The organism is Schleiferilactobacillus shenzhenensis LY-73, from assembly GCF_000469325.1.
GTDB classification, from domain to species: domain Bacteria; phylum Bacillota; class Bacilli; order Lactobacillales; family Lactobacillaceae; genus Schleiferilactobacillus; species Schleiferilactobacillus shenzhenensis.
The window spans coordinates 58531-140235 of the sequence record NZ_KI271585.1; the positions used below are offsets into that span (position 1 = coordinate 58531).

The window sequence follows — 81705 nt, forward strand, 5'->3', positions numbered from 1 at the left end:
ACCCGGGCCATCACCCAGACAGTAGCCTGCCGCCACATCGCCTTTTCACAAGCCTGCCCCCGCCAGACCCGCCATAACAATTTTCTCCACGCTTGTGAGCATATTTTACCCCGCGCCCAGAAACCGGCCCTATACTTATCACGAACAAAAAGTAAGTATGTATGAGAGGTTAGATTGGGGGTCATAATTATGGGAGCGATTCTCGCCACCATTCCGTTAGGGGTGACGACCCTGTCCCGTCTGCAGTTTGCCCTGACCGCCATCGTCCACTTTGCTTTCGTGGCGACGACGACTGGGATGCTGCTGACGACGATCATCTTCGAATTTATTTATGCTTACGGCCGCGGCAACAAGGACCAGTATGGCCGCTTGGCGCTGTTCTTCAGCCGCATCTTCATCTTCAGCTTCGCGACCGGGGTCGTCACCGGGCTGATCATGGAATTCCAATTTGGGTTGAACTGGTCGGCCTTCGCCCGCTTGATGGGCGATATCGTCGGCGTCCCGCTGGCCATCGAGAGTATGCTTGCTTTCTTCCTGGAATCCACCATCATCGGCGCCTGGCGCTTCACGTGGGGGATGCTGAATAAGAAAGCCCACGCTTGGCTGGGGCTGGCGATGCTGCTGTCCTCGCTGACCAGTGTCATCTGGATCATTGCCATCAATGCCTTCATGCAGAATCCTTACGGGTTCCACATGGAGGGGAAGCACGCCCGGTTGAATAGTTTCATTACCCTGCTGCAAAACCCGCAATACCTGCCGGAAGTGCTGCACGTACTGTTCGCTATCCTGATCGTCGGCGGCTTTCTGACTGCCGGCATCTCCGCTTGGCAGATCTTGCATCAGCGGGACGTGCAGGCGTTCAAGGTGGCTGTCCAAATCGGCTTGCTGATTGCGCTGCCGGCGGCGTTCATTCAACCGCTGCAAGGCGACAACCAGGCGGCGGCAACGGTCATGCTGCAGCCGATGAAGTTCACGGCGATCGAGGGCCGCTACGACAACGAAGGCAGCAAGACTACCGGGGCGCCGTGGGCCCTGGCCGCCACCATCGATGAAAAGAACCACAAGGTCAACGCCATCACGGTGCCGGCCATGGGCACTTACTTCGGGACGGGCAAGTTCACCGGCATGATGCCTGGGATGAACATGGTCGCCAAGATCTACCACGCAAAGTTCGATAAGACTGTGGCCAAGTCGTACGACGGGCAGATGGACTACTATCCGCCGGTCACTCTGCTGTTCTGGGCGATGCACTGGATGGTCTACGCCGGCTACTTCTTTACTATGTTCGCGCTGGCGGCGACGATTCTGCTGCACCGGCGGCATAAGCTGATTGAAGAGCACCGCAAGACGCTGCGCACACTGGGCTGGGTCCTCTGGCTGCCGTATATCACCATCACGGCTGGTTGGATCGTCGCCGAAGTGGGTCGTTATCCGTTCGTCGTTTATGGCTTGCTGACACAGTATGATGCCGTGTCGCCGAACTTGACGATGCCGGTTGTCGCCGTGTCGCTGGGCCTCTTCTTCATCGTCGATGCCTTCCTGATCACCACGATGATCACCCTCAGCCACCGCGCGCTGAAGCGGGGATTACCGGCGCTGAGCGGTTTGGAGCACGATGAAGACGACGATACGTCGTTTACAGGAGGTGTCAGTCATGCTTAGTCTGTCGCATTTGCAGGTTTTCTTCCTGGGGCTGATCGCCACCGAATTGATGCTGTTCTTCGTCCTTGATGGCGCGGACTTCGGGGCCGGGATGGCCACGTTCTTCGTCGGCGACAACGACCGGGAACGGAACCAGATCATGCGGGTGACCGGACCGGTTTGGGGCGGCAACGAGACCTGGGCGGTGACCGCCTTCGCCGTGATGTTCGCCACCTATCCGGGCTGGTACACCGCGTTCACCGGCTACTATCTGGCGGTCTTCTTGATTCTGCTGTTCCTGATGTTCCGGGGCACCGCCTTCGACTACCGGGCCCAGTGGCACACGCGCCACTATAACCGCTTCTGGGATTGGGCGCTGATGATCGGCAGCTTAGTCCCGCCGTTCCTGTTCGGCTTGATCTTCGCGTCGACAGTCAGCGGGGTGACCGTGCGCAGCAACGTGGTCTACGCCTCTTGGGGCGACGTGATGACCGTCTTCAATATTCTCGGCGGTCTGCTGGCCGTCGTCTTGAGCCTGAATATCGGGCTGGCCCGGATCATGAAGAAAGTACCCGCGCCGCTCACCGAGAAGCTGACCGGCAAGCTGCGCTGGACGCTCATCGTCCTCTACCCGCTGGCCGTCCTGTTCGTGATTCTGCTGCCGTTCAATACCCGCTTCTTCAGCACCCACCCGGCCCTGGTCACCACCCTGCTGGTGATCTTCGCCGCGACGGCGCTGACGGAGTATTGGACCCTGACTAAAGGTTACCGCCGGGCAAGTTTCTGGCTGGCCGTCGTCAGTATGGCGAGTTTCGTCTATACCATCTTTCTCGGCAACTTCCCGACCTTGGTCGTCGCCAAGCACGGACCGGATATCACCGCCTTGACGGCGACTAGCGGGCCGACGTCGTTGGTCTGGACCGCTTGGCTGGTCGGCTTCATGATCATCACCATGATTGCCTTCCAAGCCTTCGCTTACCACATGGCCAACAAGTACTACGACGCACCGATGTCGCCGATGATCTAGGAAGGTGAATGGCATGAAGAAAGTACTGATTGATATTGCCTGGGGTGTCGCTGTCGTCGTGTTCTGGCTCTACCAAGTCTTCTGGGGACTGCTCTGGACCCCGCTGATTGGCAAGGCTAACGGCGAGAAAGTGCTCTACCTCATTGACGCCATCGTACTGGCCATTGCCATCGTGGTGACCGTCAAGGGGTATGGCCGGCGTACTGTCAAGCAAGACAGCTGACACGGACCAAAAAGACGCCCGATCGGCAGTTTGTCCACGTGGATGAACAGACCGCCGACCGGGCGTCTTTTTTATTTGACTAGAAATTATTCGCTGATCTTGCGAATCTTACCCACCGCGATGGGCAGCGTCGTGTTGGCCGTGTGTCCGGCAATGGCCCCCTGGACCGTCGCTGGCAGCTTGAAGTCCTCCGGCACGCCGTGAACGTAGAGCACCCGCTTCTCCAGGTGCAGTTCACGGTCGTTGAAGGCTTTCTCAAAACTGTTGCGCAGCGTCCCCAGCGGAATGATCTTTTCGTAAGTAAAATTGCCTTGGGCATCGGCCACCGGATACGTATCTTCCGGGATCCGCATGTGCTCAGGACTGGCGTTGAACGGCACCATGGTGGTGCCGGAAACAGGCTCCGTCTCTGGCAGATCGACGTAACCGTCGTGGTTGGCGTCTTGCGCAATCGTCGCCGGCTGGGCGTCTTGACCGTCCGGGAACCCATGGAAGTGCATCCAGTGCTGACTATTGGCCGGGGTGCCGGTCATCGTGATCGTCACGACCAATTCGTCGCCCTGAATCTCGAAGCGGGCATGGCCTTTCGCAGCCGTGCCAATCTTGTCCGCATTCAACGGTGTGATATCTGCCTCATAAACTATCTTCTCTTCCGCCATTACATTTGGCCCCTTTCATTCGTGACAAAGTAACGCTTACCCTTAGAATAGACCAGCGGCTGGGGCGAATGCAACAAAAAGAATCACCGCTTATTGGAGCCAGGCGGCGGCATCGAAATGACTGAAGTCCACGGGGCCCGCAGCCCGGTTGGCAGGCCGCAGTGCCGACTGCCCGGTCAAGGGGAAGGTCTGCTTGGCGGCCACCGCCAGCGCCGCCGTAGCGGCCACGTCCACCCCCGCACCCACGCCGGCCCCAATGACCGGAACGATTTGGGAAAAGTGCAGCAGCCCGTGTTCCCCGGCGACAGAAAAGAGTTTGGCGCCCACTCGCTGGTTGATACGGGCCAGCGTCGCCGCCGACACCCGTTGACTCAAGCGGCCGGTCCAGGCAATACCGGCTTTCTTCAGGAAGTCTTCCGCCGCGTTGCCGGTCAGGGTGATCAAACTCATGGTCTTCACCCGGTCGTCCGCCAGGTCGTACCCCCGCAGGGCGGCGATCACCGTCACCATGCGCAGCTGGACGTACAGCGTATTCGCCACTTCGGCCGGGATGGTGACGGGCAGGGTCGCCAGGCCGCCGAGCCCGGTGATGAAGCTGACCGTTCCGACCCGCCGGCGGGCGTAGCGCAGGTAATCACGGATGGCCTGTTCGGCATCACCGCCCGCCTGGGCCAAATACGTCTCGGCCAAGGTGGCCGCTGACTGCCCCTTGCCGCCGCCTTTCACGGCCCGGTGATAACTCCAATTCAAGACCTGCTGTGCTGCGGTTTGCGTAAACGTCATCGCCGCGGACCCTCTTTCTCGTTTTCTTCCATTGTCGGAGAAAACCGGCGCCGCCGCCAGGGTCAGCGGACGGAGAGCGGGTCGGGCGGGAGACGGAATTAATGGGCCGCCGTCCGTCGGTAGCGGATATATTGCGGGACGTACAGGGCGACGGAGACCACTGCCGTGACCGCCGAGGCGATGAACAGCGCAGTCACCAGCACCGCCGGCAGCGCCGGGAAGAGCAGGACGAGCACGGCGGTCAGGTAGAATAGCGCCGTGGCCACCTTGCCCCACATCGCCGCTCCGGGGAGCTTCACCCCTTGGTGCAGGAGGATGGCCGCGCCGATCAGCATGACGGTCTCCTTGCCCAGCAGCACCCAGAATATCCAGCGGTACTGGGGCAGGTGGAGGAAGAACACGATGATCACGCTGATCTGGGTCAGCTTGTCGGCCAGCGGGTCCAGGACCTTGCCCAGCTGGGAGACCCAGTGGTTGCGCCGGGCCAGGTACCCGTCCAGCAGGTCGGTCAGGCTGATCACGGTGATCAAGACGCCCGCCGTGACGAACTGGCCCTGACTGGCGAAGTACAGGAACACCGGCAGCAGCACGAGCCGCAGGGCCGAGAGAATGTTTGGAATATGGCGCATCGCCGCGCCCCCTTTCTATCTTCTATTATGCCAGAACGACCCGCCAGCGTGTTACGATGAAGACAGAAAGGAAGCGTGACGTCATGACAAATGTATTGATTCTGGGTGCGCACGGCCAGATCGCCCAGCTGGCAGAAAAGCAGCTGCTGCAGGAGACAACGCACCACCTGACCCTGTTCCTGCGGCGGGCCAGCCGCTTGACCGTCACCGACCCCGCTCGGGAAACCGTGATCGAGGGCGATGCCACTGACCCGGCGGCGCTAGTCAAAGCGCTGGCCGGCATTGACGTGGTCTACGCCAACCTCGGCGGTAAGACAATCGAGAAGCAGGCGCAAGCAGTCGTCCAGGCGATGGACCAGACCGGGGTGCACCGGCTGATTTGGATCTCCACGCTGGGTATCTACGATGAAGTGCCTGGGGCGTTCGGCCGCTGGAACCACCAGATGCTGGACGGCGGTTACCTGGAGCCTTATACCGCTGCCGCTAAAGTCATCGAAGGGTCAGACTTAGCCTATACCATCATCCGGCCGGCCTGGCTGTCGAATAAGGACATCGTCAGTTACGAGACCACCGAAAAAGGCGAGCCGTTCAAAGGGACTGAAGTTTCCCGGAAGAGTATCGCGGACTTGGTCGTGCAATTGATCAACGATCCCGACCGCGCCGTGGGTCATTCCCTGGGCGTGGATCAGCCCCACACCGAGGGGGACAAACCGTCCTTCTATTGATTTTTCGTTTTCTCACCAACATCCCCCGCTTTCTGTGATACGATGAGGCTATTCACAGGAAACGAGGGATGTTTTGATGGCAACGAAACAATTGCGGCAGCGGGCGGATGTGCCCGAAGAACAGAAGTGGCGCTTAGCGGATATTTTCCCCGATACGGCGGCCTTCAATAAGGCTTGCGCGGATCTCATCGCCCAGGGCGAGGCCATTGCCCAGCACCGGAATGATTTGCTTGACGATGCCGGGGTCTTGTACGACACCTTGACCGCCTATTTTCAGGCGCGGACCTTGGCCGACCAAGTCTTCAATTACGGCGAACACCTCTATAACAGCGATATGACCGCTGCTGCCGGGCAAAAGGCCGTGGCCCAAGCGGACCAGACCGTCACCACGTTTGCGACAGCCACCGCCTTCGTGGAAGCGACCCTGCCCCAAGTGACCGACGCTCAATTGGCCGCTTTGACCCAGGCAGAGCCCCAGCTCAAACAGTACGCCTTCATTTTTGCCCAAGCCCAAAAACGCCAGCCCCACATTTTGGGTGCCGGTGAAGAAACCCTGTTATCCGCGCTCGGTCAGACCTTCACGGCCCCCGAGTCGATCTATAACAAGCTGAACGATGCGGACATCGCCTTCGGCACAATGAAAGATGCCCACGGCAACGAGATCCCTTTGAGTAAGGAAAAGCTCTACCAGCTGTACCAGTCCCCGGATCGGGCCGTGCGCAAAACGGCGGCGGAGAAGTTCTCCCAAGGCTACGCCCGCTCTCAATACACATTCGCCGAAGCACTGCAGCAGCATGTCCACACCCAAAACACCTTGGCCCATCTGCGTCATTACGATTCTGCCCGGGCGATGGACTTGAGTGCCCAGTTTATCCCGGAAGCGGTCTTCACTAACCTGGTGGACACCGTCCATGAATTTCTGCCCAGTGCCCATAAATACTATGCGCTGCGCAAACGCGTCTTGGGGCTAGACCCCTTGTACAGTTACGACTTGTCCGTCCCGCTGGTGGGCGAAGCGCCGCTGAAGCCCACCTTCGAGCAAGCGAAGGCATGGGCCTTGAAGGCCCTCGCCGTGTTGGGCGACGACTACTTGGCCCACTTGCAAGAAGAGTTCGGCAACCGCTGGATCGACCGGGCGGAGAATGCCGGCAAGCTCTCCGGCGGTTATGAGAGCGACGTCTTCGGTGTCCACCCTTACGTCCTGCTCAACTGGAGCAATACGTACCGGGCAGCCAGCACCTTGGCCCATGAATCCGGCCACGCAATGCAAAGTGTCTACGCTGACGCGAACCAGCCCTACTGGTATTCACAGTATTCCATGTTCATCGCGGAGATCGCGTCCACCTGCAATGAGTCGCTGCTGAACCACTATATGCGCGCCACCCACCAGGATGACGACCGGATCAAGGCGTATCTGCTCACCGAATCCGTTGAGGACCTGCTGAACACGATTTTCAACCAGACCAAGTACGCCGAATTCGAGCACTTCATGTACACCAGCGACGCTGCGGGGGAATCCTTGACGCCCGAGAAGCTCAACGACAAGACCGCCGCCCTCGATGCCGCCTACACCGGCGACGCCGTCACCCCCAACCCCTGGCCCAACGTCAGCTGGGCGCGCATCCCTCATTACTACATGAACTACTACCTTTACCAGTACGCGACCTCCAAGGCGGTCGCCAACACCTTGGCCCAGCGCATCCTGGCTGATCCGGCCGACCAAGTACCGCAGTACAAGGCCTTCCTGTCTGCCGGTGCCAGTGATTTCCCGCTGGCCATCGTGAAGAAAGCCGGCATCGATATGACCAAACCGGACTATATTCGGGAAACCTTGACCGTATTTGACCGTCAAGTCGATGAATTAGCCGATCTGCTGCAAAAATAATTGGAACGCCAAAGATGGCGGTGCGCCGGGGTTTCCTCGCTCACGCACCGCCATCTTCATCTTCCCACCGCAAACTGTTACCATTTCCGTCTTTTCCCCGTCACAAAATGTTCACAACTGCCCCGTAATATACAAGATGTCAACAGGAACACAACATCCTCCCCAGAAGTTACTTCCTGATAAATATTGACAACCAACTTTTTCTTCATGATTTTTCTTCTCCCCATTGTTCACCACCGCGGCCTCCCCCCGCCGGTGGTGATTTTTTATCTGGTGATGCAAGGGGCGCATCACCAGTGGGTCAGGGGCAGGGGGGTGTGGGCGTTGGTTGGCGGATTTGGGGTGACTTGCAGCTGCTGGGGCCTGGGGGGAAGATGTGAAACGGACAGATGGTGGTTGATTGAGGGATTGGGGCGGATGACATCGTCTGTTTTGGACAAGAGATAAGGGGCAAGTGCGGGCGGATCTTGCTGCTTGGGGGGTTGGTGAGTTGGCGGGGGCTTGGGTTGGTGGCAGGAAGCGTTAGTGCGTTGGTTTTCTGGCCATTACTAGGAAGCGGTCTTCTTTGGCGATGATTTGGCGGTGTGTGGTGATGAGGGATTGGAGGACGAAGAGTTGGTCTTGGGCTTTGGCGACGGTGAAGCCTGGGAATTCCCAGGGGATGATGCTGGCGTAGTAAACGACGGCGCCGACGTCGAAGAAGGTCATGGCGGGGTGGGCGGATTCGGCGCGGATGACGGTCAGGCCGGCGTGGTCGAAGGCGGCGACGGTGTTGAGCATCGTGTTGTCCGGGAATGCGGGCTGGTAATCGGGCACCAGGAAGCGGGACAGGGCAAAGTTGTTGGTCGCGCCGACTTGCTCGGTGATGAAGAGACCGCCCGGCTTGAGTTTGCTGAAGATGAGGTCCGCGTCAAAGGCCGCGTGGCTGTTCAAAATGATGTCTTGGGAAGCGTCAGGGACCGGTAAGGCGGCTTCGTGGTCCTGGGGTACGGCGTAGACTGTCACGCCCCGGGGCGCCAGCGTGCCCTGGAGCAGCTTAACGTTGGGTTCCCAGGCTTCGGTCACGGCCGTCAGGTGCGGATCATGGTGGAAGCTGCGCAGCAATTCGCCGCCGCCCGTCCCCATATCCAGCAATTGGTCGTTCCGGCGCAGGTGGTCGCGCACGATTTTCTTATAATGCCACGGCAGCGGATCGTTGGTCCAGCGGCCGGCGAGTTTGGAGAAATCCCACCCGGTGATGCCGGCCTTTTCTTCTTTCTGCCACTGAGCGAGCAATGCGTCTTTGTCCATGACAAACGCCCCTTTCTTACTGACTTCTATTGTACGTCACGAAGAGATTACGAAACGGGCAAATTCTGGGCATAGATTGGGCACAACTGCCCGGTAATATACAAGATGTCAACAGGAACCACCGCCCTCCCCGGTGTGCTGCTGACGCTGCCAACACCAACCAACTTTTTTTCTTCATGATGAACTACTCCTCAATACCAACCTCAGCTCCGCGCCTCCCTCCCCAGGCGCGGGGCTTTTCTTTGCCCTCACGAGGGGGCGCACCGCTGAAACGAAATTGCCCCTGGTCCGCGCGGCATGCCGGCCGGCCGCGTCACTTTTCTCACCCTCTGCGCTGGCCGATACCGATTCTTACCTGCACTGCGCTAGACAATCCTGGCGGGCTGTCCATGTCCATTTCTTCACGGCTCTGTTAAACTGAAGGGGTAATCATTCAAGGGGGAAAATACACAATGTCATACATTCTCAGTTGTGAATCCACCGCGGATCTGACCCAGGCCCACTTCGATGAGCGCCAGATCCACTATGTCCCGTTCCACTTCGCCATTAACGGGAAGCAATACCTCGACGACTTGGGGGCTTCAATCCCCTTCGACGAGTTCTATGCAGAAATGGCCAACGGCGCCAAGACCGAAACTTCCCAGGTCAACGTCGAGGAGTTCATTCAATACTTCACACCCTTCTTGGAGGCGGGCCATGACATTCTGCACGTCTCCCTCTCCAGCGGCTTGTCCGGCGTCTCCAACTCGGCCATGGTGGCCAAGGAGCAGCTGGACGCCAAGTACCCCGACCGGACCATTGAGATCGTCGACTCCCTGGCGGCCTCTTCCGGCTATGGCCTGCTCATGGACAAGCTGGCCGACCTGCGCGATGCCGGTCAATCCATCGACCAGGTGAAGGCCTGGGCGGAGCAGAACAAGCTGCGTATGCACCACTGGTTCATCTCGACCGATCTGAGCTACTACGTCCGGCTGGGCCGCCTGTCCAAGGTCTCAGGCTGGTTCGGCACTCAGTTCCACATCGTGCCTCTGCTGGACATGGACAACACCGGCCACCTGACCCCTCGGCGCAAGCTGCGGGGGAAGAAGATGGCCGAGAAGGCGCTGGTGGACGAGATGGCCGCCCACGCCGAGGACGGCAGCAACTATGCCGGGAAGTGCTACATTTCTCAATCCGCCTTCTACGACGACGCCAAGAGCGTGGCGGATATGATTGAAGAAAAGTTCCCGCACCTCAACGGTCCCGTGGAAATCAACCACATCGGGACGACCATTGGGTCCCACACGGGCCCGGGCACGATTGCCCTATTCTTCTGGGGGGACAAGCGGGAATAACACGCGACACAGAAAGGGGAAACGACTGCGATGACAAGAATCGGTCGGATACTGCTCATTGGGTTGAGTCTAGCGGGCCTGGTCGGCAGCTTGAGTGCCTGCCAGCCCGCTGCCGAGAAGAAACCCTCGGCGGCCCAGGTGAGCAAGCAGAAAGCCGCAGCGGCCAGCAGCCGGCGCACCAAGGCGGTGAAGGCCAAGATCGCGGCGGGGACGTATACCTTTGTCCAACAGCCAGCAAAGGAGTATACCGTGCCCACCCATTTTACGACCGCACTCGGGGAATTCACCACCGGTGAGGTCTATCTGTCGGGGAACGCTAAAAGCCAAGATGATGCCACCGCTTGGTCCGGGTTCAAAATTGACTATACGTACAAAAACACGACCAAACAGCCCCAGGACGCCGTGAAAGCCTTCGAGGCCGTGTTCCGCCCGGACAGCATGCGCATCTGGAACAATACACCCATTAAAGGCATCAAGGCGGTCACCGCCATTCCCGTTTATCGCGGCATGGACCCGCCCCGCACTGAGCAAGATACCCGGCGCTTGGCGAACCGGGGGAAGACCGTGGCGCCGGGGGCGAGCATCGACACGATGAGTGCTTTCGGGGTTTCTCAGAAAACTGCGGAAACCACCCGGAAGAAGGGTAAAGCGGTTAAAGGCCATCCGCCCTTGCAGTTTACGGCCACAATTCTGGCCGACCCCCAGACTCCGCACGTAACGCTGAAGCAATACCAAGGAAAAATTTCCTGGCGCTTCGATTAAAGCGCATGCCTTAACCCAAACAGGACCGCCGCGGCGGTCCTATTTGTGTAAAAAAAGGCGGCCTACCGCTGATTGCGGTAGGATAGAAGATATTCCGCAACCAGAAAGGACCACCCGCCATGAAAAATGTTGGTACCCAGCCGATCACCACGGACCGCTTAACCTTACGCCGCTTCACCGCCGCCGATGCACCAGCGGCTTACGCCCATTGGCAAAGCGACCCGGAAGTGACCAAATACCTCACCTGGCCGGCCTATACTGACCCGGCAGCCGCGGCGGCGCGGATGCAGTGGACCGCCAGCCAGTATACCGACCCGGCATTCTATCAATGGGCGATTCAGCTGAACGACGCCGAAGCGACCCTCGTGGGCAATATATCGGTCGTGGAAGCCAATGACGCCGCCCGCTGGCAGGCCATCGGTTATGTCCTCGGCCGCGCCTGGTGGGGCCGCGGCTACATGCCGGAGGCCCTGCGCGCGGTGATCGACTACCTCTTCACCAATACCGACGTGAACCGCATCGAAGCCACCCATGATGTCCAGAATCCCAATTCCGGCAAAGTGATGGCCAAGGCGGGGATGCACAAGGAAGGCATACTGCGCGCCCGGGGCAAGAACAACACCGGCATCGTTGACGAAGCCTTCTACGCCCTGCTGCGGGACGAATGGACAAAAAAAGCCGGTCGTTGAGCCCAGACCGGCTGTGAATCAATACACGTTATTTGGCAGCGACTGCGGCGGCCACATCGTCCGTGAACTTCTCCGGGGTCGTCGTGGGGGCATACCGATGGATCAGCTGACCATCCCGGCCAATGAGGAACTTGGTGTAGTTCCACTTGATGCGGCCATGACCGGAAGCGTCCTTCAGATAGGTGAATAACGGATCTTCACCGTCGCCGTTGACAGCCACCCGCTTGGTCATGGGGAAGGTCACGCCGTAGTGCATCTGGCAATATTCGCTGGCCTCCTCGTCCGTCGCCAGTTCCTGTTTGAACTGATTCGACGGCAGGCCGAGGACGGTGAAGCCCTGGTCGTGATACGTTTTGTAGAGCTTTTCTAAACCCTCCAGCTGCGGCGCCAAACCGCACTTGCTGGCGGTGTTCACAATGAGCAGCACCTGGCCCTGATAGCGCTTCAAGGGCAGGGTCTGCCCGTTCATTTCTGTCTCCTGGAAGTCATACACACTGGCCATTACCGATCACTCCTCTCGTTGGCTTCACTATACCACCGGCCCATTCGATTGTACACTATCGAATCGTGACAGCGGCCGCCGCTTGCGGTATGCTGGCGGTGTACCATGATTAGAGTAAGGAGAGATGTTGATGGCCCGTGTTGAACGCTTCATTAAGAAATTGAACGAGAAGCACATTGAGCAGTTCGTCATGCTCAACCCGAAGAATATTACTTACGTGACCGGCTTCACGGGGGATGAGTCCCTGCTGCTGGCGACGCCGAACAAGCTGACGCTGGTCACCGACGGCCGCTTCGTCGAACAGGCCAAGCGCGAGCTGCCGGACAACGTGACGATCTACCGCTGGCAGAAGGGCTTGCTGGCCGACACCATCAAGCTGATTAATGAGAGCGGTATTGACTCCGTCGTCTTCGAAGCCGACCAGCTCACCTACGCCAAGGGCCGCAAGTTCGTCGACGCCATTTCTCCCGACGTCATCCCCATGACCGGCGTCGTGGAAGAAATGCGCTGGACGAAGGACCCCGAGGAATTGGCCAACATTAAGAAAGCCGTCCAAGTCGTCGACGCCACCTTCCTGTACATCTTGGGTGAGATCCATCCTGGGATGACCGAAATGGAAGTCGCCGCCAAAATGGAATACTATATGAAAACACACGGCGGCGAGGGCACGTCCTTCGACACCATCGTCGCCTCCGGCATCCGCTCGACCTTTGCCCACGGTGAGGCCAGCCACAAGGTGATCGAGGCCGGCGACATTCTCACTATGGACTTCGGCGCCCTGGTCAACGGGTACGCGTCCGACATGACTCGCACGATTGCCATCGGCGACGTCGACCCCAAGCTGGAGAAGACCTATTACCAGGTCTTGGAAGCGGAGCAAGCCGGCATTGATGCCATCACTGCCGGCATGACCAGCCGCGAGCTGGATGGTATCATTCGCGGCGTCTTCAAGAAACATGGCGTGGAACAATACTTCATCCACGGCGCCGGCCACAACGTCGGCCTGGATATTCACGAAGGCCCGTACATTACGTCCCGGCCGGGCGAAGGCGACATCAAGTTCCAGCCGAACATGCTGGAGACGATTGAACCAGGGCTGTATTATCCCGGCCTGGGCGGTATCCGGATTGAGGATGATGTGGTTGTCACAGAAGGCAAGAGTGCGGTGCTGACGACAGCACCGCGACGGGACTTGATTAAGATTCCGGTATAAGATGATTGAACGAAGGCGCATCTGGGCAGAAATGTCTGGGTGTGCTTTTTTATATAATGTATCAATCCTATTGTGCCAGCTGGGGATGCCTCGGGCGGCGCGTTTTCATGGTGACTCTGACTGAATTATGTGACAACCCTATTGTGACAGACAGGCTAAAACTTGACACTTACCGCTGGCCGCCCGCACTAGACCGATAGAAAGCCATCCTGTATACTCGGTTGGGAATGTTTTTCACAAGAGGTGTACGATGACAGAAGACTACGAAGCCAACGGCCGCCATTATGAGCTGATCATGCAGGCGCACTACTATGATGACAAGACGGACGCCGTGACTGGCGAATTGGCGATTTTTCGGGTGACCGGTAATACCCACGTTTTTGCCATGCCCTTAGCGGCCTTCAAAAAGAAGATGGACCGCAAGCTGGACAATACGACTCTGTATTTAAGCCGGTTCAATGTTCGCCGTGACGTTTACGCCGTGCGTTTCGACAACAAAAAGACGGGAAAAAAGGGCTATACCCCCAAAACGGATTACACCACCCGCCAGCGTTTGCCTTTGACCCAACAAGTTATCCAGCAGCACCTAGATGGGACGATTGCGATCGGTCTCTACCCCCTGCTTGCTGATGATACGACCAATTTGTTAGCCCTGGATATCGACCAGCACAACTGGGCGGATATTGCCCAGTCCCTCCGACAAGTGTGTGCTCAATATCACGTGCCCTGCTTGGTGGAAAAATCCCAATCTGGCAACGGCTGCCACTTATGGATTTTCTTCACCAGTCCCATCAGCGCCCAGAAAGCCCGGCAGCTCGGCCGAAACTTACTCACAACGGCGATGACGACGACCCCGGAGATTTCATTCGCGGCATTCGACCGCATGTTTCCTAGTCAGGATTTGGCGATTAAACATGGCCCGGGCAATCTGATTGCTGCACCACTGCAAGGAAAGTTTCGCGAAGAGGGACGTACCGTCTTTCTGGATGATGACCTGCAGCCGTTGGCGGACCAATGGGCGGCGCTAAAGAATGTACATACCCTCACCGAAGCCGCCACCGATGCCGCCATCAGCCAATTGAGCTCTGCCAACGGCTATTTGACCTATCCAGAAACCGCTGATACCCAGTTACAAAAGAATGATCTGCTTTCTCTGCCGACTAACCTACAAATCACCGAAGACAGTGTCTTGCACATTGCAAAAGCCGGCCTGAACAACCGCCAAATTGGGGCCTTGCGCTGGCTGGCTACCTTCGATAATCCACAATTTTATAAAATGCAAAAAGCCCGGTTGTCTACATATCAGACACCGCGATATATCAGCTTGACCGAAGAAACAGCGACTGAATTGCGCTTACCCCGGGGACTCAAAGATTACCTGAACGGCATTTTGCCCCACATTCGCTGGAAAGAAAAGCTGGTCACTGGCCACCCATTACAAGTGACATTCAAAGGTACGCTGCGTCCTGATCAGGAAAAGGCCAAGCGCGCGATGCTGCAGAACGATACCGGCATTCTTTCTGCCCGGACAGGTTTTGGGAAGACGGTTGTGGCCGCCGCTATGATTGCGGAACGGAAGGTCAGCACGCTCGTATTAGTGAACAACAAGGGGTTAGCCGACCAGTGGCGGGCGCAACTAACGAAGTTCCTGCAAATTAGGACCAAGCCAATCATTGAAGAGAAAACAGCCACCGGTCGGCCGCGCAAAAAAGACGCGATTGGCCGATATTACGGAGCGGTCAAAAATCGAAGTGGAATCGTAGATATCGCCACACTTCAAACTTTAGCCCGAATGTCGCCGGCTAATCTGCGAAACTTTCTCTCTGCGTATGGCCAAATAATCATGGATGAAGTCCATCATATTCCCGCCTTCACGTACGAAGGGGTATTGAAAGAGGCCGCGGCGCGTTATCTTTGCGGATTGTCAGCCACCCCTTACCGAGAAGATGGCCTGGACCCAATCATCACGATGCGGGTCGGTGCTATTCGGTATCAGACGGGCACACTGGACCCGGCATATGTGCACACGGTGGCGCGGACCGTCTACCCACGGTTCACGTCATTCGGTGCACTCATGCCGGATGCTCAAGGTATGGGGCTGCCAGAAGCCTTGACTGCGATGGGTCAGGATGTGCAGCGTAACGAGCTCATCGTGGCCGACGTCCGCCGCTGTGCCGGGGAGGGTCGGCACATTCTGGTACTGACACAGCGGGTGAACCATGCGGAAGAGCTCAGCCGGCTGCTGCAAAAAGCAGTGACGATTCCGGTGCACACTCTTTACGGTCAGCAGGACAAGCAGAATCAGGCTGCGCAGCGAGAAGCTGTCACCGATACTCGGAAGCCGTATTGTCTAGTTGCCACAGGGTCCTATATTGGGGAGGGCTTTGATGTTTCTTCCATCGACACGCTCGTTCTAGCGCTGCCCGTTGCGGGCAAATCGATCCTGACGCAATATCTTGGTCGCATGCAGCGCAGTTTGGCGAAGAAGCCAGAATTGCGGGTCTACGACTATGTGGACGGCCTCTTGCCAGTTTACGCGCGCATGTATAAAAAGCGCCTGCGGACCTATCATGGACAAGGGTATATCATTGCCGAGGACGCCAGCACCAATCGCCTGCAATCCCGGTTCTTTGACGGTAACTACTGGACGGCTTTGAGTGAAGACATTGCCGCCAGCACTAAACAGGTCGTCTTAACGGGCAACCGTCTCCAGCCTGAAGATGTTCGGGCCTGCCTGACCAGTCTTCCTGCAGGTCGGGTACTCACGATTTTTGGTAATAAGCTGACCGACTTGAAGGCCTCCTTTACACCGGACGACCCCATTTTGTGGCAGGATGCCCATCGAGGCGTACCCACCGGCATCATTCTCGACCAAGAACTGCTCTGGTTCTTTGCTGATCAGGGTTTCGGGAAGAATACAGGTATTGCCTTCCGGGTGGCGAACCCGCAACTGACGACGGCCGTATTAAAATTGTTGGGCAATGGCAATATCTCACTCGATCTGTAAGAATGCGCTAGGCGGGCTGGTTACCAGGGAGTAAAATATCAGTAATTCGTTCCTGGGGAGATAACCGCCATGCATTGGAGCAACGACCCACCCTCCGCAATCAATTCACTGTCCGGTATAGCATTTGATTGAGGAGGATTTCTGCTAATGGATCATGATTTGGCACCAAAAACGCATTATATCAAGTGGCCGACACTGGCCTTGCTGACTTTCGTCACGGTCATCGGCTTCGAGGACCTGGTTTACCCTTTCCAGAACCAAGGCCTCTCCGTGGTCTTCTCGTGGATTTTTATGGTCGTCGCCTACGTTCTGCCCTACGAGTTGATCTCGGCTCAGATGGGGTCGACCTTCAGCGAGGCCGGCGGCGGCCTGGCCACCTGGTCCCGCCACGCTATCGGCGACGCCGCCGGGTACTGGACCGGCTGGATGTTCTGGGCGTCGCTTCTGCCCTATCTGGTCGACGTGGCCAACTCCGTAATCGTGTCGCTATCGTGGCTGGTGTTGGGCAACAACACCTTGGATAAGTACATGACCAATGAGATGTTCGGTTTTTTCACTTTCGCCGTTATCTTGATTTTTTTGTTGACGCAAAACCTCGTCCAGCATTCTTTGGAGTTCATGAGTATGATCGGCGGTGCGGCGATGTTTATCATGACCATTCTCTTCGTCCTGATGACCGGCGCCGGGGTGGCCGCTGGCGGTTTTCACATTGCCACCCAGCCGTTCACCTGGTCTGCCTTCATCCCCAATTTCGATACCCATTACTTTGCCACCACCGGTCTGCTGATCTTCGCCGTGTCTGGCGCCGAGCTGGGGGCGGCCTACATCACCAAGATGCGCGACCCGAAGCACGAGTTCCCCAAGTCCATGGTGATGCTGGCGGGGATGAGCGCCTTTCTCACCGTCTTCGGCTCCTTGGCCATGGGCGTCTTCTTCAACGCCCACCATCTGCCGGACGACCTGAAGATGAACGGGGCATTCTACGCCTTCGAACGGCTGAGCGCCGCGTGGGGCTGGGGGAAGGTGCTGCTGTACGTGTACTCGGCGGTCTCGCTGACTTACATGCTGGCCCAGCTGGCCGTGCTCATCGACGCCTCCAGCCGAGTACTGGCGGTGGACACGTCGGCCCGCTTCATGCCCCGCTGGCTCCTGCGGAAGAACAAGTTTGGCCGGCCGATCCACTCCTACGTCCTGACGGCGGGCATCTGCCTGTTCCTCCTGCTCCTATCTGGCACGCTGCCCAGCATCAATTCAATTTTCAACTGGCTCCTGAACCTCAACGGCATCGTTACACCGTACAAGAGCTGCTGGGTCTTCGCCGGCTTCATTGCGTTGCGGCGGCATGAAGAAAAGTTCAATTCACCGTTCGTTTTCATTAAACACCGCTGGCTGGCCATTCTCATCGGTGTGTGGGGCTTCAGCTTTGCCTTTGCCTGCGCCACGCTGGGCGTGCTGCCCCAGGAGGGTGCGGTGTTCTCCGGGATTTGGTTCCACCAGCTGCTGCTGAATATCGTGTCGGTGGGCGTGCTGTTTGGCCTGGGCGGACTGATGCCGCTGCTGGCAAGAGTGAGCAACCGGCGGGCGGCAGAGGATACGGCGGACTGAGGATGGTAGGCCGGTCCGTTAAGACGCAGGGGCGGTCCGCCGTTTTTTACATTGCCTGAGGCGGGCGCTGGCGCCAGCCCTTGACGCCGCCCCGGCTGGGTGCCTAAGCTGGACCCAAAGGATGTGTTGCTTTAATGGATGAAGACACAGCATTTTTGAGCAAGCTGGTCCAAACGGACTCGGCCAATGACTACGAAGCGGCAATTGCCAAGCTGATTCAAGAGAAGCTGGCGACCGCTGGTATTGAGAGCAAGCTGATCGATTACGCCCCAGGCCGCACGAACCTGGTCGCCGAAATCGGCAGCGGCGACGATATTCTCGTCTTCGAAGGGCACGAGGACACGGTCGCGCTGGGTAATCCGCAAGAATGGACTTATCCCGCTCTCGGCGCCGAGATTCATGACGGCGAGATGTACGGCCGCGGATCTGCCGATATGAAGAGTGGCCTGGCCGCCATGGTACTAGCCATGATGCGGTTGAAGAAGAGCGGCTTCACTGGCCATTTGCGCTTGATGGCCACTGTGGGTGAAGAATACGGCGCCATGGGGGCAGCCCAATTGCTGAAAGCAGGTTACGCTGACGATATCAGCGGCCTGGTCGTGGGCGAACCGACATCGCTGAAAGTACTGTTCGGCCATGCCGGTTCCTTGAATTATAAGATTATCAGCCACGGCAAGTCGGCCCATAGTTCGGAACCCCAGCGCGGTGTCAACGCCGTGGAGAAGCTGGTGGACTTCATCGTGGCGGAACGCCATGCCTTCGACGATGTTCCCGCGGATCCGGTCATCGGGCCCTTGGCGCACAGTGTCACCGTCCTTAAGGCGGGCGACCAGGTGAACACCATTCCCGACCTGGCGGTGGCTGCCGGCAACATTCGGCCGACGCCCAGTTTCAAGAATGACGCCGTGATTGAACGGTTGGAGAATCTCGTGAAGAAACTGAATGCCACTGGTTCTGGACAATTGGAATTCAGCCTGACGCACAGCTTTCTGCCTGTGATTTCGAAGAAAGACGGGCGCCTAGTAACGGCCGCCCAAGCGGCAATCCAGGAAACGTTGGGCCGGCCCGCCGAACTCACGATTATCCACGCCGCGACGGATGCCTCGGTGTACACAAAATCGAAGAATCCGTTCGAGACGATCATCTATGGCCCCGGCAGCATGAGTATCGCTCATCAGATTGATGAACACGTTAACGTCGCTGATTTTCAACACGCGGTGGGGACCTACGAAGCCATTGCAAAGACATATTTCGAGTAATTACCAATGGTAGCAAAAGCCTGTGTGCATTAACTAATGCCGGTATATCAACGATTATTGATAACAACACGTTTTTGAGTGAGCAATTTTGTAAAAAATGCTTGCCAATTTCCTGCCAGTCTGCTATTCTAAAGAAGGTTCAGAGACGTCTGAGCCAACCCTCCTTTTCTAGCCGATTGCGGAGGGATCCAATAGCAAAGGGATTGTCTTAGGACAATCACCTGTCAAGCTCTGACCCCCATCCTCGTGATGGGGGTCATCTTTTTCGTATCCAATTATATTGTGAATCCCTGGGCGTTGGCGTATGATGTGAGTATCAAGCACCATTCACTGAAAGTACATGAGGGGAGTTATGTAGCATGGGCTATATATTAGGACTCGATATCGGAATAGCATCGTGTGGCTACGCCATCTTAGAAACGGACGCTTTGGGGATTCCATTCAAGATTAAGATGCTGAATTCAGTGATTTTCACCCGGGCTGAGAATCCCAAAAATGGCGCATCCTTGGCTGAACCGCGCCGGCGTTATCGAGGCGCCCGGCGGCGCAAACGGCGGACGTCCTTCCGCAAGCACCGAACGCGCCAGCTATTCATCCGTGAGGGATTATTGACCCAGCAAGATATCACGGCCTATCTCAACCAAGAAATTAGCCATGATGACATCTGGCAGCTGCGCGTGGCTGCCCTCGACCAGCGGATCACCAGCCGCCAGCTTTTCCAGGTGCTCTACTACTTCGTCACTCACCGCGGGTTCAAGTCCAATCGCAAAGCCGAATTAACGGACAAGGACAATGGACCAGTGTTGAAATCCATTAGTGCGTTCGAGACGGAAATGACGGAGAACGGCTATCGGACCATCGGCGAATTGTATGCCCATGACCGCCGTTTCCAAGACCGGAAGCATAACAAGGGCTACACCGACGGGTTCATTGGGACAGTAAAGCGGGCCTGGCTGGTGGATGAAATCAAACGGATTCTTGCCGCTCAGCAGTCCTTGGGGAACGATAAAATCACTGACAAATTCGTTCACCAATACCTCGACATCTTTGAGAGCCAGCGTAACTACGATGTCGGCCCTGCCAACGGCCCCTACGCCGGTGACCTGATTGCCAAGATGGTCGGCCCTGACACCTTCGATCGTTCGCGCAAACGGTCCCCCCGCGCGACATACACGTTCCAATACTTCAACTTCCTGACCAAGTTGAACTCTCTTCGTGTGGCTGACAGTATTGGCGGTACCTATGCCCCTCTGACCGATGATCAACGCCAGACAGTTACTGAGCGGTTATGGGCCAAGGGGGTCAAATCGGCCGATTTAACCTTCAAGCAAATTCGGGCACTGCTTTCTCTCCCCGATGGCGCTCGTTTTAACTTGGTGACATACAGTGGGGATGCCAAGAAAGCACTCGAAATCGAAGGTAAGACCAAGTTTGTTTCAGTCAAACCGTTGCGTGATATTCAGAAAGCCTTAGACGACGAGCAACTGGCCAACGATCATGAACTGCTTGATGCCATTGCCCTGGTCCTAACGCTGTATAAGAGCGACGACAAGCGTCGGACAAAGTTCCACGAGCAGACCACTCTCCCGGATGACAAAATTGAACAGCTGTTACCGCTCAACTTTGCCAAGTTTGGGCACCTTTCTACCCATACAATGCAGGCGATCATTCCTTACCTGGAACAAGGGATGGTCTATAGTGATGCCGCCACGGCAGCCGGTTACGACTTCCGGGATAACCAAATCGATATGGAGTACATTCGCGAGAACGTTACGAATCCCGTCGTTCGCCGCGCTGTTAGCGTGGCCAACAAGCTGGTGAAGGCTGTGGTTCGCCGCTTCGGCAAGCCGGACAGTATCCACATTGAGCTCGCCCGTGACTTGAGTAAAAACTTCCAGGAACGCAAACAGGAAGAACAGTACCAGAAGAAGAACGCCGCCGCCAACGAGAAAATTGCGCAACAGTTGAAAGAGCTCGGCATTCCCGTCAATGGTATGAACATCACGAAGATGCGCCTCTTCAACGAGCAGAACGGGATCGATATTTACGATTTGACCCCTAATGCGTCAATGGCAGTAACCGACATCTTCTCCGACGACCTGTACGAAATTGACCACATCATTCCTTACAGCATCAGTTTTGACGACAGTTATAGCAACAAGGTCCTGGTCAGTGCCAAAGCCAACCGGGAGAAGCGCGATCGTATCCCGATGGAGTTCTTCGGTAATGATCCGAAGACTCGGGCCCAGTTTGTTAATCGGGTAAACACCAACATTCACAACGCTAAGAAGAAACGCAATCTACTCAAGGAGACCCTGACCGACGAAGACAAGAGCCAATGGAAGTCGCGGAATATCAACGATACCCGGTATTTGAACCGTATTCTGATGAACTACTTGTCTCAAAATGTTGAATTCACGGACGTTCTGAGCAAGGCCAAGCATGTCATCGCGTTGAACGGTGCGGTCACCGCGAAGATTCGGTCCCGCTGGGGTATCACAAAGGTCCGCGTAGCCGGCGACTTGCACCATGCGGTGGACGCCGTAGTCATTGCCTGCGTCACCGACGGCCTCATTCAAGCAGTCACCAGGTATGCCAAGTACCAAGAAAGAAAGGGCAACAAGCTCGCTTCTCTGGATGATCTTCAAGATGACAACCCAGACGGTTTAGATGCCAAACGGTTCCGCAAGCTGTTTAATGACTATCCCCTGCCCTGGCCAGAATTCCGCGAAGAATTACATGGGCGTGTTTCCGATGCGCCGGATAAGTTGATGGCTGGTCATCCGTGGGCACATTATACCCCTGAAGAAATTGCTGGGTTGCAGAAACCATTTGTGGTCCGCGTTCCGAATCATCGCATTGTAGGGCCGGCAACTCTAGATACGGTTTATGGTCAACCGGACCCTGACAGCAATATTATCACCCAACGTGTTCGAATCACTGACCTGAAACTCAAGAAGAGCAAAAATGGTGATGACACAATCGCTGCAGGTACCAACGCGTATGCTTTGGCGGAAGATGGTGGAAACAAAGTGGTCTACGAAACCATTCTACGGGCTTTACAGGCGGCTAATGGCGATGGGAAGAAAGCTTTCCCTGAGGGGCGAGTGATGGTGAAGATGCCGAATGAAACGATTCCGGTGGAGCGCGTCCGTGTTACCGGCAAGGCAACATCCACTGTACCGGTCGGCCCGAAGAGTGTAGCAGCAAACGGTTCGATGGTGCGTATTGATGTTTACAAGACGCCGAAGAAGTATGTGTTCGTTCCTGTTTACGTGAAGGACACAGTAAACGAGAACCTACCGAAAAAAGCTGCCACACAGAGAAAGTCACTGGCGGACTGGTACGAGATTCAACCACAAGATCAATTCGAGTTTTCATTATTTGCGAATGACCTCATTCACATTGTCAACAAGAAAGGGATAAAGACAACCGAAATCAACGCTGACGGCATGTCAACGAATGGGATTCGGGAAGAAATAGTTGGATACTTCACAGGAGCGGATATTGCTACAGCTTCGATTGCTTTCGACGGTCCTGATCGTTCTTTCTCCGCACGAAGCGTCGGATTCGCAACCCTAGACAAAGTTGAGAAAGTATCAACAAACTATTTCGGTGAATTGGCGGTAGTTCATGAGACACAGCCGTTGGGATTCACCAACAAAGGAGATTAAGGTATGGGTTATCGAAATATCTTTATTGAAAGCCCGGCTACCCTGTCAATTCATAGATCCCAGTTGCGAGTGAGAACGGACACCGACCACACCTTTCCATTGGATGACATTCAGAGCATCCTTCTCGACAATCTAGCAACAAGTATTACAGCAAACGTTCTATCTCAGTTGAGTAAGAACAACATTGCCGTGATTGTCTCTGATGTACAGCATCTCCCAACAACAACGCTGTTGCCCATTCAAGGGTATTATCACAAGCTGACTGCGCTACGCCAACAGTTAACCGTACCCAAGCGTTTTAAAGATCGTCTTTGGCAAAAAATCATCCGTCGAAAGATTCTTAACCAAAGCGCAGTGTTGAACATCTTGAACGTGACTGGTGGGATAAGTATGTCCCGTTTTGCATCTGCAGTGAAGGAGGGCGATTCAACCCATCAAGAGGGTTACGCCGCGGCGTTTTATTTCCAGTCTGCCTTTGGCGAGGTGTTTTCACGACGCACTGAAGATGTTCAAAATGCTGCACTGAATTATGGCTACGCCATAATCCGTAGCTGCGTGGCACGTGAAATCTGCGCATTTGGATTGGAACCGTCTTGGGGCATATTCCACCGTAACCAGATGAACCCGTTCAATCTTGCCGACGATTTCATGGAGACATTTCGACCGATTGTCGATTTGGTCGTATTACAGATGCACTTCGATGAATCCGACGCCCTGACCAGCCAAGCCAAGAAAGAATTACTGAATATTCAAAGTCTGGATGTACAAATAAATGAATCCATTCAAACGGTCCGCAACGCTATCCACATGACTGTCGAAAGCATATCTGCCGCATACGCAACAGGAAAAATGTCAGGAATCAGCCTCCCTCAGCTCATTCCATTGCATCCTCATGAGTTCGCCTAAGTTCATGCGAGTAATCGTAATGTTCGACTTGCCCGTTGTAGAAGCTGAAGACCGCAAGGCTGCAAATCGTTTCCGACATGATTTAATCTCTGAGGGGTTCGTAATGATGCAGTATTCAGTCTATTACCGCATCGTCAATGGGCTGGATATGGCAAAGAAATATGAAAATAGGATCGAAGGCTTCCTTCCTGAAAAGGGACAGGTGCGATTGCTTCTGCTCACAGAGAAGCAGTTTGCCAACATGAAGGTCCTAATTGGGGACATCAGCCCGCAAGAAAGGGATATTTCAGGAAACTCACTGACAAGTTTATAGCCAAGAAAAGACGGCTCAAATCGCATGGTTGAGCCGTCTTTACATTTATCTGTCCCATTTTAGCCGATTGCGGAAGGATCCAATAGCATCCGTCAAAATTTGGCAAGAAGTTTGAATGTCCCATTTTAGCCGATTGCGGAAGGATCCAATAGCTGCCATGGGCGCCTATTTTAATACGCTGACGTCCCATTTTAGCCGATTGCGGAAGGATCCAATAGCGACGGGCATTGCCAAACTGTACGCCGGAGAGTCCCATTTTAGCCGATTGCGGAAGGATCCAATAGCCGCCAGTACAATCAGGCCCGGACTCGCGAAGTCCCATTTTAGCCGATTGCGGAAGGATCCAATAGCTATCTATCGTGGCGCTATCCAGGCCATGAAGTCCCATTTTAGCCGATTGCGGAAGGATCCAATAGCCTGGGTCACCTGATTGTTCAGGAATGATCTGTCCCATTTTAGCCGATTGCGGAAGGATCCAATAGCTCGAGACATCAAAATAATCGGCTACTTTCTGTCCCATTTTAGCCGATTGCGGAAGGATCCAATAGCCGTCGCCGCCGGGTAGCGGCAACTGAAATAGTCCCATTTTAGCCGATTGCGGAAGGATCCAATAGCAAGTTATTCCACGTGTTAAGACAAGCAAATGTCCCATTTTAGCCGATTGCGGAAGGATCCAATAGCACAACTCGGGGGGTAAATTAAAATGAATAGGTCCCATTTTAGCCGATTGCGGAAGGATCCAATAGCTCCACTTGGTCTCAGAGACAGAGGCTTGCCGTCCCATTTTAGCCGATTGCGGAAGGATCCAATAGCTTGCAGGGCGGCCAAGGCGTGGCTGTGGTAGTCCCATTTTAGCCGATTGCGGAAGGATCCAATAGCGGTCAAGGAAGGGACGACAGGAAGCGAGAAGTCCCATTTTAGCCGATTGCGGAAGGATCCAATAGCGGGGGGGTACGATCATCAGCTATTTACTTGTCCCATTTTAGCCGATTGCGGAAGGATCCAATAGCACTGGCTGTTCTCGCATTGACGTAACCTGCGTCCCATTTTAGCCGATTGCGGAAGGATCCAATAGCCGGTTGGCCTTAACGTTGACCAAGTAGTCGGTCCCATTTTAGCCGATTGCGGAAGGATCCAATAGCTTCATGTCGGTCATTTCTTGACCCCCAATAGTCCCATTTTAGCCGATTGCGGAAGGATCCAATAGCCCAGCCACCGGAACTTCGCCATTTCTTTATGTCCCATTTTAGCCGATTGCGGAAGGATCCAATAGCAAGAGCCTTAGCGTAGTCGTGCGAAATGCCGTCCCATTTTAGCCGATTGCGGAAGGATCCAATAGCCAAGGTTGTGTGTGGTGATGGACTGCATTTGTCCCATTTTAGCCGATTGCGGAAGGATCCAATAGCTCCCCTCCTCATCTAGTGGATGAAGAAGCAGTCCCATTTTAGCCGATTGCGGAAGGATCCAATAGCTTGGCCGGTACGCCCACTTTTTTCGCCAAAGTCCCATTTTAGCCGATTGCGGAAGGATCCAATAGCACCCGCGCCGGTGCTGATGACAACGCCCGTGTCCCATTTTAGCCGATTGCGGAAGGATCCAATAGCGGCAGCCGTGCACCAGCAGACGTTAACGACGTCCCATTTTAGCCGATTGCGGAAGGATCCAATAGCCGCGTTGACGTGCTGGACTTGCAAGAGGACGTCCCATTTTAGCCGATTGCGGAAGGATCCAATAGCTACACCGAAGTTCGTCCCATTGTAACCGATGTCCCATTTTAGCCGATTGCGGAAGGATCCAATAGCAGCCCGCGAGTTCGGGAGGGTGCGCAAAGAGTCCCATTTTAGCCGATTGCGGAAGGATCCAATAGCCCACCTTATCCAAAGTAAACTCGACGCCAGGTCCCATTTTAGCCGATTGCGGAAGGATCCAATAGCGGGCACGGGAAAAACATTACCGACACTGATGTCCCATTTTAGCCGATTGCGGAAGGATCCAATAGCGAGCAAGGTGAACTGTACACCGCTGAGGAAGTCCCATTTTAGCCGATTGCGGAAGGATCCAATAGCAAAACACCTATACCACTGCTAAAATAAAACGTCCCATTTTAGCCGATTGCGGAAGGATCCAATAGCTTGGGCACGTCTTTCATGATGGCCGCAAAGGTCCCATTTTAGCCGATTGCGGAAGGATCCAATAGCCTGAAGCTTTGCCATGCCCGTGTTGATCTTGTCCCATTTTAGCCGATTGCGGAAGGATCCAATAGCCGGATCAGGTTTCTTTCCAGCGGGAAAGAAGTCCCATTTTAGCCGATTGCGGAAGGATCCAATAGCCGTGCAACTCTGAGTGAACCTTACCATCACGTCCCATTTTAGCCGATTGCGGAAGGATCCAATATCTGTATCAGCTCGTTAGAGCGTGTCTGGCGGGTCCCATTTTAGCCGATTGCGGAAGGATCCAATAGCGGCTGCTGTGGTCAGCTCATCGGCATGGCTGTCCCATTTTAGCCGATTGCGGAAGGATCCAATAGCATAGGGGGTATTGTGTTATGTGTGGAAGGGGTCCCATTTTAGCCGATTGCGGAAGGATCCAATAGCTCGCCTTGCTCTAGGTGAGCGCCCGTCAGCGTCCCATTTTAGCCGATTGCGGAAGGATCCAATAGCTTTCTGGATCAACAGCAGCAGCCGAATCTTGTCCCATTTTAGCCGATTGCGGAAGGATCCAATAGCCACGAAAGGCGGAAATTATCATGACTAAGGTCCCATTTTAGCCGATTGCGGAAGGATCCAATAGCTGGTTAGAAGAAAAGGGATATATAGTCCCCGTCCCATTTTAGCCGATTGCGGAAGGATCCAATAGCGGCGCCCGACCGTGTAAACACCTTTTTATGGTCCCATTTTAGCCGATTGCGGAAGGATCCAATAGCCTGAGCCCGCTGCGGAACTTCCGGAAAGACGTCCCATTTTAGCCGATTGCGGAAGGATCCAATAGCCGGCAAGATTGACTGGATGACCATTGATCAGTCCCATTTTAGCCGATTGCGGAAGGATCCAATAGCGACGTGGGGCCGGGGGTCCCCTTCGTACAGGTCCCATTTTAGCCGATTGCGGAAGGATCCAATAGCCAACCGGTCTTTGCTCCTGCCCTTGGCGTAGTCCCATTTTAGCCGATTGCGGAAGGATCCAATAGCCGTCCAAATAGCCCATGCCGGGCTTGATGAGTCCCATTTTAGCCGATTGCGGAAGGATCCAATAGCGGACGGTGATGCCAATGCGCACTAACCGCAGTCCCATTTTAGCCGATTGCGGAAGGATCCAATAGCTCAGGCCTAGATAATGATGTGAAGCCATATGTCCCATTTTAGCCGATTGCGGAAGGATCCAATAGCGCCCTGCTTGTGCATCAGCTCTTCTTCGCGGTCCCATTTTAGCCGATTGCGGAAGGATCCAATAGCATGGTGGTCGTTGTTGTGTCCCCCCGAGCAGTCCCATTTTAGCCGATTGCGGAAGGATCCAATAGCACGGCAAACTAAAATAGCAGTTGAAAGGTCGTCCTATTTTAGCCGATTGCGGAAGGATCCAATAGCTTCTGGAGGGATTCAATAGCAATTGCTAATATAATTGCATCATCCCTATAATTTAATTTTACCAAAACTGTCCATCAAATACATCCACATCCCCCGCCTCCACCTCAAACGGCACCATTACCGCCATCCCCGTCAACAAATCCTCCACCACCAAATAACAAATCTCCCCACTCTCAAAATCCCAATCATCAATCTTGGCAGTGACGTGCACCACCGTACTGGCCAAATTACTCAGAACGGTAATTTTGTCCGAAATCAAATTGTTATTTCCATCCACGAAATACACTTGGTGGTCAGCCCGCACAGCGCCGTGCGCCGCATCCACCAAGAAATCCAAATGCACCCGTGGACCATCAATTACCTGCTTGTTCCCCATCAGTTGCAATGGCACCACGTCTGCCTCCCGCAACCGATGACCCGCCACCCGAAATAACGGCGCTGCCTCACTGGTCACCAACTCCAGGGAATAATACAAGCAATCCGTCACGAAGTTCTCCGTGGGTAACGGTTTCGGATAAGGGCAGTAAATCAGTGCTGAATCGCGCGCCTGTTCAAACGAGTTAACAGCCACCTTCGTTTTAAATAATACCGCAGCAGCAGAAATGAACACCGAAAAGTCAGTCGTCTCTTGCCACCGGGCAACTTTTTCAGCAAACTCTCCCTCCGGGTCGTACCAAAATACGTTCCCTGCATTCGCCGTCAATGCCCGGACCAACAACGCTTCGACCTGATCCCACTCATTCAGTTTGACCATTTCTTTATCTCCCCATGGGTCTTTTCAACGACCCTATTGATACGTGTCAAAAAACGCCACCAACCGCGCAAACACCCGCTCACGCCCAGTCTCTCGCAGCACCTCATGCTTCATCCCCGGCACCTGCTCGCTGGTCACATTCCGGTATCCAATCTTTCGCAGCGTCGCCACCGTATCCGCCAGCCCTTTCTCCCCGCCGCTGAACTTGTCGTCGACACCGACCACGCTCAGAATGGCGAGGTTGGGGTTCTTGAACTGGAACCGATCAATCTGGTGCAGCTGATAATCGGCCTGCCAAAGGGTCTCTAAGCTGCGGACTGGGTATTCCGCCATCATCAGGGCATCCTCACTGGCGCGGCGGATATTCTCTTGATTGTAACTGAGCCACGAGTGATCGCTGGGGGTCAGACCGGAAATCTTCGACAGCAGCGGGGACTTGGCCGTCTCGTCGTGGAAGCGGAGAAAGGCTTTACCCAGAAAGAGACCAACCGGCACGATGGGGTTGTAATTGGCTGTCCCGGTCAGGGCCACCGAGACAATCTCATCATCGTGGGCCTGCAAATATAATCGGGCTAAAATCGACCCAAAGGAATGGCCAAACAAGCTCACGGGCAGGTCCGGGTAACGAGCCTTGGCAAAACGAGTCACCCGCACCTGATCAGCGATGATCTGAGGCAGGCTGCGCATGACGCCGCGGGGGTCGGCCGGGGAAATGGACCGGCCGTGGCCGCGGTTATCGGACAATACGGCGATGTAGCCGTGCTCGCTCAGGTAATCCGCAAATTCGTAATAGCGTTCCTTGTGCTCCAGGGCACCATGAATGATCTGGACGATTCCCCGGGCGTTCGGTGCCGGAAACACAGCGACTGCCAACTGGGTCTGGTTCTCCGTCGGCAACTGAAAATGAAGCGGCATGATCATCCCTCCAAATTCTTGACATCCAACTGGTTAATCCGCAATGACCCGGGCAAAGCCTGCCGCCAGTGCACTATTCGCTGTCGGCTTGAAGTGCAGCCGGCCGTCTGGCATCCCTTGATTCTGCATGGTGATGAGCACCACTGGCTGGCCGGTCGCATCCAAGGCAAAAAGATAGAGATGTTGGGCCGCATAACGGGCTGTGGCAGCGTCGGAATACATGGCAACAATCTTGTATTGCGCCGCTCCCGTCCCGTCTTTGGACCAGGCGACAGTGACCGGCTGGTCATTCACGGCGATTTTGTTCTTCTGAATAGCGTCAGCGTAAATGGGCATCCCATAGAATTTTAAGTCATTCGTTGGTCCATATTCCTGATATTGCTGGCCCATCGACTTCTCCCAGGTCATGACGAAATCATGCAGGGCCTGGGCTTTAGCTGCCGTCCACACAGCAGCCTCAGCCTTTTGACTTGATGACGACGCACTGCTAGACGATGATGTGGACGTCGTGTCTTCGCCGTCACTGCTCGCGGCAGCATCGCTATTCTCCGATGTACTGCTCGTCGCCGAGGCCCGTTCTGCTTTCTCATCCTTGCTCAAAGCATACTTGATCTTGTGGGCATCCGCATTCTCCGCCGGCTTCTGGCAGCCGGTCATCAACCCAGCAATCCCCATCATGATGATCAATAGCGTTGGCCACTTCCGCACGTGCGCTCGTCCCCTTCCCGACTTCTTCCTTCATTATATCAGGACGGCGGCGGTCCTCGCTTGCCGGCCGCCCAAGTGACAATCTTGTCACATCGCCGGTTTTCAGCCGACTTTTCTACCATGAGTACCGGCAAGTATGCTACCCTGTTACCAATTGATGACACCACGCGAAAGGGGTCTATACCAGTGAAACAACTCCAAATCGACCAGCTTGATAAGTCCTTCGACAAGCAGATCATCTTCCAGGACGCCAACTACACCTTCGACCAGGGCAAGGTGTACGGGCTGCTGGGGCGCAATGGTTCGGGGAAATCGACGCTGTTCAACATGATCGCCCGGAATATTCCCACTGACGGCGGGCAAATTCTCATTGATGCGGACGATGGCCGAGGGCCGCAGGCGGACTACGAGGACATCACCGTCAGCATGGTCTACACTCAACCGCACCTGCCCGTCTTCATGACCGGCGCGGAATTCGTTAAGTTCTTCATTGAGATCAACAGCCGCCGACTCACAGCGGTCCACACTTCTCAGAACGCCCAGGACTTCCTGGATATGGCTGGACTGAGCGAGGCCGACAGTAATAAGCTGCTGCGGGACTTCTCCGAAGGGATGCGCAACAAGCTGCAGATGGTGGTCTCGCTGATGCTGAAGCCGCCGGTGCTGCTGCTGGACGAGCCGTTGACCACAGTGGACGTTGTCGCCGCCCACGAGATGCAGCAGATGATCGTGGACATGAAGGCCGACTCGGTCGTCGTTTTCTCCACCCACATCATGCAGCTGGCCCAAGACATCTGTGATGCGGTGGTGCTGCTGCACAACCATCAGCTGGAGGAGCTGACGGGGCTGGACATTCATTCCCAGGCCTTCGAGGATGCGGTCATCGCCCGGCTGACCGACGAGGTGACCGCCGATGACCAACAATAGCAAGCGCACGCTGCCCCTGACCTGGTTCTTCTACCGGGTGAAGATTACCACCAGTACCAATGGGTTTCTCTACTTCTTACGGCATCTGCCCCTGGTGGGGGCGGCGATCCCGCCGACAGTCTACCATTTATTAGGCGTGAAGAAATTCCTGGCAGTCATCATGGCCATCTGGCGTCTGTTTTGGCGTGCGTTGCTGGGATTCGGCCTGTTCCTGCTGGGTTTCCTCGCCAGTGACAATTACTTCCTGCACATCGCCGGGATCAAGCCTGCCACCGTCGGCCTGACCACCAGTACGCTGCTGGCCGCGACCGCCTGGCTCACGGCCTTCGCGTTCATCCGCGGGTTCGTCTTGACGGATCTATCCGTGGACGTGCCGACCCTCAAAGTCGCCGATCAATTCAGCCTGAGCCGCCAAGAAACGGTCCAAGCCACGAATCTGAGCAATTTGATCGCGCGTTCCTTCTTCCAGGGACTGCTGCCATTGGCTTATTACGCCGCGCTGACCAGCAACCCATGGCTGCTGGTCAACGGCGTGGGCCTTTTCCTCCTGCCCCAGCTCTGGCGGGAAGTCCTGCCCCGCCTCGCTTGGCAGCATAAACATCGGGCGTGGCCGGCCGCTATTGTGTTCTGGCTGATCATGGTGGCCGCGCCTCTGGGTCTGGCGTTGGCGGGCCGCTGGCTGTTGCTGCTGACGATCCTCTTCAGTCCTGCCGTCGCAGTGGTTGTATGGGTCTTGGCCGGATTGGCTTTCTTCTATTGGCTGACGTTCAAGCAGGAACCCGGGTTGCTGACGAAGACGCTGATGGAACAGAAGACCCTCGGGACCGCCGATGAGGTCACCCAGGCCCAGAAGCAGAGCGCTCAGTATCTGAGCACCGGGCAGGCGATGCAGAAGAAAATGACCCTGGACGCGCCCGAAACACGGCGGGCGGGCCGGCTCTCCGGCAGTCATTATCTGAATGCCCTGCTCTTTGCCCGCTACCGCCGCCAGCTGCGGCGCAGTCTGCTGATTCGAGTGGGAATCATCGCGCTGATTGGGGTGGCCGCTCTCCTGGCAATGATGCTGATTCCAGGGAAGATTCGGGGCCAAGCCAACGACCTGACGCCCATCTACGGCGCACTGTTCTTCGTCATGTACCTGGCCTCCTTCGGCCGGCCCATCGTCCAGATGCTGTTCGTCAACTGCGACGCGGCGATGCTCTACTACCCGTTCTACCGCCAGCGGCGGACGATTCTCTCAGGCTTCTTCTACCGTTTCTGGCGCACTTTTCTCCTCAATGCCGGTATCGGCTTGCTGATCTTCGTCATCTTCCTGGAACTGCTGGTGGTCATGCCGGCCGCCCAGATGACCACGTTCTACCTGGTGCTGGCCCTGGAATTGCTGGGCCTGGTACTGCTCTTCTCGTTCCACGAACTATTCGTCTATTACCTGCTGCAGCCCTTCACCGCCGATATGACGGTGGTTTCACCGCTCTATAAGATTGTCTACGGCGGAATGTACTGGGTCGCCTGGTCCTTCACCCAGTTCCATCTGGCCGGGTACGGCTACGCCATCGCCATTGGCCTGATTGCCTTGGCTTACGTCGGCATCGGCACCATCGTCATCTACTTCCGGGCGCCGCAGACGTTCCGCGTGAGAAATTGACCCCGTGAGCACGCCCATGGGCGCTCGGACGTCAGTATGGGATAATGGAAGAAAGTCAGCACGTGAGAAAGGAGGCCGTCCGTCATGAAATCTGCCGTCACCCAGCCAGCCATCAAACCCGTCATATGGCGCTGGTGGTTCGTCATTCAGGGGGTGCTGCTCGTCTTCTATTGCGCTCCGCCCAAGCTGGCGGATACCATGGTCTTCAGCATATTAGCGGTAATCGAGGGATTCTTGGCCCTCACCGCCTCTGTCCGGGTCCCCCGCAACCCCGTCGCCCGCTTCTTTTACGCCCTCAATTTTTTGCTCCAAATCACCGCCTATCCCTTGCTCATCGGCTACGCCGCCAACCAGCTGCTGGTGCGCCTGCACCTCGCCCAGCCCGGCTTGGCCGCCGCCGCCATGGTGCTGGTCATGGTCGTGGTACTAGTCATGCATCTGCCTTACGCCATGATTCTCTTTGCCCCGCTGCAGGGCGGCTGGTCCCAAGCCATCGCCGCCGTCTACAGCTTCGCGTGGATCCTGGGCGGGCCGACACTGATCCCCGAGGGCCTGAGCAAGACGGTCTATCCCGCCATCGGCCGCAACCTCTTCAATACCACGCTGTACGGTGCCTTTCTCTTCCTTATCATCGGCGCCATCGCCATGCGCCAGTGGGGCTACCGCCTGCCCAGCTGGCGGCTGAATCCCCAAGCAGAGCGGCTGGTCCTGCTCATCCTGCTCATCAGCTGCCTGCTGTTCCTGGCCTGGAACACCTTCAGCAACCTGGATTCCTTCCGGAGCCTGTTCGTCTTCCAGTTCCGGCTTAAAACGGTGAGCTTCTACTGGTTCGCCCAGGGGCTGGAACCGGGCCTGGCGGAGGAATGGCTCTTCCGCTACATCGTCCTGGCCCTGCTCTTGACGGGCCTGCGCCGCAGCCGCTGGCAGATTCCCGCCAGTGTCCTGCTCACCGGTCTGCTGTTCGGTGTCTGGCACAGCACGAACGTCTTCGCCGGCCAATCCTTCTGGGCGACGGCCAGCCAAGTCCAGTTCGCCATCATCGCCGGCTGGTTCCTGGCCGCGCTCTACCTGTACACCGGCAGCTTCATCGTCCCGATGCTCTTCCACGCCGCCATCGACATCCTGGGCATGATGGCCAGCGCCTCGATGATCTCCACGACCCCCACCATCAACGAATATCTGTGGAGTTCGGTCATGGAACTCATCTACGTGCTCCTCACCCTCTGGCTGCTCACCGGCCGCCGCCGCGCCAGCATGCAGTGGACAGTGGACCGCATCGTCCCGCCGTTGCCGCCCACCCCGCCAGCCGCACCGCTGCCGCCGATTCCATCCAGCGTTTTACAGTGAGAAAGAAGACCAGCCCCGCAATGTCCGGGACTGGTCTTCTTTTTTCCTCATGCATAATGGCGGTGGGCATAGTCTGCCCAATTCGGCTGCGGTACCCCCGCCGCCTGAGCCGCCTGAATCGCCAGGAAGAAATGCTTCTTGCGCTGGATCTGCTGATAATTCGCCTGCAGCTCGGCGATCTGGCTCTGAATCCGGTCATCGACGGTATCGAGGATGGCCAATGTCTTGGCTGGATCAGCGTGACTCTCCGTGGAGCGGAAAAATTCCTGCAGTTCCTCCAGGGACATCCCGGCGTTCTTATAACAGCAGATCGTACTCAGCCGGGCCAGGTGCTGCGCGGTGTAGACTCGCCGGCCGCCCTGGCGGGGGACGTCGTACAATAACCCCAGTTCCTCGTAATACCGCAGCGTGGACGGCCGCATGTGGTAGCGTGTGGCCACTTCCCCGATCGTATACGTCAGCATGGCCCTCACCTGCTTTCTAAAATCTCTTGACTTCAAGTCAGCTTGAAGCGGTATGCTGAGTATATCAATAGGCAGGAGGCAAAATCAATGGTGTACTTAGCAAACGACAAGCGTTACGACAAAATGGTGTACAACCGGGTGGGCGCCAGCGGCCTGAAGGTTTCGGCCATCGCCCTGGGGCTGTGGAATAACTTCGGCAGCGTCGATCCGCTGGAGACCCAGAAGGCGATCATCCACCAGGCCTTCGATCTGGGCATTACGTATTTCGACCTGGCCAATAATTACGGTCCGATCCCCGGCAGTGCGGAAGAAAACTTCGGCCGGATCATGGCCGGCGACATGAAACCGTACCGGGACGAAATGGTCATCGCCAGCAAGGCCGGTTACGTGATGTGGCCGGGGCCTTACGGCAACTGGGGCTCGCGTAAGAGCATCATCGCCAGTGCGGACCAGAGTCTGCGCCGGACGGGATTGGACTACTTTGACATCTTCTACAGCCACCGGGCCGACCCGGAGACCCCGGCAGAAGAAACAGCGCTGGCCTTGGACCAGCTGGTGCGGTCCGGCAAGGCGCTTTATGTAGGGATTTCTAACTACAACGGCGCTCAGACCAAGGCCATTGCCGCAATCTTCACGGACTTGAAGACGCCCTTCATCATCCACCAGCCCCGCTACAACATGTTCGACCGGGGCATCGAAACGGACCTGTTCCCCGTGCTGCGCGCCGAGCATAAGGCCGCGGTCAGCTACAGTTCCCTGGCTCAGGGGCTGTTGACGGACCGTTATCTCCACGGTATTCCGCAGGATTCCCGGGCAGCCAAGAGTACGATCCCGTTCCTGCACGAGGACCAAGTCGAGAAGACGCTGAGTACGGTCAAGCGGCTGAACGACGTGGCCGCGGACCGCGGGCAAAGCCTGGCCGAAATGGCCCTCGCCTGGAACCTGCGGGAACCGGAAATCGCCAGCGTCTTGATCGGGGCCAGCCGGCCTCAGCAAGTGGTGGACAACGTCAAAGCCTTAGATCATCTCGACTTTTCTGACGCTGAACTGAAACAGATCGACGCCATCTTGGCGGGCCAAAACAAGTAACCCCCAAGCAATAGCATATAAAAAATCGGCATTGCGGCGGCACTCCGAAGAGTGTCTCAGCAATGTCGATTTTTTTGATGTTCCATGAACTGTCCTTTTCTATTCCGTTGCCGGTCGCACACGCAATCGTCAGGCGGATGGCCTCGGATGATTCATGATTACCGCGGGTTCCGCCCGTCACAGCACATAGCCGTCAGTCGCAGGCACGCCCAGCGATCCACCGGGCGACCATGGTCAACGGAACGCAGAGACTCAGATTACTGGATCTCAATGTTGTGACCAGACTCCTTTGTGTCAGTCAGCTTCGGCAGAGTGACCGTGAGGACACCCTTGTCGTAGTCGGCCTTAATGCCCTTCACGTCAACGTTGGGCAGTTGATAGCTGCGGCTCAGGGTACCAGTCGAACGTTCAGACATCAAGACGTTGCCGTTCTTGTCGGCGTGGTCTTCAATGTCATTCTTCGTGACGTTGATATTCAAGACATTATCGTGGTAATTGAGCTTGATATCATTCTTATCAACACCAGGGATGTCGACCCGAGTGATATAAGCGTCCTTCGTTTCCTTCACATCAGTCAGCAGTCCGTTCACGGCTGTTGAGCTGATGATAGGCTCTTCCCAGTCATCGACTGGTGCGAAGAACCGACGCGCTAAGTTGTCGAAGAACGTATCGTTCATCAACGCATTGTTGCGACGAGTCATCATATCAGTAGCCATAACAGAAAACTTCCTTTTGTTTTGGATTTCAGAACGCCGGTGAAGGCACTCTCTCAAGCTCCTTCTCCCTCGCTCCATCTATAATGTACCACATTTTGGCAGAGATGTTAAGTGATTGCCAAAAATGGTACTGCTTAATTTCTAGATGCCTTTAAGCGCTTGGTCAATCGTTGGTGCCGGCTTGCTCACAATCTTTTACCTCATCACCAAAACGCTGTTCCTAGGCCATCGTAACGACGATTTTTCCCCGTGCATGGCCCGTTTCTGAGTAATCTAACGCGCGCTGAATATCCGTGAAGGAGACCACCCTATCGATCACCGGATGTAATTGACCGCTGTCAACAAGCTCCCCAATGGTCTGCAGCTGTCTGCCGCTGGGCTGCATGAATAGAAAGGTATAGCGGACGTGGTATTGTCTCTCTAACCGGCTCAGCGGCCAGCCGGTCAGTGTGAACAAGGTTCGCTGCCACAGGGGCCGGCCGGTTGCTTGGGCGAACCGCCGGTTAGGCAGTCCGGCAACGGAAACGATGCGGCCGCCTGGTTTGAGGATCGTGAACCCGCGGCGAAGATTGTCCCCGCCCAGGGTATCGAGCACGGCATCATAATCATGCAGCACCACGTCAAACCGGTCCTGGTGATAATCAATGACCTGGTCGGCGCCAAGCTGCTGGACCAGCGGGCGATGCGCGGCGCTCGTCGTGGTGGCAACATAGGCGCCCAGCGTCTTCGCCAGCTGAATCGCCACTGTGCCGATTCCGCCAGCCCCAGCTTGAATCAATACTTTCTGCCCAGGACCGACCCGAAGAATATCGTGCAGGGCTTGATAAGCCGTGAGACTGACCAGCGGCAGCGCGGCTGCCGCCGCATAGGTGACGGTCTGCGGCATCGGGGCCAAGGCCGCCGCGGCAATCGTGATGTATTCGGCGAACGTGCCAATATGGTCCTTCATCACTCGGCCGTATACGGGATCACCCACATGAAAGTCAGTCACCCCTTCTCCCACCGCCGCGACGTCTCCTGCCAGGTCGCTGCCCAGCGTCAACGGCAGCCGGTAATGCAGCAGGGGCCGCATCTTACCATCCCGCGTTTTCAGGTCGATCGGGTTGATACTTGCCGCCTGAATCTTCACTAGGACTTCTCCCGGGGCAGGCTGAGGAATGGGCAGCAGCACACGGTCCACGTCATGCTGTCCATAATGCCCGATCTGAGTGGCCGTCATTGTTTTTGGTCCCATGGTTATCATTCTCCTTTGGTTTAACCGTTTAAACCATTCTACGGTTGACAATCACCCAAGTCAATGGTTTAATATGTTGAACCATGACAGGAGGCGGCGTTCATGACCACACCCGCATTGCATCAGATCAAAACTGAATTTGATTCTGTCCAACCCTTTTTACTCGCCGTCGGTGACGAAAAACGGCAAGCCATCATCATTGCCCTGCTGCACGACACTAGCGGTCACGGGCTGCGCGTTGGCGACCTGACGGCGACTACTAGGCTTTCTCGCCCCGCTGTTTCTCATCACCTGAAACTGCTGAAGGAAGCGGGGATCGTCGCCATTCGGGCGGAGGGCACTAAAAATTATTATGTGTTGGCCAATATTCAGCCGGCATTACAGAATTTACGGTCGCTCGCCGATGACATGCTGACTTTTCTCTCAACCAAGGAGAATGCACAATGAAGAAAATTCTCGTCGTCTTAACTAATACCACCCAATTCACCAAAAAAGCAGAAGCCACCGGGCTCTGGCTAAGCGAGGCAACAGAATTTGTCCAGGACATGACCGCTGCCGGTTACCTGATTGACTACGTCAGTCCCCAAGGCGGGTATGTGCCCCTGGATCCGCGGGGGATGAAATACGCCGACGCTGAGGCGCTGGCACTCTACCGCACCCCAGACTTTCAACACCGGGCACTGACCGCATCACTGGCCCCCAGTGAAGTCCGCGCCGAAGAATACGCCGCCATCTACTACACCGGCGGCCATGGCGTGATGTTCGACTTCCCGGACAGCCGGGGCCTCCAAGCCATCGCCGAGACCATCTACGCTCAAGGCGGGTATGTAACTTCTGTTTGCCACGGTATCGCCGGCTTGTTGAACTTGAAGACCGCCTCCGGCCAGTACCTCATTGCTGGCAAACAAATCACGGGCTTCACCGCCGCCGAAGAGGTGTTGAGCAGCAAGGAGCGGCTGGTGCCGTTCTGGAACGAAAAAGCGGCCCAAAGCCGCGGCGCCATCTTCCAAAAAGTACGCCCGTTCAAGTCTTACGCCGTTCAAGATGGGCAGCTCATCACTGGTCAAAATCCGTGGTCGCCCCACGCCGTGGCTGCCAAATTGCTGTCTGCCTTCGCTGCCTAGCATACAAATAGTGCCGGAACGCTCATTGCTAAATGAACGTTCCGGCACTATTTGTCTATTTCACCAGCCGCGACCAAATCACGACCTTATTCTCTTTTAACGACGCGGGCACATCAATGATCCGCTGGTTGCTGGACCCCCGGAACTGCAGGGTCAAGTCCTTCTGCGCCTCCAGGAACCGGCCGTCCACGAGAATGTCCAAGTAAGACAGCAATTCTAACTTATCGGCAGATTCTTTCTGCAGCTCGTCCCAGGTGTAACCGGTCCAGGACCAGATATCCTTCGTGTGCCCGAACCGTTCCCGAATCGCCCGGCATAATTTCAAGCAGACTTGGGTGTTGAGAAAAGGTTCGCCGCCTAAGAGCGTCAATCCCTGGACATAGGAATGGTCCAAATCGGCCAGAATCTGCTCCTGCACCGCATCCGTATAGGGCTGGCCGTAATGGAAGTTCTGGGCGACCGCATTATAACAGCCGGGGCAGGCAAACTTGCAGCCAGAGACATACAGACTGCACCGCACCCCTTCACCGTCCACCATCACGAAGGGCTTGTAACTGGCGTAATAGCCCAGCGAAAGGTCCTTCGCCAGCCATTCCTGCGGCTGCGGGTTCTTGGGCAGCCGGGCCACCCGCCGACGGCTTTCTCGGGCCATGTGCGTTTGAATTTCTGCTCTATCCAATCAGCACACTCCCTTAATATCGCTGGTTTGCAATCTGATCATTACTGAAGCTCATGTGCTTCACCCGGTGAATGATCTCCTCCTGGCGGCCATGGACCATCGGCCGTTTGTTCGGGTTGCCCAGGTAGCCGCACAGCCGCTTCACGACATCGCAAGTCTCAGGATCATGGTTGCCGCACTGCGGGCATTCGTAACCCTTCGCGGTGGCCTTGAACTCCCCCTTGAAGCCGCACTTGAAGCACTGGTCGATGGGCGTATTCGTGCCCAGGTAACCAATCTTGTCGTAAGCATAATCCCACACAGCTTCCAGTGCCTTGGGGTTCTGCTTCAGGTTGGGGTACTCGCAATAATGAATGAAGCCGCCAGCACTGTACTGGGGGTAATCCTTCTCGAAGTCCAGCTTCTCGAAGGGGGTCACTTTTTTCCGCACATCATAGTGGAAGGAATTGGTGTAGTATTCCTTGTCGGTAATATCCTTGACGATGCCGAACTTCTTCCGGTCCGCCCGGCAGAATGTATCGGTCAGGGATTCGCTAGGGGTGCCGTAGACAGAAAAGTGGTAGCCGTATTCCTTCTCCCACGCCTTGCAGTGGTCCGCCAGCGACTTGACGATACTGACAGTGAAAGCCTTAGCCTCAGGATTATGCTCCCAATTCGGACCGAAGAAGACGGTGCCGACTTCGTAGAGGCCGATATACCCCAGAGAGACCGTCGCCCGGCTGTTGCGGAACAGCGAATCGACCGTGTCGGTGGCCGCTAAGCGGTGGCCGAAGGCGCCGTACTTGTATAGAATCGGCGCACTCTCCGGCGTCGCTTCCTTGGTCCGCTGCACCTTGTAGACCAGCCCCTGTTTGCAGATATCCATCCGTTCCTCGAAGATCTGCCAGAACTTGTCCATGTCGCCTTTGGATTCCATGGCGATCCGGGGCAGGTTCACAGTAATGACGCCCAGGTTCATCCGGCCGGCGTTGACTTCCTCACCGGTGGCCGGGTCCGTCCAGCCTTGCAGGAAGCTGCGGCAGCCCATCGGCGCCTTGAAGGAACCGGTCAGTTTCTTGATCATGTCGTAAGAAAGGACATCGGGGTACATCCGCTTCGTAGCACATTCAATTGCCAGCTGTTTAATGTCGTAGTTGGGGTCGTCGGGGTGCAGGTTCAAGCCCTTCTTCAGCGTGAAGACCAGCTTAGGGAAGATTGCCGTGCGCTTTTCTTTCCCCAACCCCAGGATCCGGATCTTCAAAATATCCTTCTGGATCTCCCGTTCGATCCAGCTGGTGCCCAGGCCGAAGCCCACGGTGACAAACGGCGTCTGGCCCTGGGTCGAATACAGCGTATTAACTTGGTACTCCAGAGTCTGAAGGGCGTCATAAATATCCTTCTTGGTGCGTTCCTTGGCGAAGGCCTCGCCCTTGGCCGGGTCGTCCGTCAGCTCCTTGGCTTCCCTCAAGTGCTTCTGGTAGTTCTTCTCCGCGAAGGGGGCCAGGACCTCGTCTGTCCGGTCGCTGGAACAGCCGCCGTACTGAGACGAGGCAACGTTGGCGATGATCTGGGTCATCTGGGTGACCGCCACACCGATACTGTGCGCCGGTTCCACTTCGGCGTTGCCGATGGCGAAGCCGTGGTTCAGCATGTACTTGAAGTCGATCAAGCAGCAGTTGGTCTCGGCCATGTACGGGGTGTAGTCCAAGTCGTGCCAGTGAATGTCGCCGCGGACGTGGGCGTTGGCCACCGCCTTGGGCATCATCTTCAAGCCGATGGCCTTGGCGACAGCGCCGGCGGTCAAGTCCCGCTGGGTAGAAAAGACCCGGCTGTCCTTGTTGGCGTTCTCGTTGACCACCGTCTTATCCTTATTCAACAGACGGTCGATCTGGAAGTTCACGTCCCGCCGCTGCTTGCGCTTCAAATCTTGCTGCAGGCGGTACTGGGTGTAACTCTCCGCCCATTCGTACTTCCCCGCGTTGATCAAGGACTGCTCCACGATGTTTTGGATCTCCGCAATCTCTACATCTGTCGTGTAGCGGTCTTGAATCTTCGCCACCACATCGTTGGTAATGTCGTCGATGGCGTTGGTATCCGCCGGGGACAAGGGGCCAACACTCTGAGCCGCTTTGGTAATGGCCGTTTGAATCTTGTTCTCGTCAAAATTGACGATGCGCCCGTCCCGCTTCTTGATTTTGATCGTTACTGTGTGTACCTCTAACATCGTGGATCCACTCCTTCTCTGCTATACCGCAGGGGTGGTCGACCGTACCAGCGATCCGTTTCCAACCACACCATGTAGTAGCTACGAATAATAATAGCACAATATATGGGGCCCTTGAAGTCTAAAAACACTAATTGGCGAAAAAATGAACAGGTTTGGAGAAGACCCGCTCATTAGCAAATAATGCTTGTACACAAGCATTATCCAGGGTATCTTTTTTTCACTAAGTTCGATGGATAATGGCCATATTGTGCACTATTGAATAGGGCAAAGTATTACGTCAGCATCCGGTCACACAGATGAGATGAAACAGAACGCTTGGCGGTTGTCCTATTTCCGTCTAAAATAACGAGGAAAAGGAGTGACTGAAACGATGAAAGCCTATGGATTTACCCGCGGCGGTGGGCCGTCAGCATTGCAAGAATTCGATGTGCCGGCACCGCAGCCTGGTCCCAATGAAGTCGTCGTGACCGTCCAAGCGGTGGGATTAAACAACCGCGAACGGATTGCCCGGGAACAGGGCAGCAGCCGGCCCACGATTCCCGGCCGGGACGCGGCCGGTATCGTCAGTGCGGTGGGCGCGGGGGTGACGACCTTCGCGGTGGGCGACCGCGTCGTGGCCCACGTGCAAAACAGTTACGCCGAGCAGACCGTGGCCCGAGTCAGCAGTACCGCCAAGCTGCCGGACAGCGTTGACTTCCCCACCGCGGCGGCCTTGGTGACATCCGGTGTGACCGCCTACCGCATCGTCCACACCTTCGGCCGGATCCAGCCCGGCGAAGTCGTTATCGTCAAGGGGGCCTCCGGCGGAGTGGGCGGTCTCGTGGTCCAGCTGGCCAAGCAAGCCGGCGCTTACGTTATCGGCGTCGCCAGTGCCCGCAACCGGATCCTGGTCGATGACCTGGGTGTGGACCGTTTCGTTGCTTACGACCGAGAGAAAATCACCCAGGTCCTGGCGGAAACCGGCGACGTGGTCGTGAACGCCGCGATGAACGGTGCCGGCAGTGACCAAGACGTGGTCATGGCCAAGCCCACCGGCCGGATCATTTCTGTCAGCCACAGCGAACCGCCGCTACGCGGGCAGATCACCTTCCAGCACACCTATCCCGGGGATGACACTGATGCGGTCGCTTTACCCTTGATCGTTGCGGGGGTCGCGGACGATACCCTGATCGTCGACATCGACCAAGTCCTGCCCTTCACACTGGCGGGCTTCATCGCCGGCCACGAAGCCCTCGATAGCCGCCATGCCGGTCGGATTGTCGTCGCTCGTCAGGCCTAAGGTCCCTTAATAATAGGAAGAAGGCCCCAGTATGGCGCAAGTTTTCATGTTTGTTTTAATGCTGGCCGCCGTCGTCCTGGCCAACGTTTTAGAAAAGCACCTGGCCATCATTCCCTTGCCGTTCTGGCTCATTGGGCTGGGCATGGCCTTGGCGATTATCCCGTCCCTCCGAACTTTCACACTGGATCCCTCGGTCTTCGCCTTTGCAGTGATCGCGCCGTTACTATTTAATGAAGGGCAAAATGCCTCGCGGCTGTGGATTGGGCGAACGTTAGGGAATATTCTGTCGCTAGCCGTGGGCCTGGTCTTGGTCACCGTCCTCGTCTTAGGTGCCGGTTTGAGCGCTGTCACGTTCATTCCCTTAGCCCTGGCCTTCGGTTTGATTGCCATCGTCACCCCCACCGACGCCTCGGCCGTTACCGCCATCAGCCAGACGAACCCGCTGAGCCCGGGGCAGCTGCTGATTCTCGAGAACGAGTCGTTGTTCAATGATGCGGCGGGCATTGTGGCCTTTGACCTGGCATTGTCCGCGTATATTTCGGGCCAGTTTTCTGCCTGGGAAGCCACCGGTCAATTCCTCTACGTGGCCATCGGCGGCGTCCTCTTCGGGGCCGTCGTCGGCACCCTCATCGTCAGCCTGCGCACGCAGCTGATCAAGTGGGGCGACGACGAGCCAATCATCATGACCACGCTGCAGCTGTTGACGCCGCTGCTGGTCTACTTCTGCGCTGAAGAGCTGGGCTTCTCCGGCATTCTGGCCGTGGTCGCGGCCGGCATCGCCCACGGGGTGGAGCGGGACCGGCTGCGTCTGACCAGTGCCCGCATGCAGATCGTTTCCACGAATGTGTGGGAGATGGTGAGCGGTATCCTGTCCGGCCTGGTCTTCGTCCTCTTAGGGGTCACGCTGCCCCGGGTCGTGACGGTGGCTTGGCACGACAATACCTTCATCCTGCTCATCGGTATCGGCGTGGTCGTCTACGTCAGCAAACTGCTCCTGCGCATTCTGTGGAGCCGGTACCTCGTCCACGTGCCCCGCAGCCTCCATCGCTGGCGGGACGCGCTGATTATCGGCTTCGGCGGAGCCAACGGGACGATTACCCTGTCCTTGGCTTTTTCCATTCCCCACAGTGTGCCGCTGCGCAACGAACTGATCTTCATGGCCGCGGTGGTGATCATGATTAGCCTGATCGTGCCGCCAATCGTCTTCCCCTTTCTGATTCACCGCGCGCCCGCCGTCAACAAGCAGCACATCTGGGTGCGCCGCATGCTGGCGGCGGGGATCAAGGCCATGCGGGAAGAAACGGGCCACCCGGCCGAGGCTCAGATCGTCCTAGACAGTCTGGCCCAGGAGCGAATTATGGACGATGCCCCCGACCGGCGCCGCCAACAGGCCCTGTTCCAGCAGGCAATTGCGGCGGAGAAGACTGCCGTGGCCCAACTGCACACGGCTGGCACCATCACCGATGACGAGGCCCATTATTACAATCAGTTCATCGACCTGAACAACTTCACCGCGGACCAACGGGTGTGGAAGAATCTCTTCCTGCGGGCCCGGTTTACGCTGCACATGGGTCAGCTGTACCGCGATGTCCGCAGTGTTCAAGACGCCTTTTTGACCAGTCCCATCAACCTGGAGCCCATCTTCTGGAAGCGTCAGTTCACGGCCCACGGCGAAGACATCCTGCCGATTGAGAAAGCCGGCTATGACGCCGTGATGAAGCGGTTGGCCGAGCTGGAAGATAAGGATAACCGGGCCGAGATCAACACCATCCGCCGGTTCTACCGGGACCGTCACCGCCGCATCCAGGTCGACGCTGTGGACGGCGACGTCATCTACCAAATGTTTCTCAAGGCGTTCCACGCAGAGTATGAACTGGTGCAAGCCGCCCTGGGCAAGGGGGAGATTACCGCCGACCTGGCCGAACGGCTCCAACAACGAATCACCTTCGACGAGATTACCTATTTGCAAAACCGCAAAGCCTTTCAGGTTTAAGGCATTGTGCGGCGACCTTCCGGCTCTGTGAAGGCCGCTTTTTTGTTACACATTTGTGATACTTTGCGCTACCTTTTCCGTAACTGTTGCGGTATGCTTTGCCTAAAGAATACCCGCACCAATAAATTCAATACACAGGTATGGAAAACGAGGCAATAATGATGATTGATTCAAACAAAACGCACCTCACTTGGCGTCAACGGTTGTCCTTCCGCCGCGACCTGGGCAATCGGCTTAACGTCCTGCGGGCGGCCGTGATGGGGGCCAACGACGGCATCATTTCCACCGCCGGCATCGTGATGGGCGTGGCCGGCGCCAACATGTCCGCCACAGCCCTGATGCTGGCCGGCGTCTCCGCAATGATCTCCGGCGCGCTTTCCATGGGCGGCGGAGAATACATGTCGGTGTCGGCCCAGCGCGACTTGCAAAACGCGATCGTGCAAAAGGAAGAAGCAGCGCTGCGGGACGACAAGACGGGCAGCTTCCAGGCCATGTACCGGCACTATTTAGATAAAGGCTACGCGGCCGAGAATGCGGCCGCCATGGCCCACACCATTGTCGACAACAATGATATTGCAACGATTCTGGCCGAGAAGTTTCAAATTAAATTAGACAAGCTGCTCAATCCTTGGCTGGCCGCTGGCGCTGATTTCTTTGCCTTCATTCTGGGGGCGCTGCTGCCGCTGCTGTGCATCACCCTGATTCCAAATCCCTACAAAGTCGGGGTAACCATGGCCGCCGTAGTTGTCTGCCTTTTCGGCACTGGCTACACGAGCGCCAAGCTGAGCCAGGTCCCCGCACGCAAGGGTGCTCTGCGGAATATGGTCGTGGGGATGTTGACGATGGTTGTGGGATTTATCATCGGCTCACTGATTGGCTAGGACGCGGAGCGCGAAAAATTGGTCAATTTCGCTTGTTTGTAATAAAAACCGAAATTTCCTCATTGACTTTATGATGGTGTAGCCCTAATCTATGGGTAATCTTTAAGAAAGGAGGAAACCGTCATGCAGCTCAATCGACTGAACGACCTGAAAGGGATTGCGAAGTTTTCTGTCGCTAACGAGGAAGAGCCTACATTCTGCGGTTACACTTGCAGGAACACTTGCGGCAATAGCGTCGGCATCAGGAACACGGAAACATTGCAGGCTTAATCGCCTGCAATGGGATTATTGGCGCTCTTCATTTTCGCCTACCCGACAATGAGGAACGCCAATTTTGTCTAATTAAGCCATTGAGGGTGAACACATGTCTAACCTAAACAATGAGGGTAAAAGCTTCGAAACAGATTTCCTCACGAAATTTCTGCAACATTATGACGCCCGAAATTACACTCGCTATCAGGACGCCCACTGGTTTTACTTTGTTCCAAAAGATGTCACTGGACAAGTCTTACCCGATGGCGGCTTTAAAGGACACATCTCGGCACAGTTCCAAGATATCCTATCTGTCCTTGAAGTGGCGCTACCAATCATCATCAACAGCAAGTGCTCGTTTAAAGTTGCGGTTTCATCCCGTCAAGTAACTAACTTGATAGACCTGCATTCTTCTATCACGGAAGCCAACAAATTTCTAACCTTCTATCCTGCCACCATCACAGAATTTAGGTCGCTGATGTTCACGTTATTCAATGCGCTACGGCCCTTCAAAGCTCCGAGTATCTATACCGATCAGCAGTGCGGTGTGGGACACCCCTTGCACTTTAGATTTGGCGCATTCGTCAGTCATTCTCGTTGGAATGCACAGCACAGCGCCTTGGAATACTTCTTCCATTATAATGGCCAGGAATATGTTGACGATCGTTCCCAAGGCTTTCACCTGCCGACAGATGTTCCTTCGCCGTTCTCTGAGGTTGAAGAAGAGAAACTGGGTTTCTTTGACGATTCCTTGCCAGCAGATAGCCCGCTGTCCGAGTATACGTTTGAGCGTGACTTGCAGGACCGCAATATGGGGTCTGTCTTCACCGCACGTAATAGTCTAAATCAGAAGGTCATCATTAAAACGGCGAATCCCTATGTTCACGGTCCTGCAGAGCATCCAACCGCACAAGACACCCTAAAAAACGAATATACTCTGTTGTGCCGTCTTGCCAGCACTGAGTGCACGCCTAAGCCGCTGGCTTACTTTTCCGTGTTGGGAACTGATTTCTTGGTGGAAGAATACATTACTGGGAAAACCATCAATCGTGATCTCAGCGTGGACTATCCTCCTTTACAAGTGGCCAAAGCAGTTGTCCAAACAGTCCGACGAGTGCATCAAGAACGAGTAACCATCGGTGATCTGTCAAACAACAATTTTATTTACGATGGCAAGCGGGCTTACCTTATTGATTTGGGTGACAGCGCGCTGACCGCCGCTCACCACGCCGCCCCCCTGCGTTACTACACACCGCGGTATGCCCTGCCGCCGACCCGCCAGGCCAGACAAAGCTTGGCAAACGATGCTTTTGCCCTTTTTGCCACTTGCGCTGTTGTCTTTTTGGGTAACCCCCTATCCTATCCGGATACTGCCAATGAGGCTTTCTTTGACCTGCGAGCACAATTACACACTGCCGAATCGCTTGGCATTTTGAGCACCAACAATACCCACTTTTTACTGGGCTTGCTGCAAAATGCCTTCCCCGCCATAGCCAGCAAGTCCGTCAGTGGTTCTGCGGCATTCTCCACGGGTGTGTTGACGGATACCTTTGACCGCGTTTTGCCTGTCACAGTGGCCGGTTATGCCCACCTGGTCCACCAGAAGCCAACCATATCCGGTCGTTACTGGACAAGTAATGCCTTCGCCGAGACCGTCTCTCCCTTGGGTATCCAGCATGGCATTGCGGGCATGCTGGGCGTGATCGACGCGTTATCGCCCGATCAATTAAGCACAGGCAGGATCTTACAGATTAATCAGGACTTTGCGCCGTTCATTGAACGTGAAACTGACAATAGCTATCTGTTTGGCTTAAGCGGCTACGCCTGGGCTCTCCATAGTATTAATAGGGAGCGTGCTGATTCGCATTTAGCGTCAGTCGTCGCAGCCTTGCTAAACAAAGCCGTTCTACTGCCTACGACCAAGGATGACTATGCCTTAGGCGCAGCCGGGGTCGTTGCCACTTTGGTGTATTGTGCCGATTCTGACGACACAACAGTCCAGTTAGTCAAGCTCGCTGACAAGCTGGCAAGCACTGTTCATAGTTTTACAGCGATGATTAACCATCAATTGATGCCATCATGGCAGGACTTAGGGTTTGCCCATGGCCTGGGCGGCATGGTGTTTGCTCTATTGTCTGCCAGTATACGACTGCATCGCCCGGACCAGCAGCGTATGGCTCAAGACGGTTTGCTGGTATTGAGAAAGAAACTCGATCTATTATTAGTCATTCAGCATCACCAACGCTATATGGACCTTTCCTGGTGCCAGGGACTCGCGGGCATTGCGGAGGCCTTGCTGTTGGTCGACGCCTTGATTGATGATGCAACACCCGATGAGGCCCGTCTGAGCAAAATCGAGGACCGCTTAATCGGCGGCTATTATTCACTCAATGATGCCGTCTGTCACGGTAAAGCGAGTGTCATGAATGCCTTGCTGGATCATCAGATGCTAGCTCCTGGCACATGGCATCATGAAAAAGCACTGACGAGATTGATGCAAGCTCAGTTGTTAAATGGCGGCGTTGTTGATCACGGTTATCAATTTACTGATGAGAGCGGTATCGGACATTTACTAGACTACGGCGTCGGTCAAAGCGGCACCTTATACACCGTCGCTCGCTACTTTTCTGGGCAGCCCCATCTATTCACGCCCACCCAGGCGGAGATGGCCAGGCTGGCTCGACAGGGGGATTGACTATGCTTCATTACTTTCGCCTCAATCCGGGACGCACATTCATTGTGTCCCTCATGACCGTGCTCTGTTCAGTCGTGCGCGTGAGCCATGGGGTCCTCTTGGCCTATATATTGAACGCCATCGTGGCCAAGAATATGCAGCAGTTCGTGCTTTGGACCGTCGCTGATTTTGCCGTCTTCACATTACTGGGTATCCTGCTCTTCAGTACCAGTTGGTTAAGAAGTATCCTTATTCAAAAGATGAGCACACAATTACGGTTGGACATTGCCCAAAATGTGACGAGCGGTGACTATGCTTTTTTTCACCGACACGATACGGGGACTTATGGCTCTTGGTTGACGAATGATATCACGATGATTGAAAGCCAGGGTTTCGCTTGTTTCTTTCTAATCATCCAACTGATCTGCGACACCGGGTTCACCATTGTGGCCTTTCTTCAATTTCATTGGTCGCTTATCGTCATCTCGTTTCTCCTCGCGTTGGCGACGTATGGCGTCCCGCAGCTGCTGCACAAACAAATGGCCGTGGCCAACCTGAATGTGACCCATGCTAACGAAAAGTTGCTTGCCAGAGCCCAATCCTTGTTTAAGGGGTTCGACACCCTCTTTTCTCTGGACTTGCAACGGCATATCCCGGCTGATCTGAAGGAACCTGCGGAGGCTCTGGCCCAAGCCCAGGTCAAAGAATCTGTCGTCCAGGCGGGCATGAATGGTATCGCCGGTTATTCCAGCATCATCAGCCAAATTACCCTCACGGCTTGGACTGGCCTGCTGGTGCTCTGGGGATTGACCTCAATTGGTACGATTGAATCTGTCGGTAATCTTTCATTCAATATTTTGAACAGTATGGCCCAACTGGGGCCGGTCATCGTGGCCATTCAAGCCGTGCAGCCTTTGTTCGCTAAATATGTACCCGCGCCAGCTAACCCTCAAGCGGCTGAGAAAAAGCAATTGCCGGCAGCTGCCGCCGGTCCCATCCAACTAACCAATTTGAGTTATACTTATCCAGGAAGCCCAAAAGCAGCGTTGCGTTCAATTACAGTCACAATTGCGCCCACCCAAAAGGTGGCTGTTACGGGACCGTCCGGCGTGGGCAAGTCAACGCTGCTGAACATCCTGAATGGTAAACTTACGAACTACCAAGGAGCGGCTGAGATCGCCCATATTCCGCTGCAGCAAATTAATAGCCATTCCTTGCGCCGCACACTGCTGTACATTGATCAGCAGCCTTATGTTTTTGCCGGCACGGTCCGGGATAACATGAATCTAGGCGAGCACTATTCGGACAAACAGATCATGGCGGCGTTGCAACAAGCTGACCTGGCAGCCTTTGTCCAAGACCTGCCGGCTGGGCTAGACACCCCCGTTGGCGAAGACGGCCGGCTTTTCTCTGGTGGTCAGCGCCAGCGCTTGGCCTTAGCACGGGGAATGCTGCGTCAGCGGCACATTATGCTCATTGACGAGGGGACGAGTGCCCTGGACCGGGCCAGTGCTTTGACCGTGGAAAACAGTTTTCTTAAGCAAGCGGATCTCACAGTGATTTTCGTCACGCACCAACTGCATGACGAGAACAAGGCGCTCTTTGACCAAGTGATCCAGTTGAGCTGAGTGACGCCCACTGCTGCGTTATGGTAAATTAGTCAATATACAACAGAAAGCAGGCGACCGCGTGGCCCATTCTTATCGTCATCCCGATGCCCCCGCTCTTCAAAAATGGCTCGCTGAATTGGGCGGGCCCCAGCAACCGGCCCTCACCCTGTGTGCCCGGGCGCTAGACTGGTTCGATACCAACGAGATTGCGTACAGCCGGTTGAATGCCCCTTTCACGCCCCTCCAGCGCAGCGACCTGGACGTGCTGCGGTGGCATAGCGGCACCTGCGGCGACTTCAGCAATCTCCTCGTCAGCCTCCTGCAAGCCGCCGGTCTGCCCGCCGCCTATGCGGTCGTGACCCGGGATTGCTACGGTGACTTACAGGATCATATTTGCGCGGCCACCCAGGACGCCGTCGGCCGGTGGGTGCTGGTCGACGCCACCGATCCCTACCGCAAGTGGCACGGCCTGGCCTGTCCCCATCAGGATTATACCCTGCTCACCCCGGCAGCGATGACCGCCCGGTTTCAGCAGGAAGAAAAGACCTGGCAGTCCGCCGCCGCCCAGTGGTCTGATCCCCGCACCGCGGGCTTACTCTACGCCCCCTGGCTGCACAGCGAGATCGTGATGGAGACAGAGGACAGTTTAGGATCAGTGTTCATTCTGCTGACGCTGCCCGCACCGGGTCAATGGCAACTGACTGCCTATTACCAGTGTTACACCGCCGTTCGCGGTGTCGCGCTGGTGCGGCGTGTCCACACGGCTACCACGAGTTTTCTTCAATTCTCAGCTAACAGTGCCGCGCATATTTGGGATGAAGGACAGTGGTCTGCTCCGGGAACGGTCCGGGATCTGCCGGCGAAGGTGGTCTTTGCCAGTGAACAAATCGATGCCGTTCTGGCCGCTCACGAAAAAGAATTGGCAAACGCTATCACCTGTGCCAGCCGCTGACGGGACCGGATTCATTGCGGGCAAGACGTCATGTGGACCCCGTCCCCCATGCGGTATACTCAAGGCGGAACCGGGATCGAGGTGAGTCCTGTGACGACGCGGAGACACGAGCAACAGCGGCAGTCGACTTCTACTGAAGCCAAGCCGTTGCCCGAACACGATAATGAAGTGCAAAAGATCATTACCGCGATGTTCATCAATGCGATTGACAGTGACTGGTTCTAAACGGAACGGCTAACCATGATTGACTAATCAAACTGTATTGGTAGACGCCGAAAAGCGCCGAGCGTGATGCGTTAAGGGTGCGTTAGCCGGCAAAGAGACCCACAACTCCGCGGAGTTGCGGGTCTCTTTGTATCTGCCGGTGAACCGGCGGATAGCGGCAGATAACTGAATCACTGAGCCTTCTCCGTCAACCGATAGCGCGTCGCTGGCCCAGCACCAACTTTCGTTAGAACCCCTTGTTCAGCCATTTGCCGCAAATATTTGGTGGCTTGGCTGGTTTTAATATCAAGCAAGGTTTCCACATCTAGCACTTGTCTATGACTCGAAGTCCCCGCGATGGGCCGCAAAGAAGTCATAATACGCCCGTACCTCCGGCAGTTCCGTCCACTTTCTCACCGCCACCGGGGTCGTGTCCATATCGTAGACCTTCGCTTCGGGCAAGGCCAGGAGGAACGGCGAGTGGGTGGCGATGATGAATTGGCAGCCGAAGAAGCGCGCTGAATCACCGATGAACTTGACCAATTCCTGCTGCTTCTCGGGGGAGAGGGAGTTCTCCGGCTCGTCCAGAAGGTATAGCGCGTTCTCCTTGATGCGGTCAGTGAAGTAGGCCATCGCGCTCTCACCGTTGCTGCCCTCGGGCAGGTTGCGCATCATGTGGTCGCGGATGTAACGGGACTGGGTCTTGCTGCGGGTCTCCAAAATACGCTTGAGCTGGTCGTAATCTTCGGGTCCGCTGAACTGGAAGCGGGCGTGCTTGGTGGTGAGGTACGCGTCTTCTAACTTGGTGCGCTGGTTATCCAGCCCGGTATTGGCCTGCCGAATCGTGAGCATGTAATCGAACACGTCATCGCTGGTGATAATGGCGCTCTTCTTGGGCACCGTCCCCACGGTGGTGGCGTCTGTCCGGTCGAGATAATCCTTGAAGAAATTCGACCGGTTGAACGGCGCTTCCCGCTGCAGTCCGAGCTTTTCAGCCATGATGTTCAATACAGTTGTTTTACCCGACCCATTGCCGCCGTTCAGGATGGTGATCGGCGCCAGATCCAACTGAGTCAATCCCTTATCCGGCAGGACTTGGAAGGGATAATACGACGTATACGTCCGTTTCTTGATGCTGATGAAGAAATGCCACTCGACGTCCTCGTCGGGGAAGAAAAACTGAGTGAGATACTGCATCGCGGACCGGCTCCTTTCTGCTGTTGGGGCCATTGTATCATGGTTGGCCGCCGGCGCAGAACATACGCCTGGGGGACATCAGCCCAGAACGGTATTCCCATGAGCAATTGAGTATGGTACAATCTTTTACGTGAAACGTATCACACTCTAACAACAAGGAGCCTTTCTTCTATGAAAATTATCGTTATCGGCGCTACCCATGCCGGCACCTTCGCGACCCAGCAGATCCTCACCGAGCACCCGGAGTATGATGTGACCGTCTACGAGCGCAACGACAATCTGTCCTTCCTCTCCTGCGGGATCGCCCTGTGGGTGGGTGACAACGTGTCCGACCCGAACAAGATGTTCTACTCCAGTCCGGATGCCTTAGCGGCGCTGGGGGCGACAATGCGGATGGAACACAACGTCACCGCCATCGATCCCGTCGCCCGTACCATCACGGCAACGAACCTGATCAGCGGCGAGACTCTCACTGATCACTACGACAAGCTGGTCTTCACCCCCGGCTCCGCACCCGTGATTCCGCCCCTGCCGGGCATTCAGAGCGACCGCGTCTTCCTCTGCAAGAATTGGGCCGACGCCAAGAAGCTCCACGACAACGCCGAGCACATCAATTCCGCCATCGTCATCGGCGCGGGGTATATCGGTGCGGAGTTGGCCGAACAATACGCGTTGAGCGGGAAGAAAGTGACCCTCATCGACGCCTTCGACCGCGTCTTGGCGAAGAACTTTGACCAGGACATCACGGACCGTGTGGAACAGCTGTACACCGATAACGGCACCCATCTGGCCCTAGGGCAGAAAGTCACCGGCTTCACGACCACCGGTAAAGACATCACCGTGACTACCGATCAAGGGACCTATACCGCTGATATCGCGGTTCTGGCCGTCGGCTTCCGGCCGCGCACTGAACTATTACGGGGCCAAGTGGATATGCTGGCGAATGGTGCGGTAATCACCGACGCCTACATGCAATCCAGCCGCCCCGAAATTTTCGCCGCTGGCGACTCTGCTGCAGTCCACTACAATCCCACGGGTCAGGATGATTACATTCCCTTGGCCACCAATGCCGTCCGCCAAGGCATTCTGATCGGCAAAAACATTGCGGCCCCCACGGAGAAGTATCTGGGCACCCAGGCCTCCAGTGCCGTCGCCCTGTTTGACCGGACACTGGCGTCCTCGGGCTTGACCGCGGCGGGGGCAGCCGCCCGCAACATTCCCGTGGCGACCGTCACGATCGAACAGAACTACCGGCCGGAGTTCATGCTGACGACCACGCCGGTGGTGGCGTCGCTGACCTGGGACCCGACCACCCACCAAGTTCTGGGCGGTGCTTTCTACAGCGCCCACGACGTGTCCATGTCGGCCAATATGATCTCACTGGCGATCCAGACCAAGATGACGATCGAGACCCTGGCCATGGTGGATACGTTCTTCCAGCCGAATTTCGACCAGCCCATCAACTGGGTCAACGCGGTCGCCATGGCGGCGGTGGAAAAAGCCAAGGAGGCGGCCCCGGCGCTCTAATCTTTTAAACCGTACCAAGCAGTCCTTGCGGGCGTCCAAGCAACGCCGTGGGGCTGCTTTTTAGTTATCGCCGACTGCCGTGTGAGACGAAATTCTTGTCACCTGATGCCAAACCGGCGACAATGAATGGGAAGTCAACGAAAGAAGCGATAAAGATGACAACTTTTCCCGCATTTTCTCCAGATGATATCCTTCACGATTTGACCAGCCGCGTCAGCGCGGGGGCCGTGGTGACGGATCCGGCAGAATTGCAGAAGTTCTCGTACAGCACGAACATGACCGGTGAAGGGGCCGGCTTGGCCTTGGCCATTGTCGAAGCGGCGGATACCGCTGATATTCAAGGGACGCTGGCGACGGCGAGAAAGTACCACGTGCCCATCGTGCCCCAATCCGCCCACACCAGCACGGTCATTGGGGCCGATGGAATCCCCGGGAGCATTATCCTTTCTACCTTGAAAATGAATAAGATCATTGAAATCAGCAAGCCGGATGGTCTCGCGGTCGTCCAGCCTGGGGTCATCAACGGCGACCTGGACAAAGCGGCCCGGGCGCAGGGCATGTTCTACGCCCCTGACCCCGGGTCCAAGCCCATCTCCAGTATCGGCGGCAACGTCTCGACCAATGCCGGCGGGATGAGTACGGTACGTTACGGGGCCACCAAGGATAATGTTCTGGGACTGAAAGTCGTGCTGGCAGACGGCCGGGTGATCAAGGTCGGCGGCCGGACCATGAAACAGGCCTTCGGTTACGACTTGACCCAGCTGTTCATCGGTTCCGAGGGGACGCTGGGCATCGTCACGGAAATCACCGTGAAGCTGCTGCCGATTCCGCTGGGCACACCCGTGATGGGGATGGCTTTCTTCCCCAACATGACCCAGTTGGCCAAAGCCGTCGCCGCGATCCGCATCTCCGGGGTCGGCCCGACCATGCTGGAGGCGCTGGACGGCAATACCGTCGCGGCGCTGGATACCTATCGGCACACCCACTACGCCGACAATAATGAATCGATGCTGATCTTCCGCATCGACAGCAGTACGCCGGCCACCGAGAACCTCATGGAGAAATTGCTCGGTGAGTACGATGGCACCCACATCAGTGTCACCACGGATCCCCAGCAGCAGGCCGACCTCCAGCAGATGCGCCAGGATATGCTGCCGGCAGTCTTTGCCGGGCAGAACCACATCATGGAAGACATGGCCCTGCCCTTGTCGCAGCTAGCACCGATGATGGATTACATCGCGGCTTTAGGCACCAAGCTGGGATTGAAGATCTACACGGCCGGCCACGCGGGGGACGGCAACGTGCACCCGACGCTGGTCTGGCCTGAGGATGAGAAAGAAGTCCCGACCGCCGTCGTCGAAGCCCTGCAGGACATGTTCCACAAGACGCTTGCTTTGGGCGGTACGATCTCCGGCGAACACGCTGTGGGCATGATCAAAAACCAGTGGAACAACGCCGAGCTGGGCCCCGATGTGGATTATCTGCAGCACCAAATCAAGGCTCTGTTTGACCCGATGAATATCCTGAATCCGAAACGCAAAATTAATTAATATGCGGCAAAAGGCCCGTTATGTTCCACGTGGAACATAACGGGCCTCTTGGTTACCCGCCAAGTTAGTCAGACAATGGGCCTTCACCCAGATACGCGCTCAGCATCCAGATGATCTTATCCATCGCGGCCTTGTACCCGTTCAGCATATCCTGCGTCGGGAAGTCCTTCTCAGAATCGGTGATCTCGATACCCTTCTGGAACTGATCACGCAGGTATTGGATCTGCTTGCGCAGACGGTCCATCAACTCAGACAAGCTGTATTGGTTCCAGTCCATCTTCTCATCCGGCAGTCCGGTGTGGTCGATGAACTCGTGGGTGGTCGCATAGGGCGCTCCGCCCAGCGCAATCAACCGCTCCGCCACTTCATCCAGGATGTCGGCCATCTGGTCCTTGTACTCATCCATCAGGGGATGCAGCCGGAAGAAATTCCGGCCCCGCATGTACCAGTGGATCTGCTGAATATTGGTTTGGATCTGGGACAGATCGGCGACCAGCTGATTCAGCTGGGCGACGGTCTTGGGATACTGAATCTTGCTCATTCAAAAACACTCCTTTGGTATGCTTAAGTACCCGGTACATCTTCAGTCTAGCAAACCAGCCAACCCCGAGGGTAGCGTTATGCTCACTGGAGGACACGTTATTTTTCTTTGGCCCGGGCATTGGCGACGACGATCAGCCATTCGCGCAATGCGGCGTAAAGAAAGTAGACATACAGCCACAGCGACCGGTGGGTGCTGGCCTGCCAGCGGGGTAATGCGGCCGCCTGTTGGTAAATGACCAGGAAAGCGGCCACCACCGCTAAGGCTGCACAGCCCAACCACAAATTGAGCCGGCCGTCGGGCCGCTGCCACAGCACCCAGCCCAGCCACAACACGCAGGTGCCGATGATGACACCCAACACATACTCAAACCACGCCCCCGGCTGGGGGACATACACTAGGAATAATGACACCAAGATCAGCACGGCCGGGACGACATCCGTCCGCCACGTCTTCCTCAACATGCTGCACCACCCCTTTCTTCATTGACGATGCCTGCTATTAGCCTACCGGGAAATCACGGCGATGACAATCATGACGGCTCAAAATTCTATTTCCCGGGAAATACCGGCCCTGTCCCATTGAAAGCGGTCTACCCCATTCTCTCCCTCTGAATCGCCCTGGACCGTAACCGCCGCTTCTGCCTATAATGGAAGTTATACATTCATCAGAAAGCGGGCACACAGCGTGGGGAAATTAAAGAATCTACGGACATTACAAGGCTGGCAGCGGAACCTGGCTGTTCTTTGGCTGGGCACCTTCATCGCCGGAATGGGCTTCAGCGAAATCTCTCCCTTCCTGTCCCTTTATGTCTCCGAAATGGGGAACTTCACCAAGAGCCAGCTCTCCATGTACTCTGGGGTCACCTTCGCCGCGACATTCATCGTCGTGGCCCTGGTCTCACCGCTGTGGGGTCGGCTGGCCGACCGCCGCGGGCGCAAATTGATGCTGCTGCGCTCAAGCTTGGGCATGGCCTTCATCATCGGCGCCTGCGGCTTTGTCCACAATATTTGGGCCCTGATCGGCCTGCGGGCGCTGCAGGGCCTGGTGTCTGGCTACATTCCCAATGCCAGCGCCCTGATTGCCACCGAAACACCCAAGGAACACAGCGGCGCTGCCATCGGCATCCTCACCACCGGTATGGTCTCCGGCAATCTCATCGGCCCGGTCTTGGGCGGCTTTCTCGCCCAAGTCTTTTCTATCCGCCTGACCTTCGTGATTACCGGCGTGCTCCTGCTCATCGTCTTCCTGCTCAGCCTGACACTGGTGCACGAACACTATCAGCCCAGCCCGGACCTGTTGAATAAGAAGAAACGGCCGAGCCTGCTCACCCAGGTCAAGAATCCCCGGGCGATCATGGTCCTGCTTATCTCCACGATGATCATTCAGGTGGGCAATATGTCCGTCTATCCCATCGTCAGTCTATACGTTAAGGAACTGATGCATAACGTCGGCCCCATCGCCCTCGTCGCCGGCCTCGTCGCTGCCATGCCGGGGATCTCGAACCTCATCGCCGCCCCCCGTCTGGGCCGGCTGGGCGACCGCTACGGCAGCGGCAAGATCCTCATCTTCGGCTACGTCTTCGCCATCATCATGTACATCCCCCAAGGCATCGTCGGCAGTGTCTGGGCCCTGGCCTTCTTCCGCCTGATGATCGGTGTCTCCGACGGCGCCCTCTTTCCCACCGTGCAGACGCTGCTCTCCAAGGGCACGCCTCAGGATTACACCGGCACCGTCTTCAGCTGGAACCAGTCCTTCCAAGCCCTGGGCAGCGTTATCGGCTCCTTGATGGGCGGCTTCGTCACCAGCCTGTTCGACTACAACGGCTGCTTCCTCTTCACCGCCGGCTGCCTGGCCCTCAATTTCGTCCTCGTCCGGCTTTTTATTCCCGAATTGCGGCTGCACAACTTGCGCCGCGTCCGCCAATGATTTATAGTCAAGCAATCATTGAGTGAGAAAGGGGTTTATCCCATGGACCGTCCCATCAAAAATGTCCCGAACTTAACGTCTGAATTGCGTCAAGATATCGTTGAATCGCCCACCGTCATCCGCAATGCCTCCGGCATCCGGCTCTTTGGCAAACGCATCAAGAGTATCATTTACTCCACCGACGTCGCTGTCCTCGCCAACTGTGACGCCGACGCGATTCTGGCGGTCTATCCCTGGACCCCCAACACGCGGATCCTCGACGCCGTCAGCCGGGTGGCCAACGTGCCCATCCTGGCCGGCATCGGCGGCGGGCTGACCAAGGGCCTGCGCTCTGCTACGGTCGGCCGGTTTGCGGAAGAAAACGGCGCCCAGGCCGTGGTCATGAACGCCCCCACCAGCCTGACGACGATTGCCAGCGTGGAGCGAGTCGTGGACGTGCCCATCATCTACACCGTCGTGAACCAGAACATCGACCTGCTGGCGCGGATCAAGGCCGGCGTCGACGCCTTCAACGTCGCCGGCGGTGCCGGCACCGCTGACCTGGTACGCTGGGTGCGGGAACACCTGGGCAACGTCTACCCGAACTTTCCAATCATTGCCTCCGGCGGCAAGACCACCGAGCAGATCAGTGCCACCATCGACGCCGGCGCCAATGCCATTACTTACACCGCCTACGGTATCTCCGAGCAGACGTTCCACGAGAAGATGGAACACTACCGGGCGGAGCAGCGAGGGTAACCGCGGAGCCCGGAGTCACCCGGGCCATCGCCACACACTACCGTTCTACGCAAAAGCGCCAGCCCCACCGCCTCAAGGCGATGCCGGACTGGCGCTTTTCTGTTATAGCGAATAACTTAGGAGAACATCTTCTTGGACGCCCGCAGCAGCGTCGGAATGTCCTTGTCGTACCGCGGCGTCTTCACCAGCTTTGCCATGGGAATGCCCGCGAAGTGGTAGGCCGCAATCTCGCCGGAACGCACGGCACTCTGCTCCGTGAAGACCATCTGGAACGGCTGCTCTGCGAACTCGCCGGTGAAGGCCAGGTTCGTTGAATGCGCCGGAATGACCAGCGGCCGGTCGCTCTTGGCCCGGTTATTGAACAGCGCCGAAGCGTAAGGCATGTGGACGGGAATGTTGTTGATGATGCTGGCCAAGATCTCGTCTTCTTTGTCCTTGATATTGCCCGGTCCCGGATCGACCTTCGACAGCTGGCCGATGAGTTCCTTGGCCATTTCTTCCCCCGTCATCTCGATGTACGGCTTGTCGATGAACTCGCCGTGGCGCCGGGGATAAAGGAAGTAGCCCCAGAGAACCGTCTCGTTCGGCTTCTGAGTGGTGAAGTGCGGCTGATGGTGGACGACGATGGACATGTTCACGTCCTTCTGGCCCAGCGGGGTGATGGGACTGGTGGACAGGAACGAATTCAGCGCGTTGCCTGGTTCTTGGGTGGTGATCCGGGCAATCTCGTCCAGCAGCAAGTGGTTCTTCGTGGTCAGCGTGAAGCTGGTCCACTCGCTGGCGTTGCGGTCGGCAAAGAACTTGTCCGGATTGCCAACGTTGTAGAACCGCTCAGCGACTTTCTTCCAGAGCGAGGCAGCCGCGCCGTAGTCCATGTTCTCACCCGCCGCATGAGTGTAATCGCCCATGGTGGTTGAATCGGTGATCGAGCCGTTGGTGAAGAAAACGGCCGTGTCCGCCGGAACGTCGACGTGCTCTTCCTCACCTGTCTCGACGTTGGTCATGTGCAGCCCGGTGACGGTGATCTCGTCCTGCATGGTCGTATCCTTGAAGTCGAAGTCGGTGACCCGCCGGTTCAACACGATATTCACCTGCTGGCCTTGCAGATACTTGATCAGCGGCAGCATGATGCTCTCATACTGGTTGTAGCGGGTGCGGTTGACCCCGACGAGGTGCTCGATCTGAGTGAATTCATAGATCATCATGTGCATGTACCGACGCAGCTCCTGAGCAGAACTCTGGGTGCGGAAGGCGAAGGTCGTCTCCCACATGTACCAGAAGTTGGTCTGGAACATGTGCGGATCATCCTTGAAGTAGTCGGCAATGGACACATTGTCCAGCTTTTCTTCCTCAGAATCGGGCATCATCACCAGCTTCGTCAGCAGCATCCGGTCCGTATTGTCGAAGCCCAGATGGCCGCCGTTGAGGATGCCTTGGCCGCCCTCCAGCAGACGGGCCTTGTCGAAGGTGCGGTGCTTGGCGTCGAAGTCGCGGGTGTCTTCCGCCGCGGTCATCCCCGCCTCGGTCACGCTGGGAATGCGGTCGAGCAGGTCCATCAGATCCACGTAAGTACGGTAGTTGAGCATCCGGCCGCCGCGGGCCACGTAGCCCTGGGTATTCTCCAACGGGTGGTTCTTGTTCCAGTATTCACCGGCCTGGATGCTGGCAGGCGAACCGTCGTTGCTGCCGTGGTCGTCGAGGGAATAGAACGTGATGTTCTCCCCCGGCCAGTGAGCCTCTTGAATCAGATAGACGGCGGCCGCCATGTTCGCCAAGCCGGCCCCAATCATAATCGCTTTACTTTTTTGGGCCATCATATAACTTCCTTTCCTAGTCTTCCTGCCGGGGTTCGAACGGCGCATACGCCGCCTTGTCGTCGCTGAACAGCTCTGATTTTTTGGCCAGGTACCCCGCCGCGGCCAAGATGAGGCCGATGCCGATCAATTTGCCAATCGTTTCCTTTTTCATGGGAGAAAAGCTCCTTTCAAACGCCTTGTAATCGTTTCAACAATCATATTCTAAGACACGAATACGGCATTAAAAATAGGCAACTTTGGGCAGTTGCCCAAAATTACCCTTTCTTAACGTTCTTATCCGCGGCTTAATCCCCTCGTCAATACCGCTTACTGTTGGCGATGGCGTTGGCGACACTGCCGTCCAGCATGATCTCGGCCCGCCGGATCACGTCTGCCGGCGGCTCGCGCAGATCGTCCCGCAACCACTGGATGACCTGCATCACCAGGGCCCAACCGTAAAAGTTGACGATGCTTTGTTTCAAATCAGCTGGTGCAGTGGGGGCCACGTCATCGACGACGCCTTTGACCATCTGGGATGCAGCAGAATAAAGAAAATTTTCCAGCAGATTGCGGCCGACGGAATGGAACGTCTGCAGGCAAAACTGCTGATTCCGCGCAATGTAGTCCAAAATCATCCGGTACGCCGTCTGCCAGCGGTCCACCTTGAGATAGGTCGACAGCTGGGTGACCACTTCTTGTTCATAGATCCAGCCCAGCAGATCGTAGACGTCGGTGAAGTGGTAATAAAAGGTGTTCCGGCTCACCTTGGCCTGCTGCGTCAGCATACCGATGGTCACGTGATCAATGGGCATGGTTTCCATGTCCGCTTTCAGTGCTTCGGCCAGCCGCCACTGGGTCGTATGTTTCGCCATGATCGTTCGCTCCTAACGCCCGCGGGCGTGTATTCAGTAACGTTTATTCGCCTTATTTTAGGGTATGGCGGGCGGTGCGGTCAAAGAAGTTGTCTCGCGGATGTGGGACTTTGCGGTGTGCTGCAAGATGGGGCGCTCCGGTTTTACCCCGCCGCATCCTTCTGGTGCAGCGCCCGGTACTGCCCCGGCGTCACCCCCAACAGTTTCTTGAACTTGCGGGTGAAATTGGCGACGTCGTAGTAGCCGTTCGCCGTGACGATCTCTTTGATGGGCTGGCTAGTTTCGGTCAGGGCGGTTTGAATGCGGGTGAGGCGAATCTCTTGGAGATACGCGGTAAAGGTCAGCCCCGTGACTTCCTTGATGTGCCGGCTCGCATACGGCACGGACCAACCGAATTGGTCGGCGGCGTCGACCAGAGAAAAGGTGGGATCGCTGGCGCGGGCGGTGATAAAGGTCTCAAGCGCTGGACCGTCAGCAGTGGCGGCGCTCGCAGCAACTTGCGGTACAGTGAGGCTTTCCACCGTCCCCAGCAGCAGCCGGTGCAGCGCGCTGTAAGACGGTGCGCTGAGCAGCCGCTGGACCAGCAGGTTGTTGACTTGCCGGTGCCGCTGGTAATCGGCTTTAAGCAGCTGGCTGATGAGGTTGGCCATGGGCAAGTCGAAGCGGGCGGTGGGCGACCAATTTTGACTGGCCGCGTCGAACAAGGCCGTGAAGGCTTCCACAGCCATCTCGCGATTCCCCTGGGCCAGCGCGTTGGTCAGTTTGCCTTCATTGGCCGGGTCGAAGAGTTGCGGCGCACCCTGGTCCTGGTAGAAACTCACCGCCTCAGAAGGGCCTGGCTGGTTCGTCATCTGAGCGGTCACGGCCTCAATGTAGGCGTCGTGCAGCGCAGTCACACTGGTCACCGCCCGGCCGGCATACATCACGGCCGGCCCCAGCTGCTGCTGAATGGTAGTCAGAACCGCGGCAGCCGGGGCCGCACCGTCGTCATTGACCAGAACGATGAGCTGCGCCTGGTCGCTGTGATGGACGAAGTAGACGACCTGCGTCGCGGTCACCACGGGGTCGGCCAGCACTTTCTCCGCCAAGGCCGCTTCATCCGGTAAGATGCCGATGAGGAAGCGAGGATGGTAGAAATGCACTTGGGCCAGGTTCAGCAGGCGCTGCACCGTAGCGGCATCGGCCAGCCGGCCGTTGACCAGCATGCTCAGGACCTGGTTGCGCACGAAGGGCAGGCGGATCTGCTCTTGGGCCGCCCGGGCGCGCTGCGCGGTCATCACCGCCTGCATGGCCGCCGCCAGCCGGGTCAGATCCACCGGCTGGGCACTGGTCCCGGGGACGATCGCGGCCAGCTTGCGGATACCGGCATACTGCCGCCGGCTCAAGTACCAGCTGAGCAGGCCGCCCAATATCAGCAGGGTCACAAAGAGGCCGGCGTATTGGGCGAGCAGGGCCCGCAGCGGCGGCCAAAACGATAATGGCAGGGCCAAAGAGACGGTCTGAAACAAGTCCCCTTGGCCGGATTGACGGGTCACGGCGGCACCCTGCTGGCGGCCGAATGCTTGCCACGCCGGCCACTGACTCCCGGTGGGCAAAGCCCGGCCCGCCAGCGTCGGCCGGGCGGTGATTCGCCCGGACCCGACGACCACGGCCAGGACTTGGTCCGGGGTGGTCACCGCGTCTTGCAGCTGGTCCCGCACGGCGCCGGTATTCAACGAATACAATGCCATCCCCCGGGGCGCCGTGCCTGGCGTGGCCGTGATCGGTACCGCCAGGGTGAGCAGACCCCGCTCCGGGTTATCTTGAGCCGGGGCAAAGAACAGCTGGGCCACGGTGGCGTGACGCAAGAGCCGCTGCTGCTGGGCAGCCGGCAGACCCGGCAGCAGCTTGTACTTGGCCAGCGCCGGCCCCAGATCATAGGTGCCGTCCGCCGAGAACAGGACGGCAGGATCGCTGGGCAGGTAAATGAAGATCTTGTTGATCAAGGGGCTGCTCAGGTCGTAGCGCTGAATGGCACTGTGCATGTCCCGGATGGCCGTATAATCCCACGTCCGGGCCAGCAGTGCCCGGTCCAGCGCCATTTGGCTTGTCGCCACCAGAATGTGGGTGAGATCATCGTTCAAGCTGGCGGTGACCGTCTGCAGGGTCCTCTCTTGCCGCGCAGTCTGCGCCGCCTGTTGGGACTGCCACTCCCGGACCAGCCAATTGGCTGTGACGATTCCTAACGGCAGGAGAAAAATAAGCAAAAACGACACCAGGTAGGTGCGCAGCAGCCGCTGGGACTGCCACGCCTGGCGCAGCTTAAGCCGCATAGTGCATCACGGCTTCGACGCGCTGGCAGGACTGGTAGGAGAACCAGACCGTCGGCGTGAGGTACAGCGGCACCAAGGCCACCAGGCTCAAGGCGGGGAACAGCACCAGCAAGGCCGTCGCCGCCACCGAGCCGATGACGATGGCCAAGGTGTTCGTGAAGTGGGCCACCGAAATGATCAGCGCCTGACGAAAATACTGCCAGAAGTGCAGCTGGTAGCGGGCATAGATCGTCAGCACATACAGCCAGTAAGACAGCACCCCGACCAGCAGGACGATCAAGCCCCACTGCAGGACGGCCGAGTGCAGGAACGCCTGGTTGACGGCCAGATCGACGACCAGGGCCGCGACGGCCAGCAGGCCCAGGTAGCCGATCCCGTTCATTTCCCAGAAGGCCTGCTGATAGAACGTGCGGAACTCCGCATACAACGCTGGCCAGGTATCCCGGGCCGTACCGAACAGCGCCCCGACCTCGTCAGGCCGCTTCTCCATACGCCGCAGGATCAGCTTGGCGCAGGCCGCCAGCGCCGGGAACACCCCCAGCACCACCGCCCCGCGCAGGGCGAAGAGGAGGAAGAGCAGTTGCAGTTTAACACCCAGGAGCAGGATCTGCCCCACCTTGACCGACAACCGGATAATCCCTCGGGGTTCATTCATGGTCTTTTTTCTCCTTCTTTAATTGTTAGAAAGGTAACGACTACACACCGCTGATCTTGCTCACGCTGGCCAAGTCGGTATACAGGCCGCGGCCGATGCTGGCCGGCGTCACGGTGCCCACGGGCAGCTGGGGTTCATCCAGCTCGGCCAGGCTGCTCACAGTGCCGTCAAGCCATTGCTGCAGGCGCCAGGCGACCGTGTCGATGCGGCTGAGCAAACCGCCGTAACGCACGTCCAAGACTTCCCAGCCGAAGGGGCTGTAGAGAGCGAACCAGCACTGCCGGTGGGCGTCGCGCACGGCACTGACCGCGGTCCGCAAGGCGGGCAGCTGCGCTGCCGCAGCCTTCATCGCGGTCCGGTCGCCGGCGGTATAAGCGGCGCGAATCGCTGCCATCACCGCGAGTTTCTGCACCAAGACGGCGGCTAAGCGGGTATAAAAGACGAAGACGGCTTGGTCGCCGGCCTTGGCTTGGCCCCGGTCAACGATGGCTTGCAGCTGCGTCTGCAAGGTCCGATAGTGCCCCAGCAGGTCCACCTTGGCCGTATTGGCGGCGAAAAGCGGACTGAGCAGGTCTTCATAAAGCACGATCTTGCTGGGATTCGTCGCTTCGGGGTTGGCCGGGGTCAGCTCCGGCAGCTGGTCGAACTGGTCCAGGGCCAGGTAGTCCGCCGCTTTCTTCCCCTGATACCGGGTGAAGGCGGCCGCCAGCCGATCGCTGTCCACGCTCTGGTGGTAGACCTGCTCGGCGAAGTTCTGGATCCCCAGGGCGGCTGCGGTGAACGGCGTCTCGCCGCCGTCATCGCCCCACATGGTGGCAAAGACCGTCGTCAGCCCCATCACCTTGGCGGCCACCATGCCGGCGTTCATCGTCGCCAGCGTCTTGCCGTAATTCGGCGCCAAGCCGTTCCACGTCCACACCCCCGTGGCCAGACTGACGGGCCGGCCCAGCTCCTGGTGGGTAGCGATCATCTGCTCGTAGAACGTCTCATCGTCGTGGTAGTAATCCCAGTACATCAAGTCCACGTCGGGGATCTCGGCTTTGAGCTGATCAGAAAATTGCGTCTGGGGGTCGTAATAGCCGTGCCCCGCGGCTTCAAACCACATGTCGCTCCACATGATCGGGTGCAGCCCGAGTTCCTTGGTGATCGCCGTCACCTGGCGGACGTGCTTGAGCATGATCTCGGTCCGGTCCACCAGGCCATGGCGGTCCAAGTAAGTGCCCCGGCCTAAGTCGTGGGCTTCGTCCATGCCGATGTGGATCTTCTTCGTCCGGAACGGGGCGCTGGCGGCGGCAATGATATGGCGCAGGAAGGTATACGTCTTCGGATCGTCCACCAGCAGAATCCCGGGGGCGTCCTGGATGGCGTGCATAAAGGGCCACTTCATCGGGTTGAGCAGATGGGCCAAGGTCTGGATACACGGAATGACTTCGATCCCCAAAGCGGCCCCGAAATCATCCACGGCCTTCAGTTCGGCTTGACTCAGCCGGCCGCGCTGGTAGCCCCAGTAGGGATATTCCGGCACCGCGTAAACATCTTCCATATAAAGGAGAGCGGCGTTCAACCCCACCCGGGCGCTCTGAATCAGCATCGCCTCCAGCCCGGCCACCGTTAACGCGGCGTTGCGGGACATGTCGAACATCAACCCGGCGGTCTGCAGCCGCGGGGTCTCTTTGATATCCACTGGGGTGCCGCTGTTCAGCCCCTGCACCAAGGCCGTCAAGCCGCGGAAGAACGCGGCTTGGGTCGGGTAAACGATCCGGGCCGGGCCGGCCGGGCCGGTTTGGACCAGCAGGGGGCCGCCCGGCTCAGCCGCGGTGGTCACGGCCACCCCGTCTGCTGCTCGGGTGAAGCCCAGTACAGGGGCCATGATGGCCACGCCAGCGTCTAATGCAGCAGGTAACGCAGTGAAATTCAACTTTAACATAGGAAATTAGCTCCATTCATTGTGTGCAACTCTTCATCTGTATCATAGCCTGACAGGCAGGCGGAAAAACTCCAATTTTTGCTTTTTTACCCGGCATTGGCGGCATTGACGACGACCAGCCGGGCAATGTACCAGCGGCCGCCCTGCCGAGTGAAATCCACAGTGGCCTCAAGCACTTGACGGCGGCCGCTGCGGCGCTCCGTCTGCAATTCATTGACCCGGGCCGTCAAATGGGCCGCACTTTGTTTTTGCACGGCGAAGTCTTGCAATTTGACCGTCGCTTGCCGTTTGGTCAAGGTCTGCTGAATGACCGGCCGGGTCTCAGCGCGCTGCGCCGGGACGATCGTCGCCAGATAATCTGCGACGCTGCCGGCGTTGACCGCTCGCAAGTTCCGGCGGAGCACTAGGGCCGTCGTCCGGCCCGCCGGGGTCTGGGCGGCGGCGGCCGGCTGACCATAGAACAGCCAGTAGCCGCCGGCGGCCAAGAGGACAAACAGACCGGCCAGAAAAACAATTAAAGAACGGCGCATGTCTTTCCTTCCTTTCTTGTGCATTAGTTATCGTTAACGCTTACACCTTCGCAGTATACGTGCCCAGAAGCGTACTGACAAGGGCAGGTTAAGAAGCACATAGCCGCAAGAAGCACATATTGTAAGCGCTTCAGGGTAGCCGTTATGATGAGTGTGCAATCGAGGAGGTGAATCAATGCACATGACCACATCCCATCTCCGGGGCGACATCGAGACCGGCGCCGGCCGCCCCTGGCAGCCGGCGGACTTCGCCGCCCTGCCCGCCGCTGAGTACGCGGCGGTGCGCAAGCGCTGGGCCTGGTTCCAAGATCAGAAAATCGGCGTCCTGCTCCACTGGGGTCTCTATAGTACCGCCGGGATCGTCGAATCCTGGCAGCTCTCGGACGCTGACGGTTGGGCCCGCCGCCCCCACGCCTGGCGGCCCAACATGACCCAGCTCAAACATGATTATTGGCACTTGGCCGAGCGGTTCGCACCGCCAGCCGCCGCCCCGCAGACTTGGGCACCGCTATTGCGGCAAGCCGGCAGCCGCTATGCCATCCTGACCACCAAACACCATGACGGTTACACGCTCTACCCGACAGCGGCTAGCAGTTTTCACGCCCCCACGGATCTTTTCGGCGCGTTCACCGCTGCCATGCGGGCCGCCGGCATCACACCGGGCGCTTACTACTCAAAGGCCGATTGGCACCATCCGGATTACTGGCGCCCAGACGGTCAGCCCAAGCGCCGTAGTGCCGATTATGATCCCGCCAGCGATCCAGTACGCTGGCAGCGCTACGTCGCCTTCGTCCGCGACCAGCTCAAGGAGATCACCACCCGTTACGGACCGCTGGGCATGCTCTGGCTGGACGCCGGCTGGGTCGGCGATGCCCGGGAGCCTCTGGGCTTCGACCAGCTGATGCCCACGATCCAAGAAAAGCAGCCGCACATGCTCATCGTTGATCGGACCATGGGTACCCGCTGGGAAGAATATGTTACCCCAGAAAGACAGATCCCCGCCCTGGCCGACCGACCCGCCCTCCCCTGGGAAAGCGGCATTCCCCTGGCGGACAACTGGGGGTATGTCCCCCACGACCGCTACAAAGACTTTTCGCTGCTATTGCGCAGTATCCTCCAAGTCGTCACCCTGGGCGGCAACATCGTTCTCGGTGTCGGGCCCAAGGCAGACGGCACCTTGCCCGCCCCGGCTCAGCGGCGGCTGCGCCAGCTGGGCGGCTGGCTGGCCGTCAACGGCGCCGGCATTTACGGCACCCGGCCGTTACCGCCCGCCGTCATCCAAGCCGCCGCCCGCCAGCACCTGGCCATCACCCAGGACGACACCGCCTACTATCTTTTCTGCCTGCGCCGCACCCCGCCCCGACAGCTGGACCTGGCCGCGCTGCACCTGCCGACCACTGTTGGGACCGTTACCCGGCTGGGCAGCACGGCCCCGCCGCTGCGCACAGCCAACCAGCGGCTCTTCCTCCCCGGCACCTTACGGCAAGCCCGCTATCCGGGTCTGCGCCTGACCAAAATAGAAAGGAGTTGACCGGCCATGGCAGTTTCTGCCCAGACCCTCGTCAAACCCACCGAGAAAAAACGCAAACCGGCGCTCTTCAACGCTAAGCGCCTGAAAAAGAACTGGCGCTTGTACGTCTTGATCCTCCCCACTTTCCTCTGTTTCCTCGTCTTCAGCTACATCCCCATGTACGGGGTGCTCATCGCCTTCAAGGATTACGTGCCGGTGCTCGGCATCTGGAATTCCCCCTGGGTCGGCTTCAAGTACTTCAACCAGTTCTTCCAGTCCTACTACTTCTGGGACCTGATCCGCAACACCCTGGGCATCCAAGTCTACGGCCTGATCGTCGGCTTCCCCTTGCCCATCATCCTGGCCCTCGCCTTGAACGAGATGAAGGACGGCGTCTGGAAGAAATTCAGCCAGACCATCACCTACGCCCCGAACTTCATCTCCGTCGTGGTCATGGGCGGGATGATCATCGCCTTCCTCGACCCCTCCACCGGGATCATCAACCACGCCCTGCAAGCCGTGGGCATCCAGCCCATCGCCTTCATGAGCGACCCGAAGTGGTTCAAGACCGTCTACGTCCTCTCCAGCGTCTGGCAAGGTACCGGCTGGGGCTCGGTCATCTACCTGGCCGCCCTCGCCGGCGTGGACCCGGCCTTGCACGAAGCGGCCATCGTTGACGGCGCCAGCAAGATCCAGCGCATCTGGCACATCAATCTGCCGGCCATCGTCCCGACCATGGTCATCCTGCTCATCTTGAACGTCGGCAGCCTGTTCTCCATGGGCTACGAGAAGATCCTGCTGCTGCAGAATCCGCTGAACCTTTCTTCCTCCAACGTCATCGCCACCTTCGTCTATAAGCAGGGGCTCTTGGATGGGCAGTATAGCTACGCTGCCGCGGTGGGACTGTTCAACTCCGCCATCAACGCCATCCTGCTGATCGTCGTGAACAAGATCGCCCGGCGCGTGTCGGACAACAGTCTGTGGTAAGAAAGGAGCCTCCCCATGCATGAAAATCACCTGATCAAAGACACCCGCGCGGACAAGGTCTTCAAAAGCGTCCTCTACGTGTTCATCGCCCTGGCGGTGCTTCTGGTCCTCTACCCGCTGATCTACATCGTCAGCGCGTCGGTCTCCGACCCCGCCGCCGTCAACTCCGGCCAGATGTGGCTGCTGCCCAAAGGCTTCACCCTGGATGGGTACAAGGTCATCTTGAACTACGGCGACATCTGGCGCGGCTACGGTATGACCATCTTCTACACCCTGGCCGGCACCGCCGTCAGCCTTGCTCTGACGATTCCCTGCGCCTACGCCATCTCCCGCCCGGACTTCTCCGGGAAGAAATGGTTCACCAACTTCATGCTGGTGACCATGTTCGTAGGCGGCGGCTTGATTCCTTCCTACCTGCTGATCCGGGCCCTGGGCTGGGTGGACACCGTCTGGGCGATCATCATCCCCGGCGCGGCCAGCATCTATAACATCATCGTCACCCGCAGCTTCTTCCAAAGCTCGATTCCCTGGGAGATGCAGGAGGCTGCCATTGTCGATGGGGCCACCGACTTCCAGCTGTTCTTCAAGATCGTTCTGCCCCTCTCCGCCCCGATTATTGCTGTGATGGCCCTGTTCTACGGCGTCGGCCAGTGGAACAGCTACTTCAGTGCCCTGGTCTACTTGCAGAACAAGAACCTCTATCCGTTACAGATGGTGCTGCGCCAGATCCTCGTCCTGCAAGACATGCAGCAAGGCGCCGCCACCGGGGCGACGGTCACCCAATCGGCCGCCCAAGCCGCCTTCAGCAAGGAGCAGCTGGTGGCCGTCATCAAGTACGGCGTCATGATCGTGTCTTCCCTGCCCGTCATTCTCATCTACCCCTTCCTCCAGCGCTTTTTCGTCAAGGGTGTGCTGATCGGTTCCTTGAAGGGTTAATTCAGAAAGGAGATCCATCCATGAAAATTCGTCGTTTCCTTCTTACCGCCGGGGCCGGTGCCCTGGCTGTCCTCGCTCTCGCTGGGTGTGCCGGCTCTGGGGGCACCAACGCCAGCCTCAAGAGTGACGTCAAGGTCAATCCCACCGGCTTCCCCATCGTGGACAAGCCGCTGAAGATGACCCTGATGGCGCCCAGCACCGGGGTCGTCAACTGGAACGATATGGTCGTGCTGAACGACTACGCGAAAAAAACCAATATCACCTTCAAGTACAACACGCCGCCCAGCTCGGATTTCTCCACCAAGCTGAACCTGGCCTTCGCTTCCCAGGACCTGCCGGACATCATCTACGCCGCCGGCAGCGCCCTCACCCCGGCCAACGAAGTCTCCTACGGCGAACACGGGCAGCTGCTGCCGCTGGAGAAGCTGATTCCTAAGTATGCGCCGAACCTGAACAAGCTGATGAAGCAGGACCCCAGCATCCGCCAGTCCATCACCACCCCGGACGGCCACATCTACGGTCTACCGCTGATCTCCCGGGGCGCCCTGTCCTCCTGGTACATCGGGCCGCTGTGGTACAACGGCAGCTGGCTGAAGAAACTGGGCGTCAAAGAACTGCCCAAGACCGCCGATGAATTCTATGCGCTGCTCAAGCGCTTCAAGAACGACGATCCCAACGGCAACGGCAAGGCCGACGAGATTCCCTTGAGCGACGTGAAGCTGACCAGCTCCCGCTACTGGCTGATGTCCATCTTCGGCCTGCTCAGCAACACCGTGCAAAACAACGGCAACAAAGTCGTCTACACGCCCATCACCAAGAACTACAAGGAATACCTGACCTTCATGCACAAACTCTTCGCCGAAGGGCTGCTGGACAAAGATACCTTCGCCCAGTCTGACGACCAGAAGAAGGCCAAGGGCCAGGCCAACCGGCTCGGCGTCTTCAGCGACTATTTCTCCTACTTCACCACCGGCCGTACACCGGCCCAAGCCGCAGCTGACCCAATGTGGCAGCCGCTGACCAGCGACGTGTCGCCGAAGGCCGTCGTGCCCGGCAACCCCCGCTTGAACCGGGGCAACTTCGCCATCACCAAGAACAATCCCTCCCCGGCCGCCGCATTGCGCTGGGTGGACTACTTCTACAGCGACAAGGGCGCCGTTTACCTGAACCAGGGGCCCGAGGGCTACCTCTGGAAGAGTGCCAAGAACGACAAGGGGCAGACCGTCCGCGTCTTCGCCAAGGGTGTGACCCCCGAGAACAGTGAAGACAAGCGCAGCAAGCTGACCCCCGACTATGGCCTGACCGTCCCTGCCCTAGCCTCTGACCGGGACCAGTACAGCATCCGCACCGACGCCAACGCCCCCGCCGTGGACGGCTTCACCACCTTCGTCCGGGCCGAGACCAAGGCCAAGATCGACCCGTACGCCCGCGTCCCCTATCCCCTGGTTTACTTGACTAAGGAAGAACAGGATTCCATTAGTTCCATGACCACCGACCTGGCCACCTTCGTGGAAGAATCCGAAGCCAAGTTCATCACCGGCGTCACCCCGCTCTCCGACTGGGACAAGTACGTGAAGACGATCAAGGGCATGCACGTGGACCAGTACACCAAGGTCTACCAAGCCGCTTACGACCGCTGGAAGAAATAGGAGGACCGGCCTGATGACTGCATTTCCCACTGGCTTTCTCTGGGGCAACTCCGTCTCGGCCGTCCAGACCGAGGGCGCGTGGAACACGGCCGGCAAGGGCCCCTCGGTCTACGATGAGCGGCCGGCCACGGACCACAGCAGCGACTGGCACACCGCCATTGATGCCTACCACCGCTATCCGGAGGACATCGCGATCATGAAGGACCTGGGGCTGACCTGCTACCGCTTCTCCATCAGCTGGAGCCGGGTCCAGCCCGCCGGCACGGGGGCGTTCAACGAGGCCGGCATCGCCTTCTACGACCGCTTGATCGACGACCTGCTGGCCGCCGGCATCACCCCGATGATCTGCCTCTACCACTTCGACATGCCCCTGGCCCTGGCCCAAGCGCACAACGGCTTCATCAGCCGGGCCGTGGTCGATGCATTCGTCGTCTACGCCCAGGAGATGCTCCGGCGCTTCGCCGACCGGGTACCCTACTGGCTGACCTTTAATGAACAGAACCTCTACGGCCTGACGGACAGCTTCATCATTTCTGGCTATCAGAAAGGCGCCAAGACGCTCCACGACCTCTACCAGATTCAGCATAACGTGGCCCTGGCCCACGCTCTGGTCACGCAAGCCGTGCACCAGGACTATCCCGGCGTCAAAATCGGCGCGATGATCGCCCACCAGCAGATCTACCCGGCGACCCCACACCCCCAAGACGTCTGGATCACCCAGCAGTACCGCACCTTCGTCAACGATAACGTGGTCGCCCTGGATACCGCCGGCCGCTACCTGCCCCAGGTCGCCCACTTCATGGAAAGCCACGGACTCGGTGACATCTTAAAGCCGGCCGAACTGGCAGAACTGGCTGGCGCGCAGAGCGACTTCGCCGCCATGAGCTACTACTGGAGCAGCACCTTCGACCACACCCGCCTGCCCGCGGATACGGCGCCCAACTGGTACAACCAGTATGCGGTGAAGAAGAACCCCTATCTGGAGGCCAACGCCTGGGGCTGGCAGATCGACCCCATGGGCTTCCGCAGTGCCGTCAACAGTGTCTACCAGCAGACCGGTCTGCCCATCTTCCCCATCGAGAACGGCATCGCCGCCCGGGAGCACTGGGACGGCCAGACACCCATCGCCGACGATTACCGCATCGCCTACCACCGGGATCACCTGCGGGCCCTCCAGGCCGCCATCAGCGAGGACGGCGTGCCCGTCATCGGCTACCTGGGCTGGGGCTGGCTGGACATCCCCAGCTCCCAGGGGGACATGGAGAAGCGCTACGGCGTGGTCTACGTCAACCGCGGCAACCACAACCTGCGCGACCTGGCCCGGGTGCCCAAGCAGAGCTATCCCTGGCTGCAGGAGGTCATCCGGACCAATGGCGCCCACCTCTAACCAGGTTTCTGGTATACTGAAGGCAATTTCAGAAACCAAGGGAGTTGTCGGCATTGAACTATACGATTTCGCAAGACACCGCCTTCCCGACGGTCACCCTGCACCTCGGCCGGGACGAATCCGTCCAGATCGAACGCGGCAGCATGATCGCCCACAACGGGCAGGTCAAGCTTGAAGGCCACATGAACAGCAACGGAAAGAAAGGCCTGGGCGGGGTGCTCAGCGCCCTGGGCCGCAGCGTCACCAGCGGTGAGAGCTTCTTCATCACCACCGCCACCGGTCTCTCGGACAGCGGCGAGCTGCTCATTGCCCCGGCCAACCCTGGTGCCATCCGGGAACTGACCGCCAGCGGCAGCACCCACTGGCGCTTGAACACCAGCGCCTATCTGGCCAGCGATGCCGGCACCGGCTACCGCATGGTTCGGCAAAAGCTCAGCGGTGCCGTCTTCGGCGGCACCGGCGGCCTGTTCGTGATGGAGACTGAGGGGAACGGCACCTTCCTCGTCTCGGGCTATGCCGACATCATCGAAGTGACCCTGCAAAACCAGGAGTATGTGGTCGACAACAGCAACGTCGTCGCCTGGAGCCAGAGCCTGGACTACAACATCGAAGTCGCCAGCGGCGCCTTCGGCTTCAAGACCGGCGAAGGGCTGGTCAACCACTTCCAAGGGTCCGGCACGATCCTGATGCAGACCCGCAGCATTGAAGGCTTGGCGAACCTGCTCCTACCGTATATGCCGCAATCTTCCGGCAGCAACTAACCATCATCATCAAAAGGGCCCTTGTCCCGCCAAAGTGCGGCGGGACAAGGGCCCTTTTGCGGTGCGTTGACGATATGCTCCGAGTGTCCCTCTGATCGGCGGTATAAAGCTGATTAGTCGCGGTTTAGTGAGCACACGTAAAAAAGCAAGTAAGTATATTATCCACATTTGGATCTTATATAGGGTGGCTGCGGTAAGATTTAATCATCAGCAAGGAAAGGAGGTACTAATCAGTGTCTGTCAGTAATGGCCACATGGCTTCGACATCGCGTGTATCCTGCTTTAACTCAAGGCAGCGCAACGTTTCGACCACCCACTGATGCATCACCTTGGCTTCATCTACCCGCCCGCGATGATAGGCCACTGCTGCTTCCAAGTCTTTAGCCTGGATGGCAAAGCCGGCTAAGTCGTGCATTCCAGGATCCCGCCTGGCCCCAGCCAGCACTTGGACAGCACTATCACAGTCGCCTCTCTTGATAATTAACACCCGGCAAATTGAGAGGACGATATTACCCACTAAGTCGGCATTGTTCAGCACCCGTTGATACGTCATCGTATGACTGAAAATATTCTGGGAAATCCAGATTAAGGTTTCAGGGCTGAGAAAGTTGGGCAGATATTGGAGAATGCTCAAGTCGTAATAAAACCAGTTTCGCTGTCCAACCAAGTACGCCGTTACGAATTCAACATCGGCTGCTGCTAATTCTCCCTGACCCAAGGACTTGATGGCCGCCTCGATAGTAATCCGGTCGAGGCGCTGAAACGGTAAGCGCGCGGACTCGTCCGCACGCGGTCGCTGTGCATCAGCAAGCATCCGCCGTAAGGAGGGCATATCTCTTTGCACGTAAACGGCCGCTAACTCTTCAAAAAAAGACGCAACCGGAGAGACGGCAAAATCTGCTCCTTGATAGAGAAACTCCGACGGGGCAACGCGCAAACGCCGGAGTAAGGGAAACAGCTTGGCCATCGACAACGAAATCTCGCCTTTTTCGAACTTGCGCAAAGTGGTCTTGTCCATGATGCCGGCAGAAGCATCTGCCAAACTCATATTCCGGTTGTTCTTGCGGATGTTGTATTCGGCATGACCATAGTCCAGGTTTGAGAAAAACATGCGACCAGCTCCTTTATGAGAAAATGAAGAAATGAAATCCTGGTGATAATTATGGTAATTGTACAGTTATCCGGTGGCAATGTCCACAGTTCTCCAAATTTACCAAAAACCGATCATGGATACAAAGCAAACTGGTCTTCCACCCTGAAGTGTTGCGTCTGCAAGCACCAAAACCGTTCTGTGCATCAACTGTTGGTGAACGTCTCAAACAATGTGTTCACCACGCTCGCATCCACTAGGAGGTAAAAAGTGCATTTTACAAAAACCATCCGAACAGCAATCATCACACTTTCTTGTCTGCTGCTAACTTTCTTCTTCACTAAACCAGCGCTGGCTTCAGCTTCTAGTCAAGATAGCCACGAGGTTTCCGACTTAGTCAGTCCAACTGTATACACCCCGATCAACGATCCCGGCGGTCCCGACACAGTTTGGAAGACGGCTTGGTTTGGATCTGACAACCCTTCCATTTATCAGACCACATACAAAGGCGGTCATAGATATGGCGGATGGATCAACAAAACCGGAGCTACACGCTGGATCTTCCCTGGTGGAGAACCTGGCATCATCCAGTTTGAGTACGCTGGGTTACTTGGTCGGCTAAACTAAAGCAAAATGCCACGGCGTTTTCTATACGGAAAGGACCGAATTGCTTAATGAAAGCCAAAAAGAATCTTCATCAACCATGGAAAATCATTCTCACAGCACTCGTGGGATTGATTTCAGTATTGCTCGCCACTGTATCAACGGTTCAGGCTACGGATACTTCTTCATCTGGTGTTACAGAACCCACAACTGAGGACTTACTGCAACGTGTCGCACCTCAACTAGCAAATAATCCCAGCTTGCAAAATCAGTTCACCATTGTTCGCAATGGCTCAGCAATTTCAATTTTCGTGAAAGACAGTGCTCCACAGGGCTTTGCAGTCAGCCTCCTTTCGGCCAGCGCCTCTGGTGGGCGAACGGGAGTAACCTTCCCCAATGGGTGGACTAAGCCCTGGGACTTCAACGTTTACATTTCTGCTGCAGATCTGAACAGATCAGTACGAATGCTTAACTTGGGGGTAGCAATCCCTTACTTTGGTCAAGTTATCGGTGCTGTAGAAGCTTGGCAGGGCAAAACGGCTCATTTTAAGTACGGTCGAGTGATGGTCTGGCGAGCAGGCGCGTACCAATATTGGTACTACCAGTAAATGTGCTGAGAACTTTGGAGGTGTCCCTGTCATGAACAGCGTACAAATTACCAGCATAGTTGTCTTAATTGCTGGCGTCATCCACCTGGTGGTCAAGGACCTATACCCCCACGTGAGTCATTTGCCGCTCCCTGAAAGGGCCCAGTGGCAGAGGACAGTTGGGTGGTGGCTGTTGGGGTTGGGCGTGGCCCTATGCCTAACTGGCTTTATGCCTGCCGTCCAGACACATCCCAACTCGTACTTCTGGTCACTGACCATTTCAAGTGTAGCTACGTTCATTGCGGCAGCCAGCACAACATATCGTCATGCTAAAAACAAGAGTAACCGGCCACAGTGAATCCAACGACAAGCTGCCGTAAGACAAAGGCTGCGGTAGCATATTACGCATATAATAGTGCATCCAAACAGGGCCCAGCAGGACGGGAAACCGTCTTGTTTGGCCCTGTTTTGTTGGCCTGCTGGCAGACCAACAAACGATTGATCCACTCTTCCAGAAAAATTCCTTCTTTCTAAAAACAGATTCATATAATCTAGTGGTACCGCTCTCTTTCTTGATATGCCGGATTCTTTGCGAATCGGTTGCTAGCAGGCGAGCTAGGCGGCGTTGAAAAGATGCTTAGGCCGGCCTAAAATAATACTTCCCTTCTCCAAAATACGCGGTATAATGAAAACGAAAGTTGAAAATAGAGAGGTGTGGTTGTTCGTGAGTGATAACAATCCGAACCAACGGCATAAGCTCATCGAGTATGCCAACGGCCCTTCCTTGGAGGAGATCAACTCCACAGTCAAGGTGCCAAAAGGGAAAGGCTTCTGGCGGACGCTGCTGGCCTATTCCGGTCCTGGCGCGCTGGTTGCCGTGGGATATATGGATCCTGGTAACTGGTCGACGTCGATCACAGGTGGTCAGAATTTCCAATATCTACTGATGTCGGTCATTCTGATGTCGAGTTTAATTGCGATGTTGCTTCAATATATGGCAGCTAAACTCGGCATAGTCACCCAGATGGATTTGGCCCAGGCGATTCGGGCTCGAACCAGTCGGACACTCGGTATCGTCCTTTGGATTATGACCGAGTTGGCCATTATGGCCACCGATATTGCAGAAGTCATCGGGGCCGCCATTGCGTTGAACCTATTGTTCCATATTCCAATCGTTGTCGCGGTTTTCATCACCGTCTTCGATGTACTGCTCTTATTGTTACTGACGCGCATCGGCTTTCGAAAAATTGAAGCCATTGTGGTGTGTTTGATCCTTGTCATCCTTTTCGTCTTCATCTACGAAGTCGCTTTGTCTAACCCAGTGTGGAGCGACGTGTTAGCCGGCTTCGTCCCCAGTACCAAGACGTTTGCAACAGCGCCTGTCGTGGGTGGTCAAACACCGCTGTCCGGTGCGCTGGGAATCATCGGGGCCACCGTCATGCCGCATAACTTGTATTTGCACAGTGCAATTTCTCAGACTAGAAAAATTGACCACTCCGATCCGGATGATGTAGCGGCAGCGGTGCGCTTCACCGCTTGGGACTCCAACATTCAACTGACGGCGGCGTTTTTCGTCAACGCCCTTCTGCTCATCATGGGCGTGGCTGTGTTCAAAACTGGTGCAGTGAAGGACCCGTCTTTCTACGGGCTGTTCCAAGCACTGTCGGACACATCTAAACTGAGTAACCCCATCCTGATCAGTGTCGCCAAATCAGGTGTCCTATCCGTCCTGTTCGCTGTTGCCCTGCTTGCCTCTGGGCAAAACTCGACGATCACCGGTACGTTGACCGGCCAAGTCATCATGGAAGGCTTTGTCCACATGCGGATGCCTTTATGGGCCCGCCGCCTTGTCACTCGGCTCATCTCTGTTGTGCCCGTCCTACTGGTCGTCGCGCTGACTGCTCGAGAAACAGAGATTCAGCAGCACGTAGCGCTAAATAACCTAATGAACAATTCTCAGGTATTCCTAGCCTTCGCGTTGCCTTTCTCAATGCTGCCACTACTCATGATGACGGATAGCCGTGTCGAAATGAGCGATCGGTTTAAAAATAATGGTTGGCAAAAAGTGTTGGGATGGATTTCGGTCATTGGCTTGACCATTCTCAATATGATTGGCTTGCCGGATTCGATTACTGATTTCTTCGGCGATCACCCCGCCAGCGGGCAGGTAGAAGCGGCTCACATTATCGCCTATGTCTTGATTGCCATCGTGATGGCTATGCTGGTCTGGACAATTCTTGATCTGCGGCGGGGCAACAAGCGCTACGCTAAGAGTCAAGAGGCAAAACGTGCACGGGAGGCAGCAGCAAGTGAAGCAAAATAACGTTATATCGCACATCTTAGTGGGTGTCGATGATTCCCCAGATGCCCTGACCGCGTTCCAGTACGCATTGCACCGCGCCCGTCAAGAGCAAACCAAGCTGACGATCGTCTCCATTTTGGAAGATGACGAGATGAATGTCTTCCAAGCCTTGGATAAAGATTACGTCCATGGTCAGCACGATGATCTGCAAAAGCATATCGAAAAATACCGACAGCTCGCATTGGACGCCGGCATCAAGCAAGTGGACGCCGTGATTGCCGAAGGCGACCCCGGGGACGTCATCGTTCACCAGGTCATTCCGGCGGTGAAACCGGACTTGCTGATCGTCGGTGCCAAATCGAAGCAAGGCATCAGCAAGCATTTCGGCAGCCAGGCCGCTTACATGGCAAAATACGCACCGATTTCGGTATTGGTCGTGCGCTGATCCCGTACCACCTCCTTTAAGATCGTAGAAAGGCCCCGTCGACAATCGCTGTCAACGGGGCCTTTCTCATACTCCGATTCAGTTGTCCTGTACCGGCGGGAAGGGTTGATAATGGCGGAGCAGCCAGCCCATCAGGCCTGAATAAAGAAAGGTGAAGGCCAGGCCCCAAAGCAGGGATTGCCAGCCGAAGACCAGGGTACTGGCCAGCAGAACGATCACGTTGATCACTCGCAGCATCAGTGTCACGTTCAACTGCGGCCGACGGTGGGCGATAATCAGGGCGAAGACGTCCAGCCCTGCCGTTGAGGCGTTGCTGGCGATGCAGCAATAGTAGCCGGCGCCGATGAAGAGGCTGGCGGCCAGAACATCCACCAAGGGCCACGTCGCCAGACGCAGCGGCACGGCCGACCAGGCGGCGAAAAAACCCATGTAGGCCAGGCTGCTGACGATGGACCGGACGAAATTCGTGCGGCCCAAAAACGCCAGCGCAAACGCTAAGCAGCTGACCGTGATGATATTCGTCCAAGTGACCACGCTCAGCGGCGTTAGGCGGGCCAAGACCATGCTCAGCGACGTCCCCCCGCCGCTAATGATGTTCGCGGGGACCATGAACTTAGCGTAGCCAAACGCAATAAGCAGGTTGCCCAGCAGAATCAGCAAGAGAGGCTTCCCGTGCGCCCGAGCCGCTGCCGTGACTTTCACCAGTCCACCGCAATGGTCACGGGGAAGTGATCCGACGCGTACTGCCCGGCCGGCGACACCGTTGTATCCACCGCGTAGGCCGCCACGGGCACTTGGTCATTCACGAAGAAATAATCTAGCCGGGTAGCCGTCTGACCAGGCCGATAGGTGGGCGGCTCGCTGTCCTGCCACGTGCCCGGAGTGGGGTCCGGTCGTTTCTCTGCCGTCAGGGCCGCGTCCCGCAAGGTCTGGGTCATCGTCGCATAGGCCGTGTCGCTGGGGACCATGTTGAAGTCGCCGGTCACGATGAACGGCAAGGTCTGCCGTTCCTGGGCGAACGTGGTGAGAATCTGCTTCACCCCGAAGTCCCGAGCGGCCACTGAGATGTGGTCCAGATGGACCGTCACCAGGTAGAACTGCCGCCCGCTGGCCTTCTCCCGCAGCCGCGCCCACTGGAAGATCCGGTAGGTCGCCGCCCCGGGATAGACAGACGGTTCGTCCGGCGTCTCAGACACCCATTGGTGCCCTTCAGCCAGCGCGTCGAACTTGGTTTTCTTGAAGAAAAGCGCCGCCGCTTCGCCCTTGTCCACGGTATTCTCCCGAGGAATACCGAACCCGCGATAGGCCGGCAAAGCCGCCGCTAGGTCTGCGAACTGGTGCGGTTCTGCTTCTTCGACGGTAAAAATGTCTGGATCGAGTCGCTGCAAGTTCGCCAGGACATAGGGCCGCCGGGCCGCCCAAGCCCAGGGGGCATCGGCCGTGGTATCTAACCGAATGTTATACGTGGTGATGGTAATCATGCACTCCGCTCCTCTCTTATCCTTCTATTGTACCTGGAAAAGCGGTTGCAAAGGGCATTGCTTACCACATTTCTCATAAGGAAAGATGGTGGATTGCGTCCTAACAGCTTCACACGGTACAATGGTTTTGGACATTTCTAAATAGGAAAGTTGGTATAACCCCATGAATCCACCCAGTGAAAAACTCTACGGTACTGTCCTCGTCAAAGCCAAGGCCATTATGGACTACACCCTGTCCGCCGAGGCAGCGCCAACTTTGATGGATATTAGCCGCGGCACCAGCCTCACGAAGCCCACCGCACTCAAGATACTGACCACGCTGTGCGCCCTAGGCTTCATGCATCGGGACGACCGTACCCGCCGCTACACCCTCGGCACCCAGTTCATTCCTTACGCCACCAAGGCTCTGGCCAGTTTCAGCATTCGCGACGTCGCCCTGCCCGCTCTGGAGGCACTGCGCCAGGCCACCGGCGAGACCGTCAACCTCGGCGTTCTGGCCGACGACCAGGTGATGCTGGTGGAGAAGTTAGAAAGCCCCAACTCCATCAAGCTCAAGTCCACCATCGGCGGGCGGATGCATCTCTATTCTTCCGCGATGGGCAAGGCCATCCTGGCTACTTTCCCGCCGGACCAACTGGCCGCTTATTTCCACACAGTGACCTTGCAGCCGGTGACCCCGCACACCCTGACCACACCGGCAGCGCTTCAGCGGAACCTGACGGAGATCCAGACGATGGGGGTGGCCATCGATAATGAAGAAAACGAGCTGGAGGTCTTCTGCGTCGGCGCCACCATCTACCGCCACCACCGGCTCTTCGGGGCCTTCAGCGTGTCCGCACCGAAATACCGGGTGCCGCAGGAGCGGCAGGCGGAACTGGTGCGGCAGGTGCTGAACACCCAACATGCGATTGCAGCGCAGATCTGAGGCGAGGAGTGTTAGTTGGATTGAGCGGCAGGTGACTGTCTGGTCTTAACCCGGGTGACTCCGGGCTCCGCGGGCGGGGGCGGCGACGCGAAGCTAGTGCGAAGCC

At 56.9% G+C, this 81705-nt stretch carries 69 protein-coding genes and 1 CRISPR repeat array; of the genes, 43 read left to right on the forward strand and 26 right to left on the reverse strand.

Annotated elements, in window-relative coordinates; translation table 11 throughout:
- Positions 1-189: 189 nt before the first annotated feature.
- Genes L248_RS05010 through L248_RS05020 form a run of 3 tightly spaced genes read left to right on the forward strand, consistent with a single transcriptional unit; the run spans position 190 to position 2891 of the window.
- Positions 190-1662 (forward strand): cytochrome ubiquinol oxidase subunit I, encoded by a 1473-nt coding sequence (locus L248_RS05010; protein ID WP_022529015.1) that lies wholly within the window; start codon positions 190-192, stop codon positions 1660-1662.
- Positions 1655-2668 (forward strand): cytochrome d ubiquinol oxidase subunit II, encoded by a 1014-nt coding sequence (cydB, locus tag L248_RS05015; protein ID WP_040534984.1) that lies wholly within the window; start codon positions 1655-1657, stop codon positions 2666-2668. Before L248_RS05010 ends, cydB begins: the two co-directional genes overlap by 8 nt.
- 13 nt (positions 2669-2681) lie before the next feature.
- Complete coding sequence (locus tag L248_RS05020; RefSeq protein WP_040534986.1) at positions 2682-2891, forward strand: hypothetical protein; 210 nt, start codon at positions 2682-2684, stop codon at positions 2889-2891.
- 86 nt (positions 2892-2977) lie between these two features.
- On the opposite strand, the gene L248_RS05025 is transcribed toward L248_RS05020, so the two are convergent.
- From L248_RS05025 to L248_RS05035, 3 genes are all read right to left on the reverse strand, one after another.
- Positions 2978-3550, reverse strand: a complete 573-nt coding sequence (locus L248_RS05025; protein ID WP_022529018.1) for a hypothetical protein — start codon at positions 3548-3550, stop codon at positions 2978-2980.
- Between the two features lie 90 nt (positions 3551-3640).
- On the reverse strand, positions 3641-4333 hold the full coding sequence (locus L248_RS05030; protein WP_022529019.1) for an EcsC family protein: 693 nt from the start codon (positions 4331-4333) through the stop codon (positions 3641-3643).
- A 98-nt stretch (positions 4334-4431) separates the two neighbouring features.
- The gene (locus tag L248_RS05035; RefSeq protein ID WP_022529020.1) at positions 4432-4962 is read right to left on the reverse strand and encodes a CDP-alcohol phosphatidyltransferase family protein; all 531 of its coding nucleotides are present in this window, start codon (positions 4960-4962) and stop codon (positions 4432-4434) included.
- 83 nt (positions 4963-5045) lie between these two features.
- Between L248_RS05035 and L248_RS05040 the strand changes: the two genes are divergently transcribed.
- Both L248_RS05040 and pepF read left to right on the forward strand, forming a co-directional pair.
- Positions 5046-5687, forward strand: a complete 642-nt coding sequence (locus tag L248_RS05040; protein WP_040534989.1) for an SDR family oxidoreductase — start codon at positions 5046-5048, stop codon at positions 5685-5687.
- A 76-nt stretch (positions 5688-5763) separates the two neighbouring features.
- Positions 5764-7572, forward strand: a complete 1809-nt coding sequence (gene pepF, locus L248_RS05045; protein WP_022529022.1) for an oligoendopeptidase F — start codon at positions 5764-5766, stop codon at positions 7570-7572.
- 522 nt (positions 7573-8094) lie between these two features.
- Here the strand turns inward: pepF and L248_RS05050 are convergent.
- Positions 8095-8862 (reverse strand): class I SAM-dependent methyltransferase, encoded by a 768-nt coding sequence (locus tag L248_RS05050; RefSeq protein WP_022529024.1) that lies wholly within the window; start codon positions 8860-8862, stop codon positions 8095-8097.
- A 452-nt stretch (positions 8863-9314) separates the two neighbouring features.
- On the opposite strand from L248_RS05050, the gene L248_RS05055 reads away from it, so the two are divergent.
- The 3 genes from L248_RS05055 (at position 9315) to L248_RS05065 (ending at position 11647) form a co-directional block, all read left to right on the forward strand.
- Positions 9315-10196, forward strand: a complete 882-nt coding sequence (locus tag L248_RS05055; protein ID WP_022529025.1) for a DegV family protein — start codon at positions 9315-9317, stop codon at positions 10194-10196.
- 30 nt (positions 10197-10226) lie between these two features.
- Positions 10227-10958 carry a hypothetical protein gene (locus tag L248_RS05060; protein WP_022529026.1) on the forward strand — a complete coding sequence of 244 codons (732 nt, stop codon included), beginning with the start codon at positions 10227-10229 and terminating at the stop codon, positions 10956-10958.
- 119 nt (positions 10959-11077) lie between these two features.
- On the forward strand, positions 11078-11647 hold the full coding sequence (locus tag L248_RS05065) for a GNAT family N-acetyltransferase (RefSeq protein ID WP_022529027.1): 570 nt from the start codon (positions 11078-11080) through the stop codon (positions 11645-11647).
- A gap of 28 nt (positions 11648-11675) precedes the next feature.
- Here the strand turns inward: L248_RS05065 and L248_RS05070 are convergent, their stop codons facing one another.
- Complete coding sequence (locus L248_RS05070; protein ID WP_022529028.1) at positions 11676-12149, reverse strand: glutathione peroxidase; 474 nt, start codon at positions 12147-12149, stop codon at positions 11676-11678.
- A gap of 130 nt (positions 12150-12279) precedes the next feature.
- Here L248_RS05070 and L248_RS05075 point away from each other — a divergent pair, with 130 nt between their 5' ends.
- The 7 genes from L248_RS05075 (at position 12280) to cas2 (ending at position 24126) form a co-directional block, all read left to right on the forward strand.
- Positions 12280-13362, forward strand: coding sequence for a M24 family metallopeptidase (locus tag L248_RS05075; protein ID WP_051999865.1), 1083 nt, complete (start codon positions 12280-12282; stop codon positions 13360-13362).
- A 250-nt stretch (positions 13363-13612) separates the two neighbouring features.
- Entirely contained in the window at positions 13613-16369 is a 2757-nt protein-coding gene (locus tag L248_RS05080) for a DEAD/DEAH box helicase (protein ID WP_022529030.1), read from the forward strand.
- Positions 16370-16516: 147 nt separating this feature from the next.
- Positions 16517-17974: an APC family permease gene (locus tag L248_RS05085; protein WP_022529031.1), complete on the forward strand. Its 1458-nt coding sequence runs from the start codon at positions 16517-16519 to the stop codon at positions 17972-17974.
- A 134-nt stretch (positions 17975-18108) separates the two neighbouring features.
- Positions 18109-19233 (forward strand): ArgE/DapE family deacylase, encoded by a 1125-nt coding sequence (locus L248_RS05090; protein WP_022529032.1) that lies wholly within the window; start codon positions 18109-18111, stop codon positions 19231-19233.
- 359 nt (positions 19234-19592) lie between these two features.
- The gene (cas9, locus tag L248_RS05095; RefSeq protein WP_081701223.1) at positions 19593-22907 is read left to right on the forward strand and encodes a type II CRISPR RNA-guided endonuclease Cas9; all 3315 of its coding nucleotides are present in this window, start codon (positions 19593-19595) and stop codon (positions 22905-22907) included.
- Between the two features lie 3 nt (positions 22908-22910).
- Complete coding sequence (gene cas1, locus L248_RS05100; RefSeq protein WP_040534996.1) at positions 22911-23813, forward strand: type II CRISPR-associated endonuclease Cas1; 903 nt, start codon at positions 22911-22913, stop codon at positions 23811-23813.
- Positions 23814-23817: 4 nt separating this feature from the next.
- The gene (gene cas2 / locus L248_RS05105) at positions 23818-24126 is read left to right on the forward strand and encodes a CRISPR-associated endonuclease Cas2 (RefSeq protein WP_196811993.1); all 309 of its coding nucleotides are present in this window, start codon (positions 23818-23820) and stop codon (positions 24124-24126) included.
- 51 nt (positions 24127-24177) lie between these two features.
- A CRISPR array of direct repeats spans positions 24178-27709; the repeat unit is 36 nt; unit sequence GTCCCATTTTAGCCGATTGCGGAAGGATCCAATAGC.
- 58 nt (positions 27710-27767) lie between these two features.
- On the opposite strand, the gene L248_RS05110 is transcribed toward cas2, so the two are convergent.
- The 3 genes from L248_RS05110 to L248_RS05120 are packed head-to-tail and all read right to left on the reverse strand — an operon-like array spanning position 27768 to position 30086.
- On the reverse strand, positions 27768-28463 hold the full coding sequence (locus tag L248_RS05110) for a hypothetical protein (RefSeq protein WP_022529044.1): 696 nt from the start codon (positions 28461-28463) through the stop codon (positions 27768-27770).
- 33 nt (positions 28464-28496) lie between these two features.
- Positions 28497-29378, reverse strand: a complete 882-nt coding sequence (locus tag L248_RS05115) for an alpha/beta hydrolase (protein ID WP_040535056.1) — start codon at positions 29376-29378, stop codon at positions 28497-28499.
- A gap of 33 nt (positions 29379-29411) precedes the next feature.
- On the reverse strand, positions 29412-30086 hold the full coding sequence (locus L248_RS05120; protein WP_022529046.1) for a DUF4767 domain-containing protein: 675 nt from the start codon (positions 30084-30086) through the stop codon (positions 29412-29414).
- A gap of 186 nt (positions 30087-30272) precedes the next feature.
- Here L248_RS05120 and L248_RS05125 point away from each other — a divergent pair, with 186 nt between their 5' ends.
- The 3 genes from L248_RS05125 to L248_RS15085 all read left to right on the forward strand — a co-directional run bounded on the left by L248_RS05125 (position 30273) and on the right by L248_RS15085 (position 34005).
- Entirely contained in the window at positions 30273-31013 is a 741-nt protein-coding gene (locus L248_RS05125) for an ABC transporter ATP-binding protein (protein WP_040535002.1), read from the forward strand.
- Positions 31000-32658: a hypothetical protein gene (locus L248_RS05130; protein ID WP_022529048.1), complete on the forward strand. Its 1659-nt coding sequence runs from the start codon at positions 31000-31002 to the stop codon at positions 32656-32658. Before L248_RS05125 ends, L248_RS05130 begins: the two co-directional genes overlap by 14 nt.
- An 84-nt stretch (positions 32659-32742) precedes the next feature.
- Positions 32743-34005 (forward strand): CPBP family intramembrane glutamic endopeptidase, encoded by a 1263-nt coding sequence (locus tag L248_RS15085; RefSeq protein ID WP_022529049.1) that lies wholly within the window; start codon positions 32743-32745, stop codon positions 34003-34005.
- A gap of 47 nt (positions 34006-34052) precedes the next feature.
- Here the strand turns inward: L248_RS15085 and L248_RS05140 are convergent, their stop codons facing one another.
- A complete protein-coding gene (locus tag L248_RS05140; protein ID WP_022529050.1) occupies positions 34053-34469 on the reverse strand; it encodes a MerR family transcriptional regulator in 417 nt (138 codons plus the stop codon).
- A gap of 87 nt (positions 34470-34556) precedes the next feature.
- Here L248_RS05140 and L248_RS05145 point away from each other — a divergent pair, with 87 nt between their 5' ends.
- Positions 34557-35558, forward strand: coding sequence for an aldo/keto reductase (locus L248_RS05145; RefSeq protein ID WP_022529051.1), 1002 nt, complete (start codon positions 34557-34559; stop codon positions 35556-35558).
- Between the two features lie 257 nt (positions 35559-35815).
- Here L248_RS05145 and L248_RS05150 read toward each other — a convergent pair whose 3' ends face one another.
- Positions 35816-36274, reverse strand: a complete 459-nt coding sequence (locus L248_RS05150; protein ID WP_022529052.1) for an Hsp20/alpha crystallin family protein — start codon at positions 36272-36274, stop codon at positions 35816-35818.
- Positions 36275-36494: 220 nt separating this feature from the next.
- Complete coding sequence (locus tag L248_RS05155) at positions 36495-37493, reverse strand: NADP-dependent oxidoreductase (RefSeq protein WP_196811997.1); 999 nt, start codon at positions 37491-37493, stop codon at positions 36495-36497.
- Positions 37494-37610: 117 nt separating this feature from the next.
- Between L248_RS05155 and L248_RS05160 the strand changes: the two genes are divergently transcribed.
- Both L248_RS05160 and L248_RS05165 read left to right on the forward strand, forming a co-directional pair.
- Positions 37611-37955 carry an ArsR/SmtB family transcription factor gene (locus L248_RS05160; protein WP_022529054.1) on the forward strand — a complete coding sequence of 115 codons (345 nt, stop codon included), beginning with the start codon at positions 37611-37613 and terminating at the stop codon, positions 37953-37955.
- Entirely contained in the window at positions 37952-38632 is a 681-nt protein-coding gene (locus L248_RS05165) for a type 1 glutamine amidotransferase domain-containing protein (RefSeq protein WP_022529055.1), read from the forward strand. Before L248_RS05160 ends, L248_RS05165 begins: the two co-directional genes overlap by 4 nt.
- A 55-nt stretch (positions 38633-38687) precedes the next feature.
- Here L248_RS05165 and nrdG read toward each other — a convergent pair whose 3' ends face one another.
- Both nrdG and nrdD read right to left on the reverse strand, forming a co-directional pair.
- A complete protein-coding gene (gene nrdG / locus L248_RS05170) occupies positions 38688-39284 on the reverse strand; it encodes an anaerobic ribonucleoside-triphosphate reductase activating protein (protein WP_022529056.1) in 597 nt (198 codons plus the stop codon).
- 40 nt (positions 39285-39324) lie between these two features.
- On the reverse strand, positions 39325-41514 hold the full coding sequence (gene nrdD / locus L248_RS05175; protein WP_022529057.1) for an anaerobic ribonucleoside-triphosphate reductase: 2190 nt from the start codon (positions 41512-41514) through the stop codon (positions 39325-39327).
- A gap of 373 nt (positions 41515-41887) precedes the next feature.
- Here nrdD and L248_RS05180 point away from each other — a divergent pair, with 373 nt between their 5' ends.
- The 7 genes from L248_RS05180 to L248_RS16410 all read left to right on the forward strand — a co-directional run bounded on the left by L248_RS05180 (position 41888) and on the right by L248_RS16410 (position 51383).
- Positions 41888-42796 (forward strand): NADP-dependent oxidoreductase, encoded by a 909-nt coding sequence (locus tag L248_RS05180; protein ID WP_040535005.1) that lies wholly within the window; start codon positions 41888-41890, stop codon positions 42794-42796.
- Between the two features lie 31 nt (positions 42797-42827).
- Positions 42828-44789, forward strand: coding sequence for a cation:proton antiporter (locus tag L248_RS05185; RefSeq protein WP_022529059.1), 1962 nt, complete (start codon positions 42828-42830; stop codon positions 44787-44789).
- Between the two features lie 158 nt (positions 44790-44947).
- The gene (locus tag L248_RS05190; protein WP_051999866.1) at positions 44948-45670 is read left to right on the forward strand and encodes a VIT1/CCC1 transporter family protein; all 723 of its coding nucleotides are present in this window, start codon (positions 44948-44950) and stop codon (positions 45668-45670) included.
- A gap of 364 nt (positions 45671-46034) precedes the next feature.
- Complete coding sequence (locus L248_RS05195; RefSeq protein ID WP_022529061.1) at positions 46035-48617, forward strand: class III lanthionine synthetase LanKC N-terminal domain-containing protein; 2583 nt, start codon at positions 46035-46037, stop codon at positions 48615-48617.
- A gap of 2 nt (positions 48618-48619) precedes the next feature.
- The gene (locus tag L248_RS05200) at positions 48620-50224 is read left to right on the forward strand and encodes an ATP-binding cassette domain-containing protein (protein WP_051999867.1); all 1605 of its coding nucleotides are present in this window, start codon (positions 48620-48622) and stop codon (positions 50222-50224) included.
- Between the two features lie 61 nt (positions 50225-50285).
- The gene (locus L248_RS05205; protein ID WP_022529063.1) at positions 50286-51158 is read left to right on the forward strand and encodes a transglutaminase-like domain-containing protein; all 873 of its coding nucleotides are present in this window, start codon (positions 50286-50288) and stop codon (positions 51156-51158) included.
- 90 nt (positions 51159-51248) lie between these two features.
- Entirely contained in the window at positions 51249-51383 is a 135-nt protein-coding gene (locus tag L248_RS16410; RefSeq protein ID WP_281169978.1) for a hypothetical protein, read from the forward strand.
- A gap of 315 nt (positions 51384-51698) precedes the next feature.
- Here L248_RS16410 and L248_RS05210 read toward each other — a convergent pair whose 3' ends face one another.
- The gene (locus L248_RS05210) at positions 51699-52559 is read right to left on the reverse strand and encodes an AAA family ATPase (RefSeq protein ID WP_040535008.1); all 861 of its coding nucleotides are present in this window, start codon (positions 52557-52559) and stop codon (positions 51699-51701) included.
- 171 nt (positions 52560-52730) lie between these two features.
- Between L248_RS05210 and L248_RS05215 the strand changes: the two genes are divergently transcribed.
- A complete protein-coding gene (locus tag L248_RS05215; protein WP_022529067.1) occupies positions 52731-54086 on the forward strand; it encodes an FAD-dependent oxidoreductase in 1356 nt (451 codons plus the stop codon).
- Positions 54087-54241: 155 nt separating this feature from the next.
- Positions 54242-55636, forward strand: a complete 1395-nt coding sequence (locus L248_RS05220) for an FAD-binding oxidoreductase (protein ID WP_040535011.1) — start codon at positions 54242-54244, stop codon at positions 55634-55636.
- A 64-nt stretch (positions 55637-55700) separates the two neighbouring features.
- Here L248_RS05220 and L248_RS05225 read toward each other — a convergent pair whose 3' ends face one another.
- Both L248_RS05225 and L248_RS05230 read right to left on the reverse strand, forming a co-directional pair.
- A complete protein-coding gene (locus L248_RS05225) occupies positions 55701-56177 on the reverse strand; it encodes a Dps family protein (RefSeq protein ID WP_022529069.1) in 477 nt (158 codons plus the stop codon).
- Between the two features lie 98 nt (positions 56178-56275).
- Positions 56276-56641 carry a hypothetical protein gene (locus L248_RS05230; protein ID WP_022529070.1) on the reverse strand — a complete coding sequence of 122 codons (366 nt, stop codon included), beginning with the start codon at positions 56639-56641 and terminating at the stop codon, positions 56276-56278.
- Between the two features lie 223 nt (positions 56642-56864).
- On the opposite strand from L248_RS05230, the gene L248_RS05235 reads away from it, so the two are divergent.
- Both L248_RS05235 and L248_RS05240 read left to right on the forward strand, forming a co-directional pair.
- Entirely contained in the window at positions 56865-58106 is a 1242-nt protein-coding gene (locus L248_RS05235) for an MFS transporter (protein ID WP_022529071.1), read from the forward strand.
- 42 nt (positions 58107-58148) lie between these two features.
- The gene (locus L248_RS05240; RefSeq protein ID WP_040535014.1) at positions 58149-58844 is read left to right on the forward strand and encodes a beta/alpha barrel domain-containing protein; all 696 of its coding nucleotides are present in this window, start codon (positions 58149-58151) and stop codon (positions 58842-58844) included.
- 116 nt (positions 58845-58960) lie between these two features.
- Here L248_RS05240 and L248_RS05245 read toward each other — a convergent pair whose 3' ends face one another.
- From L248_RS05245 to L248_RS05270, 7 genes are all read right to left on the reverse strand, one after another.
- Positions 58961-60658, reverse strand: a complete 1698-nt coding sequence (locus L248_RS05245) for an oleate hydratase (RefSeq protein ID WP_040535017.1) — start codon at positions 60656-60658, stop codon at positions 58961-58963.
- A 16-nt stretch (positions 60659-60674) separates the two neighbouring features.
- Complete coding sequence (locus L248_RS15810; RefSeq protein ID WP_022529074.1) at positions 60675-60812, reverse strand: hypothetical protein; 138 nt, start codon at positions 60810-60812, stop codon at positions 60675-60677.
- Positions 60813-60957: 145 nt separating this feature from the next.
- Positions 60958-61512, reverse strand: coding sequence for a TetR/AcrR family transcriptional regulator (locus L248_RS05250; RefSeq protein ID WP_022529075.1), 555 nt, complete (start codon positions 61510-61512; stop codon positions 60958-60960).
- Between the two features lie 143 nt (positions 61513-61655).
- On the reverse strand, positions 61656-63824 hold the full coding sequence (locus L248_RS05255; RefSeq protein WP_022529076.1) for a helix-turn-helix domain-containing protein: 2169 nt from the start codon (positions 63822-63824) through the stop codon (positions 61656-61658).
- Positions 63814-64479 (reverse strand): DUF624 domain-containing protein, encoded by a 666-nt coding sequence (locus L248_RS05260; protein ID WP_022529077.1) that lies wholly within the window; start codon positions 64477-64479, stop codon positions 63814-63816. Before L248_RS05260 ends, L248_RS05255 begins: the two co-directional genes overlap by 11 nt.
- Before the next feature lie 40 nt (positions 64480-64519).
- Positions 64520-66406: a beta-N-acetylhexosaminidase gene (locus L248_RS05265; RefSeq protein WP_022529078.1), complete on the reverse strand. Its 1887-nt coding sequence runs from the start codon at positions 66404-66406 to the stop codon at positions 64520-64522.
- Between the two features lie 86 nt (positions 66407-66492).
- Complete coding sequence (locus L248_RS05270) at positions 66493-66936, reverse strand: hypothetical protein (protein WP_040535020.1); 444 nt, start codon at positions 66934-66936, stop codon at positions 66493-66495.
- 175 nt (positions 66937-67111) lie between these two features.
- Between L248_RS05270 and L248_RS05275 the strand changes: the two genes are divergently transcribed.
- The 6 genes from L248_RS05275 to L248_RS05300 are packed head-to-tail and all read left to right on the forward strand — an operon-like array spanning position 67112 to position 74166.
- Positions 67112-68467 (forward strand): alpha-L-fucosidase, encoded by a 1356-nt coding sequence (locus L248_RS05275; protein ID WP_022529080.1) that lies wholly within the window; start codon positions 67112-67114, stop codon positions 68465-68467.
- 6 nt (positions 68468-68473) lie between these two features.
- A complete protein-coding gene (locus tag L248_RS05280; RefSeq protein WP_022529081.1) occupies positions 68474-69433 on the forward strand; it encodes an ABC transporter permease in 960 nt (319 codons plus the stop codon).
- A gap of 15 nt (positions 69434-69448) precedes the next feature.
- Complete coding sequence (locus L248_RS05285; RefSeq protein ID WP_022529082.1) at positions 69449-70369, forward strand: carbohydrate ABC transporter permease; 921 nt, start codon at positions 69449-69451, stop codon at positions 70367-70369.
- A 20-nt stretch (positions 70370-70389) separates the two neighbouring features.
- Positions 70390-72018, forward strand: a complete 1629-nt coding sequence (locus tag L248_RS05290; protein ID WP_022529083.1) for an extracellular solute-binding protein — start codon at positions 70390-70392, stop codon at positions 72016-72018.
- Positions 72019-72031: 13 nt separating this feature from the next.
- Positions 72032-73405, forward strand: coding sequence for a glycoside hydrolase family 1 protein (locus L248_RS05295; protein WP_022529084.1), 1374 nt, complete (start codon positions 72032-72034; stop codon positions 73403-73405).
- A 53-nt stretch (positions 73406-73458) separates the two neighbouring features.
- Positions 73459-74166, forward strand: a complete 708-nt coding sequence (locus tag L248_RS05300; protein WP_022529085.1) for a TIGR00266 family protein — start codon at positions 73459-73461, stop codon at positions 74164-74166.
- Positions 74167-74392: 226 nt separating this feature from the next.
- Here the strand turns inward: L248_RS05300 and L248_RS05305 are convergent, their stop codons facing one another.
- Entirely contained in the window at positions 74393-75277 is an 885-nt protein-coding gene (locus L248_RS05305) for an Rgg family transcriptional regulator (RefSeq protein ID WP_022529086.1), read from the reverse strand.
- A gap of 249 nt (positions 75278-75526) precedes the next feature.
- Between L248_RS05305 and L248_RS15815 the strand changes: the two genes are divergently transcribed.
- From L248_RS15815 to L248_RS05325, 4 genes are all read left to right on the forward strand, one after another.
- Positions 75527-75883 carry a hypothetical protein gene (locus L248_RS15815; RefSeq protein ID WP_155828576.1) on the forward strand — a complete coding sequence of 119 codons (357 nt, stop codon included), beginning with the start codon at positions 75527-75529 and terminating at the stop codon, positions 75881-75883.
- A gap of 47 nt (positions 75884-75930) precedes the next feature.
- Positions 75931-76467 (forward strand): hypothetical protein, encoded by a 537-nt coding sequence (locus L248_RS05310; RefSeq protein WP_022529088.1) that lies wholly within the window; start codon positions 75931-75933, stop codon positions 76465-76467.
- 664 nt (positions 76468-77131) lie between these two features.
- Positions 77132-78769 (forward strand): Nramp family divalent metal transporter, encoded by a 1638-nt coding sequence (locus tag L248_RS05320; RefSeq protein WP_081701225.1) that lies wholly within the window; start codon positions 77132-77134, stop codon positions 78767-78769.
- The gene (locus tag L248_RS05325) at positions 78756-79193 is read left to right on the forward strand and encodes a universal stress protein (RefSeq protein WP_040535025.1); all 438 of its coding nucleotides are present in this window, start codon (positions 78756-78758) and stop codon (positions 79191-79193) included. The genes L248_RS05320 and L248_RS05325 overlap by 14 nt, the downstream gene beginning before the upstream one ends.
- A gap of 78 nt (positions 79194-79271) precedes the next feature.
- On the opposite strand, the gene L248_RS05330 is transcribed toward L248_RS05325, so the two are convergent.
- Together L248_RS05330 and L248_RS05335 are read right to left on the reverse strand one after the other, a co-directional pair.
- Positions 79272-79853: a YitT family protein gene (locus L248_RS05330; RefSeq protein WP_196811995.1), complete on the reverse strand. Its 582-nt coding sequence runs from the start codon at positions 79851-79853 to the stop codon at positions 79272-79274.
- A gap of 38 nt (positions 79854-79891) precedes the next feature.
- Positions 79892-80674 (reverse strand): endonuclease/exonuclease/phosphatase family protein, encoded by a 783-nt coding sequence (locus L248_RS05335; protein ID WP_022529092.1) that lies wholly within the window; start codon positions 80672-80674, stop codon positions 79892-79894.
- Positions 80675-80837: 163 nt separating this feature from the next.
- On the opposite strand from L248_RS05335, the gene L248_RS05340 reads away from it, so the two are divergent.
- Positions 80838-81599, forward strand: coding sequence for an IclR family transcriptional regulator (locus L248_RS05340; protein WP_022529093.1), 762 nt, complete (start codon positions 80838-80840; stop codon positions 81597-81599).
- The last annotated feature ends 106 nt before the right edge of the window (positions 81600-81705 follow it).

Excerpts from the sequence above, each read along its gene's own strand:
- L248_RS05215 (WP_022529067.1), top strand. The coding sequence starts at position 52,731 with ATGAAAATTATCGTTATCGGCGCTACCCATGCCGGCACCTTCGCGACC.
- L248_RS05240 (WP_040535014.1), top strand. The coding sequence starts at position 58,149 with ATGGACCGTCCCATCAAAAATGTCCCGAACTTAACGTCTGAATTGCGT.
- L248_RS05180 (WP_040535005.1), top strand. The coding sequence starts at position 41,888 with ATGAAAGCCTATGGATTTACCCGCGGCGGTGGGCCGTCAGCATTGCAA.
- L248_RS05010 (WP_022529015.1), top strand. The coding sequence starts at position 190 with ATGGGAGCGATTCTCGCCACCATTCCGTTAGGGGTGACGACCCTGTCC.
- L248_RS05115 (WP_040535056.1), bottom strand. The coding sequence starts at position 29,378 with ATGCCGCTTCATTTTCAGTTGCCGACGGAGAACCAGACCCAGTTGGCA.
- L248_RS05295 (WP_022529084.1), top strand. The coding sequence starts at position 72,032 with ATGACTGCATTTCCCACTGGCTTTCTCTGGGGCAACTCCGTCTCGGCC.
- L248_RS05220 (WP_040535011.1), top strand. The coding sequence starts at position 54,242 with ATGACAACTTTTCCCGCATTTTCTCCAGATGATATCCTTCACGATTTG.
- L248_RS05255 (WP_022529076.1), bottom strand. The coding sequence starts at position 63,824 with ATGCGGCTTAAGCTGCGCCAGGCGTGGCAGTCCCAGCGGCTGCTGCGC.
- L248_RS05160 (WP_022529054.1), top strand. The coding sequence starts at position 37,611 with ATGACCACACCCGCATTGCATCAGATCAAAACTGAATTTGATTCTGTC.
- cydB (WP_040534984.1), top strand. The coding sequence starts at position 1,655 with ATGCTTAGTCTGTCGCATTTGCAGGTTTTCTTCCTGGGGCTGATCGCC.
- cas2 (WP_196811993.1), top strand. The coding sequence starts at position 23,818 with ATGCGAGTAATCGTAATGTTCGACTTGCCCGTTGTAGAAGCTGAAGAC.
- nrdD (WP_022529057.1), bottom strand. The coding sequence starts at position 41,514 with ATGTTAGAGGTACACACAGTAACGATCAAAATCAAGAAGCGGGACGGG.
- L248_RS05200 (WP_051999867.1), top strand. The coding sequence starts at position 48,620 with ATGCTTCATTACTTTCGCCTCAATCCGGGACGCACATTCATTGTGTCC.
- L248_RS05310 (WP_022529088.1), top strand. The coding sequence starts at position 75,931 with ATGAAAGCCAAAAAGAATCTTCATCAACCATGGAAAATCATTCTCACA.
- cas9 (WP_081701223.1), top strand. The coding sequence starts at position 19,593 with ATGGGCTATATATTAGGACTCGATATCGGAATAGCATCGTGTGGCTAC.
- L248_RS05035 (WP_022529020.1), bottom strand. The coding sequence starts at position 4,962 with ATGCGCCATATTCCAAACATTCTCTCGGCCCTGCGGCTCGTGCTGCTG.
- L248_RS05150 (WP_022529052.1), bottom strand. The coding sequence starts at position 36,274 with ATGGCTACTGATATGATGACTCGTCGCAACAATGCGTTGATGAACGAT.
- L248_RS05280 (WP_022529081.1), top strand. The coding sequence starts at position 68,474 with ATGGCAGTTTCTGCCCAGACCCTCGTCAAACCCACCGAGAAAAAACGC.
- L248_RS05030 (WP_022529019.1), bottom strand. The coding sequence starts at position 4,333 with ATGACGTTTACGCAAACCGCAGCACAGCAGGTCTTGAATTGGAGTTAT.
- L248_RS05110 (WP_022529044.1), bottom strand. The coding sequence starts at position 28,463 with ATGGTCAAACTGAATGAGTGGGATCAGGTCGAAGCGTTGTTGGTCCGG.
- L248_RS05065 (WP_022529027.1), top strand. The coding sequence starts at position 11,078 with ATGAAAAATGTTGGTACCCAGCCGATCACCACGGACCGCTTAACCTTA.
- L248_RS05085 (WP_022529031.1), top strand. The coding sequence starts at position 16,517 with ATGGATCATGATTTGGCACCAAAAACGCATTATATCAAGTGGCCGACA.
- L248_RS05090 (WP_022529032.1), top strand. The coding sequence starts at position 18,109 with ATGGATGAAGACACAGCATTTTTGAGCAAGCTGGTCCAAACGGACTCG.
- L248_RS05165 (WP_022529055.1), top strand. The coding sequence starts at position 37,952 with ATGAAGAAAATTCTCGTCGTCTTAACTAATACCACCCAATTCACCAAA.
- L248_RS05040 (WP_040534989.1), top strand. The coding sequence starts at position 5,046 with ATGACAAATGTATTGATTCTGGGTGCGCACGGCCAGATCGCCCAGCTG.
- L248_RS05145 (WP_022529051.1), top strand. The coding sequence starts at position 34,557 with ATGGTGTACTTAGCAAACGACAAGCGTTACGACAAAATGGTGTACAAC.
- L248_RS05070 (WP_022529028.1), bottom strand. The coding sequence starts at position 12,149 with ATGGCCAGTGTGTATGACTTCCAGGAGACAGAAATGAACGGGCAGACC.
- L248_RS05305 (WP_022529086.1), bottom strand. The coding sequence starts at position 75,277 with ATGTTTTTCTCAAACCTGGACTATGGTCATGCCGAATACAACATCCGC.
- L248_RS05050 (WP_022529024.1), bottom strand. The coding sequence starts at position 8,862 with ATGGACAAAGACGCATTGCTCGCTCAGTGGCAGAAAGAAGAAAAGGCC.
- L248_RS05320 (WP_081701225.1), top strand. The coding sequence starts at position 77,132 with ATGAAAACGAAAGTTGAAAATAGAGAGGTGTGGTTGTTCGTGAGTGAT.
- L248_RS05020 (WP_040534986.1), top strand. The coding sequence starts at position 2,682 with ATGAAGAAAGTACTGATTGATATTGCCTGGGGTGTCGCTGTCGTCGTG.
- L248_RS15810 (WP_022529074.1), bottom strand. The coding sequence starts at position 60,812 with ATGAAAAAGGAAACGATTGGCAAATTGATCGGCATCGGCCTCATCTTG.
- L248_RS05260 (WP_022529077.1), bottom strand. The coding sequence starts at position 64,479 with ATGAATGAACCCCGAGGGATTATCCGGTTGTCGGTCAAGGTGGGGCAG.
- L248_RS05075 (WP_051999865.1), top strand. The coding sequence starts at position 12,280 with ATGGCCCGTGTTGAACGCTTCATTAAGAAATTGAACGAGAAGCACATT.
- L248_RS05140 (WP_022529050.1), bottom strand. The coding sequence starts at position 34,469 with ATGCTGACGTATACGATCGGGGAAGTGGCCACACGCTACCACATGCGG.
- L248_RS05080 (WP_022529030.1), top strand. The coding sequence starts at position 13,613 with ATGACAGAAGACTACGAAGCCAACGGCCGCCATTATGAGCTGATCATG.
- L248_RS05190 (WP_051999866.1), top strand. The coding sequence starts at position 44,948 with ATGATGATTGATTCAAACAAAACGCACCTCACTTGGCGTCAACGGTTG.
- L248_RS05270 (WP_040535020.1), bottom strand. The coding sequence starts at position 66,936 with ATGCGCCGTTCTTTAATTGTTTTTCTGGCCGGTCTGTTTGTCCTCTTG.
- L248_RS05055 (WP_022529025.1), top strand. The coding sequence starts at position 9,315 with ATGTCATACATTCTCAGTTGTGAATCCACCGCGGATCTGACCCAGGCC.
- L248_RS05210 (WP_040535008.1), bottom strand. The coding sequence starts at position 52,559 with ATGCAGTATCTCACTCAGTTTTTCTTCCCCGACGAGGACGTCGAGTGG.
- L248_RS05025 (WP_022529018.1), bottom strand. The coding sequence starts at position 3,550 with ATGGCGGAAGAGAAGATAGTTTATGAGGCAGATATCACACCGTTGAAT.
- L248_RS15085 (WP_022529049.1), top strand. The coding sequence starts at position 32,743 with ATGAAATCTGCCGTCACCCAGCCAGCCATCAAACCCGTCATATGGCGC.
- L248_RS05250 (WP_022529075.1), bottom strand. The coding sequence starts at position 61,512 with ATGGCGAAACATACGACCCAGTGGCGGCTGGCCGAAGCACTGAAAGCG.
- L248_RS05225 (WP_022529069.1), bottom strand. The coding sequence starts at position 56,177 with ATGAGCAAGATTCAGTATCCCAAGACCGTCGCCCAGCTGAATCAGCTG.
- L248_RS05185 (WP_022529059.1), top strand. The coding sequence starts at position 42,828 with ATGGCGCAAGTTTTCATGTTTGTTTTAATGCTGGCCGCCGTCGTCCTG.
- L248_RS05285 (WP_022529082.1), top strand. The coding sequence starts at position 69,449 with ATGCATGAAAATCACCTGATCAAAGACACCCGCGCGGACAAGGTCTTC.
- nrdG (WP_022529056.1), bottom strand. The coding sequence starts at position 39,284 with ATGGCCCGAGAAAGCCGTCGGCGGGTGGCCCGGCTGCCCAAGAACCCG.
- cas1 (WP_040534996.1), top strand. The coding sequence starts at position 22,911 with ATGGGTTATCGAAATATCTTTATTGAAAGCCCGGCTACCCTGTCAATT.
- L248_RS05245 (WP_040535017.1), bottom strand. The coding sequence starts at position 60,658 with ATGGCCCAAAAAAGTAAAGCGATTATGATTGGGGCCGGCTTGGCGAAC.
- L248_RS05290 (WP_022529083.1), top strand. The coding sequence starts at position 70,390 with ATGAAAATTCGTCGTTTCCTTCTTACCGCCGGGGCCGGTGCCCTGGCT.
- L248_RS05265 (WP_022529078.1), bottom strand. The coding sequence starts at position 66,406 with ATGTTAAAGTTGAATTTCACTGCGTTACCTGCTGCATTAGACGCTGGC.
- pepF (WP_022529022.1), top strand. The coding sequence starts at position 5,764 with ATGGCAACGAAACAATTGCGGCAGCGGGCGGATGTGCCCGAAGAACAG.
- L248_RS05275 (WP_022529080.1), top strand. The coding sequence starts at position 67,112 with ATGCACATGACCACATCCCATCTCCGGGGCGACATCGAGACCGGCGCC.
- L248_RS05230 (WP_022529070.1), bottom strand. The coding sequence starts at position 56,641 with ATGTTGAGGAAGACGTGGCGGACGGATGTCGTCCCGGCCGTGCTGATC.
- L248_RS05340 (WP_022529093.1), top strand. The coding sequence starts at position 80,838 with ATGAATCCACCCAGTGAAAAACTCTACGGTACTGTCCTCGTCAAAGCC.
- L248_RS05195 (WP_022529061.1), top strand. The coding sequence starts at position 46,035 with ATGTCTAACCTAAACAATGAGGGTAAAAGCTTCGAAACAGATTTCCTC.
- L248_RS05060 (WP_022529026.1), top strand. The coding sequence starts at position 10,227 with ATGACAAGAATCGGTCGGATACTGCTCATTGGGTTGAGTCTAGCGGGC.
- L248_RS05335 (WP_022529092.1), bottom strand. The coding sequence starts at position 80,674 with ATGATTACCATCACCACGTATAACATTCGGTTAGATACCACGGCCGAT.
- L248_RS05130 (WP_022529048.1), top strand. The coding sequence starts at position 31,000 with ATGACCAACAATAGCAAGCGCACGCTGCCCCTGACCTGGTTCTTCTAC.
- L248_RS05155 (WP_196811997.1), bottom strand. The coding sequence starts at position 37,493 with ATGACGGCCACTCAGATCGGGCATTATGGACAGCATGACGTGGACCGT.